Genomic DNA, 115343 nt, shown 5'->3' on the forward strand with positions numbered 1-115343 from the left:
CAGCAACTTCAACATGGGCAGCCATGCAGTTATTTTATCTGTTAATGGTGACGTTAACATTAATGGAGGAAATACTTGTTTTTCTAAAACACCTGGTATTTCACAAGTTAGCGTTAATAGAAATTTCTCTCTGCAGTCAGGCACTTTTGTTTTAAAGGGTCATGAAGGTATGTCTGAACTTATTTTGAACGGTGCATACTCGCAAACCGGTGGTGTATTCTACTTGCACTCGAATACATTATCGGCAACTAATGATTCTGTGAAAGTTTATTTTAAAAGCTCATTTCGACAGTGGAATGGGATTATAAATTTTGATGATAATCCTGTTGGGGGTAAGTCTGTGCTATATATTCAGGGTAATGAATTTATTGCTAAAGGCAGCTCTTTGATTACAAGAGCAGGAACAGGGTCTGCTTTTGGAGCTATGGTATTTGGTACCAATGGAGATTTGAATTACCAACGAAGTGCTGCATCAGTAATTGATCAGATTAAACAAAGTATAGTAGCAAAATGTAAACTTAATGTTACAGAAGGTAACATGTTACTCAGTAGTCACAATCAGCCTTCAGTTGACTTTTTAAAGGTAGAATCGGCTGCAACCTTGAATTTGCTAAGTGCACAAATAAAGTCGAATCTAAAATATCAGAATACAGGTTTGACAGTTGCTGCCGGAGGTACAATTCAGACCGCAAATGCTAAAGGATTTTTTAACACGTTTGGAACTGCCGCAGTATGCAGCAATGGTAATTTGAATTATTTTCTTGACAAAAACAGTATTATTGAATATGAAGGAAGTAATCGAATTATTACAGGTTCTGGTTTTGGTGATTTCGATAAAGAGCAACATAAGTATGGTATTTTAAGAGTTAGTGGAAGTGCAGTTTTGTTATCCAATGTTGACATTCGTAATAGTATTGAATTAGGCAATTCAACAATTAAGCTGAATCAAAAAACTTTGACCTTGGAAAATGGTAGCACCAATGCATTTTCGGCTACCGGAGGATCATTAATTTGCACTTCAGAAGCAGATAAGTTTCTTTGGAAAAACATGAAAGGTGGAAGTAGTTATACAATCCCTTTCTCAAGTGATGGTAAGGTAGTTTCTAATGTTGTAGTGAAGCCGATTGTTTCAGGTGATATTTCAATGTATAACTATACTGCAAGTCCAATTGCAGAACACTTACCTGATGGAATACAGCCACTAATTGTTGATGGAAAAGATGTAACCAATGAATCTTTAGCAAATCGTATTATTGGTTTCGACTCAAAAGCTAAAGCGAATATTACATTTCGTGTTTACAAGAATGAAATTCCTGACTTTAATAAAGGTGATTCAATTTCTTTGTTAAAAAATAGCGGACAGTGGGAGGCAACACCATTCAGCACCATTGGTGGTGAACAAAATCCAATTTCTATTCAAGCAACAAATATTAATGCCAACTCAGTATTTGCATTTAGTTCTGGTATAGGACTTAAATTTTCCGATAATACAAATGGAAATAGTAATGCTCAAAATAGTTTTAGTGTAGAGCAGATTTCACCGGTACCTTTTAGTGATTTTATAAACGTAAACATTAATGCTCCAACAACAGGTTTAGTAAACTTGACAATTGTAGGCTCTGATGGTCGCGAGCTTAGAAAGCAACAGTATGAGGTTTCATCAGGAAAAAACTTACTAACGCAAAGTAATCTTAGTGGCTTGCCCACAGGAGTGTATTTTATTCAGATAAATGGATTTAAGCAAACTGTTACAAAGAAAATAATGCGGCAATAATGAAATGTAAGAAATCCGAAATTTCGATTTAAGTTTTTACAACCTTTTTTATCCTATAAGAGTATAATCAAAAGGTTCATTCTATAAATTTATTATTATGGCAAGAAAATTAAAACTCCGTCAACGACAAAAAATGTCCCTAATGCATAAGGCAATTTTTGTAACTGCCGGAACATCAATAATGGGATTGGCAGTATATCTTACTGTCGTAATGAATACTTCCAATGTGACAGATTCGCGCGCTGGAGCACTTACCAATATGATTCAGGGTTATGATGTAAATAACGGTGAAGTGATTTGTGCATTTGACTGGAATGGTGATGACCCTACAAAGGCAAGTAAAGGGCCAGATGCCATTAAAATAAGCCCGTTTGCTGCAGTGATGTCAGAAGGCGTTGAAGGAACAAACGGATTGAGTGCCGGGAAGAGTAAAGATGGAATTGATTTGACTATTCCTACAGATAATTATTTTAATACTGATGGGATTGACATAAGTTTTGATTACAAAAGGTTAGACGATGAATGCGACTTTATCAGTCGTGGGCGATATTTTAATTTTGGAATGAAAAAGGGGAAATTAGTTATTGCATATCGTGTAAACCTGGAAAAGGGTAGAAGTTATTCTGTGAATGAAACAACAAACTATGAGTTGATAAAAGATAATGATTTCAGAAATTACCGTTTTGTATATAATCCGAATACGGGCAAAGGTGAAATTATGGTTGACGATGTTGTTGTCTGGAATTATCAGGGGCCAAAAGAACGTTCAATGTTCTGGAAAAATTCTGACAATATTGTGATTGCAAAAAACATGTGTGGTGGAGGAACAGATAAAACTATACTTGACAATTTTATTATCCGTAGTACAACGCATGTACAACAGCTACCAATTACATTACTTTCATTTCAGGCTGAGGCTCGCGATCATCATGTGATGGTAAGTTGGTACACCTCACGCGAAACAGATATAGATTCCTTTATAGTTGAACGTTCTGTTGATGCAATAGAATATCAGAAAATTGGAGCTATAAAGGCTAATGGAAATTCAGAAGTATTGCGTGCTTATGCATTTGTTGATAAAACTCCTTTGGAAAACAAGATTGCCTATTACAGGTTGATGCCTTCAAACAAACCATTAAAATCAATAGCGGTGCCGATTATAGGTTATCGTTATAGGATGAACCACCCGGAAACAGCATTTAATCCGGCTGATTATCCAGCTGACACGGTGAAATAGATTTTATCCGTTACAAAGAAGAGGCATTCAGGTTAATGATTGCCTCTTGTTATTTAGGTGCTTTTCGTAATAAGTATAAAGCAATAACTGCATACACAAAATTAGGTATCCATACTGCAACTACTGCAGGCAGGTTTCCATTTGTTGCAAATGTTGTACTCACCTGCATAAACATAATATAAGTGAAACTTAACAAAATGCCTGCACCTAACTGCAGCCCAACTCCACCACGAACTTTTTTACTGGATATGGCTACGCCAATTAATGTAAGTATGAATGTTGCGAAAGGATAGGATGTTCGCCTGTACTTTTCAACTTCGTAAAAAGGAATAACCTCTGACCCACGTTGTTTTTCTTCTTTAATATAGGTATTGAGTTCCGAAAAATCCATTGCTTCAATAAAGTTCATTCTTCTGTTAAATTCAGATGGATGTATTGATAATGCTGTATCTAATCGTATTCCTTTTTTTAATTCTTCCGTCATACCATTAATATGCCTTATGGTATAATTCTCAATGCTCCACTTTTGGGTTAATGAATCCCATGTAATTCTATCAGCCATGAGTTTAGTTACCAACTTTCCTTCTTCAAATTTTTCAAGGCTGAACATAAAACCGGTGTTGGCTTTGTTGTCATAGCTTTCAAAATAAACAAACTCACCGGGTTTTATCTGCCGATGAATATTTCTACCGCGATAGACATAAGGATTTTTAATATAAATATTTTCGAATTGAAGCCGTACGAGGTTTGCATGCGGAATCACCCAGTTGTTTAAATAAAAAGAAGCTATTGCTATGACTGTAGCGGAGATAATATAGGGTCGAAGAAAACGGTTAAAACTGATACCGCTGTTTAAAATGGCAATAATTTCTGTCTGCCCCGCCATTTTGGAAGTGAAAAAAATAACTGAAATAAAAACAAATAATGGGCTGAATAAATTGGCAAAATAGGGAATGAAGTTCAGGTAATAATCAAATGCAATGGCTTTTAAAGGAGCATGTCTCTCAATAAAATCATCTACTTTTTCAGAAATATCAAATACAACGGCAATACAAACAATTAGTCCTATGGCAAAAAGAAAAGTGCCTAAAAACTTCTTGATGATGTAGAGATCTAAGATTTTTACCTTCAATGCAAATTATTTGGCGCAAAACTAAATTAAATCACCTATCTTTAATAACAAGAATTGGGATGATTATAGTTAATAAAAAGTTGACCGCATTCAAAATACCCACTTGTGACGGTGTATTTTAGCCACAAAAATCAGGAATGAGATATCATTTTATTGCTATTGCAGGAAGTGCTATGCATAATTTGGCACTTGCCTTACATCAACTGGGTCATGAAGTGTCGGGTAGTGATGATGAAATTGTTGAACCTGCAAAGACAAGATTGGCCAAAGCAGGTATTTTACCGGAAAAAACAGGGTGGTTTCCAGAAAAAATAAATAGCGAAATTGATGCTGTTATTTTAGGCATGCATGCCCGGGCCGATAATCCTGAACTTACAGAAGCCATTCGGAAAAATATAAAAGTGTTTTCATATCCTGAATTTTTATTTGAGCACTCAAAAAATAAAACCAGAGTTGTAATTGGTGGCAGCCATGGAAAAACTACCATTACTTCAATGATTCTACATGTTTTGAAAACATCAGGAATTAATTTTGATTTTATGGTAGGCGCACAGCTTGATGGCTTTGATACTATGGTTAAATTATCTAACGATGCGAAGTTTATAATTTTAGAGGGAGATGAGTATTTATCCTCACCAATTGACAGACGCCCTAAGTTTCATTTATATCATGCCCATATCGGTCTCATTAGTGGCATAGCCTGGGATCATATTAATGTATTTCCATCACTTGATATTTATGAAGAACAATTCAGGATTTTTGCAAGAGAAATTCCACAGGATGGAAAATTGTTTTATTGTCTGAATGATGCAACAGTAAAAAGAGTTTGTGAAGATAAAGAAGTGAGAGCAACAAAATTTGGCTATTCTATTCCCAAATATATTATCAGAAATGGTAAGACAATAATCTATGATGATATAGGTAATGAAGTACCACTTCAAGTTTTTGGAGAACATAATCTGATGAATCTTGAAGGTGCTCGACTAATTTGTAAATCAATAGGTGTTAGCAACGATGTATTTTATAATGCACTGAAATCTTTTAAGGGAGCAGCCAAACGGCTTGAACTGCTTGCTGAGAATGATCAGTTTGCTGTTTATAAAGATTTTGCCCATTCACCATCAAAACTTAAAGCAACATTAGAAGCTGTACGCAAGCAATTTCCCGATAGAAAGTTAATTGCCTGTTTGGAGTTGCACACATTCAGCAGTTTGAATGAGAATTTTCTTAATGAGTATAAAGGCACAATGGCTGATGCCGATGTAGCAATTGTCTATTTTAATCCCAAAACTATTGAGCATAAGAAATTACCTCCAATAACTTCTGAAAAAATTTTCCTGTCTTTTGATAGGAACGACATAAAGGTTATGAACGATTCAATGCAATTGATGGATTATCTGAATTCAGAAGACAAACAACAAGTCGTTTATTTAATGATGAGTTCGGGAACTTTTGATGGATTAGATTTAAAATCTTTTGCAGAAAGTTTAAATACCTCTCATCAGGGAGTGTAATTAATAAATGTCAACTTTTCTTTTATTCCCAAATGCCCAACACAAAAACAGGGGTAGGGCTGCCGACCATGTTGACTGATTATGTTGCCCTTCGGGAATTTCAACATATTTAATATTTTTTGAAGGAACACCTTTTTGTTTCATTTCAAGAATCAAGTCACGAGCATCATCAATAGAATCTATAATGCCATTTTTGTTCCTGTCGGCAATTTCATCTTTAGTGCCGGTTTGAATCCAGCACTTTATTGCCGGTGCTGATTTACTTTTTCTAACAACCTGATGTATAATTCTGTCGTCATCTGTATATCCATCTTCGTATGATTTTTTTCTCCACCAAAAGCTGCCACTAAAAACACCTGCTGATTCAAAAACTGAAGAATGGTTCCATGCCAAATCAAAAGCTGTTAATCCACTCAATGAAAACCCTGCTATTGCGGTTTTGGATGGTGTAAATTTTATTCCTGTAAAACTGCTGCAATGGGCAATAAGTTCTTCAACTATAAATTTTGAAAATTGTTTTGCCTTTTTCCCTCGCTTTAAATAGTCAGCCTTGCCTGCCACACCATATTCCTGCATTCTGTTTTTGTTTGCGTGAATAGCAATTACAATGATTGATTTTATTTTTTTTAATTGCGACAATTTCTGAAGTGTGTCTTTTAGGTGTAACAATTCTGCATCCTGGCCATCAAGCAAAAATAAAATATCGGAACTATCAGAGTATTTTGCAGGCAAGTAGTAGTCAATGCGAACATCACGCTTGAGAAACTTGCTTGAAAAGAGAGTTGATATTATATCGTACTTCCACTCAGACTTAGGTAATAACATAGCTTATTAAATAAACTCTCAGAACCAGCCTGACTTTTTTCGTCTGGTTGCACCTAAGCCTAATGCTCCGAGTAGGCTTCTTGTAAGCACACTGGTAACCGTTCTCATCACTTGTTTTCCTGTAGAACTGTTTAATACCTGATCTAGCTGACTAGGTTCTTCTTTTACTTCAGCCTCTTTAGTCGTTTTAGTATTTTCAGCAACTTGTGTTTCTAATTTTTTTGACAATAACTCGAATGCGCTTTCCCGGTTAAGTGATTCATTATATTTTGATGTCAGACGAGATTTTGAAATACATTTTGCTAATTCATCAGGAGTTAAAATGTCCATTCGTGATGCAGGTGTACAAAGCAGCGTATGTGCTATTGGAGTTGGCACACCTTTTTCATTTAAAACAGTGATGGCAGCTTCACCTATACCTAAAGTCGTAAGTAACTCATCTACTTTATAATAGTCTGAAAGCGGATAGTTTTCTGCAATAAGCTTTAGTGCCTTTCTGTCATTTGCAGTAAATACCCTGAAAGCATGCTGCACTTTTAAACCCAACTGCGCCAATACGGCAGCCGGTATATCTTCAGGTGATTGTGTAACAAAAAATACACCTATCCCTTTGGAGCGAATTAACTTTATTACTGTTTCAATCTGATCTAATAATACTTTCGATGCATTATTAAATATCAAATGTGCTTCATCTATAAAGATTACCAATCGAGGCGCATCCGGGTCTCCAACTTCAGGAAATGTTGAATAGACTTCAGCCAATAAACTCAGCATGAAAGTGGAAAATAATTTAGGCTTATCCTGAATGTCAGTCAGTCTGATGATATTTAATTTGCCATTACCATTTTCGTCAACACCTATCAGGTCTTCAACATCAAAAGACTTTTCACCAAAAAATTTCTCCGCTCCTTGCTGCTCTATTTCAATAATTTTTCGAATAATTGTAGATGCTGATGCAGTGCTAATGGCGCCATAGTCAGCTTTAATTTCATTTTTTCCTTCGTTGGTTAAAAATTGCAATACTTTTTTAAAATCTTTAAGATCAAGTAAAGGAAGTTGCTTATCATCACAGTATTTAAATATTAGGGAAACAACGCCTTGTTGTGTATCATTCAAGTCAAGGATTTTAGAAAAAAGAACAGGGCCAAATTCAGATACTGTAGCTCGTAAGCGAACACCTTTTTCATCTGATAAAGTCAAAAACTCAACCGGAAATTGCAAGGGCTTCCAGGTAAGTCCTAATTTCTGATAGCGTTCATCTATTTTTGGATTTGCCGTTCCCGGACTTGCCAAACCACTTAAATCGCCTTTTACATCCATTAATAAACAGGAAACACCTTTGGTAGAAAGTGATTCTGCAATACCCTGCATGGTTTTGGTTTTCCCTGTACCAGTGGCGCCTGCAATTAAACCATGACGGTTAAATGTTTTCAAAGGTGCTTTGATGAAACATCCTGTCAATGCTTCTCCTTTAAGTACCGGAGCCCCAAGTACAATACTGTCTCCTTTAAATTGATATTCTTTATTTACTACTTCCTTGAATTGTTCTGTTAAGCTCATTTATGCTTGGTTAAAAACTGCTGACAAATGTATGCCTAATAAATGAAATTTAACAGAAAGGTTTATTTCTTTGCAACTTGTTATTGTATTTGACTTTATGCCACAAGATATGTCTGAGAGAGGTTCGGTTTTTCAAAGATTTTATAAACAGCTGATTCTGTTTTTAAATTCGATTATAAAATTTTCTTATTTGAAATTTATCAAGAACAAGGTTTTAAGAGGTGTTGCAATTTTATGTATGCTGATGGTTTATTACCTTATTCTACTTCATATAAACTTTCTTTGGCTTTTTGGATATATGCCAAAAATGAGCGAGGTGAAAAACCCACAAGTGGCAATTGCTACAGAAATTTATACTGAAGACAGTGTGCTAATTGGAAAATATTATCATGAAAACCGAACTCCTTTGAGTTTTGACTCAATTTCAACTTATGCAGTGCAAGCACTTGTTGCCACAGAAGATGTTCGGTTTTATAAGCATTTCGGCCTTGACCTTTATGCCTTAATTAGTGGTGCCTATTCCACTGCCAAAGGTGATGAGCGTGGCGCAAGTACTATAACACAACAATTAGCTAAGAATATGTACAGTATCCGCAAAAAAGCCAATCAGGGTTTGTTGCAGCATATTCCTTTTATTGGTACATTGGTAAGTAAATCAAAAGAATGGGTAACATCAATTAAGTTGGAAATGTTTTATTCAAAGGATGAAATATTGGAAATGTATTTTAATACTGTAGATTTTGGTAACAATTGGTTTGGTATAAAGGTTGCGGCACAAAACTATTTCAGTAAGCAGCCATCAGAACTCAATTTGCAGGAGGCCGCTACTCTGATAGGATTGCTAAAAGCCACCAGCAGTTATAATCCTCTGAATAATAAAAAGCGATCGTTAGCCAGAAGAAATATTGTATTGTCACAGATGCAGAAGTACGGATATATCAGTCAGGCTGTTTTTGATTCAATTAGTCCAATGCCATTAAATATTAAACGACCAAAAAATCAATCTGCAACAAAAGATTCTTATTTGAGACAGCTAATTGCAAAGATTGTTAAAAGCTATTGTGATGAAAATGACATAAACATTAATGAAGATGGATTGAAAATTTACACAACCATCAACTCTCACCTGCAAAGCTATGCTGAGGCCGCTGTTAAAGAGCATTTGAGAAAAGTGCAAAAGCAATTTGATGAACATTGGGGTAAACAAAACCCATGGCGTGACGACAATGGCAGAGAAATTATAAACTTTGCTAATACTGCCGTGGCATTTACGCAGTCATACGACCGTTTAAAAAATCAATTTGCTTCATCACCTGATTCTATATCTTTTTATTTAAACAAGAAAAAAGATATGAAAGTATTTACTTACAGCGGTGCGAAAGATACCGTGATGTCAACAATGGATTCATTGAAGTATTATGCTCGCTTGTTAAATGCAGGAACTATGTCCTTGAATCCGCTCACCGGTGAAATTAAAGCTTATGTTGGTGGTGTGGATTTTGATTTTTTTAAATTTGATCATGTTATACAATCAAAACGTCAGCCGGGATCAACGTTTAAGCCATTTGCCTATCTGGCAGCATTAGAAGATACTTTTAGCCCTTGCAGTAGGTTAGATGATGTGCCTGTTTCTATTGAATATGATGGTGGTCAAATTTGGCAGCCTTTTAATAGTACAGGCACATTTACTTATTCAAGTAAGACTTTAAGACGGGCATTGGCACAGTCAGTCAATTCCATTACGGCACAAATTGCTGAAATAGTTGGATGGGAAAAAATTGTTGAATGTGCACATAGGGCAGGTGTAAAAAGTCGTTTGGATACTGTGCCATCAATTTGTTTAGGCACCAGTGATGTGAGTGTTTATGAGATGACTTGTGCTTATGCACCATTTATAAATGGCGGAAAAAGTGTAGAACCTGTTTTAGTTAAGAGAATCTGTGCTAATGATGGAACAGTTCTCAAAGAGTTTGTGCCCGAATTCAGGCAAGTTCTCACTGAAGAGAATGCCTGGTTAATGTTGTATATGTTGCAAGGTACGATACAGGAACCGGGCGGAACATCACAGGCATTGTGGGGCTATTCTGTTTTTAAGAATGGAAATGATGTTGCTGGAAAAACCGGTACTACTTCAAATTATTCCGATGCATGGTATATGGGTGTTACTCATGATTTAGTGACAGGTGTTTGGGTTGGTGCTCCGTATAGAAGTGTACATTTCAGAAATTCATCAGGCCAGGGCTCACGAATGGCACTTCCAATTTTCGGAAAAATGTTAGAGAAGGCATATCTCGATCCAAAGTCGGGTGTTGCTCCGGGAAAATTCAAAAAGCCAAAGAAAATTACCAAAAGTATTTATTGTGATAACGATGATATTGAACTTGAATCCGCAGATTCTTTATTAAATGATTCATTGAAAAATACAGAAATGATAATTCTTGAAAATGACTCTTTGGAGTCAGATTCATTACAGGATATTGGTAATTAAAAAAGAGCTTTATTTTAGCAGAAAAAAATATGCGTAAGAAAATTGTAGCAGGAAACTGGAAAATGAATTGCACATTGGATGATGCCATCAAACTGACTTCTGAAATTGTAGCAATGTATAAAGATGAAATTCATTCTGATGTTCATGTGGTATTATCACCGCCATTTCCATTTCTGAACAGTGTTAATAAACTCACAGAAAGCACTGCTATAAAAATTGCTGCTCAAAATTGTGCAGCACAGGCATCAGGAGCTTTTACGGGAGAGGTTTCTGCTTCTATGATTGCTTCTTGTGGTGCCGGCTACGTCATTCTCGGACATAGTGAAAGAAGAATGTATTTTAATGATACTGATGAGGTACTGTTATTGAAAGTTAAACAGGCATTGCTGAATGGACTTCAAATAATATTCTGTATTGGCGAAACAAAAGCAGAGAGAGAAAGTAATTTACACTTTGATTGCGTAGAAAAACAAATTAGTAATGTTCTTTCAAAGCTAACGAATGAGGAATTTGCGAAGTGTATTGTTGCTTATGAGCCTGTATGGGCAATTGGGACAGGATTAACAGCATCACCAGCTCAGGCACAGGAAATGCATGGCCTTATTAGAGAAACTTTAAAAAAACAATTTGGCCAACAAGCCTCTGAAACTTCAATTTTATATGGAGGAAGTTGTAATGAAAACAATGCAAAAGAGTTGTTTGCCTTACCCGATGTTGATGGTGGATTAATTGGAGGAGCATCTTTAAAGTCCAGAAGTTTTATTTCCATCATAAAATCATTTTAGCTGAATGAGATATTCATTCAAAAGGGTAATACTTTTTGTTTTTTTGGGTTGTGGTTTATTTTCTGATGCACAATCATTAAAACAGCCATCATTTGTTGAATATAGTCTCAATGCAGGGAGAATCGTTAAAAACTATCCTGTTTTTCCTGCAAGAAAACTTGCCGTCATCAACAGTTTTGTGATTGGCAGCAGGTTGAGTGGCAATAAATCATGGCATCCATATTATAATTTTCCTAATGCATCATTTGAACTTGCCTATGGAAATTTAGGTAATAAGAAAGTTCTTGGAAATTTTTCCGCATTACTTTATCGGTTTGAATTCAGCTATAAGTTGAATAATAAATTTTATGCTGAAATTTCACCTGCATTTGGTGTCGCATATTTTAATAAGCCATATCATGCAATCAATAATCCTGAAAATACACTCGTTGGTTCGGCATTTACATTTAGTGCTGCTGCACGACTAAATCTTAGATATTATATCAACCCATTTTGGTCTGTTAGTGCTGGTGCAGGTGTTTACCATTGCTCCAATTCACATTATCAATTACCTAATCTTGGCATTAATTTGCCATTTGCATCTGCAGGACTTCGTTATCATATCCGGCCACTTAATTTTTTATTTGGCAGCCGTAGTATAGAAAAGGATTCCACCTACCATTTTCAAGTGCGGTTAGCTGTTGGCCATAACGAACAAGGGGCAAGCACTTTTCCTGTAAATGGTCCAAAATATCCAATTTATCTTGGGGCATTTTATGTAACACGTTACCTGACTCCGGTAAATAAATTTCATGTAGGAATAGAAGGTTGGTACAATAGCGGCTTATATGATTTTATCACAAGTCAGCGTTATTATGATAATAAAGAACATTTGCGCTCTTCATCGTTGCAGGCAGTAGTTGGCAATGAATTTTTATTTGGTCATTTTAGTATGCTTATTAATGGGGGTATATATTTCTACAATCCCGTTTATCATGAAAAGTTAAGAAGAGAAAACGATAAAGATTTTAAAAAACAGTTAAAGGGCTGGATTACTGCAAGACTCGGTTTTCAATACTATCTTAAAGATGCAACCATCTATCACAAGAATAATTTTTATGCAGGTGTTTACATAAAGACCAATCTTGGTCAAGCCGATTTTCTTGAAACCGGAATTGGTTATGCTTTTTAGTTTTTCAATTTCTACATGAATAACTTTAAAAATACAGATGGATTATCTTTAAAATATTTTGTATAGTTGCATCATAAGAGAAAGAATGAAAAACAGAGTAACAGAATTGTTTGGTGTAGAATATCCAATAGTGCAGGCAGGTATGATTTGGTGTAGTGGATGGAGACTGGCTTCAGCAGTCAGCAATGCCGGAGGGCTTGGTTTAATCGGTGCTGGAAGTATGTATCCGGATGTATTAAAAGAGCATATTGAAAAGTGCAAGGCTTCGACAAGTAAACCATTTGGTGTAAATGTTCCATTGCTATATCCTGATATAGAAAAACTGATGGCTATTATCATTGCAGGTGGAGTGAAAATTGTTTTTACTTCTGCCGGTAATCCAGTAACCTGGACCAGGCATTTAAAGCAAGCGGGTATAACAGTTGTACATGTTGTAAGTAATGTAAAATTTGCCTTGAAGTCGCAAGATGCAGGTGTTGATGCTGTTGTTGCGGAAGGTTTTGAAGCCGGTGGGCATAATGGTCGTGAAGAGACAACTACACTGTGTCTTATTCCGGAGGTAAGAGATGCTTTGCAAATACCGGTAATAGCAGCAGGTGGCATTGGAAGTGGTCGTGCTATGATGGCAGCATTTGCATTAGGTGCAGAAGGTGTGCAGGTTGGGTCGCGTTTTGTGGCGAGTATGGAATCCTCGGCACATACTAACTTTAAAGAAAAAGTAATTAATACAGCAGAGGGACAAACAGTTTTAACATTAAAACAACTGACGCCAGTAAGACTAATAAAAAACAAATTTGCACAGGATGTTGAACAGGCTCAGCAACGCTGCGCAACGCGCGAGGAATTGACGCAGTTGCTGGGACGGGCACGTGCCAAAAAAGGAATGTTTGAAGGTGATTTAGATGAAGGCGAATTGGAAATAGGGCAGGTTGCAGCAACAATAAAAGAGATTTTACCTGCGGGGGAGATAGTTAAATCCATCTGGCAGGAGTTTACAGAAGAAAAAAATCGTATTACTAAATTGTTCTAATCTATGGTGAAGTTTGAAAAGACCGTATTACCCAATGGGCTTCCGGTTATAGTTAATTACGACCAGTCAACACCACTGGTCGCAATGAATATTTTATATAAAGTAGGCGCAAGAAATGAAGACGAAAATAAAACTGGTTTTGCACATCTGTTTGAACATTTAATGTTCGGAGGTTCTGTCAATATTCCATCGTATGATGAACCTTTGCAACGTGCAGGAGGCGAGAATAATGCCTTTACCAATAGCGACTTTACAAACTATTACCTCACTATTCCTGCCCAAAATATTGAAACAGCATTTTGGTTGGAGAGTGATAGAATGCTCAGCCTTGCATTTTCTGAAAATAGTCTTGAAGTGCAGCGAAATGTAGTGATGGAAGAATTTAAGCAGCGTTATTTAAATCAACCTTATGGTGATGTGTGGTTAAACCTTAGACCATTGGCCTACAAAGTACATCCATATAAATGGGCTACTATTGGAAAAGATCTTTCTCATATTGAACAAGCAACCATGGCGGATGTAAAAGCATTTTTTCGTCAGTGGTATTGTCCCAACAATGCCATACTTACACTTTCCGGAAATATTACTGTGAAGAAAGCAGTTGAGCTTGCGAACCGGTGGTTTGGTGAAATTCCTAAACAACATCTTTCTGAAAAAATTATCAATGCAGAACCTGCACAACACGAAAAAAGATTCTTGCAATTAGAGAGAAACATTCCTGCCAATGCTATTTATAAAACTTTCCATGCCTGCAATAGATTTGATAATGATTTTTATGCCACTGAGTTGATGGTTGATATACTTTGCGGAAGTAACTCATCCATACTTTACCATTCTCTTGTAAAGGAGCAGAAGTTGTTTAATACCATCAATGTTTATTTTACAGGCGATATTGATAACGGATTAATTGTAATAGAAGGTAAAGTGAATGAATCGGTAGATATTCAAACTGCTGATAATGCAATTAATGAATTATTGAATAAAGTAATTAATCAAGGTGTTTCAGAAATGGAATTAAATATTGTGAAACAAAAAACTGAATCGGCACTTCAATTTTCTGAAATGAATATTGGAAACAGAGCACTTAATCTTGCCTATTTTGAAATGATTGGAAATGTCGAAACGATCAATCATCAGATGGAGAACTATAATCGCGTTACTGTTGACGACATTCAACGCATTGTAGCCGAAGTGATGAGAGAACAAAACGAATCGGTCATGTATTATTGTAAAAAGGGAGGTGCAGCATGAACAGAGCGTTAGAACCGGAAGTAAGTCTTCCGGACAATATTACTTTTTTGCAACCTGAAAAAATACAATTGGCTAATGGCATTCCAGCCTATTTGATTTGTGCAGGTGAACAAGAAGTGGTAAAACTTGAAGTTGTTTTCAATGCAGGAGTCTGGTATGGTGATTATGCCTTAGTAGCTTCAGCAGTAAACTCCTTGTTGCAAGCAGGAACAAAATCCAAGACAGCATTTGAATTATCACAGGCATTTGATCAGTATGGAGCGTATTTGCAGACAGAAGTCTCTTTAGATATTGCAGTGGTGCGGTTATTTACTTTAACAAAATTTGTTCCTGAAACTTTTCCTCTTTTGCTTGAAATCATTCAGGAATCTGTTTTTCCGAAAAATGAAATAGATTTATTTCAGGAGCAGGGAATACAACAATTAAGAATTAATAATCAAAGAGTAGAGTACACGGCAAGAGGTCTGTTTAGCAAGGCACTTTTTCCGGGCAACCATCACTATGGACGTATCATTGAAGAGTCTGATTATTTATGTCTGAATCCAAGCCTAATTACTGATTGGCACAATTGCTATTATACGCCTGACAATTGTTTTTTGGTATTAAGTGGACTTTTTACTCAAAAAGAAGTTGAGGTTTTAAACAATGTTTTTGGCAGGTGGACGGTAGGAAAAGAAGTTCAAAGAAAAGATACAGCCAGTTTAGATGAGGCCTATCAGGCTGTTGAGAAACATGTCGAAAAGCAAGATGCCGTTCAGACCGCCATTCGAATAGGGTGTCGGGCACCAAACAAACTTGATGAAGATTATGTTCCTTTAATGGTGCTGACAACCATATTGGGTGGTTATTTTGGCTCAAGGTTAATGCGCAATTTGCGGGAAGAAAAGGGTTATACGTATGGTGTGGGTTGTTCTTTAGTATCGCATATAAGAGGCGGATATCTGGTCATTTCAACCCAGGTAGGGAAGCCATATTTGGCAGATTCACTAGCTCAGATAAATTTGGAAATCAACAACCTAAAAGATCAATTGGTCAAGGATGAAGAATTGTCATTAGTTAAAAATTATTTGTCGGGTGTGTTTTTACGAAGTTTAGATGGCACCATGGCTGTTTCCGACAGGTTAAAGTCTGTAGTTGTTTACGGACAAACAATGGATTTTTATAAAGACTATCTTCAAAAAGTAAAGAATACAAATTCATGCGAATTACAAAGTCTGGCTTTAAAATATTTTAATTCTAAAATGACCTGGATTACGGTAGGATAGAAGTGTCGTAAAAACAGACAGCAACCCTGTTAATAAATTTTCGTAAAAGTTCAATAAAAATGCTATGTGTTATTAGTTTATTTTTATATTTGTACAAACAAATTTATTGAAGCTATGATACGAAAACACATTTTAACACTTTTGATATTCTGTACGCTATCTACATTGAATGTCAAAGCAAGTCACCTTTTTGGTGGTGAAATCACTTGGACCTGCATTAAGTCTGGACCAGATATAGGAAAATTTCAATTTACTTTAAAGGTTTACAGAGATTGTAATGGGATTCCATTTACTCCACCTTCAGCAATTCAGGTTTATGGAAATCCATTAGTAACGTCAATTCCAATTAATCCTGCGTTAATGGTAGTAACTGATTTAAGTCCCACAGGCTGTGGTTTCACATGTGCAAATCCTGCTGCCGGAGCTACTCAGGAATTTATTATGAAAACCAACCCTGTATTTTTAAATGGAACACCTCCTGCAACAGGATGGGTTTTTGCTATTGATGATTGTTGTAGAAATCCGTTAGCAAATATTGTTGGTGCTGGAGGCTTCACCATCAGAGCGGTGATGTATCCATATAATGGTCAGAATATGAATCCATGCTATGACTCATCACCATTTTTCAAAGAAAGACCCAATACCTATATCTGTATTGGTTATCCATATACCTATAACCCAACAGCAGTAGATCCTGAATTGGATTCACTTTATAGCGATTGGACTTATCCATTAGAACAACCATCTTCAGCACCACCTGCAGCCTTCAATGCACCAATAATAAATTTTACACCCCCTTATACGGTTAATAGTCAGTTGCCCGGTAATGTTACCATGAATCATCAGTCGGGCGAGATTACTTTTTTTGTGACTACAGCTTCTGGAGTAACCGGAAATTTTGCTACTTGTTTAAAAGTTACGGCTTATAAATGTAATCAAAAAGTTGCAGAAATCTTCAGGGATTATGGGGTTGTGCTAACGACTAATTGTTTTGTACAAAATCCACCAACAATTAATCTTCCGCCTGCCATTAATTTACCGTTTGCAGGTGGAACTTTGAAAGATACAACGGTTCATGTTGGTGATACTGTCAGGTTCAGGATAGATGCTACGGATTTTCAAAAGAACATTGGTTCCGGAGCTGCATTTCAAACCATTAGAATTGATGCCTATGGAGATCAGTTTGGAACCCCTATAAATACCAATAGCGGGTGTCAATATCCACCATGTGCCAAATTAGATAAGCTTACACCCGTAATTTCACCTTTAGCAGCTTTTATCAATTTTGAATGGGTCACTACGTGCGATCATATTATTAAACCCTCGGGGTGTTTGCGCGAAAGAAACACCTATTATTTTATCATAAAAGCACAAGATAACTATTGCCCTGCACCTGCCATAAGTACGATTACAATAAGTGTTACAGTAATTCAATCCAAACCATTAGAACCACCACATGTTCGAGGGGCTTCCGTTTTAAATACTGCTGGTGATGTGGGTCTTTATTGGGAAACACCCGGTGTGGTAAATCAGCTTGATACACATCATGTATTCAATTCTTATCAGATTTATGCATCAAATAATTATGCTGGTCCCTACACATTGGTTGATTCAGTTGCAGGAAACAAAGATTTTTACAAACAAAAAGGTGATACAATTACGGCAACACAGCTGAATACATTAATTGGTGCAAATGCAAATAATGCTCCTGTTTATTTTTATGTCAAAACAAAGTCTTTGTGTAATGGTGATAGCATTTCTGTCGCTTCTGACACTATCAGTACCATGTTTGTCAGCAGCACTATTGTCAACTGTGAAACACAATTAAATTGGAATTCTTTATTTAAGCATGCATATCCCGGGTCAGCAGGATTAGTCTATAAAATTTATCGGGAACATCCCATTGGCTCATCTCCTGTTCAAATTGCAACAGTACCTAATCTTTGGCCTACTGCTAGTTATACCGATCCTTTTTCTAAAACAGTATGTCGTGATAGTGTGAAATATTATGTATCCATTGATGATACACTTATCATTATTCCAACACCTACAATTACCAGATGTGTCTCAAAATCAAATGTCATAAAGAGAGTAATAGATAATAGATTCGTAGCAAATATTTCACCGGCAGGACCAACAAATCTTTGTCCACCCAATTGTGTCAATATAACGGCATCTGCAAATCCAAGTCCTGCATGTTTTACAACTTCTTATTTATGGAGTAATGGTGCAACAACATCAAGTATTACTGCATGTGCTGCCGGAAGTTATTCTGCCGTCATCACACAAAGTCCCAGTGGGTGTACGAGTACGACCCCATCACACGTTGTAACTTTAACACCGGGTCCTACTGCAAATATTGCAATTTCGGGTACAAGTAGTGTTTGCCCCGGTGATAGCGTCAATCTTCAATTTAATTTTGCAGGAGGTGCGCCTTATACTTATAGCTATAATGTTCCCGGTCCGGGCTGTGTTGGAACAACAGTTGTAAATGCTGTAGCCAATTCATCACCGGTAATAATACGAGTGCCTGTTAATTGTAATTTTAACTATACTCTCAATTCTGTAATGGGTGCATGCGCAGGCACTGTGAGTGGTAGTGCAAATGCAACAATTAAAGCATTGCCAACTGCAAGTGTTGTAAATACTGCAAATGATACCATCTGTAATGGAGGAGGTTCAACCATATCACTTTCATTTACAGGTACAGGGCCTTGGCAATATGTTGTTAAAAGCAGCACAGGTCCTGATATTACAGCAACTACAGCTTCAAACCCTGTTTCAATAAATGTTTCGCCAGCTGCCACAACAACATACACATTATTTAGTGTTAAGGATGCATGTCCGGGAACAGTTACAGGAACTAGAAAAATTGTTGTTCTTCCTGTGCCAAATGCTACCATGTCCATTACAGGAAATGATACTATCTGTAGCGGCAGTTCAACAGTTATTCGTGTTGATTTTACCGGAACAGGTCCTTTCGTTGGCAATATTAAAGACAACTCAACAGGAGTTTTAACACCAGTAAATACTGCTGCATCATTTATTACACTAAGTGTATCACCAAGTTCAACCACTACTTATTCGTTCCAAAATTTTACCAGTTCAGGCAAGTTTTGTCCAGGTACTATTGCAAATAGCGTTGTTGTTGCTGTAAAAGCAATTCCGTCTGCTAACATTTCAAGTGTTACCAATGCAACAATTTGTAAGAATGACAGTGTGCGGATGCAGGTTAGTTTTACAGGTAATGGTGCCCCATACACATTTGGTTTGGTAACCAATGCTGGTGCACCGGCAAATATAAATGCCACTGCCAATCCATATTATTTTTATGTACATCCAATCAGTAACACAAATTATATAGTAACAACAGTAACAGACGCATTTTGCAGTAAGACAAATATTAATGATACTGTTTCTGTAACAGTAAATCAATTGCCTACTGCAGTTCTTTCCGGAACAACAACAGTATGTGCGGGACAACAAGCTACATTAACAATCAATTTTACCGGAACAGGTCCATTTACAGGAAGCTGTGTTGCAAGTACGGGCGGAACAATTAATTTTAATACCTCAACAAATCCATATACATTTAATGTTACACCGGGTGCAACGACTACCTATTCACTAAGTGCTACAATAAATGATGCAAAGTGTTCTAATAATACTAATCCGGCAACAGCCATAGTGACGGTTAATGCATTACCTCAGGCATCAATTAGCGGGAATAAAACAATCTGTACTGGAGAAAATGATACCTTGCTGGTAAACTTCACTACAGGCAATGCACCTTGGACATTCTATTATAAAGATGGATTAGGCAACACTTTTGGTCCAATTACGACCAGCAATAATCCATATAAAGTTGTAGTTAGTCCAACAGCTACAACAACATTTCAACTTGATTCTGTGTTTAGCGGAGTTTGTAAAGGAAGTGTCAATGGCATTGGTAGTGTCACTGTAAGACCATTGCCAACAGCAACATTTACAACGAATAACGATACCATTTGTAATGGCAATGCCACTAACTTAACAATTCAGTTCACAGGTACAGCCCCATTCAGTTATCAGTTGCAAGGACAAGCAGTTCAGAATGCGGCCACCAATCCTGTTACAATTAATGTTAATCCAACAACTACTACAAATTACACATTGGTTAAGGTAAATGATCAGCTTTGTTCAAATACAACAAGCCAGCAAATAAAAGTTACTGTGCTGAATTTACCGACAGCAACACTTTCAACAACTACTCCAAATTTATGTGTAGGTTCCAGCGGAAGCATTACCATAAGCTTTACAGGTAACGGACCTTTCACTACAGCCTACTCAAACGGAACTGTGAACACACCTGTAGTAAGCAATACAAATTCTATTGTAATTCCGGTTTCACCAACAGTTAACACAACATATTCATTAGTTGGAAACGTCAATAGCATGTATGGTTGTAATGCACCTGTCAATCCGGCAACTACAACAATTACTGTAAACCCGTTGCCAACAATGACCATTAGCGGCAATCCAATTATATGTGAAAGTACATCTGCAACCTTCAACATTGCATTTACAGGTACAGCACCTTTTAACTACAGCTATTTTAATGGAACATCTAATGTGAATGGAACAACAAGTACAAATCCATTAACTGTATCGGTGAGTCCTCCAGTAGGTACAACAACTTATACACCTGTTAGTATTAACGACCAATTTTGCGCAGGAACATCTTTAAATGGATCTTCAGTTGTAAAAGTTAATCCTAAACCTACTGCCACATTGTTTGGTAATGATACTATTTGTTTAGGCACAGCATCATTCATTGCAGTAAAGTTTGGGGGAACACCACCGTTCGATTACAGCTATACAACTAATGGAACTTCATCAGGAAGCCTATCCTCTCCGGTTGACTCTGTATCTATTCCTGTTGCACCCACTGTTAATACTACCTATATTCTGTCAACAAGTATTTCTGATGCAAACTGTTCAAACAGCAATATCAATCAATCAGTTTATATGAAGGTTACACCGCTGCCTACAGCAGCTATTAGTGGAACCAATGCAATATGCAGTGGTGGCTCTACAAACCTCACTATTAATTTTACGGGAGAAGCACCTTATAACTATTCTTATTTAGCAGGTGGAACTACCATGGGTCCATTTACAACCAATAGCAATTCTGTGACAATTCCTGTGAGCCCAACAGCCAATACAAATTATACTTTGCCTGCAACAGTTACTGGAAATGGATGTAATGGACCGGCTTCAGGTAATGCGTTAATTACAGTTAATGCTATTCCGCAGGCAGTAATTACAACAGCAAAAGATTCAATCTGTAAAGGCGATAGTACTCAATTGTCAATTCAATTTACAGGGACAGCACCATTTACTTATCAGTTACAGGGTCAAGGAGTTTCTAATGCAACTTCAAATCCACATACATTCTATGTAGCGCCTCAAAGCAATACATCATATGTGCTGACAAACATTTCGGATAATAACTGCCCTGCAGTAATTAATCAAAGTATAGGAGTTAAAGTGTTGGATAATCCAACAGCTACCATCACAACAGCAACACCTTCATTGTGTAATGGAAATACAGGAAGCATTACCCTAAACTTTACTGCAAATGGGCCTTATAATGTAACTTACAATGATGGAACATCAAACTTCCCTGTAACATCCACAGGAAATACTTTGACAATTCCCGTTTCACCAACAACAACAACAACTTATACATTGTCTGGAGTGGTAACAGGATTGTTAGGTTGTAAAACTTCAGCAACAGGATCAACAACGGTTACTGTTCATGAATTGCCACAAGCAGTTATTTCAGGCAATCCGGTAATATGTATAAATGAAATAGCTCCAATACAGATTCAATTTATTGGAACCGCTCCATTTAATTACAGTTATCAGAATAATGTTACAGGACAGATTAACAATGGAACAACATCACAAAATCCATTAACTTTGAATCTTAGCCCAACAACAACAACATCTTATAATCTGACTGCAATAAGTGATAATAATTGCCCAGGTACACAAATTAGTGGTTTGGCAAATATTACTGTTAATCCGTTACCTCAGCCTGTGATTACAGGCGTGAATCAGGTTTGTGAAGGTACACCTTCTGTTCTTTCAACAACATTACCTTATCAGGCTTATCAATGGTCAAATACAACTACTGCAAGTACAACCACTGTAACAACTACAGGTACTTATACTGTTGCTGTGACGGATAACAACGGCTGTAAAAAAACATCACCACCTTTTACCTTTATAGCCCATCCAATTCCTGTTGTTAACTTTACAAATGATACAAGTAAAACTTGTCAGGTGCCAAGAGTTAACTATTTCAATCAGTCGTTGTATCAGCCGGGCGCTACATTCCAATGGAGCCTTGGTGAAAATGCAGTTTCTAATGAAGTTAATCCTTCTCATATTTATAGTCAACCGGGTACTTATAATGTACAGTTGATTGTTACCAATCCATTTGGTTGTAAAGATTCTGTGGAGAAACAAGTAGAAGTAATTTTCTATCCATTACCTGTTGCACAGTTTACAGCAAACCCAATGGTAACAAATATTTTTAACGGACCAATAAGTTTCACTGACCAGTCTGCTTATGCAGTAAGCTGGAAATGGGTTTTTGGTGAAGGAGATACCTTGTACGACCAGAACGTTACACACTATTTTCCGGAGATTGGAGAATTTCCTGTTAAGTTGATGGTTGAAAATATTTCAGGTTGTAAAGATGAAACTCAGGAAATCATCATAATTAATCCATTCTGGTTGCCAAATGCATTTACACCTAATGGTGATGGACGCAATGAAGTGTTCTTTGACCCTGGCTTTTCAATGGAATATACAGGATTTAACCTGCGTATTTTTAACCGATGGGGTCAAATGCTGTTCCAGTCAGATTCTCCATCTAAACCATGGGATGGCTCTAATGGCAAAGGGGACATAGCACCACAAGGAACTTATGTTTATACACTTAGCGTAACCAATAAAGGAGGTAAGCGACATGATTTTAATGGAACAGTTACTTTGTTAAGATAGGTTTATGTAAAAATATAACGTATAGTAACAAAACAGCCGTTAAAGTCAGTTGGTGACTTTAACGGCTGTTTTGCTTTACAAATATTAACTGATACTGGCGAAAAACATATCAAATATCCTTTGTGACATTGTGAATAAAAACAACCTCATAGGGTATTTGTTCAGGCATGATATCAATTTGTTTATTTTAATTTTGAAGCCTATAAATTGTTTATTTTAAAATGAATCAATATCACGAATTACTCAGGCATGTAATGACCAATGGTGTTGAAAAATCTGACCGTACCGGTACAGGAACTAAAAGTGTTTTTGGTTATCAGATGCGATTCGATTTGAAGAAAGGTTTTCCACTAATAACAACTAAAAAGCTACACACCAAGTCAATCATACATGAGTTGTTATGGTTTTTGCAGGGTGAAACAAATATTGAATATCTAAAACAGCATGGTGTTTCAATATGGGATGAGTGGGCAGATGCCAAAGGAAATTTAGGTCCTGTCTATGGCCATCAATGGCGTTCATGGTCAACTCCTGATGGTAAAGAAATAGATCAGATAAGTACATTAATTGACACGATTAAAAACAATCCCGATTCACGCAGGATGCTTGTGAGTGCATGGAATGTTGCAGATATTTCAAAAATGGCATTACCACCTTGCCACATACTTTTTCAGTTTTATGTAGCCAATAAAAAATTGTCATGCCAGCTTTATCAACGTAGTGCTGATATTTTTCTGGGTGTACCTTTCAACATTGCTTCTTATGCTTTATTAGTGCACATGATTGCGCAAGTTTGTCAATTGGAGGTAGGTGAGTTTATTCACACACTTGGTGATGCGCACATTTATTCCAATCATTTTGAACAGGTGGAACTTCAACTTTCGCGCACACCGAATGCTTTGCCTACACTACAAATGAATCCGTTGGTGAAGGATATTTTTAAGTTTAAGTTTGAAGATTTTTACTTTTCGGATTATCAGCCATATCCTGCAATAAAGGCACAGGTGGCAATTTAAGAATATGATTATTTCAATAATTGCCGCAATGGATCAGAACCGCTTAATAGGATCTGAGAACAATGATTTGCCATGGCATTTACCTGTGGACATGAAGTATTTTAAAGATACAACAATGGGGCATTATATTCTAACGGGTAGAAAAAATTATGAGAGTATTCCGGAAAAATTCAGGCCACTGAAAGGCAGAACAAACTTAATTGTTTCAAATTCAAAAGTACAATTTCCCGGTGCTAGTGTGATTTCCAGTATTGAAGAAGCTATAGAGATAGCAAGAAAAGCGGGAGAGAAAGAACTTTTTATAATTGGTGGTGGTCAAGTGTTTAAGCAATCAATGCATCATGCGAATAAACTTTATATCACACTAATACATCATCAATTTAATGGGAATGTTTTTTTTCCTGAAATTAATTGGAAGCAATGGGAAATTAAATCAAGAAAAGAAGTTGCCACTGATGAAAACAACAGCTATGCTTGCACTTTTATTGTTGCTGAAAGAATAACAGTTTAAGAATGGTATGTTATAATCCATTCTCTTTCCTGTAAATTTCAATCATATCTTTTAGTCCCTGATCAAATGAAACAGAAGGATGCCATTTTTTTTCACGCTTAATTTTAGAGAAATCAGCTTTCACGTCTTCAACTTCTACAGCACGCTTTTTCTCATTACATGTTATGGTTGGATTTAATGCAGCAAATGAAATTACTTTATCAATTATTTGTTGCACACTGTAACTGCTACCGCTGCCAATATTATAAATATTAAATGTGTGGTCTTCTGAATGAATTAACAAACATTGCAGAAAAGCATTGCAGACATCATGTACGTAAACAAAATCACGTTTAGGTGTAAGTGTTTCAAGATTTAACTGACCTTTAAAAACACCTTCAATGATTTTTGGAATTAAAAAAGAAGCATTCTGGCCTGGACCATAAATATTAAAAATTCGTAAAATATCAACCGGAACCTGAAACTCTTTATTGTAAACATGACACAACTGCTCACAAATAATTTTACTTGAGGCATAAGGGTTCCACATATTTATTGGATGATTCTCGTCAACAGGCAGGTAGTTTGGCTGACCATAAACATACGAACCTGAAAAAATAAACCTTGCATTACGTTGCTTACATAACTCAAGTGCATTGAGAGTTCCGTTTATATTAATAGAGAAAAATGCAGCTGTATTATTATAGGAGTCAGGAACAAAAGTATGAGCTGCAAGATGTATCAGGCAATTAAAATCCGGAATTGCATTTAATGTTTCGGCTTTTGTAATATCAACACCGGTGGATCTTGAAATACAAATTACTTCAAAATTATTTTTTTTTAATAAAGCTGTTAATGCTTTACCCAGAAAGCCACCGGCACCGGTTATTGCAATTGTATTATTAGCCATTTAATTTTTTCTCAATTGCTTCCATCTGCTGGCAGGCACGCTGATAATCTTCCAGACGGCCAATATCCAACCAATTTCCTTTGTAATGATATCCTTTTACACTTTCCTTTGCCTCATGGAGTTTTACAATTAAATCAGGAACGTTAAAGAAGCCGTCAGGTAAATATTTTAAAACGGCAGGTTCAAAAACATAAATCCCCATACTTACTAAATATTCCAAAGTGGGTTTTTCTTTCCATTCAGTAAATTCATTGGTTTGATCAATTTTTATTACACCAAAATCAATATCAACAGTTCTGCGAGTCAAACCAATTGTAGCAACCGCTTTATTGTCTTTATGAAATTTAAACATTTCTTCAAGATCAATATCTGTAAACAAATCGCCATTCATAAAGAAGAAAGAATCTGTTAAATAAGATTCAATAAGTTTCATCGGGCCGGCAGTTCCTAAAGGTTCTGTTTCACTAGAATAAATTATTTCTACACCAAACTTTGATCCGTCACCAAAATAGGAACGGATTAAAGATTCAAGATAACCAACGCAAATAACAACCTTGGTTACACCAGCGTCTTTTAGTTGTTTGATTAATATTTCTAAAATTGGTCTGTTGCCAACAGGCATTAAAGGTTTGGGTAAACTAATTGTAAAAGGTGCCAACCGTGTACCTTTTCCTCCTGCTAATAATACTGCTATCATATCTTAAAATTAAACATTGTAAATATCAGGTTTGTAAAGATGCAAATGCTTTTCGAGAAAGTCAATAGTTTCTTTTAATCCTGATTGAATATTGTATGCTGGTTTCCAGTTACTGTTGGTAACAAGCTTGGTGTTGTCGCAGTAAAGACGCTCAACTTCACTGTTATCAGGACGAACACGTTGTGCATCTGTAATAATATTTATTTTTTTTCCCATCATGTCTGCAATTAGTTTTGCCAGATCTCCAACACTGATTTCATTGTTCATGCCAATGTTTGTAACAGATCCTGTAAATTTTGATGATTGTGCTATTGTGATAAATCCATTTGCAGTGTCTTTTACAAAAGTAAGATCTCTGGTCGGAGTGATATGCCCTAACTTAATATCACTTTTGCCACTGAGTAATTGAGTGATGATGGTTGGAATAACAGCACGTGCACTTTGACGTGGGCCATAAGTATTGAATGGCCTTACAATTTTTACAGGAGTGTTAAAAGAAAGGAAATAGCTTAAGGCAATTTGGTCAGCCCCAATTTTTGATGCAGAATATGGTGACTGGCCAACCAAAGGATGCTTTTCATCAATAGGAATATATTGAGCAGTGCCATACGTTTCACTTGTTGATGTTACCAGAACATTTTCTGTTGCATGTTCACGACATGATTGAACAATATTATAGGTTCCTTCAACATTCGTTTTAATATAAGCCATAGGAGAAACATAGCTATATGGAATACCAATTAATGCTGCTAAATGAAAGACCGTATCGCAACCTTTAACGGCATGATGTACACTATCATAATCTCTGATATCACCAGTTATAAATTCTATTTGATTGCTGTATTTAGAGCCTTCAAGCCAGCCATAATTTGATTTTGAATTATATCTGACAAATGCCTTGACATTATAGCCGGCTTCTACACATTGTTCGGTAAGATGTGAACCAATAAATCCAGCTGCTCCGGTAATAAGTACATTTTTCATCTATTTCTTTTTAAATATGTTGTTTTGTTTAATATGAGATTTCGTTCATTTAGCTCCTTAATCTTTTGATGCTTCAATCTAAGTTGATGTACGTCATAAACATTAATCATTGAAAGTAGAATCATTAAGTACCAAAGTAAAGTAGTGTAATCAAACGGGTGACCTGTAAATGCATAAAATACATACATGATTAATAGAGTGTATGCTGCAAAAACAGTAGGATTATGCGTTTTATGATAAATACTAAACAGTTTTACTATAAAGCGGATAAGGAATATCAAAAATATAGTCAGACCAACAATGCCGACCTGCATTAAATAAGCAATGTATTGATTATGGGCCATCCAATGTTTTGAAGTTCCAAAAAGCTGATTAATCGGACCTAGCTCATTAAAGTAAACATCAAATAAGGTCTCCCATCGGTTAACCCTACCAGTACCTACCGACTTAGCAGCATCTGCATCGCCACCTGAATCAACATAGTTAATTTCAGTTTCAAAACGTGTATTAAGGTCATCTGAAAGGTTGAAAGAAAAATAAATAGAAATGACTAATGCCGGGACTATAAGGAACATATGCTTTTCATAAATTCCATACCACATTATAACATAAATTAAAAACATGAGTAACGCACTTTTTGTCATGGTAATAACCAAGATGACTGCTGTTACTCCTAATGTAAGGATTTTCAGAAACCTGAAAAAGTGATTTAGCTTTTTTTGTTCAATTGAAAAATACAAATTGCAAAACAACAAGCAAATTACAGAAAGATAGGAAGGTGTACCCGGGTCATTATACAAGCCATTATATCTGACAACACCACGTGTTGTGTCAAAGTTTGATAACCCTAATGCAAATACAAGTATCGTTATAACACCTGCAAATAAAGTTGTTAGCCATATAATCTTTATTAAATTGACTCTTTTCTTAAAATTCTCAAATATCTCTATTGCTGCCATAAAGTAAATCAAATAAGAGTTCAGCATTTTCAGATAAACTTTTGTGCTTATAAAAATAGATCTGGTATCAACAGATACATTAATAAAAAAAGCGAATATCTGTAATCCGATAAATATCCAAATCCAAATCTCATTATAGGTAGGATAGGAAATTGGCTTGTTTAGATATTTGATTAATAGTATAAGCGCAGAGAAGACTCCTGAAATTTCAAGCGCATTAAATTCCCCGATAATATTGACATTTACAGTCATGTCAATAAATGGTTTTACTAAAAAGAGTGTTAAAAAGAAATGACGATTGAAGAAAAGCCCAACTATTACAAGTGTGGCTAATCCGAAATACGATGCAAGCGTCAAATAAAAATCAAGCATTTTGACAGTATTGTTTTATTGCGGACATAAATCCTTTGGCACTTCTTTCTGCAGTTACATTGGCTTCAATAAACTCATTGGCTTCAACTCCCATTTTTTGAAGTAAAGCTTCATCGTTTAATAGTTCGTTAATTCGAATGGCAGCATCATGATGAAATCCAAAATCCAAAATTACACCATTCTTAGTATCAAAAATTAAATCGCGTGCAGCACCTGCATTAGGTGAAACAATACAAGGAAGCCCCGAAGCCATTGCCTCATTCAATACCAATCCCCAAATATCGCATCCGGTTTGAAACAGAAAACAATCTGTCTGTTCCAGATAGGGTGGAAGGTCAGACTTTTGCTTAAAACCTTCAAATATGATAGTGTTCTCTAATTCCAATTCCTTAGTCAAGGTTTTTAAACTGTCAGCAGCAGGACCATCACCAATTATACGAAGAGAAAAGTCATTTCTGAGCTTCTGCAATTCATTGATGGTTTTTATTAGATCATCTATTTTTTTACCGGGAGTTAAATAACCCAGATAAAGTAATTGTTTGATTTGGTTAGTCTTTCTATTTATTCTTTTCTTAGCTATTTCATTAAAAAAATGAGTGTCAACAGTATTAATTGCTATATGTATTTTTTTCTCAGGTGCGCCAAGATAGCTAAGATATTCTTTAGCTTTTGTTCCATAAGCAATAAATCCTTTAGCTCTCCGAACTAAAATCATTCTTAATATTTTTCTTAATGTTGAGTCTTTCCGGCCTTTAAAGTTAACAGAACCTGACCAGATAAAATAATTTATATTCAGAAAGAAGGAATAGAACCAGAGTTTAATAGTTGCCGGGCTATAGCCAATCACAAAAGTAATGTCAGGCTTATATTCACGATGTAACTTTAATAATCCGGGATAGGTAAACATAGTGTTTTCAGTAGATCCAAATGTAAACTTAGTTGATTTCAGTATTGTATAATCGAATTTCATTTTGCTGAAATCAAGTTTCGATTTCCTGCGTTTATACCCATCTGCACCAAATGCAACTTTAAACTGAATATTTTCTTTTTGCAACAATAGATTCAATGCATTGAACATTGCAATCCTATAATCCTGTGGGACATTGGTAACTATAAGAACTTTTTTTACTTCACGCATGCATCCATTTTTTAAACCATGAAATTAAAAAGTATGCTGTCCATAAATCATTAACTGATTTTTCACTGCCACCTTTGACGTTATCTAATATTTGTTTTAAACCTTCCTGATTAAGTAACGGAAAATTTTTACAAAACTCCACATAGTTTGATTCTACATAATCAGTCATTATTTCACTTCCCCATTTTTTTAGTGGTAAACAGAAGCCCATTTTCTTTCTGTATAGTACATCTTTTGATAAAATAGACTCGAGTGATTTTTTCAGAATGTACTTCGGCTCATTGTTTTTAACTTTCATACTACCGGGAATTGATAGTGCGAAATTGACAAATTCGTAATCAAGAAATGGTGAACGAAGTTCAATAGAATGTGCCATACCTAGCTTATCACCACGATAGAGATACCAGTGTGGGTCAGTAAACTTAAAACCCATAAAGCACATCCAGTCAATATGATCGTGAAATGGTTTTTTAATAGCGTTATATTCTTTCTTAAATGCATCAATCACAGAATAGGAATTAAGATTTTGATGCCTATTACGAAATTCAGGATGTAGGTATTTGTTTTTAACGGATTCTTTAAAACTTCTTGCACTGCTCCAGTAAAATTCCTGATTCTGTGCTGCGCGACTTAACATTTCATTTAATGGAGAGTTGGAATTTATCAGCGAATAAGTTCCGGAAATAAATTTTTTCAGACCTGTTGGCAGCTTACTGAATTTGTCAAAAGTTTTGTAGTTGTGAATATATTTTAAATGATTACGATAGCCTGCAAAAATTTCATCGCTTCCATCACCTGTTAGTACAACAATAGTACCTTCCTGTCTTGCCTTTTGCGATATGAAATATATAGGAACACAAGTCGGATCTGCTAATGGCTCATCAAATATATCTACAATCTTTGGTAGAAAATTTTTAAATTCATCAGGGTTTACAGTCTTTTCAAAGTGTTGTGTTCCGAATTCCTGCGATACTTTTCTTGCATGTTCAAGTTCGTCAAAATCGGGCTGATCTTCAAATCCGATAGAGTAGGTTTTAATGGGCTGATTTGTCATTTTAGACATCATGGCTACTAATGCACTTGAGTCAACACCACCGCTTAAAAAGGCTCCAACATGAACATTGGCAACCATTCTATACTGAACCGATTTTCGCAAACGTTCAAGAGTTTGCTCTTTTAATTCTTCTTCCGAAAGGTTTCTATAATCACTATATTCAATATTCCAATATGATTGGTATTTGAAATGTCCTGTCCTTTCAATTATCATACTATGTGCAGGATGAAACTTTTTAATGTTTCTGAACATAGTCATTGGTGGAGCCAATACATTAAATGTTAAGAAGTGATAGAATGCTTCTTCATCTAATTCTGTTTTGATAAAGGGTAGTTTTAACAATGCTTTTACCTCTGAAGAAAAGGCAAATACACCATTTTGAAAAGAATAGTATAATGGTTTTTTTCCAGAACGGTCTCTTGCTAAAAATAGTTGTTCCTTCTTTGGGTCCCAAATAGCAAAGGCAAACATTCCATTCAGATATTGAAGGCAGTTTTCTCCAAAAGTTTCATAGAGCCCAAGTATTACTTCTGTATCGCTGTCCGATTTAAATTTATAATCAGGTAAATACTTTTTTAACTCCGCATAATTATAAATTTCACCATTGAAAACAATTTCATAGCCGGCATCATTTCGCATTGGCTGGTGACCTGCTTTTGAAAGATCAATAATGCTAAGTCGCCTGTGACCAAAAAATAATCGTTGATTGATTTCAGAAATTCCGCTATCATCTGGGCCACGATGACTGATAGTGTCATTCATCAAACTTATAAGTGCGTTCTCGTCACCGATATTGACTTTATTAAAATTGAAAATTCCGTTAATACCGCACATTTACTTTCCTATTAAACTTGCTACTGTTTGTTGCCATGTTGAATTGAAATAATTCATGTCAAACTGTTTTACATAGTCGTAACCAACATGAATATATTTATTTCTATTTTTTAAAACTGTCTCAACATTTTCTTTTATAGCTTCATTTGTTGTTATTATCTGTTTTGACTTTGTAAGAAGTTCGCCCATGCCACCTGTGCCTGAACCAACAACCGGAGTATTACATAATAGTGCTTCATGGGCAACTCTATTCCATCCTTCCATTAGCTTTGACATTAACACAACAACCTCTGATGCATGCAACAAGGTTATAAACTCTTTTCTGCTCAGAGAAAGAAAACGCACGGGGAGGTCTGAAGCCATATTTTGTGCCTCGGTCATTATTAATTCAACATCCAGGCCTTTCAGTGCATCATAAGCTTCATAAACTCCTTTTTGCTTATGCGCATTTCCTATATAAACTATTGGTCTATCAGGTATGGAATATTTTTTTCTGAATTCTACAACATCATTCTGCTCTATTTTATAGTCTTCAGGGACAAAGGAATTGTATATAACCTTCACATTCTTGCATCCGTGTTCTTCAAGAAAAATTTTCCAATATTCAGATACCGTTATGACTAAATCCATTTTACGAAGTTTTCTGAATAATTCAACAAAGAATACCTTATGCCCATAAGATTGTCCGCTGTTGATTTTATCAATGTGGTGAATCAATGCAATATTTTTTGAGTTTTTATTGATTGCACCAACAACAACAGGGTAATTCTCCTTTACAGTTACATCAGCTTGTGGAGTGTTTAAGCGATGTCGTAGATAATATTTTAATACATTATGATGGTCTTGTTTAATAGCACTTTCATCAATAGTAACATCAAATTTCATTGCTAAGGCAATGGCAGCCTGAAAATTATAAACATTACCACCTTTGATGATAGAAGTTATCTTCTTTTGTTTGAAAGATTCTAATACAATAGGCGATTTTGTTTGCCAAACAACTTTAGCGGACATTAAGAAAATTGAAAATTTTAAAGCGATTAATCAGAGTGCAAATTTACGCTTTTTATAGATTCAATTTGTTTACATAATGTATTGATAATAAGTATTGTATATTCTGTAGCTTAATTTAGATGCAGACTTGAAGTCATAGGTAAAAAATGGGGCAAAAATTGCCTTCCATAACTGCGCAACATTGCTTCCGATTCAAACCTTTCAGTTATTATTGACGGAGTTTGTATTATTGAAGAAGGAACTTCAAATTCGAATAAGTTTAATTTGTTTAAAATCTTAACTCCTCTTTTAGAAGAAATAGTACTTAAAAATGGAACAAGCAATCCAGAATGATTGACTTTAAAATTATTGCTTCTTGCTTTTAATCTAATATTTTTTGCAATTGAATAGGTTTTGGATTCCGGAAATGAAATCTCACCAAAAAGTTTATTCGTAGTAAACTGAAGGTGTAGTTCATGAAATAAACTATCAAACCATTCGATTAGTTCATTGTCCGTTGGAGTCTTATTGAACCAGTCTTTTCTCCATTCAATCACTTTTTGTACTAACAGAAATAAATTACCCGATGAAATATTTAGAAATTCAAGATCATAAATCAATGCCTTCCCATGCAGGAGCAAATCGCGTACTCTTAAAATTTTATATTTTTTTTGAATAAAGAGTTGCATATACATTTTAAGAAGAAACTCTAAGGCAGTTTGCTTTTTTAAAATTTCAATTTCTGTTGTATTTAAATTCGCAGCGGTTCTAATATCTTTTCCGTGAACCAGATTGTAATTGTGAAAGAATGAAAATTTTTCGGCTTTTTTAAAACCTGATTCAGAGCAGGCATAGGGTTGATGCAGGAATAAATATTTTTCTTGTCCGGACATATTAACTCTGAAATTATCAGCTAACATGCAATTATCTTTGACAATAATTAACATATCAATATCAGAGATTCCTGGATTTCCAACATGCCCTATTGTATAAATAGAAATCACATTGGTGTTGGAAGTTAGTTTAGAAATGAGTTTGTCGGTTACTTCGTTATAAATTTCACGCGATACAAATTGTGGTTTGTCAATCAGTTTGTACTTCATGATTTGCTTTAGTTAAAAGTGTTTGAATAAAGGTGGTCATTAACGGCCTCATATCAAGTAGCTTTTTCTTGAGAGGGGTCGGGATTTTACCTGAAGCTTTCTTTTTAAAAAAATGGTTTAATGCAAATGAATTCAGCGAAAGAATAATTTTATACAACATTGGTGGCTGATAAACCCAGTTTGCTCTGATTTCTGAAACCTGATTCATTATTTCATATTCCTCTTGACGTAAAGCACCCTTAAGCAAATTAAAACTATCTTTTTTGAATACTCCTTCCGGGCTTTTTAGCTGCATGTAAACAGATGGTAAAAGCATGAATCCGCTCAATAAACTTTTAACTTCGTAATAGTTTAAATTTTGCTCAATTCTATCTATATTACTTAACAAATGCTTGCAATAAGATTTAAATAATTGCAATTTGATAACATTTGTTTGATTCCGGAAATGAATTTGAAATCTATTATTACCCATTAAACATTTTGCATACTCAAACAACGAAGGTGGAAAATATCTGGTTGGAAAATCTTCAAGTTCTTTTTCAGTGAGAATAAACCATCCGTGATGCTGTAAGGGGTCCATTTTCTGCATTATTCTTTCAGACTTTTTTAATGTTGTAGCAACATTAATTAAAGATTGCTTTGAATTAAATGTAGAATGATTAAGTATGACTAATGCATCAAAGTCACTATATTGAACCAACTCATTTGTGCCTAAACTACCATGTAAAAATACGCCTGTAACATATTTGCTAATTTTTTTATCAAGATAATTCTTCATTGCAATAGCATGATTGTAATTTGCTTGATAACTGTTAATTTGAATATTTTTAGAATTGGTTGTCACAGCAATGGCACTTGACTGGTACAATTTTAATATTATACCGGCATTTTTTAAATAAGGTAATCGGTGGTGAAGCAAACTCAACAAGGTATCATATTGGTTGAGACAACCATTTTTAAAGTATTTTCTGATCACCTCAAAATTTTTACTATTACCGTTGGTCATTCTATTAACTAGAGTTTTTTGGATACAACAATAATAGCTTGCGGCCCAAGTTTGTTTGACAGTCGAACAATTGTTTTAAGTAAAATATTATCAATAATTAAAACCGATTTCATCACAAGCTTACTTTTTTGCCATGACTTATAGAAACGATTTATTATTGCTTCAAAAACAACTCTGAAAACGGAATTATAAGGTACAATTGAAATAATTTGATGATTTGCCTCCTTTAATGCTGCAAGTGATTCCTTCAGATTAATTTTGTTATCATGATCGCTATGGTCATAGGTTCTAAAAACTTTTCGAACGATTGCACTTTGTTTCTCTGAAAATTGCCTTGAAGTATAAACCGGTTCATGATAGGAAAAAATGGCACCTTGCAATAATTTTTTATTAACCTCCGTAACTGCCTCTGCCGGACGTGGCAAATGATGTAACATGCCAAAACTAATTGCCCCATTAAATGAATTATTCTTTATCGGAATATTTAATGCACTTGCCTGTATGAAATCAGACTCAGGGATTGCCATTTTAGCAACCATTAATCTTTTAAAAGAAATATCTGTACCAATGTAATTGTAGTTAAATTTTACGGGATTAAACATTCTTGCAACTGTTCTGGCATTTCCACATCCAATTTCAAATATCCATTGCCCTTTACAGTTTGTCTCAAAGTGATTTATCATTTCTTCCTTTCTGGGAATAAATATCCGCCACAAGTTTTCACGTTGGATAGAGTTTAACATTTTAGCTCTTAGTTCAGGAGTGTCAACAGCAGCATCATAATATTTCATTTCCTCACGATTCCAGTTTCCATCCGCTGAAAGGTTTTTACTTTCAATTTTTGAAAAAGTTTGTTCAATTGCTTGTTTGAACTCATCTGGCAAACGATTTCCAACTTCCTGGTAAATTGATTTTATATGATTCAAGTCCTGATCTGTGTCATTTAGCAGGATTGGAATAAATTCATGAATGAAGTAAATATTTTTTTTATCTGCTGTGTATAGTAATCCTGTTTTAACATCGTCAAGAGGTTGAAGTGATGTGTTATCAGGGTTTGATAAAATCTGTTGATTACGATTTATTTCAAGAGCAAATAACAGCAGTGGTTGCAAGTGAGTGTTTGGACAAATTAATTTATCGAGTATCCTAGTATGCATTTCAGAACTTTATTACTTAATTGTTTTTTGAAGTGTTATTAATAATTTCTCTTTTTTGTTGTTTTTCTTTAATAGTTTGTTTGATTGTTGAAAAAGGTAAACGACCGGTAGAAAAACTGTCTTTTATTATATGCGAGGAATATTTAAGGAATTTTATAGGTTCAAGCTTCTTGGCTGCAATAAGCAAGAGTTTAATATTTGTACTTGCTATCGCATCTAGTAAATTTTTTCTTACAGTATTATTCTTAAAATAGGAAAACATTAAGTTGTAAGCTTTAATTTTGTCTTCTAATTTTTTAAAACTATTTAACCCACTGTAAACACCAGCATTGTTAATTCTGTAGCTTGCTGTTACACTATTTTCAAAATGCACTTTACCTTTTTCGCTTAATAGGGCTTTTAAAAACATATCTGTATTTGGAAGTACTTTAAACTCGTCCGGAAAAACATTAGGCAGCATGTTTTTTCGGAATAGCGTTGTTACCGTTGGAGGTGTAATTTTGGCAACATATGATTCATGAGTAAATGTATCATTATAGTAAATTTGTGTAAATGGTTTAATTTGCTTTCCGTTAGCATCTACACTTCTGACGTTCGTAAAACAAAACGAATAGTCTTTATGACTGTCGAGAAATGAGACTTGTTTTTGCAATTTTGAATTATCTGTCCAAAAATCATCACCATCGCAAATTGCTATAAAATCGCCATCGCAGGAATAAATATTTTGGAGAAAATTATTTACACTGCCAATATTTTTATCATTAAATATCAGTCTGATTTTATTTCCAAATTGTTTTTGATATTGCTCACAGATGGCTCGTGTATTGTCTGTGCTTCCGTCATCTCCGATTACAAGTTCAAATTCAAATGAAGTTTGTTGACTCATGATACTTTCTATTGCTTGCGCAATAAACTTTTCATGATTGAAAGTGATCATTGAAACACTGGCTTTAAGGTTACCCATACACAAGTCAGCTTTTATTAGTTTCAATTCCTTTCAAAATGGTACTAGATATTCCGGGTGTTCTTGGCAAATAAATCACTTTACATAAAGGCATTAAGTAATCAAATTTACCATTCCAGTCGTCACCCATAACAAGTGTATTTACATGGTGTGTTTTAATGTCATTTTCTTTTTGCTCCCAATTATTTTCAGGAATTACAAGTGAAACAAACTTGATACATTCGAGATTTTGTTTTCGTAAATTATATGATTGACGACTGATTTTATTCTTCTGCAAATTAAATTCGTCTGTAGATAAAACAACAATTAACTTGTCGCCATATCCAGCGGCTCGTTTAAGAAGTTCAAGGTGACCGAAATGAAACAGGTCGAAAGTTCCGTATGTGATTACTGTGGTCATTGTATTTAGGTGTAAATTACGGTATTAACAAAATCTTTCACATTGATTTTGTTGTTAAACAAATCCTGAAGCAATATAATGTATTTTAATTCGCTTAGTTGTTGCTTATCGAACATTTTTATAAAATGATCAATCGCTTTTACGCCTTCTAAAACAACAGGATTTCCGGGATTTTTGCCAAAGAATCCTTTACCAATCAATAAGCCTAATGTTCTGTTTCGACTCAAGTCATTTAATGCAGTTAATCCAAAGTCGCCAATGCCTGCATAATTGAAAAGAGTATCAAAAGGAACAGCTAGTGATTCAATAATTTTTTTTATTTCATTTAACGATTTTGTAAAAACCAGGAATCGGACATTTGGTGAGTTGTAATAAGCATCAACTATTCCAATAATAATGGCATAAATATTTTTAAGAATACTTAGAAATTCTACACCCCTGATATTATTTGAATAATCAAAAACTGCAAGATCATCTCTAAAAAGACTTTTAATATTTTCATAGCTATCCTTGTCAGCAGTTGCAATAGTAAAAGCTGTGGGTATTTCAAAAATCAATTCATTTGCAAAAGAAGGTCCTTTTAAAGAGGCTATCTTGTTTGGAAGAATTTCATTTAAAAGATCGGGTATTAGCTTGTTGTTTGAGCCAAATCCTTTAGCTCCGTTAATAACAGTGCAATTTTTGTTTAGATTTAAAGTGTTTATAAAATCAGAAATGGTATGTGAGGGTATGCATAGAAAAAGAAAATCCGCATCATTAACTGCCTCAATATCATCTGTAGCTTTTATTTTCTTACTTAAAACTTTATTAGGGAAGTAAGTTTTGTTCTTACGAAAAGTGTTTATCTCATAAATTACCTGCTTATTTCTGGTGTGAATAGTTATTTGATTATCCTTTTTCAAGGCATTGGCTAAAGAAGTTCCAAATGCTCCTCCACCAGCTATGGTAATGTTCATTGAGAATAAAGAGTATTTATATTTTATTGGCCAAAGATAGTAAAAAGCCTCTTGAAAAATGTTGCTTTGGTATTGAAAATGATGAAAAGAAAGTACTATTGATTTCCTGCTTTTGGCGGATTAAAGGCAAAGAGATTTTTTTAGAAAATCTACCAAACGTTTACTGTTAGAAGCATCATGGTTTTCAAAAAAAAGTTTTTGTGAGGTCTTGTATTTTTCTTGATATTCTAATAAATCGTTCGAAAGGGCTTTGTCTAAATAATGTGTTAATTGTTGAAAGTTATAACAAAGTGGTAATGGAGCAATGAGATCAAGAGGGTATGAAAAACCTCTTTCTTTTAATCCGTAATGTGCATAATCGTATGTAAAGTTGATTATTGTTTTATTTGCATATAATGTATCTATCATAAGACCTGAATAATCACTGATAACAACTTCAGCTGCTCTGATGATAACTGACATATCAGGAAAAAAGGTTTGATCTAGGTCAATGAAATATTCATTGTCAATAATCTGATTATAGTTAATGTTTCTGTTATGATAATGCAGGCGAAATCCTAAGACAGCATTATGTTTGTCTAAGAGTTGCTTTAACTCCTTCAATTCATCTTCTGAAAAATTGTAGCTCTTACCTCCTAAATTTATTTCACGATAGGTAGGTGCATAAACAACCAATTTCTTGCTACCCAACTTGTCTTTTAAACCATTTAGTTGTTTCACTTGCAATTCAGGCAGTTTGTTTTCATCACATTTTACAAAATCATTCCTTGGTGAACCGGTGATTATAACATTTGAAGGTTTAACGGGATAAAAGGCAGATACCATAACCATCCAATCGTTTAGTGAAGATGCTGTAATCAGGTAATATTTTTTTTCTTTATTAATGGCTTTGTGTTGTATGCCGGTTGATACTGCAACAATTGATTTTACGGCAATACCATGCCATAGGTTGACTAGCTTTCTTTTCTTAATTGAGAGTGTCAGGTTGTCTTTGTACTGTAATGGATAAAAATCATGCCTTAAAGAATGTTGAATAAATATTACTTTACATTTGAGCAAATACCAACAGGCTTTCCACGATTTCATTGGTAATATCACAGTATTCTTACCTGGATTGAAAAATTCAATTGGCTTATCCCGAGTTAATATTACTTTGATTATATCATTATCATCTTTGACCTCTTCATATACAGCACGAATATTGTCGGAAAAAGTTTTTAAATAGAAGTGAACAGGAAAAACCCAGATATTCTTGCTTTTGGGAACAAAAATATCAGCAACTCTTAGTAAATAGAATCTAAAAATTCCTCTTTCAGGTTTTAGAAACCTATAGCATGGTTTTAAAATACGCTTCAGAAAAGGGTTTTTGCTAAAGAATGATTTAAAGATATGTTTCATCGTTACATGCAAAAATACAATTATTGACTATCATCTCTTTAATCATATTTTTGAATTAATCTGTTAACTTCTGCTACCACTCTTTCAGAATTCCTGTTATCAGTAAAATCAAAAAAAAGTTGTTTGATTGAATTATATTTATCTGAATTAAATAGATATTTATTTTGTAAAAATAACTCAAGCGTATCTAGGGTACTGTTAAAGTTTGAGTGGATATTACCCGGGAACACATTTTCAAATTTATAATAAAATCCTCTTTCCACATCACGATAATTTTCAAGATCATAGGCAAAACTTATCATGGGTTTGTTTAAAAGCATGGCATCTACATATAAACTGGAATAGTCGGTGATTATTAAATCAGACTTTCTAATAAGTAGGTTCATATCATTAATCACTTTCTGACCAAAATCAAAGAATAACTCATTGTCAACAAGTGCCAAAAACTGATTCCGTGTCGAAAAATCAAAGTAATGAACTCTGAATCCTAATACAGCATTGTGTTCTTTTAATAAGTTTTTTAATCTGTATATTTCATTATTAGAGAATGGGTAATATGTTTTTGAATCTCTGAAAGTAGGTGCGTAAATTATTAACCTTTTATTGCCTATATTCTTTTCAATAACTTTTAGCTGTGAGAGGTATTCGGTTGGTAATTCATTTTCATTCATAAGAAGAAAATCATTTCGGGGTAAACCGGTAATAGAAACACGATGTGGGTTAATTGGATTAAATGCAGCGATCATAACCAATTTATCTATTTTGGAAGAAGATATAACCATTTTAAAATGCTCATGTTCCTCTATATCTTTTGGATTTGGGTGTGATGCTCTGATTTGTTTAATTGCAATACCATGCCAAAGATTTACTCCAATTGATCTTTTAAGCAGTGCAACTGCAAAAAAAGGCCAGCGGAGTGCATAATCTAATAGTAAGGTATGCTGAATGAATATTACTCCGCATTGGCTGAGACGGAGGAGCCCTTTTAAAGAAAACACATTTGCAAATTCAACATTTACCGAACCTGTAAGTTCAATATTTTTCTTTTTGGTAAAAATTATTTTTTTTATTTCAGGATTACTTTTTACTTTTTCAAAAACAGCGAAAACATTATCAGAGAAAGTGCCTTGTACATAATGCACAGGAAACGCCCATAGTTTTTTATTTGGTTTTTTTATAAAGCTAATGAGACATATAAAGCCATAAAATTTTCTCACAGAACTTCGGTAAAGTTCAGCACATGCATTGAGAAATGAATTAGAAAATTTTATTTTGGCCATTGAGCATTAAAATAAATTTCACAAATATTATCATGTGAACCAATTAAGATCGATAACATAAATTTGTACTTCACTAAATTCGTTATTAACTAGTAAAATTTTAAAAGACCTTCAACCATATCAGGGCTAAAAACAGGAATATTGCAATTAGCAGAGATTTTTTTTCTTTCTACATGGCTATCATCAATAAAAATTGCATCTTTTGTTTTAATATAGTTTGATTTTTCGTCAGTTTTTTTAATATGAATTATTTGGTCAAATAGTTGGCTGATACGATGTTTGTTTAATGTTTGGTTTAAGTCAGCTTCATGCTTGGTTAAAAGTATAATTTTTATTTTATTATTAATGCACTGATGAAGAAATGAAACAAGTAGATTGTTGATATGATTGCCTAATATGAGGCAGTCGTCTAAGTCAACATAAACTTCATTATAGAATATAGGAATATGATATGAGTTCGATAGAGCACGGTCAAGTTCAACGGTATAATTATTTTCAAGTATATCTACCGGTATTTGCATATGGGTAAATACACTCAACAAGGCAAAGTTTATTCCTTTGATTCTATATGCAGCAGATGAGCCGCCCATTCTGGATGCAACTTCTAGTAATGTAAGTTTGCCTTTTGTATTTTCTTTTAATTGAAAAAACCATGCACCTGTAAATTTGAGTTTATCATTTATGGCATTCGCAATTGACATGACATCATTTTGATATTCATTTGTAGTGATAGTGTTTACACTAATACCATTCATTATTCGTCTTCTGGGACGCATGCCTGCATACAATAAATTCCCATGCACATCAGAAAAACAATCTACAGTATATTCTTTACCGGGAAGCCATTCTAATATTAAGTTATCAGCATTGGTAGATAAATGGTTTAAGACATCCACTCTTGTATTACATTTTTTTACTCCTCTGGAACCATATCCAACATCGGGCTTTAAAAAAACAGGGTATGTGTCAATCTCATCAACAGAATTGTAAAGTCGTGGAACTGCAACATTTTCTTTTAGTACTTCATAGGTTTTCTTTTTAGACAGGCAAACTCTTGTAGTTTCAGGTGATGAAGCAATGACTTTACAGTTTAATCTATGTTCATTTTTTTTAAGGAGATCAAGCACGCTATCCATAGCAGGAAAAATGGCGTCAATTTTATTGTCTTTACATACAGAAGCCAGTTTATTAATAAACTTTTGATCAGTTATGAAAGGTAGGTCGCCAATATAATTTTGAAACACAAATCGCCCATGATCATTTGTACTTGAAGCACCTATGAGATTAATATGTCTTGAATAGCATAACGAACGATGTATTTCAAGAGCTACTTCAGAGCCACATGGAAATACAAGAATATTAAATGGAAACTGTTTTTCACCAGTCATTATTATTTACAATGATTACGTAAGTGATTTGCAATTGTTAGAACGTCTTCTTTCTTCAGATCGGGATAAATTGGTAAACAAAGCACTTGAGATGCAACATGGCTGGCAACAGGCAAGTTGGCTTTATTGGCAGAGGGCAATTCACTATAAGTTGGAAAATCACTAATTAATGGGTAAAAGTAGCGTCTGGTGAATATATCTTTTGTATGAAAAAATTCATATACGGAATCTCGTGTTCGTCCATAAATATTTTCATCAATAAGAATAGGAAAGTAGGAGTAAGGTACAGTTGTATTTTCAGGAATTTCTATTAAATGAATACCTTGAATTCCTGAAAGGTGCTCTCTATACCAAGTGTCCACATTTTGTCTTGCTGCAATTGCAGCATCCACATATTTAAGTTGAAGAAGCCCAAATGCAGCTTGAACTTCATTCATTTTAGCATTTATTCCCGGAGCAACAACGGTAGTTTCATTTGCAAAACCAAAGTTTTTTAACCTGTCAATTCGGAGTTTCATTTTATCGTCATGGCAAACAATTGCACCACCTTCAAACGTATTATAAACTTTGGTAGCATGGAAACTTATTACAGACAAGTCACCGAAATTAAGTACTGTTTTTGAATTTATTTTTGTACCAAAAGCATGAGCAGCATCGTAGATAACTTTTAAACCGTAATTATCGGCAATTTTAGATATCTCATCAACATAACATGGATTACCATAAACATGCACCGGCATTATTGCAGTTGTTTTTGAGGTTATGGCGCTTTCAATTTTCTTTGGATTTATATTGAGAAATCGCGGTTCAATATCTACAAAAACCGGTTTAATTCCATTCCACCATAATGCATGAGTTGTTGCCACAAAACTGAATGGGGTGGTAATTACTTCACCGGATATTTTTAATGCTTGTAAAGCTGTTATAAGGGCTAATGTTGCATTAGAAAACAAACAAATGTTTCTGACACCAAGATAACGACATAATTCTTCTTCAAGCTGAAGGTGAAATTTGCCATTATTTGTTAGCCATTTACTTTTCCATATTTCTTCTAAGTATGGCTGAAATTCCTCCAAAGGAGGCATGAAAGGGCTGGTGACATTTATGCTCATAAATTTTAAAACTCTTGTAGTTCAACCATTCTTTTAAATCGTTCTGATCGTCCGATCAGCACATCAAAAGTACCGGAATCTTTTAATTTACCGTTTTCAATCAGATAAATTATGTCTGCATTCTTAATGGTAGATAGCCTATGTGCTATAATTATGATTGTAAAATTACCATGTAGAGAATCAATATTTTTCTGAATGATGGACTCTGTTTCTGAATCTAATGATGAGGTAGCTTCGTCAAGTATCAGCAATTCCACATTTTTATAAAGCTCACGAGCAATGGAAATACGTTGTTTTTGACCACCGGAAATTAATATACCATGGTCGCCAAGTTTAGTATTTTCTTTATCTTTAAGACTTTTAATAAAATTGGAGAGGTGTGTGAGTTCTGCAATCATCCAAAAGCGTTCTAGCACTTGTGGAGTGGGCTCCTGCCAAAAGGTGATATTATTAAATATAGTATCGTTAAAGATTACAGGTTCCTGAGCAATATATCCTATTTTATTTCTGAATGAATTCAGATCGAATTGTGTTGAAATTTTGTCATCAAAATAAATCTCACCTTTGGTTGGTTTTAAGATTGATGTTGTTAAATTTGCTAATGTTGTTTTGCCCGACCCACTTTCCCCAACCAAAGCAATTGTTTTGTTTTTGGGTATTTCAATCGAAATATCATTAATGATTATTTTCGGACCGTATTGAAGACTTACGTTTTTTAACAGTATCCTTTCTTTAAAGTTAAACGGTAACTGACCGGAGTTAACCTCTTCCAGTGATTTCATTTTCGATAATGTAGCATTAATAGATTCAAATGCTCCGAGATTCTGAATAAAACTTTGCCATGAAGCTTGTAAGGACAACAAGTATATCAATGCACGGTAAAACAAAAGCAAACTCAGCATGATTGTACTTAAGCCACTCCCAAACATTTTAACTTGCATTAAAATAACCAATGATACAACAATGATTAACACCGGCTCTCGCACACTGGAAGTTATACTTTGATAAAAACCTATTTTTTTATTCAGTTGTTCTGTTTCTTCGATCGTACCCTTTATTTTTTTAGAGTAGAAAGAAAAATAATTTGTTGACTTCAGATACTTAAAATAATGTACAGCCTGTAGAATGTAAGCATTAAACTGATTTCCCTTTTTAGAAAGTGATGTAGATGCCTTTTTTGTGAGGCTGAATATTCGTTTAAAAACTACGTTAGAAATTATAGCTCCAAAGGATACCAGTAATGCAAATCGCCAGTTTGCAGAAAAAGCCAATAACATATAACAAAGAAGCATAATTACCGATTGGAAAGAAATGAGGTATTGCATAATTCCATTGCGCATTCGGTTTACCTCAGTGGTCAAGCTGTTTTGTATTTTTCCTGCATCGAATGTTAAAAAGCCTTCATAACTCAGACTCTGAATATGTTGCGTTAAATCAATCTGAATGGTTTTCATATAATGCTGACGCATTTTTACCTGGTAATACTGCTGAAAAAACTTGAGAATGCCTTTAATTGTAAATAGAACAATCAATACACCAAGGATAGAATAAAGGTCTAAATCTAAACCAATACTTTTGAGTGCATCTGTAAAAACATGTAATTTGCCAAGCGAGTGAGATGAAAATGCCACATTGCTACCATCGTCACTAACAGACTGCAACAACGGCATAAACATGGCCAAACCTATACCATCTAAGAAACTTACTCCAACACTTAAAAGAATACTTATAATAAACTTGTTTTTCAGAATACCAAGAAAGTATTTGAAATATGTCCAGAACTCACTCCTTATGTTTAATCCGGATTTCACTTTTTTTGCTTAAAAACTGTTTTTAATTATCAATTCTTTTTTCGTTTAAAGCTATAAAGGATTTTTTGAAAAATGTTTTTAGGTCTGTGATCTTCTTCATAGTAACCATAACCGTATCCATAGCCATAAGCATATCCATACCCATATCCATACCCATAGACTGTGCCGCCCAATCTGACTCCGTTAAATATAATGCATAAGTTCTTCATCTTTCCTTCTAAATAAATTTTATTAATAAAGTCAAGATGCAATTTACGAGTGACGTTTTGTCTTACTATATAAATGGTAACATCAGCATATCTGGATAATTCCAAACCATCGCTAATTAGCCCGATAGGAGGTGAGTCCATAATTACATAGTCGTATTTGGCTTTAAGGAGTTCAATCAAATGACCCATCCTTTCATTCAACAGAATTTCTGAAGGATTTGGTGGTTTTGGTCCAGACAGAATTAAATCCAAACCTAATTCAGGCGCATGTTGAATAATTTCTTCTACAGTTGCTGAACCAATCAGGTAATTACTTAAACCTGTGGATGAAGTTAAATTAAAGTTGGTGGGTTGTTGTGGCTTACGTAAATCACAGCCTATCATCACAACCTTTTTACCTCCTGAGGCAAGAATTGCTGCGAGATTTACAGCACAAAAACTCTTCCCTTCTGAGCTAATAGAAGAAGTAATAAGAATAATATTATTTGTTTTAGCGCCATGAAAGTATTGTAAGTTACTTCTGATGGAACGAAATGCTTCTGTAGCCTGAGAGTGGGGTTTTAAGTTTACAACGATATTGTTTTCGGTAGAAGTAAGACCAATGATCCCTAATACAGGAATAGGTGAATTTCTATCTAATACTTTTCTGCTTTTAATTCTATCGTCAAGAATTTCTTTAAAATATACAAAAGTGGCAGGTATAAACAACCCTAATAGTACAGCCATAGTATATGTTATTCCTTTAACCGGTTTAACAGGCGATATAGAAGTTCTTGCATTGTCTATTACCTTACTATCTGAAATTGTAGAAGCTAAAATGATTGCTGTTTCGGCACGCTTTTGCAGTAAATAGGTATATAGTTTTTCCGTAATACTTGCTTGTCTCTCAATTCCGGATAGTTCTTTTTCTGCCTTAGGTAATTCGCGAAGTTTTGATTTAACTTTATTTAGCTGATTGTATGTCTCCAACTCAGTAATCTTACTGGCATCACTCATACTTTTAATCTTTTCTAGAATCTCAGCTTTTATATTCTCAATATCAATATTTTTCTTATGAATGAGTGGATTGTCTTCAGTAGTTACTTTTAATGCCTTTTCGCGGTCAGCTTGTAATGAACTAAGACTAGCAATAAGTGTTTGTAATATTGGTTCTGTTACTTCTACATAGGCCGGAGCTAGATATTTTACATCTTGTCCATTTCTGATATAGTTGTTAAGATACTTTAATACACCTTGTTTAATTTCTATTTTGGAAATTTCGTTTTCAATACGTGACACATCTTCTTGTGCCAGATTTGACATGTTTGGTAGATCAATAAATCCATTCTCGGTTTTATACTTCTCTAGCTGCCCTTCAGATTTTAAGAGTTCGTTTGTGATTACTTCAAGCTGGCCATCAATGAAGCGTAAGGAGTTCTCTGTGTCTTCGTTTTTTTGTTCCACACCATAAGCAAGATATACATCTGTGAGCTTATTTAAAAAATCACAACCCTTTTGAGGAACAGCATCATCAACAGATACTAATAACATTCTGGTGCCTTTAATTTGATTTATACTTAGCCGTGAAGTATAAGATCTAACCAGCGCCTCAGTTGAATTGGAATTAATTTTATAAAGATTTTTTTCGTTTATAGAGTTCTTATAAATCTTTAGTAATTTAGGTTCTTTTAGAGCCAGTTTAATTAACCCGAAATCTGTTTGAATGGGGGTGTTAAATGTGCCTTTGACAGAAATAAAGGCATTGTTTTTTGGGTCTGTATAGGAAAGGTCAAAATTCGATAAACTGGTTACTTTAACATTGAGTGATGGTATATTTTGTGCAACTGAATTAGAATCTGTAATTAATTCAAAAGGGCAATTCTTATAAAGTTCAGAAGTCTTTATATCACCCTCAAGATAATAAGAAAAACGGAAGTCAAGTTGTTGAATTGTGCGCGTAATAATATTTCTCGACTTAATTATTTGTATTTGACTCTCAATTCCACCTGTATTTTCAATAGATCCTAATCGTGCTAACAAATCTTGGCTGGCAAATTTTTTATCGTCCATGCCCAGCATGACAGATGTAGTAGAGGTGTAAATTGGTGTTGCATACCATAGATAGTAATTAGCAACTGCCAACGCCACAATCATACCTATAATATAAATATACCAATAGTGTACTACTTTTTCATAAAGGAACTGTTTCAAGTTGAAACTTTGTTGTTCCGGACCTAACTGTTGAAATTCGTCTTGCATTGATTAAAAGCGAGCTTTGCTTAATTACATTATTTTAAATCTGATTATCAATAAGGAAACTAATGTTGCCAAACTGATGATAATAGGAACGACTCGGAAAAACAGGTCACCCGAAGCAACTTTATTTTTACGTGCATTCACATATACAATATCATTAGGATGCAAATAGTAGTAAGGCGATTTAAAAACTTCAGGAGAGGTCATATCAATCATGCCATATTCAGGATTGCCAGCCATGGTTTCTCTTACGACCAAAACGTGGGTGCGTTTGCCAAAAACTGTCATATCTCCTGCTAATGCTAAAGCTTCAGAAATGGTTACTTGTTCATTATTTACCACATAAACACCAGGTTTCGACACCTCACCAAGCATTACTATTTTAAAATTTTCAAGATTAATAAATACAGAAGGATTAATAAGGTATTTTCCCAATTGCTTTAAAACCGTGTCTCTTGCTTGTGGAATAGTTAGTCCTTTTACATTTAACTTACCAATAAAGGGCAGACTAATATCTCCGTTACTGTCAACCAGATATCCACTCAACGCTTTATACGTTGCCACATCCGGCATATTATCACGATTAATGGGTGGGTTAAAATAAGTACTGGCTTCAGGGCTTAAGCTAGAAACAAAAATGGTAAGAACATCGTTTGGAGATATTCTATGTACATAAGCTTTCAAAGAAATGGAGCTGTCTATATGTGATTTTTGCTCTAAACCATTTTGATAATACAGGAATTTTTTAGATGGTACACAAGATGCGGCCAGAAACAGTATAAAAAGCAGCGGAATTGCGTGTTTTTTCGATATAAAATTCATTGAAATCTTTTCTTCAAATGTAATGGGCGGCAAAGATAATAGAAAAATTAAGCTAATTAAGCTTCTGCTATACATTTATATATTGTTTGTAGCTTACATTTTCATAATTTCGCAGCTAATACATTTTTTACTTTTATGTCTTATACAAACTTAATTTATAATGTTGAAAATGGCCTTGCTACCATTACCATCAACCGTCCTGATAAACTTAATGCACTAAATGCATTAACTGTTCAGGAAATTGGTGCTGCAGTTAAAAGGGCTATTGATCAGCGTGAAGTACGCATAATAATTATTACAGGATCTGGTGAAAAATCATTCGTTGCCGGTGCAGATATTTCCGAGTTTGAGGGGCTGGATGAAGAACAATCAAGGGCATTGGCACAAGCAGGACAAGATGCTTTTTTTGCTATCGAAAATTCGCCAAAACCTGTTATTGCTGCCGTCAATGGCTTTGCTCTTGGCGGTGGCTGCGAATTAGCAATGGCTTGCCATCTGCGTGTTGCCGCAGAAAATGCCAGATTCGGACAGCCTGAGGTTAAATTAGGCCTGATTCCTGCTTATGGTGGAACACAGCGGCTAACCAAACTTATTGGTAAAACTAAAGCATTGGAACTGATGATTACTACCGACATGATAAATGCTACAGAAGCACTTCAGTTGGGATTGGTAAATTATGTGGTTCCACAAACAGAACTGATGAGTAAAACACATGAGTTAGCTTCAAAAATTATGAAGCAGGCACCATTGGCTGTTGCAGGTGTCATTCGTTGTGTGAATGATTTTTACAATAGTGTGAATGGCTTTCAGACGGAAGTAGAAGTTTTTGGACAGTGTTTTAAAACAGAGGATAATAAGGAAGGTGTTGCAGCTTTTAAAGAAAAAAGAAGTCCTGTTTTTAAAGGTAAGTAGCTATGTAGTTACTAATATTGTTTTTGATTAAAATTTTATGGAGGTGAATATAGAACAATTGGAAAAAGATTTCCAGGCAAAGATTGATGGAGGTTTAAGCATAGAACCTAAAGATTGGATGCCTGAAAGGTATAGGCATCAACTCATAAGAATGATGTCGCAGCATGCTCATAGTGAGGTGGTTGGAATGTTGCCTGAAGGTAACTGGATAACTCGAGCTCCTTCGTTAATGCGCAAGATGGTTTTGTTAGCCAAAGTGCAGGACGAAGCCGGGCATGGATTATATATCTATAGTGCAACAGAAACCTTAGGCATTAGTCGTGATGATATGATTAATCAGTTGCTGATGGGTAAAGCAAAATATTCAAGTATTTTTAATTACCCCACATTAAATTGGGCTGATATGGGAGCAATAGGTTGGCTTGTGGACGGAGCCGCAATTGTAAACCAAACAGCATTAGCAAAATGTTCTTATGGTCCCTATGCAAGAGCGATGCTGCGTATCTGTAAAGAAGAAAATTTTCATCAGAAACAAGGATATCAGATTTTAGCAGAAATGATGCAGGGAACAGAAGCACAAAAGCAAATGGCACAGGACGCTGTGAACAGGTTTTGGTGGCCATCACTAATGATGTTTGGTCCAAGTGATAAAAATTCTCCTAATTCTGATGAACTCATGCGTTGGAAAGTTAAACTGTACAGCAATGACGATTTACGTCAGCGTTTTATAGACAGAACTGTGCCACAGGCAGAAGCCATAGGCATCAAAATTCCGGATGAGAAGTTGAAATGGAATGAAAAAACCCGCCATTATGAATGGGGTGAAATCAACTGGGATGAGTTTTATGCTGTTATTGGTGGCAATGGTCCATGCAACCGACTAAGAATGAAGCAGCGTACCGATGCACATAAAAATGGTCAATGGGTTCGCGAAGCAGCTGTTACATTTGCAGAAAAACGAAAAAAGAGTAAGGCGGCATAAGTCATTATTTTTAACAATAATTATTTTAATCATAGTAAATCATGTCCGATACACAGTGGCAATTATGGGAGGTGTTCACCCAAAAAAAAACCGGGATGTCTTTTGAGCATGCAGGAAGTGTTAGAGCAGCAGATAAAGAAATGGCTTTGCTTAACGCACGCGATGTTTACAGCAGACGTGGAGAAGCAACCTGCATCTGGGTAGTACCTTCTGAATGTATCTCATCTTCTTCGCCCGAAGATGTTGCATCCTTTTTTGAACCTTCAGACGATAAAATTTATCGTCATCCTAACTTTTATAAAACGCCTGACGGCATTAAGCAGGTTTAAAAACCATGAATAAAAATTTATTTGAATACACATTGCGGTTAGGAGATACAAGTCTCATTTTAAGTCAGCGATTGGGTGAGTGGTGCGGGCATGGTCCGGTGCTTGAAGAAGATATTGCACTTACTAATATTGCACTCGATTTGCTAGGGCAGGCAAAAGCTTTTTTAGCCTATGCTGGCGAAATTGAAGGAAAAGGTAGGAGTGAAGATAGTCTGGCTTTTCATAGAGATGCCAACCAATTCAGAAATATGTTGCTGACTGAACAACCAAATGTTGATTTTGGATGTACCATTGTCCGACAACTTTTTGTAAGCGCATGGCAGCATTATCTGTATTCTGAACTCACACAATCTACTGATAAAAACATCAGTGCTCTTGCAGTTAAATCATTGAAAGAAGTTAATTATCATTTACGTTATGCATCAGATTGGACAATGCGTTTGGGAGATGGTACAGAAGAAAGTCATCAACGAATGCAAAATGCAGTCAACGAGCTTTGGAATTTTACAGGTGATCTTTTTGAGATTGATCAAATTGATGAGGAGTTGTTGAAACTTGGAATTGCTGCTGACATGAAAAAGGTTGAAGAAAACTGGAATAAACATATCAGGCTGGTGCTTAGTGATGCTACTCTGTCAGTTTCAGAGATTAATAATTTTATGCGAACCGGAAGCCGAAAAGGAATACATACCGAGCATCTTGGATTTATTCTTGCAGAGATGCAATTTTTACCTCGCGCATATCCTGATGCCCAATGGTGAATGATTCCTTTAAAGTACAAAGCAGTTTAGAGGCAACAGAAATTTTTCAATTATTGTATGCCATTCCTGACCCTGAAGTGCCGGTAATTAATATTGGTGAGTTAGGTGTTTTGAGAAGTGTTGATTGGATTAACGGACAACTCATTATTACCATTACACCAACATACTCCGGATGTCCTGCTATGTTTGCTATTGAATCGGAAATTAAGACCATTTTAAAAGATAATAATATCTCAAATTTTAAAGTTAAGACAGTGTATTTTCCTGCGTGGACTACAGACTGGCTTACTGATGAAGCAAAAAGAAAACTTTCGGATTATGGTATTGCACCCCCTGAACATTCGTCACATATAAAACAATTGCGACCTGATGAGGTAAGTGTAAGATGTGCCTTTTGTCATTCGGAAGAAACACATCTTACCAGTTGGTTTGGCTCAACAGCATGCAAAGCACTTTATTATTGTGATAATTGTAAACAACCATTCGAGCATTTTAAGTGCCATCATTGATTTTTTCATTAAGCAGATTTATCTAAATATTTATTTATCAATCTATTCTAATACTATTTTGATCAGTGATAAAAGTCAGCCTTATCGCTGTCATTAATCAATATGATTTCTTAAGGATAATTGTTCATTTGTGTATGATCATTCAAACATTTCTGTAAAAAAAGAAATGTAAAAACGATTCAGTTATGCATTTGAGTTTAAAGTTTAAGATATTAATTACACTTTTTACATTATTTAGTTTTTATACTGCGTTTGTTTACACCAAGGCAACAGCACGTGCTACCTTTACTATGAACGATGAAGCATTTAAAGGGAAAATGCTTTATCAGAAATTTAACTGCACTGCCTGTCATCAACTTTATGGTTTAGGCGGCTATCTTGGCCCTGAACTAACATCAGCCTATTCTCAGAAAGCACAAAATGACGCATACTTTGCTGCAATACTGAAAAATGGAACTGTACGTATGCCCGATTTTAATTTGAGTGATAAGGAAGTTGACCAAGTAATAGAATATTTGAAATACATTGATCAAACATCAACACAAATACCAACATACTAGAAATCTGATCATGAAAACAAACAATAATCTTAAAAATATGAGCATTTCAAAATCAGTAATGCTTAATGTCGTTCTGTTTGCCATAATGACATTAATGTTTTCGTCTTGTAAGAAAAAGAATGATGATGAAAATATAATCAACCTTAATTTGTCATTTGCAGTTGACGGTAGCAAGCTTGAATTTAATTCCATAAAGTATGTAAATGCTGCAGCTAACAACTACAGTGTTTCTAAATTACATTTCTATATTTCTGCTTTTGAGTTTGAGAATACTGACGGAAGTAAGTTTACTTTTGATAGTATCTTTTACGTTGACGCTGCAATTCAAACACCTTCTTTTGCTCTTGAAGGATTGCCTGTTGGAAATTATAAGTCACTTCGTTTTTTAATTGGCCTCGACAGTTTACATAACATCAGTCATGCATTGCCAAATACAATTGACAATGAAAATATGAGTTGGCCGGATATGATGGGAGGAGGGTATCATTTTATGAAACTCGAAGGTAATTTTATGGATGGTGGAAACCCAACAGGATATGCAATGCATCTTGGTAATAATGTGCACGTTGTGCAAGTAAACATTCAGAAGGATTTTAAAGTTTCAGATGGTTCAGCAGCACTTAACCTGGAGATGAATATTAATGAGTGGTTTTCAAATCCACATAACTACAACTTTAACATTGATGGAAATTATTCAATGAGTGATAGCGTTGCCATGTCGAAACTGGCATTAAATGGAAGCGATGTTTTTAATATCCGATAGTATGAAGTTAAAAGTAATCTTTACGGTATTAATTGTTGGAATGCTTACTGTGCTTGCCTGTAAAAAGGATAAGGATGAGGATCCAATTAATAATCTGCCACCCTATAATCCAACATTATATACCATTAACACACCTTCAAATCTACCGGCAATGAATGTTCCGGCATTCAACCCAACAACAGTTGAAGGTGTTTATCTCGGACGCAAGCTTTACTACGATAAACTTCTGCATCCAACGGGTGCTTCATCATGTTCATCATGCCATATTCAGTCGCAAGGCTTTGCAGTTACAGGTACAAATATTATTCCGCATGTTAACTTAGGTTATCAAAATAAGTTTTTATGGAATGGTGAAATTCAGGGAACATTGGAAGATGCCATGATGTTTGAAGTGGAAACTTTTTTTAATACAGACATTAAGAGATTACAGAATGATAGTTTGTATCCTATACTTTTTTACAAAGCATTTGGCAGTACAACTATTGATACTAAGAAGTGTGCTTATGCATTGGCGCAATTTCTGAGAACTGTTGTTTCAGGAAACTCTAAGTTGGATCGCTTTATTCGTCACGAAACATTGTTTACACCTGACGAAATTCAAGGATTCAATATTTTCTTTTCTGAAAAGGGCGACTGTTTTCACTGTCATTCATTATCATTAACGTCCGATGGAGATTTGCACAATATCGGCCTGGACTCGGTTTTTACAGGTGTCAATGCAGGCTATTATAATGTAAGTCATAATGCAGCAGATTATGGAAAATTCCGTACTCCTTCTCTGCGAAATACAGCATTGAAAACAACCTTCATGCACGATGCAAGATTTACAACACTTGAACAAGTAATTGAACATTATAACACAGGGGTTAAACATTCAGCGTCTCTCGATCCTGTTATGACAAAGCCCGGAAAAGAACTAGGATTACAACTTACACCTCTTGAGAAACAAAAACTCAAAGCATTTCTTCTTACACTAACTGACTCAACTTTTTTAACAGAACCCAATTTTTCTAATCCAAACTGAATTTTAGTTTGATTCAGTAATATACAAAATGAATAATAGTCATTCAAACAATTCAAATATTCACTTTCTGTTTATTGCAGTTGCACTTACTGTACTGATTTCAGGTGTGTTGTTTGGTGTTGTTGGTGGTTTGCAGTATATCATTCCCGGTTGGCTGAAAGACGAATTGTCGTTTGAAAGAGTCAGACCACTTCATGTAACAATGGTTATTTCATGGATTTTTGCAGGAGCTATGGGTGGCATCTATTATTATCTTCCACAGGCAGTAAAAGGAAAACTTTATTCACCGGCTTTAGCAATAGCCCATCTTGTATTATTTATTCTTACAGGATTGTCCATCATTGCCTGCTATTTTGCAGGAGTATTTGGTGGAAGAGAGTATTTTGAATTTCCACCTGCAGTTGCAATTCCTATGTTAATAACGTGGCTGTTGTTTGTTGCCAATATGCTTCTGACACTTAAGAGATATTACAACAGCAATACACACATTTTCACTAAAGTTTATATCTGGATGTGGCTTACAGGTATGTTTTTCTTTCTGTTAACATTTTTAGAATCTTATCTGTGGTTGTTTTCCTTTTTCGGTAATAACTTAATACGCGATATAACTGTACAGTGGAAAGCATCAGGAGCTATGGTGGGCTCATGGAATATGCTGGTATATGGAACTGCATTTTATGTGATGGAGAAAATGAGTGGTGATGAAAGCGTTGCCTCATCAAAGTTGACTTTCTTTTTTTATTTCTTAGGGCTAACCAACCTTATGTTCAACTGGGGGCATCATACTTACATTGTGCCGGCATCACCCTGGATTCGGGATGTTGCCTATGTCATCAGTATGACGGAGCTGCTAATTCTTGGTAATATTATTTGGAACTGGCGTAAAACGGTATCCTCAGCTACTAAAACTTTTCATCTGATGTCTTATCGCTTTTTTACTGCTTCTGATGTATGGATATTTATCAACCTTGTTTTAGCCATTGCTATTTCTGTTCCGTTTATTAACCGTTTCACTCATGGTACGCACATCACTGTTGCGCATGCAATGGGTACCACTATTGGAATAAACACTTTTATCCTTTTTGCTTCATTGTTTTATTTATTAAGACTTCAAAATGATACAACGCTACTCAAATACATAAAGGCAGGTTTCTGGATTTTGAATGTTTCATTGCTCATATTTTGGGTTTCTCTTATTGCATCGGGTATCACAAAAACTATTGAATTGACTAATGGAGGAACATTTGCTTCTGCCATGCAAAAGATGCTACCTTATTTTTATAGCTTTTTCATTGCAGGAATTGGCATTCTGGCAGGTATTTTACTTATTGCCATTCCGGCTTTAGTTTCATGTATTCAACAAATCAGACAGAATAGACTTGTTTCTTTTCAGCCTGTTACTTGATTGGAACCTACTATAAAATCAACAATTTGTTTGGTTTGATAGCCATGTATTAATTTCGCACTTCAGTATTCTGCTTTCCTTTAATTGGAGGATGAAACTGAAAATTAATTTTGAATTGATTACATGTATATTTTCCCACCTCAGTCATTACTTGCTGATGAGTTCAATGCCGTAAAATCAAACATTGCTCAGAGTTGTTTTACACCGGCTGCTGCTCAGGAGATTCTGAATCTAACCCCAAGCACTGATAGAGATTATATAGAATTACAACTTGGGCGTACGGAAGAAATGCGAAAGTTGCTTTCAGATGCAGAACCTTTTCCCGTTTCAGGCTATTGTGATTTGACCAAAGAACTTCAATTGCTTAAGATTGAAAATAGTGTTTTGTTGCCTTCACAGGCATTACAAGTTGCTTCACTCACACATACTGTTGACCTAATCATAAAATTTTTCAATCAGGCAGAAAGACATCCTTTACTCAAACAAATTCTTAATGATTGCATTTTTGAGCCGGCTATTGCAAACGAAATAGAGAGAGTGCTTGATTCTTTTGGTGTGGTACGATCAACAGCATCAACAGAATTAATGCACATCAGACGCACCTTACAAAGGCAACGTGCAGAATCTGACAGAGCCTATCAACAGGTTATTGCACGCTATAAGAAAAATGGATGGTTAACAGATAGCGAAGAGTCTTCGCGCAACGGAAGACGTGTTCTTTCAATTGTTGCAGAGCAAAAAAGGACAATCAATGGTATCATTCACGATATGTCTGCAACCGGTAAAACAGCATTTGTTGAGCCCGATGAAGTGTTGCACATTAATAACCACATTCAACAGTTAGAGCAGGACGAGCGACTTGAAATCACTCGGATTATGAGGCAACTCACTATTTTTCTGCGGAATTATTATACAACACTTCAGCAATATTTTTTTATACTTACTCAAATGGATATGCATCACGCCAAAGCACTTTTTGCGCTCAACTATCGTGCTGTTAAACCAGAAATTACGATTAAATCTGAAATTAATCTTGTAAATGCATCACATCCTATATTATTAATGCAGCAAAAAGATGTTCAAAAAAATGTTGTCCCATTTACTCTGCATCTTAATAGTGAAAAGCGAATTTTAATAATCAGCGGACCTAATGCCGGAGGTAAAACAGTTTGCATGAAAGCAGTTGGACTTTTGCTGATTATGGCGCAATCCGGTATTCATGTCACTGCAAAAGCAGGTTCAATAATTGGTGTTTTCAATAAACTTCTGATTGATATTGGCGACTCTCAATCTATAGAATATGAATTAAGCACATACAGTTCCAGGTTAAAAAACATGAAAGTTTTTTTTGAGCAGGTTGACAATAAATCACTCTTTTTGATTGACGAACTTGGCAGCGGTACAGATCCGCAACTTGGAGGTGCATTAGCAGAAGCAATGCTTGAAGCCTTGAATCAAAAACGATCCGCAGGTATTGTCACAACACATTATATGAATCTTAAGGTGCTTGCAGAAAAGGTTCCCGGATTTATTAATGGTTCTATGTCGTTTGACAAAAGGAATCTTAAGCCGCTTTTTCAACTTCAAATTGGCAAGCCGGGAAGTTCTTATACATTTATTGTTGCAGAGCGTAGTGGACTTCCTCAGCAAATCATTAACAATGCTCGAGCGAAGGTTCCAAAGACGCATATGTTGCTCGAAAAATTGCTTTCTAAAGTTGAAAAGGATAAAATAGTTATTGATGAAAAGTTAAAGTCTATCTTGCAAAAAGAAAAAATGCTCAATACACTTATTAAACAGAATGATGAGTTGATTTATAAAAATGAGAATATTAAGAATAGTCTGAATCAACATTTACGCAATCATCAGGAAAATCTAGATAGAAAAGCAGAAGCACGAATTAAGAAATTTGCATTTGATCTTAAACAGGCTAAGAATAAGAAAACCGTCATTGAAAAGTTTCTTTCAGAAGCAGGTCTTAAAAACAAGAAAAAGGAAAGCATTGTTCAAAGAACCATTGATCCTAGAATTATAAATGGTGCGGTTGTGAAACTTTATAATGGAAAAGTGACAGGTATAGTTCAGTCTATTGATCAGGAAAATGCAACTGTTCTATTTGGAAACTTTACAACAAAGTGCAAATTAACAGATTTAATACTTGACAGTAAATAGGTGATGTCAATTTATTTAAGGAATGACCTTTGCATTCTTATTAAACTAATCTTGCAATATGTATTATGCAATATAGTTTTTTATTGAAGGTCATTTCATACAACTGCCCACATTGCTTAGAGCTGAAAAAAAAAGTGGAGCCGGTGAGATTTGAACTCACGTCCAGATATGGAATCCATACACTTTCTACATGCTTAGCCGGTATTTAATTGTAGGGATAAAAAAAGACTACCTGCTGGTCGGATTTATCCTTAGCTCTTATTTTCTTACTGTTGCACCAGAGCACAACAACAGCCAGTTCATATCTATGATGCCCAATTCGCAAACGCTATGAACTTAAGTCTGCGTAGGACAGCTTGTGCTACCACCTTGTGGCAGCATCAGGCAATTCTTCTTGGAAGAATTAAGCCGCAAGCGCGTAGTTTGTTTCGCCATTTAAGCGAGTTGTGAATCGGGATTTACGGGTCGTTCTCACAGCACCCGGCATGCTTACGTATTTATTACGCACACTGTCGAAACCTTTCGGCCCCATATTTATCAAAGAACAGAATGCAAATTTACAGCAATTCTGTGACACATTTATGAATATTTTGCTGTCAGTTTTTTTAGAAATGTATTTTTGCATCAAACCGTTTTACATTATGGGACGAATTTTTGAAAAACGCAAGCATAAAATGTTTGCACGCTATGCCAAAATGGCTAAGGCATTTACACGTGTAGGAAAAGAAATTGCAATTGCTGTTAAACAAGGTGGCCCCGATCCACATCATAACGCCAAGCTCAGGCAGGTGATGCAAAATGCCAAGAGTTTAAATATGCCCAAAGACAGGGTGGATGCTGCCATTAAACGTGCTTCGAGCAAAGACATGAAAGATTACGAGGAGATAACCTATGAAGGTTATGCTCCTTTTGGTGTGGCGATCTTAGTAGAATGTGCTACTGATAATCCAACGCGTACTGTTGCCAATATAAGAATGCATTTCAACAGAGAAGAAGGTAACCTCGGCACTTCAGGCTCTGTTGCCTTTATGTTTGAAAGACGTGGCTTGTTTAAATTTGCTGCCGAGGGTAAAAATCTGGATGAGCTGGAATTGGAGCTCATTGATTTTGGCCTTATAGAAATTTGGGAAGAGGATTCTTTTATTTACTTGTATTGCAACTTTGAAGACTTTGGCAGCATGACAAAGATTTTAGAAGACAGGAATATTGAGATTATTAGCAGCGAGTTGACCCGAGTACCACTGACACTCACAGAGGTAACAGAAGAGCAAGAGCAGAAAATTCAAGTGCTCATTGACCGACTTGAAGATGATGAAGATGTACAGAGTGTTTTTAACAACATGAAATAAAAGCAGACATAAAAACAGATGTAATTATCATTGGGGCAGGGCCTGCTGGTTCTGCTTGTGTTATGGCACTTAAAGATGCAGGTCTAAACATTGTTTGGATTGATAAGACCACATTTCCGAGGGATAAAGTTTGTGGTGATGCCATTCCTTCGAATGTGCAACGTGTGCTAAGTTCCATTGATGTTTCTCTCAACGAAAAATTCTTACAGCATTTTTCTGAAAAAGTACAGGTAGAGGGCTGCCGTTTTGTTGCTCCTGATAAATCCTCATTCGATTTAACATTTGTTACAAAAGGTCATGCTGCCAAGCGGTTGCATTTCGATCATTTTCTTTTTAATCTGGCAAATGAATGCAACAGTCATGTCAGTTTTATTGGAAATGCATCTGTTGAATCTGTTGTGAACAGCGCAACGGTCGTTACCGTTAAGTTGACCGATGGAAGGATAATTGAAGGTCAGATAATTATTGGCTGTGATGGAGCAAACTCAGTTGTCAGAAAGAATTTGTCGCATCCGTTTATCCGTAAAAAAGAAAATATTGCAGCTGTCCGTGCATATTATAATAATGTTGCAAATCTTGAACATAAAATGCTTGAGATTCATATTGTCAAAAATTATATGCCTGGATATTTCTGGATATTTCCGCTGCCGGAGAATCAATCTAATGTTGGCTTTGGTATGGTTAATCGGTTTATTACAAATCGTAAAATAGATTTGAAAAAAGCTTTGATAGAAGTCATTCAAAACGATAGCGCCATTAGTCCTCGATTTAGTCAGGCAAGTACTGATGGTGTGATTTCAGGATTCGGGCTACCATGCGGTGGACGAAAAAATCCTGTTTCAGGACAGAGATTTTTGCTCTGCGGTGATGCAGCCTCACTCATTAATCCCGCTACAGGCGAGGGCATTGGCAATGCAATGATAAGTGGGCGAATGGCTGCTATACACATTATCAATTGTTTTCAGTCAAACAACTTTACACAGTCATTCAATGAACAATATGACAAAATGGTTTATGACAAACTTCTTGGCGATTTACGTATTCAGCATTGGTTACAACGTATTACTGCGGACAGAGAATGGCTAATTAACTTTGCATTGAAGCATGTGAGCAACAACCATTGGATAAGACAAAAAATAAGAAAGTTTTTCTAAAAATCAAGATTGTTTTTCTTTTATTCTTATAACTTCAGCAAGAGTTGGTATCAGTGTTTTATGTTTTTTTACAATAGGATTCTCAGTATCCCAAACATACCCGGCCAAAACTGAACAAATTTGCTTTTTTATATTTGTATCAATGTCATTTGAATATATGATAGTCTGAAGATCGCCATTATACCATCCGAGAACAAATGTTCTGAATACGTCTATGCCTCTGCGTAATTTTTCTTCGTAGGCTTCAGACCAATTTACCTGTTCTCCATTAAGTGCCTTTTCAGTTAATTTGGCTGCAAGTAATCCAGATCCTGTGGCAAGTGTCACACCGGATGAAAATACCGGGTCTAAAAACTCTGTGCTGTTGCCGCATAATACATAGCCTGGGCCAAACAACTGTTTTGAACGTACTGCATAATTGTGGATTGTGCGTGGCTCAAAAACCAACTGTTCATTTTCAAATCTGCCTGCCAGGTCGCCAAAAGTTCTGATATGGTTTAAAAACTTCTCTCCTTTATTTGCAGCAAACTCATCAATCAACTCAACATTACTCACTACACCTACAGAAGTAGTCATATCACTGAAAGGAATAGCCCATATCCAGGCACTGTTTTCATTAAAAGAGTGGATAAAAATATTAGCACCTGCTTGTTTTGTTCGTTGGGTGTCATGAATGTGGCAAAAAACTGCGCCACGTGGCGGTGTACTCACAGGCTCCTCTAATTTAAATAAACGAGGTAGCACACGACCATATCCGCTGGCATCAATGATGAATTTCGATTTAACAGTATGTGTCTTTCCGAAATTATCTGTGTAGGTAGTTGTTTGTTCATTTGCAGAAGCCTCAACAGAATTTACCTCACATTCAAATTTTACTTCAACGCCCTGCTCAATTGCAGTTGAAATAAGTATGTTGTCAAAATCAGCACGTTTTACCTGCCATGTCCATGACCAGCCATTGCTAAACTGATCGTTAAATAAAAACTCCGTCTTATGTTTCCCTTTATAAAATGCAGCGCCTGTTTTTTCCTGAAATCCATGTTCCTTTATGTTTTCAATAAACCCAACCTCAGAGAGATGGTCCATGCAATGCGGTAATAAACTTTCACCTATCACAAAACGCGGAAATTTCTGTTTTTCCAGTACAAGTACTTTTAAGTTTTGCTTATTCAGATAAGCAGAAGCAACAGCACCGGCCGGACCTGCACCAATAATCAATACATCAACGATTTCCATAATCTCTATCTTGTAATCTATTTTTTTTGCGAAGCAAATGTAGTAGTTATATTTTTTTAAACTACACTAAAAAAATTTTAGGGTTGATTAATTTTTTTAAGTAGCGTTTCTCTATTTGTAAATTCAAAGCATGTTAATAGTGCACTAATAGCTGTCCCTAATATACCATGAAAAACAATGTTTTGACCTGTTAACCACAAGTTAGGGATTTTTGTTTTAGGATGTAACATACTTGATAATGGCGAGTGACTGTTTTTTAAGATTCCGTAAATGGAACCATTTGTGCTGGCCGTATAGTCCTTAAAAGTCAAAGGGGTTGAGCTATAAACATGCAACATAGCTTTTCGTAAATCCGGAAATAAAGTCTCTAACTTTTCAAGTACTTTTTCTTCCTTTTGCCTTTTAAATGCCTGATAGCTTTCACATCGGTCCGAAGGGTGTGTTGTTGTATTGAAACTATCTTTCCACTGTGCAACATCTTCATGCTTCATATAGCACATGACAGAGATTGATTCTGCATAACCTGAACTGTCCAATGGAACAGGAGTAAAGACAAAGAACCCTAAAGGCCAATTGTCTTCAGTGTAATTTATTGTTTCCCAAACATCATCATTAAAAAAATGATAAAGGTTGTAATTGAAATAGGGGAAGGATTTTGGTTTAAAAGTAATTTGTAAAAGAAATGCAGATAAAGTTTGCTCAAGATGAGTTACTCTCTTGACCCATGATTTTGAAAAGTGATTTGCACCAAAAAGTGAAATAGTTTCATTCGGATGAATTGCTGAGATATAATTTTTCCCTGTTATTTTATCACCATTATCAAACAATAGTTGAGAAATTTTATTGTCAGCACTAAATGTTGCACCTGTAACTTGCTTATGCGTATAGATGTCAACACCTTCTTTACGCATGTTTTTTGAAAACTGTTTGATTAATTGTGCACCTCCTGTAATAATTTTATAGCTTCCGCAGATATAATTATTGAAAATTAAAGCATGAACAAACAACGGTGTCTTTTCTTTTACACCTGCATATAACATATTGTTTCCTGCTAATACATTTTGTAATGTTTTATTACTGGTAAGTGACGAAATATATTCCCATGCATTTTCATTCCTTAAATCTTCGTTAATGTAATCATCTGTGATATTATTATTCAGCTCGTATAAAGGAAACTTTTGACAGTACTCCTGTATCTTCTTGCAAAATTGATTTATTGCATGTTCCTCGTCCGGAAAATCTTTACAAAGTGAACTGATGAATTTTTCATAACCCATAGCATGAGCATACTTTCTGCCATCACTAAAACTAATGTAGTCATAGCCATCTTCGTCCATTCTTTTTGTTTGCAAAGTATCTTTTAAACCAAAATAATTAAATAGCTTATTGAGATTTTGTCCTTCATCATAGCCACCAATATAGTGTAGGCCGGTATCGAGAATTTTTTTATCCCGACTGAAAATCTGTAGGCTGCCGCCTAATTGTATATTTTTTTCAATCAAAGCAACTTTATGACCTTCTTTAGCTAAAATATATGCACAACTCATTCCGGCAAACCCACCTCCAATAATTACAAAGTCGTAATTTATATTCTCTTTGATTTTCATTTGCTAAGTACAAAAAGCCGGTTTGATGTTTTTTGGGAATGTTTATGTTCTGCCACTTTCAGGTTGTGCTTTTTTGCAAACTGATAAATATAGTCAGCACTGAAGAAATTGAGATTACTTGTTTTTTTATTAAATGAAAATATTTTTGTTGACAATAACTCTGTAAATTTAGTGTTTCCATGTTTTATATCATCGGTTACGCCATCACGAATAAATATTATTCCACCTGGCAGCAGGGCTTGGATACATTTCTGCAATACTTTTTCCTGACTATCTGTTTTTAAATAATGTAAGACATCATTAAGGAAGATTACCTCTGAAGGTGGAATTTCTGATTGTGTAATGTCTTCAGATTTAAATTGCAAGTTGTCACTTTTATTCCAAACATTATATGCAATTGCAATTTTATCTTCATCATAATCTAAAGCGCTTATTTTTCTTTCACCATTTTTGTAATGAAGATATAAGTCCATAAATCCATAACCACAACCAAGGTCAGTAATCAGTAATCTGTTTCCAATGCAGCTATTATAAAAGTCATAATTTTTCTTTTCGAGGTTCCATTTAATCCTGCCATACCACTCTAATACCGGACCTTTGAAAATGTAGTTGAAATAGACTTTACGCCAGAGGTAATCAGCATCTTCGCGCTCGTCTTTAAACTTTTTATATTGTTCTTTAAAATAGACAGAAATGGATTTCTGTCTGCTTCTGTAATCACTACCCCATTTTAAATCATCGGCATATATTCTTGGCAACGCTTTTACGTTTATGGTGCCATCTTTAACCATCATCTCATTCTTTGGTGAAACATCGCCTGCGCCATGAATCATTATTGGTTGAATATCGGCATTTAGTTTTTCTGCCAGATAAAAGGCTCCTTTATGAAAACGATTGAGATTTCCATCAGAAGAACGAGAGCCTTCAGGAAAAATCATTATGGAATAGCCTTCATCCATTTTAGTTTTAATGTTGGATATGTTCTCTTCTGTTCCATCTTCAGAAAAAATATAGCCAACATAACGTACCACCATTCCAAATAAAGGAGAACGATAAACCCAGTCTTTGGCCATAATAATTACTTTGCGGTTCAACATAAGCATTATCATTATGTCAAGGAAAGAGGAATGGTTGGCAATGATAATTGAAGGCTTTTTGAAATCAAGCTGATCAAGATTGTAAAATTTCTTTTTTACATGAATGCCTGAATACAGAACTGATGCAGCAAATTTAGAAGTCAGAAAATTTACAACCTTTCTTTTGGATTTTACGGGTGCAGGAAAAATACTAATGAGCAACAAAATAGGATAAAATAAAAGACAGCCTGAAATAAAATAAGTGAAGCAGAAAACAGACATGAATAGCTGTAGAAATGAAATAGGATTGTGCCCATTCTTAATTCTTCGTTCAACAAAAAGCTTAAAAATAAAGGGTTGGATAAGAAATGAAATCAGCAAAATACAGCTTATGCCAATAACACTTAGTGCAGCAATAGAATGTATTGCCGGATGCTTTGCAAAATATAAAACTCCGGTTCCAACTATTACTGTTAATGCTGATAATAAAATTGCTGCCTGATAAGATTTTAAATTATCTTTCTTGAATTTGTAGCGATTTAATAAACCATCTGTAACAAAAATGCTGAAGTCGTCACCCAAACCGAAAATAAAAGTTGTGATGACAATATTCACAAAGTTAAATTCAATATTAAACATTGATGAAATGCCCAATATCCAAATCCAACTTATAACCATTGGCATAAATGCAAGTAGAGCAAGTTCAATGCGACCATAAATTATCAGCAATGTAAAAAACACCATGCCTGCAGTGAGATACAGAAGGTAATTAAAGTCGCTACGAACCGACTCAAGCAGTAATGATGCCATTTCGCTGCGGTCAAAAACGGTCAAATTTGGAATATTTTTAAATAAAGCTTTAACAGAGTCCTTTTGTGAAGTTGATACTATAAATGATGAAATAAAGACAGATTCTTTAGCACCTGAATCTACCATTAAGTCTAAGCCTATTGTTTTCAATAAATCTTTAGATAAAGGCTGATAGGTGTTGTTGTCTATCATTTCATGAAATGGGGCAAAAGCATTGTCACTAAAGCCCGTTGTGTTTGCAGCATAACTTATTTGATTATTTACACGCTCTTTATTTGCTTTCCAGAATTGTTTCCAATTTTCCTGACGTTCTTTAAACAACGAATCAGGAATAAAAAAATCGGCTGTGGATACCGTGTTTTTTATAATGTCATGGGTAGTTAAATTTTTTATTAAAGTGCCTGCTTTGTAATTTGCGTCAACTGCAGATTCATAATTTTCAGAAGCGGCAATCAAGTAAATCTTTTTTTCAGTTGAAGGATTTATTCCTGTAAGTTCAGCTTCTTTATTTTTCAACGCTGAAGGATGAAAGCTTAAAGCTTCCACATCGCTGTTGAAACGAATGTTATATGCTTCAAAATAAAAAAACACAGTTATCAGCAGAATGGCAACAATAGCAAATTTAACTAATGATGGATTAATTACCGGTAGCTTGAATAATTTGACAGGTTTATGCTGAGTGTAATCAAAGCGGGTGATAGTGATTATGACAGGTAATCCTGCAAGTGTAAAAAATGCTGAACCAGCTAATGCCATGGATGCGAATAGACCAAAATCGCCTAAAACAACAGAGTTGGTATAGTTTAAGGCAAGGAGTGCTAATACAGTTGTAATACTTCCTGTAAGCAGCGGCACAGTTATTTCTTTTAAAGTCTCCTCAATGGATTTGGTGTGCTGCAGATGTGTGAAAAAGTGAAATGAATAGTCAAGTATGATTCCAATAACAATAGCTCCTGTTGCCAATGAAATGGCTGAAATTTCAGGACGTAAAAATCCCATCGCTCCAAGTGCCAACATGCCGCCAAACACAGCAGGCAGAATAAAAAGAATTGGAATGCTCAGTTTTCTGTAATACAAAACCAAGATGAGCATGATAAGCGATATGGAAAGTATCATTGTCAGGTTGGTGTCTTTCTTTATTTGCACTGCATTTTGAGCTGCAATTTCAAATGTGCCGAAGTGTGATAACCTGTATTCTGAATTTTCACTATTCCATTTTTTTTCTACAGCAGCAAGTTGGTTACTTAATTGGATATTTTTTTCAGCATCACGATTGTCATAATTCAGACGGCCTGTTATAAGAATAGCTTTTTTTCCTGGTGTAAAAATGATGCCATCTTCAACAATATATTTACTGTTGTTGTTTGTTATGCCAATCTGCTTAAAGTATTCTGCGGTAATATTTAAAGGGTCATTCAGAATAAATTGTTTGATAAATAAACCGGATGGATTGGTTAGCTTTTCGTAATTGTTTTGAATAGAAGCAGTAATTGAATCATTCTTTGTTTTTCTTTCTATCAATGAATAATAATTACTGTCAATCAACAAAGGGAAATGTGAAAAGTAATAGTCGTAAACCTCCTGTTGCACATCAGGCCTTACGGCAGTTACGTCACTTAAAAAATTAGCTGCTACAGAATCAATAATGCTTTTTACATGTTCGGCAACATCGGTATATTCATCCGGATTGGAGTCTTTTGATAAAGCTAAAGAAAACACAACCTGATCCGAGATGTTTTTTGATTCAAGAAGAGAATTGAATTTCTGAAATTCCTGACCTTTTGGGAGGATGGCAAATATATTCTCTGTGATGTTTAGCTTTTTAATTCCTGCAATGCTAACAGCAGCAACTAACAAAACAAAGCCTGCAAACAAGATAGGCTTTCTTACAAACAAACGATATAATCCGATAAAAATACTTCCCAAGAAGACTGATTTTAAAACAAAACTTTAAGAGTGCGAATTTATATGAATTATTGTGTCAAACTTTAATAAAGCCTTTATATACTTTCATTTTAAAAATGATTACTTTTGTCTCTCATTCTAATATTAAATCAAAATGGCTGAAGATTTTCTTCCTTTGAACGGAACCGACCACGTAGAACTATATGTAGGCAATGCCAAGCAGTCAGCGTATTATTATCAGATGGCTTGGGGCTATGAACTTATAGCTTATGCCGGACCGGAAACAGGTGTTCGTGACAGAGCATCGTATGTATTACAGCAAGGTAAAATCCGACTGGTGCTGACAAGTGCCATGCACCCTGATAGTGAGATTACAAGACATGTAGCACAACATGGTGATGGTGTTAAGTTTTTAGCTATTTGGGTTGATGATGCCGAAAAATCATTCTACGAAACAATGAGCCGAGGTGCAAAAGCGCACACACAGCCTACTGTTATGAGTGATCAATTTGGTGAAGTAAAAATTTCTGCCATTCATACCTATGGCGATACTGTACATAAATTTGTAGAAAGAAAAAATTACAACGGGGCATTTTTGCCGGGATATTCTCCGGCAAAGAGCAGTGTAAAGACAACTTCTGTTGGGCTAAAGCATGTTGATCATTGTGTGGGCAATGTTGAACTGGGACGCATGAATGAGTGGGTTAAATTTTATGAAGATGTGATGGGATTTAAATTGCTTATTACCTTTGATGATAGCGATATTTCAACAGAGTATTCTGCTTTAATGAGTAAGGTGGTTAGCAATGGTAACGGATATATTAAATTCCCGATAAATGAGCCTGCAGATGGCAAACGCAAATCGCAGATTGAAGAATATATTGAATTTTATCATGGTGCCGGAGTGCAGCATGTTGCTATTGCTACTGATGATATTATTACAACGGTAACGGAATTGCGAAATAGGGGAGTGGAGTTCTTACATGTACCTGAGGTTTATTATGAAGAGGTTTGGGATCGTGTTGGAAAAATTAACGAAGATGTTGCTACCATTAAGAAACTGAATATTTTAGTTGATCGTGATGATGAGGGCTATCTGCTCCAGTTATTTACCAAGCCGGTTCAGGACAGACCAACAGTATTTTTTGAAATCATTCAGCGTTGTGGCGCTAAATCTTTCGGAAAGGGAAACTTCAAAGCTCTTTTTGAAGCCATAGAGCGCGAACAGGCATTGAGAGGGAATTTGTAAGTTTTCTTTGCCGTAAAAAATGGCATTACTTTACCAACGTATTTTCATACGGCACGCGGTTAATCAATGAGCGGCCGAGCGTAACCTCATCGGCAAATTCCAATTCGCCCCCAATGGCTACACCTCGTGCAAGTATTGATATTTTAACTTCCGTGTCCTTTAATCTTTTGGAGATATAAAACACAGTTGTGTCACCTTCCATGGTGGCACTAAGTGCCATTATTACTTCATTTATTATTCCATTAGCAGTTTTTTCAACCAACGAATTAATATTCAGTTGCGAAGGACCAATACCATCCATTGGAGAAATAATGCCCCCAAGTACATGATACATGCCATTAAATTGTGCTGTGTTTTCAATTGCCATAACATCCCGAATATCCTGCACAACACAAATTACACTGTTATCCCTTCTTGGATTTGCACAGATGGCACATAAAGTATTTTCAGAAATATTATGACATTGTTGGCAGTAAACCACCGATGAACGTAGTTGTATTACAGCATTACCCAAACGCTCCACATCAGCAGGATTTTGTTTAAGTAAATGCAATGCAAGGCGCAATGCACCTTTACGACCGATTCCGGGCAGGCGCGATAGTTCGTTAACTGCCTCTTCCAATAAACGTGACGGATATTGCTCCACCTGAAGTAAATTTAAATGATGTTGTCAAATATACGTTGTTTAAAAATACCATCTTGCTTACTCTGTCAAAGCTTTTCAAACAGTTATTCTTGTATTCTAAATCACAAGCAATTGAGTCCTGTATTAATTTTATCAGTGGTTTTGGTTTATACCATTCTACTGTTTGCTATTACATTTTACACTTCTCGTAATGCCGACAATCAGAGTTATTTTGTTGGCAACAGAAGTTCACGATGGTATGTTGTTGCTTATGGGATGATAGGCGCTTCATTATCTGGTGTTACATTTATGTCTGTGCCTGGTGATGTAGGAACAGGAAATTTCTCTTACTTTCAAATGGTACTTGGCTATCTGTTAGGCTATGCTGTAATTGCTTTTGTCTTACTGCCTGTTTATTACCGCATGAATTTGACTTCAATTTACACCTATCTGAAGTCGAGACTTGGAGAGAAAACTTATAAAACAGGTGCATTCTTCTTTATTCTTTCGCGAGTTGTTGGTGCTTCTTTCAGAATGTATATTGTGGTATATGTATTGCAGCTTTTTATTTTTCAGGCCTGGGGTGTTCCATTTTGGGTAACTGTCCTGGTTTTTGTCTTGCTGATACTTTCATACACGTTTAAAGGTGGTGTAAAAACTATTGTATGGACAGATTCATTGCAAACAACTTTTATGTTGCTTTCGCTTTTCATCTCTGTATATCTTATAGCCAAAGATCTTGATTTTAGTTTTGGTGATGTACTTTCTTCAATTAAATCAAGCCCATATTCAGATATTTTTGTTTGGGACTGGAAGTCGAAAGTGTTCTTTCCAAAACATTTTTTTGGAGGTATGTTTATTGCCATTGCTATGACAGGGCTTGATCAGGAAATGATGCAGAAAAATATCAGTTGCAGAAATGTTGGTGAGTCGCAAAAAAATATGATGACATTTAGTATCATTTTAGTTTTTGTGAACTTTATTTTCCTGTGTCTTGGTGCTTTGTTGTATATTTTTATTCAGAATCAGGGTATTGTTATTCCCGAACGCACAACAGATGATTTGTTCCCTACAATTGCAATGCATTATTTGGGCAACTTTTCAGCGATATGCTTTATCATAGGTCTCATTTCTGCGGCTTACCCTAGTGCCGATGGTGCTCTTACTGCTCTTACGGCTTCTGTTTGTATAGATTTTCTTGGCTTTGAAGAAGGTAAATACAATGAAGTGCAAAAAACAAGAATCAGAAAAAGTGTGCATATTATTTTTGGTGCTGTATTACTTGGTGTTATTGTTTTGTTTCATGCCATAAATGATCAGGCTGTGATACGTCAGATATTCAGAGCTGCCAATTACACCTATGGCCCGTTGCTCGGCCTTTTTGCTTTTGGAATTCTTACCAAAAGAAATGTAATTGATAAGGCAGTACCTGTAATTGGAATATTGTCACCTGTAATCTGTTATATCGTTGATGTCAACACAGTTCAGTGGTTTGGTGGATATAAATTCGGGAATGAGTTAATTATTCTTAATGGGGGCATCACCTTTTTGGGCTTACTTTTGTTAACCAAAAATAAAACCGCAACACAATTGTAATGGAAAATCTGAAACAGAATAGTGATGGCAAGTCGTATAATGTTGTCACAGAAGAAATACTTGAAAAACTAAAGGCTATTTGTGGTGAAAAGTTTGTTGCCAGTGATGATGAATCATGCACAACGTATGGCAGTGACGAAACCGAAGATTTGTTTTTTAAGCCTGAAGTAGTAGTAAAGCCGGCTGATGCCAAACAAATTTCAGCAGTTTTGAAACTTGCTAATAAGTATTTTATTCCTGTCACACCACGAGGTGCAGGCACCGGTTTAAGCGGTGGTGCACTACCTGTACATGGCGGTATTATTATAGCAACCGAGAGGATGAATAAAATTATTGACATTGATGAAAAAAATCTTCAATGCACTGTCGAAACGGGTGTAATTAATCAACATTTACGCGATGCTGTAGAAGCCAAAGGATTGTTTTATCCTCCGGACCCGGCCAGCAGAGGCAGCTGTTTCATTGGAGGAAATCTTGCAGAATGTAGTGGCGGACCAAAAGCGGTGAAATATGGAGTTACTAAAGATTATGTACTGAATTGTGAGGTAGTGCTTCCAACCGGTGAAATAATTTGGACCGGTGCTAATGTGCTGAAAAATTCAACGGGATATAATCTGACTCAGTTATTGATAGGTAGTGAAGGAACTTTAGGTATTATAACAAAAGTGGTGTTAAAGTTAGTGCCATTACCAACAGAAACGTTGTTGATGTTAATCCCTTTTCGTTCTGCCGAAAAAGCATGTGAAGCAGTTTCAGCAGTATTCAGAGCAGGAATTACACCATCTGCAATGGAGTTTATGGAGCGTGATGCCATAACGTTTGTGATGAAATTTACAGATGTGAAAGTTCCGCTTAAAGATGATCATGTTGCACATTTATTGATTGAAGTTGATGGCAACAACAAAGAGGTTTTATTTAAGGACTGCGAAAAAATTTCGGAAGTCATGTATCAGCACGATTGTGATGAAGTAATGTTTGCAGACAGCGCTCAACAAAAAGCAGACCTGTGGCGTGCAAGACGTGCTGTAGGCGAAGCCGTAAAGTCGCATTCTGTCTATAAAGAAGAAGATACTGTTGTGCCTCGCGCTAAATTGCCTGTGTTGCTTGCAGGTGTAAAAAAGATTGGGAGCAAATATGGTTTTCGCAGTGTTTGCTATGGTCATGCCGGAGATGGAAATCTGCATGTGAATATTATTAAAGATGGCATGACTGATGAAGAGTGGAATCAAAAATTACCTCTGGGTATTCATGAAATCTTTGAACTTTGTGTTTCACTGAACGGAACTATTTCCGGTGAGCATGGTATAGGATGGGTACAAAAAAAATATATGGCTATTCGTTTTTCAGAAGTTGAAATTGCGCTTCAAAAAGGAATTAAAAAACTCTTTGACCCCAATAATATTTTAAATCCTTCAAAAATATTTACCTGAATTTTATTCAACAATTTTCAGTCGTGCATATTTCAAAAGCAATTGTTTTTGACCTTCACCTTCAAAATTTACGGTAGCTTTCATGTCAGGCAGATTGCCTTCCAACTGCATCACTTTTCCTTTGCCAAATCGTTGATGTAATACACTCATACCAATTTCTATTCTTTTTGGATCGTCAGGAATAAAATTTTCAAACAGTTTCGGATCGGTTTGCCTGGCAACAGGTTTTTTAACCACAGGCTTAAGATTGTTTTTAGTAAAACTATTAGTGCTGAAACTAGGGATGCCATTGCCTTGTCTTATTGCTGAAGGAGACATCTTAGTGTCACTAACCGGTAATGTATCTAAAAACTCCGGATTAATTTCTTCAAGAAAGCGACTGGGTTCGCAGCCTGTTAATGTCCCCCAACGATAACGTGTCTTTGCATAACTTAGCGTCAGACGCTTTTCTGCTCTGGTAATGGCAACATAAAATAAACGCCTTTCTTCTTCTAATTCATCACGCGAGTTAACAGCCAACTGCGAAGGGAATAGATTTTCTTCAAGCCCCGTAACAAAAACTTCTTTAAACTCCAGCCCCTTGGCCTGATGAATGGTCATCAAAGAAATTTTGTCGTCATTATTATCATCAGTTTCTGCATCGGTGAGTAAGGCAATGTCTTGCATATATTCACTCAGCAATCTTATTTCTGATTGCGCCAGTTCTGATGATGGTGCTTCCAGCGGTGTCTGTGCACCGTCACTAAACTCTTTTATGCCGGCAAGCAACTCCTGAATATGTTCGTATTGACTGACTCCTTCTGCAGATTTATCATTAAACAACTCTTTCAGCAATCCACTTGATTGTGCAATATGACTTGCCACATCAAAAGCATTTTGAGTTTTTGCTAATACAGAAAAACTTTCCAGCATGGTAACAAATTCATTGATTTTTGTTTTTGTTCCTGATGCGATATCAATTTCACGGTCGTTTATATCTTGCATCACATCCCATAAAGTGCATGTACGTGCGTCAGCAAGAACTACAAGCTTTTCATAAGTAGTTTTACCAATGCCTCGTGTAGGGTAGTTGTATATTCTGTCGAGTGCTTCCTCGTCATAAGGGTTAATGGTAAGACGGAAATAGGCAAGCAAGTCTTTAATTTCTTTTCGTTTATAAAATGACAAGCCACCAAAAATGCGGTAAGGAATATTTAATTTTCGAAGTGCTTCTTCCAAACTACGCGATTGTGCATTTGTGCGATAGAGAATGGCGATGTCTTTATTTTTAAAATGAAGATTCATCTTGTCTTCAAATATTGCCTGTGCCACCTGAGCGCCTTCCTCATTGTCACTCAAGGCACGTAGTAATCTTATTTTTTCGCCTCCGGTATTTTCTGTCCAAATGTCTTTTTTAAGCTGATTTCTGTTGTTGGCAATCACGTTGTTGGCAGCACTTACAATAGTTTTTGTACTTCTGTAGTTCTGCTCCAATTTAAATGTCTTTAAATCCGGATAGTCTTTTTCGAAATTGAGAATGTTTTGAATGTTTGCTCCTCTGAAAGCATAGATGCTTTGTGCATCATCACCCACTACGCAAATGTTTTCATTTGCGGCTGCCAGTTTTCTGACAATAATGTACTGTGCATAGTTAGTATCCTGAAACTCATCAACCATTATATATTTAAATTTATTCTGATACTTCGACAATGCGTCAGGGTGATTTTTCAGAAGTAGATAGGTGTTAAATAATAAATCATCAAAATCCATGGCATCAGACTGCTTCAATCGTTTTTGATAAATTTCATAAAGCATACCTATTTTTGGCTTACCCGACATTTTATCTTCATTGGTCAGTTCGGAATGATTTACATAATCACCTACAGAAAACAAATTATTTTTTGCTGACGAAATTCTGTTGAGTACCAAAGAAGGCTTATAGGTTTTATCATCAAGGTTCTGCTCATTGATAATTTTTTTCATCAAACTTTTTGAATCATCAGAATCATAAATAGTAAAATTTGCCGGGAAGCCTATTTTCTCAGCCTCAATTCTTAAAATACGTGCAAAAACAGAGTGAAAAGTGCCCATCCAGAGATTTAAAGCATCATGACCAACTTTTTCCATGATTCGGTTTTTCATTTCCCGGGCAGCTTTATTTGTAAAAGTCAAGGACAGGATATTAAATGGGTCAACCTGATTGTTTATCATGTGAATGATTCTGTAAGTAAGCACTCTGGTTTTTCCCGAACCTGCTCCTGCAATAATCATACTTGGTCCATTCATGCACGCAACAGCGTCACGCTGCGATGGATTTAATTCATTTAAATAATTACTCATAATGAAATTTACTACTCTTCAAAGATAAGGTATGCTTTGGTTCTGAAAATGAAAACAGGGTATGTTTTTTCATACCCTGCTATGGAAAACTTCTTAATTAAACTTAAGCTTTTGATTACATATATTTTCTCAGAAAAGAATAATAATCATGTTTCAGGTCAACATAAATATGCTCAAAAGTCTTCATCCGTTCGCGAAGCGAAATTTCTACTTCAATAATCTGTTGTGATAATTTTCCGCCCTTACTCACAGCCTCAAATTCTTCGTCTAATTTATTTTCAAATTGCTTTACATCATGATGCAGCAAGTCTATCTGATCCACCTGAATGATTACCTGATTCTGAAAATGTTCAGCTTCACGAAGTATATCTTTGTTCGTATTGCTTACAACTACATGAGATAGATGTTTACGCCAAAATCTCAATTCATTCTTATAAAAATCAAGTGCCTTCAGCCATTCGAGTAATTCAACATGGTTCATTTCAATTTTTGTTATCATAAATAATATTCTTTTATTGCTGCTAAAATAGCACATTTACAACTTGTATTAGTTGCTGTCATAATAATATATTTCGTAGAATACTTTAAAAAACTAATTTTGCCGTATAAACATTAAATCAGTTCATAATGAAATCATTCGTCAAATATGGAATTATAGGATCTCTGCTTGCTTTTGCATGGACATTGGTCGGTTATGTTTTAGGTAACGAAACTCAGGAAAAGCTCAAATGGGTTAGTATGCTGGTGATGATTGTAATTGTAGTGTTTTGTTTTTGGACGGTCATCAATCAGGAGAAAAAAGCTAATGAAGGTTTTATTTCTTTCAGTCGGGCATTTGGTCTGGCTTTTAAAACCGGTTTGGTATTGGCTTTATGTAGTTTTGTGTTAACCTATTTGTATTTTAATTTTATAAATCCTGAATATATAAATTTTGCTATTCAAAAAGCACAAGAACAAATGCAGGAGCAAGGTTTGACGGATGAGCAAATTGAGATGTCAATGAAAATGCAGGCAAAGTTTATGACACCGGCTGTAATGTCAGTGTTTGCATTTATTAGCTCTATAATAGTTTATGTAATTGTAGCATTAATAATGGGTGCAATCATGAAAAAAGAAAACCCCAATGAGATGAATTAAAATTCACTTATTGTTTTCTTGATTATTGCAATACATTCAAAAAGCTGTTCTTCTGTCATCACCAATGGTGGTGTAAATCTGATAATATCACCATGAGTGGGCTTGGCTAAAATGCCATTTGCTGCCAGTTTCAAACAAACATCCCATGCATTTTTCCCTTTATTTGGTTTTATTACAATAGCATTCATCAATCCTTTACCTCTCACCGTGGTAAGCATTTCATGTTTAAATTTATTTAACTCATCACGAAGAATTTTTCCAAGGTTAGTAGCATTCTCTGCGAGCTTTTCATCAAGAATTACCTGCAAAGAAGTTTGTGCAACAACACAGGCTAATGGATTTCCACCATAGGTAGAGCCATGTTCACCGGGCTGTATGGTAAGCATAATATCATCATTTGCTAAAACGGCACTCACAGGAAGCATACCACCGCTCAAAGCTTTTCCAAGAATCAAAATATCTGGCTTTACGTTTTCATATTCGCAGGCAAGCATCTTCCCTGTACGAGCCAACCCTGTTTGGATTTCATCAGCAATAAACAAAACATTATTCTGCTTACACAATTCTGCTGCTTTCGACAAGTAGCCATCATCAGGAACTACAACTCCTGCCTCACCTTGTATGGGCTCAACAATAAAGCCTGCTACGTTAGGGTCGGAGAGGGCATCTTCCAATGCTGCCAGATTGTTATATGGAATAATGACATACCCGGGTGTAAAAGGACCATAGTTTGTTGATGCTGTTGGGTCTGTAGAGGCAGAAATTATTGAAATAGTGCGTCCATGAAAATTTCCTTCACAAAAAATAATTTTTGCCTGATTGCGAGCAATATCTTTGTTCTTATAGGCCCACTTTCTGCAGAGCTTAATAGCTGTTTCAACAGCTTCTGCACCCGAATTCATCGGCAACAGTTTATCATAGCCAAATAATTTGGTCACATACTTTTCATACTCTCCAAGTTTGTCATTATAAAACGCTCTGGAGGTAAGTGCTAACTTTCCTGCCTGCTCAACTAACGAAGCAACAATACGTGGATGACAATGTCCTTGGTTTACGGCACTGTATGACGATAAAAAATCAAAATACTGTTTGCCTTCAGTATCCCAAACAAAAACACCTTCGCCACGACTTAACACCACCGGTAGCGGATGATAGTTATGTGCGCCATAACGCTCTTCCAGTTCAATAAAATAACTTGCTCCGATAGTTGTTTCCTTATTCATCTTCTTTATAAAAAATTGTCTTTTGCAAATTTAATCAATTGCCACAACTTTAAAATAAATGCATCAAAATAATGGTACTCATTATATCTTCAAAACATCATATCAATTCAGGCAAACATATCAAATCAAATAAAAACAACTATTTTTAACGCTTCAACATTTTACATGAAAAGAAAAGCTTTTTCAATTGCCTTACTTTTTTGCATCATCAGTTTGTTGGTTTACGGCTGGGGATTTTTCGCGCACAAGCGTATTAATAAAATTGCTGTCTTTACTTTACCCTCACAATTAATGCGTTTCTACAAAATTAACATTGATTTTATTGAAGAACATGCTGTTGACCCCGACAAAAGACGCTATGCTGTAAAAGAAGAGGCCGCACGTCACTACATTGACCTCGACCGTTATGGCGAATCTCCTCTCGACAGTCTTCCTAAAAACTGGAAAGCTGCAGTCGAAAAATACACCAAGGACACACTCATGGCACATGGCATAGTGCCCTGGCATATTAATATAATGCTTGGCAGACTCACCGAAGCGTTTCGGAACAAGGACTACAATAAAATTCTACGCTACTCTGCCGACCTTGGACACTACATTGCAGATGCACATGTGCCGCTACATTGCACACAAAACTACAATGGGCAACTAACCAACCAGGTGGGCATACATGGCTTTTGGGAGTCGCGTGTACCCGAACTTTTTGCCGATAATTATGATTACTTCGTAGGTAAAGCGCAGGTCATCGAAAAACCTATGGACTATATATGGGAAATTATCAGACAAAGTTTTGCTGCAAAAGATTCTGTACTGCTCTTCGAAAAGGAACTCAACGCCAAATTCGATACAGATCGTAAATATGCATTCGAACAGCGTGGTACCAACATGACGCGTGTCTATTCTGTTGATTACTCCAAACAATATGAGGAAATGCTTAATGGTATGGTTGAGCGCAGAATGCGACAAGCAATCATTGCCGTAGGCAGCTTCTGGCTCACAGCATGGACCAATGCAGGGCAGCCTAATCTTGATGGCATCGAAAAAATTGTCGTCAGCGATGAGATGAAAAAAGAAATAGAAGCCGAAGACCAAATGTGGCGCACAGGTAAGGTACTTTCACCGGGCGGTCATACCGATGATGATCATTGAGTTTTTGAAGTGCCCATTGATTAAACAGATTCAATTTTTGCTCACTTGACTTGTCTGTTTTTTTCCGGCTCTATCTAATATCAAAAAATACAGTTTAATCAATGCAATTATTTTTTTAAATATTTAGATAAGGTGCTGTAAATATTGTGCAGCATGACAGTGTTTAAAATTTTGTTTTTTCCTGCCAAAAGTTCGTCATTGCAATATATAAAATATATTTTAAGTTTCCACAATTTCTAGCAAGACCGTATGGTTTTTCAACTTAGAAATTTTCAAACTCTTTTCTGATAATTGGTTAAGTAAATGCCGGTTAGAATTACAAATAGTGCTAAGAGATAAAACATGTTAAATGTCTCATTGTCGTAAAGCCCCCAAAGTACAGCAACAAATGGAATCAGATAAGTGACAGAAGAAGCATAAAGTGCAGAAGAAATTCTGATTAAATGATTGAATAAAACTGTTGAAATTACAGTACTCATTATTGCAAGCAAAGCAATATAAAAAAAACTGTTCCATGCCAAGGGCTCTGTGTGAAAACGCGAAACAAAATCAGTCGAAAAAAGATAGATGCCACTCGGTATTCCTGCAAAAAGCAATGCTGCACCCGTAAGTGTAATAGCATTTATTGATGCTAATTTATTTCTGAGAATATTAACACTAAAAGCATAACAAACTGTAGCGATAAGAACATAAACACCTTTCCATGGTTCTGTACTTTGTGTATCTTCAGTGTTGAGCCAAATCAGTGAGGCTGCTCCTGCAAATCCAATAATCACTCCCCAAAAGTGTCTTTTATTAAATTGCGTTGCAAAAAATATACTTCCCACCACAAGTGTAAACATTGAAGTTAAAGAGTTTAACATTCCTGCCATAGAACCACTGATGCCAGTTTCTGCATGGGTAAACAAATAGGCCGGAATTCCATTCCCTAATAGCCCTGTAGCCATTACAAATAGCCAAAGCTGTTTGGGTATATCCTTTAAGTGTGATGCAATAAATGGCAGCATCACCATACATGAAATAAACATTCTTATTGCTGCAACCTGATTGGCAGAAAAACTAACCAACCCACGTTTCATTAAAATAAAAGAACTTCCCCACATAGATGCAAGTACCAGTAAGTAAACCCAACGCATTACTTTACTTCCTGCCTGCATGTCTGCCTTTCTTGCCTGATTTGCTTTTTCGCTCGTGAAAGGCACCTTTAAATTCCGGATTATCTTTTCGTTTCTGACGGTCAATTTCCATCTCACGAAGTTTAATTTCTTCTTTTCCGGGCTGTACCTGTTCAACAGATTCCGGCATGTTCAGTCGTTTAATTGAAATACCGGCAAGTTTTTGAATTTTCTTTATGTGCCACTCATCTTGAGGCTCAACAAACGTTACCGAAAAACCTGATGCAAATGCGCGTCCGGTACGTCCAATACGGTGAATGTAATCTTCGTAAACTAAGGGCACATCAAAATTGATTACATGAGAAACGCCAGGCACATCAATACCCCTTGCGGCCACGTCAGTAGCTATAAGTATTCTAATTTGTTCTTCTCTGAACCTGTTTATTGCATTAACTCTTGTCTGTTGCGTTTTGTCACCATGCAAAACATTAATTCCATCTGTTTCATAGTTTGCCTGCAGGACTTCGGCAACTCTGTTAGCGTTCTTTTTCGATTTGCAAAAAATTATTAATTTATTAAAAATTTCTTTGTCTGAAAGCAAATGATTCAGCAGATTCAATTTTGTCTGAAAACTGATTACGGTATATAAATACTGTTCAACTTTTGCTGCGGTTTTAACTTGTGGAACAACATCAATAAAAACCGGAAACTCCATAAAGTCATCTGATATTTTTTTTACCCTGTCAGAAAATGTTGCAGAAAACAGCATGTTTTGCCTTTTACGTGGCAGCACTTCAAGTAAACTGTAAATCTGACCTGTAAAACCAAAATCCAGAAGTCTTTCAGCTTCGTCCATTACAAAGTGTTTTACCTTTTTCAAAATCAGATGACCCGAAAGATAAAGTTCCATAGCTTGTGCAGGCGTGGCAACAACAATATCGCAACCTGCTTCGAGTTTTTTCTTTTGATCAGAAAAACCTTTGCCGCCATAAATAGTCACAATTCTAAGGTCAATATATTTGCCCATTAGACTTGCAACCGACCCAATTTGAATGACCAACTCACGTGTGGGAGCAAGGATGAGAGCTCGCGGTTCATTGCCTTGTGCATAATTTAGAATGCGAAGTAAAGGAAGAATAAATGCAGCTGTTTTGCCTGTACCGGTTTGAGCTATGCCAATTATATTCTGACCAGAAAGCGCAGAAGGAATTACCTTTTGCTGAATTTCTGTAGGCGTTTCATAACCTAATTCTCCAATTGCATTTAATAACTGGCGGTTTAGTTTCAATGATTCAAAACCGATTGAAGCACTCATTTTGGCTGGTCAACCTTTTTGCGATGGCTCAGGCTACGCATTCTGATGTTGAGCATCTCTACCAACAACGAAAAGCCTAATGCCACATAAACATAACTCTTGTCAAAGTGAATATGTAAGGCTTCAACTACTAATATAACACCTATGACAACTAAAAATGCCAAAGCAAGCATCTTTAATGTTGGATATTTATTGATAAAGTCACTCACATAAGGAGCAAAGGCAATCATCACCAGCATAGCACCTATTACAGCACCAACCATTATTACAATCTGATTAGAAAGACCAACAGCAGTAATTATAGAATCGAATGAAAACACAACATCTATAACCATTATTTGAAAAATAGCCTGCATCATCGTCATCTTACGACCCGGGTTGCCGGTCTGATGCGTTTCGGCATCTTTAAATTTATGGTAAATTTCTTTTATGGTTTTAATAATTAAAAACACACCTCCTGCAAATAAAATAATATCGCGCCCGCTAACACCAAAACTTCCAATGAAAAACAGAGGGTTAATCATTCTTGCAATCCAGGAAATGGTGAACAATAGTCCGATTCTGAAAACTAAAGCCAACAATAAACCGATAATTCTTGCACGGCTTTGTTCTTTACGATCGGGAATGTAACCGCAGATTATTGCAATAAAAATAATGTTATCAATACCTAACACTATCTCCATAAAAAGTAGCGTTAGCAAACTGACAAGTCCATCAGCTGACATTAGAGGTTGAAAAAATTCTTGCATATATATTTAGAAGGTTGCAAAAGTATAAATTGACTATCACAGTTATTCGATAAAACATCTGTTTCAGCAAAATTTAATAAAAAAGATATTCTTGATATCTAAAATAGGTACGTTAACCAAGTTGTGATTTAATATAACCAGTCATTTTCAAAGACTATTCTAATTTTTGTACGTTTTAAAAATTCGTTTTTATCTGAAATAACATTACTTTGCAAAGTTTTAATACAATAAACCTTCATGTGCGGTATTGCCGGGATTGCATCATTTACTAAAAGTGCTAAAGATTTTCAGCAGCATTTGATTTCTGCATCATCATGTCTTCGACTGCGAGGCCCGGACAATGAAGGCTTTTTTATTGATAATGATGTTGCATTAGCACATAGACGACTGTCTGTTATTGACACATCTACAGCAGCAAGTCAGCCTTTTACTGATGCATCAGGGCGTTATACCATAATTTATAATGGAGAGTTCTTTAATTTTCGTCAGTACAGACAGCAATTGGAGTCGGAAGGAATAAGGTTTGTCTCCGATAGTGATACAGAAGTGCTTTTGCAGTTGTATATCCGCCATGGCATTAAATTCCTACAGTCTGTTAATGGCTTTTTTGCTTTTTGTATTTACGACAGTCTTGAAAAGACTATTCTTTTAGCCCGAGACCGAATGGGTGTTAAGCCACTAATTTATTATTGTGATAAAGATAAATTTATTTTCGCTTCAGAACTCAAAGCGTTAATGCAGTTTCCGATAGAACGAAATATTGATCACCAATCGCTATACCATTATTTCCAATTCAACTATGTTCCTGACCCCTGGACGATTTATAGCCATGTAAATAAGGTTAGTCCGGGGCATTTTATTCTTATTGACCTGAAGAAAAGTACTGTCGTTGAAGAAACTTGTTATTATTCAATACCTGAGACTGAGATGTTGGATATGCCAGACTATCAAGCAGCACAATCGCAACTTAAAAAGTTAATGGCAGATGCTGTAGAATTACGATTGGTAAGCGATGTACCATTAGGATGCTTTTTAAGTGGTGGAATAGATTCATCTGTAATAACTGCATTAGCTGCACAGAAAGTTAATAAGCTCAATACATTTTCTATAGGATTTAAGGATGAACCTTTTTTTGATGAAACTGCATTTGCATTAAAGGTTGCAGAAATGCATAACACCTCACACCATGTTTTTAAGCTCACCAACAGTGAACTTTTTGAAAATCTTGAGGAAATATTAAGGTATATAGACGAGCCTTTTGCAGATTCTTCTGCTATTGCAGTTTTCATTCTTAGTAAATATACCCGCAAGCATGTAACAGTAGCACTGTCTGGCGATGGTGCAGATGAAATGTTTGGAGGCTATCAAAAACACAGAGCAGAATGGCTTATCAGAAACAAACCCGGATTGACACCAATTGTGAAAATAGCAGCTGCATTATTACCCTCCAAATTCAGTTCAAGAGAGAGTCTTATAAAAAACAAAATCAGGCAGATACATCGTTTTGCTGAAGGTGTTACTCTAAGTAATAAAGAGCGTTATTTACGTTGGTGTTCCTTTACGAGTGCCAGCTATTTAAATGAACTCATCATAAAACCATTTGACAATGAAATAAAAAACAGGAATCATCATTTGTCGGCATCTGTTAAACAACAAATATCATTGAATGATGTGCTGTTAAGCGATATGAAACTTGTTTTAACAGGAGATATGTTACGGAAAGTTGACAGTATGAGTATGGCCAATAGTCTTGAGGTGCGTTCACCATTTTTGGATTATAGGGTAGTTGATTTTGCATTTTCACTAACTGACAGATATAAAATAGACAGAAAATCACAAAAGAAGCTGGTTAAAGATGCATTCAGATCACTCTTGCCGGAAGAAATTTATCATCGCAGTAAAAGAGGTTTTGAAGTGCCGTTAATTAAATGGTTTCAGACAGAACTTAGTAGTAAAATTGAATTTCTCTTAGGCGAAGAAATGATACAAAGTCAAGGATTATTTAATCTAAATGCCATTAAACAATTGAGGCATGATATAATGAACAATCCTTCCGGGGAGTCTCAGGCAAAAATGTGGGCATTGATAGTATTTCAGAATTGGTGGCTAACCCATCATTTAAAATCCAACTGATTATGCCACGTGTACTACGCATCATAAACAGACTCAATCTTGGTGGCATCACATACAATGTTACTTATCTTACCAAGTTTATGCAACCGGAGTTTGAAACCATACTCGTTTCCGGGGTTAAAACCGAAGACGAAGAAAGTTCAGAGTTTATATTAGATCAGTATGGGATAAAGCCTAATTATATCAGGGAAATGAAGCGTGAAATAAATTTTTCATCAGATCGCAAGGCATATAATGAGCTTAAATCATTAATACAGAAATTTAGACCTGATATTGTTCATACGCATGCTGCAAAGGCAGGAACACTGGGTCGTTTGGCTGCATTTTCTTGTAATGTTCCTGTGGTGGTGCATACTTTTCACGGTCATGTTTTTCATTCTTATTTCAGTCCATTAAAAACAAAATTATTTATTGGAATAGAACGTTATTTGGCTAAAAAAAGTTCTGCTATTGTTACCATTAGCGAATTACAAAAACATGAAATCTGCAATGTTTTTAAAGTGAGTGCACCTGAAAAAACACATATTATCCCTTTAGGTTTTGATCTTAGCAGGTTTCGAGAAAATACCGGGGATAAACGAAGTGCTTTCAGGCAGATGTATAAGATTCCTGATGATGTTATTGCAATAGGGATTATCGGAAGGTTTGCTGCCATAAAAAATCATTCGTTCTTTCTTGAAGCGATGCAATCAGTTATCAATAGAACATCACAAAAGGTAATAGCTGTTTTGATAGGTGATGGTGAAGAACGCGAATCTATTTTAGAAAGTTGCCGTAAACTGAACATGCCATTTGCAAAAGATGCTTCAAACTCTGAAACAAAGGTTGTATTAACATCCTGGATAAAGGATATTGATAGGGCTTTAGCAGGCTTGGATATAGTAGCATTGACTTCGCATAATGAAGGTACACCGGTTAGCTTGATTGAAGCACAGGCTGCCGGCAAAGCAGTTATTAGTACCAGAGTAGGAGGCGTAGAAAATGTAGTTGCTGAAGGGCAGACAGGTTTTCTATGTAACAAAGACGATATGCAATCGTTTGTAAATCAACTCTTACAACTTGTTGAAGATAAGATGTTAAGAAATAAAATGGCTGATAACGGCTGGGACCATGTTAGAAATAAATTTCATTATACCCGATTGGTTAGTGATATGAAAAACCTTTATAATGAATTGCTTTCTGCCAAAAGATAGCTATATTACTTTACTAAAAAGTTTACTTTTGCACTGCGAAAAAAAACACCATCCAAATAAAATGAAGAATATCGGAAAATTATTGTTAGTCTTAATGTTCGGAAGCCTTTTGACAGGCTGTACTATCAATTCCAGCATTATGTTTAAGACTCAAAAGGACTTCATCAGCCAACCTGACAGGACAATTGGAAATATAGAATATAAAATTGCGCCAAATGACATTCTAAGCTGTAGTGTTTATACCAATGATGGTATTAAATTGATTGACCTTACAGCAAACTCAAATTCACTTAATGAATCTTCGAATTTAAGTACAGCAATGAATGGTTCAAATCAATATACTGTGGATATTGACGGATTTGTTAAGCTGCCCATTATTGGAAAAGTTAAAATACAAAATTTAACAACTCGTGAGGCAGAAAAGCTTCTTGAAGAACAATATGCAACCTACTACAACAAACCTTTTGTAATTGTAAAAGTGTTAAACAGAAGGGTATTGGTGTTTCCTGGAGAGGGTGGTGCAGGAAAGGTGGTAACATTAACCAACGAAAATACCACACTTATTGAAGGACTTGCTCTTGCCGGAGGTATCTCTCAAAACGGAATTGCAAAAAGAATTAAGTTAATAAGAGGCGATACAAGAAACCCACAAGTAACCATCATTAACTTGTCAACCATTGAGGGTATGAAAGAGTCTAACCTTTTGTTGCAGGCAAATGATATTATTTATGTGGAGCCAAGAAAAAGAATTTCACAGGGAATATTGTCTGAACTTGCACCAATCGTAGCCATCTTTAGTGGCATTGCAAGTATATTTATTGCATATGACGTAATTAAAAGAAATCAATAATCGCTGATGCCTAAAAAACAAATAACCCCTCTAAACGAGGAATTTGATTTTAAGCTTTTTGTAACCATTGCACAACGTAATGTTGAGTGGTTTTTAATGTTCATGACACTTTCCGTAATCATTTGGTATGTCATTGTCCGCTACACAGCACCTATGTTTGAATCGTCAGCATTGATGAAGTTAAACACTGATAATAACGTAACAAAGGCACTCAATATCACTCGTGATATCTATCAGGAACAGAATAATGAAGTAGCAGGCAATCTTGAACTAATTCGATCAAGTATAATCGTCAGTAAAGCAATAGCCACTTTACCTGTGAGAGTTACCTACATCTCTAAAGGCACATTGCTTGAGAATGAAATGTATAAATCGAGCCCGTTTGAAGTCGAATTTTTAGTAAAAGATTCGCTTTGGATGGACCGACCTTTTTACGTACAATTTAACAATGAGAAATCGTTGGTATTATCTTATGTCCCCGTTGGTGAAAAAGATCAGATTGATGAGGAATATCAAAACGGAAAATGGATTCATTTAAAAGGGATATCAATAAAGATAAATATAATTAACTATCAGAGTATCTTAAGGCATCAGTCACAACTTAAAAAGAATACTTTTAAGTTTATCATTAACTCTGAAAAAGCACTCATTAAAGATTTTAGCTCGAAGCTTTCAGTCATCCTGGCAAACCCTGATGCTAAAACCATCAATATAAAAGTCAAAGAAAAAAATGCAACTAAAGCAGCTGACATATCTAATGCTATCAGTCAGGAATTTTTGAAGTTTGATGTTTTAAGAAGCCGTGAAGCAACCGATCGCATTCTTGATTTTATTGATACTACTCTATATAGAGTCAATAACGATTTGTCTGAGTCTGAAATAAACTTGGAGAGATTTAAAAGTCACAATCGTATAATCACTCCTGAGTTGCTTGCAACTGATTTAAGTAGTAAGATGAGTCAGATAGAACTCAGATTAACAGACTATTCTTTGAATCTTCTGGCTATTACAGAGCTTAAGAAAACAATAGAGAGTGAGAAAAAAGTTGATGAAAAAATGCTCAGCTTAACGGGAATTTACAAAACAGATGAGATTAAAGAAGTATTAAACAACCTGAATGTATTGCTTGATAAGAGAGAAGAAGCGTTAATACAGGTTACTGATAAAGCAGAGTATGTTAAGATGCTTAATGGGCGAATACAACGTCTGAAAGATTATTTTTTACAATCAATAACATATGAGGAGTCAGGAATTAAACAGAAAAAAGCCGAACTCGAATCGCAATATAAGAAACTGAACAGTAACTATCTTGGTATTCCGGAACAGCAAACAGAATTTGAGCGTTTGCAACGTATATTTAATGTCAATGAAAAGTTTTATTCATTATTGCTTGAAAAGAGAGCAGAGTTTTCAATAACACGTGCCGGCTTTGTTTCAAAGAATATTATACTTGAGGCCGCACGTCCAGCACCTGCACCATATTATCCAAACAAAAGCCTTATTCTTAGTTCATGTATTATGATTGGGTTTGTTGCCAGTTTTTTATTGATATTTATCAAATATCTGTTTTATAATCAAATTGGGTCACTAGAAGAAATTGCACAATATACAGATGCGCCATTATTGGGAATTGTGCCACGTTACAAAAGAGAAATTCCAATCTCACAATTGTTGGTTGATAAGAGTCCAAAATCAGTAATTGCTGAAGCATTTCGTTCTATTCGAACAAATCTTCAATTTATCAATAACGATGAAAAGCCACAACTGATGGCATTAACCTCAACTATTTCCGGAGAAGGAAAAACATTTAATGCAATCAATCTGGCAGGTGTTATTTCATTTTCAGGAAAGAGAGTTATTATTCTCGATTTAGATATGCGTAAACCTAAAATCCACCTTGGGTTTAATGTCGAGAACAACAGAGGAATGAGCACCATACTTATTGGAAAGGACACCATAGAAAACTGTATTAACCACAGTGCGCTTGACAATCTTGATTTTATCACAGCTGGCCCCATACCACCTAATCCTTCGGAGTTGATTATTAGCCCTAAAATGGATGAGTTGCTTGAGTATTTGAAAGTGCGTTACGATGTGATTATTGCAGATACACCTCCTGTTGGTGTGGTTAGCGATGGAATTCCTATGATTCAGAAAGCAGATTTCCCTATTTACATTCTTCGTGCTAATTACAGCCGTAAAATGTTTATTCATAACATCAATAAAATTATCTCCGAGAATAAAGTGCCTCGACTTTCAGTTGTTTTAAATAGTGTTGATCAAACCAAATTAAAGTATGGTTATGGTTATGGTTATGGGTATGGGTACGGATATGGCTACGGATACAGTTATGGCTATGGCTATGGCTATTATTCCGAAGATGATAAAAAACCAACCGGCTTTTGGAGCAGAATTATTAGTTTTTTTATAAGGAAATAAGCTTAAATGAAAATTATTAAAACTGCCTTAAACGGCATTTGTATTATCAAGGCTGATGTATTTTCAGATGAACGGGGATATTTTTTAGAATCCTATCATAAAGAGAAATTAAAGAACCTTGGCATTGAAGCCGAATTTTATCAGGACAATTTTTCATTGTCTGCAAAGAATGTACTTCGTGGATTGCATTTTCAAAATCCACCATTTGAACAGGGTAAACTGATAAAGGTAATTTCCGGAGTAGTTTTAGATGTTGTAGTTGACATTCGAAAATCGTCTGCTACATACGGAAAGAATTTTACCATTGAACTGAATGCAGAAGATCATCTGATGATGTGGATTCCACCGGGTTTTGCTCATGGATTTGTTTCATTAGTAGAAAACACACTATTTTATTATAAATGCTCTAAACCATATAATAAAGACTCAGAAGCCGGAATAATCTATAATGACCCCACTTTGAATATTAATTGGAGTGTAAATCAGCCGGTTTTATCGGAAAAAGATAGAATTTTACCAAATTTTAGTAATGCAACTATTTTGTTTTAAATTTCAATATTATATTTTTGCTCTAATTAAGTACAACAATAACCCCACCAACTCATCTCATGCAGGCGTAGCTCGAAGCGTTGGTTTAATACAAACAAAATGAAAGACATTGTAAACCACAACTATCATTTATTTATTTATGCCGTTTTATTTTTAGGATCACTGGCATTTTCATTTTTGATTAACTCATTATTCTTGCGTTTCTTTTTTACTTTAGGAATGCGTAATACTAATGACGGAACAGTAATTCGATGGGGCTCTATGTCCAAACCTGCCGTAGGCGGGTTGTCGTTCTACATTGTGTTTTTGCTATCATTGGCAACATACTCGGTTTTTTTTAATAATAATGATGCATTATACAACTCTCAATTTATGGGTTTTATCATGGCAATGGCAATAGGTTTTTTGATTGGACTTGCTGATGATGCGTATAATACTAAACCTGTACTGAAATTTCTTGCACAGGTATCATGTGCTTTTAGTTTTATTTTTACCGGTACCTATATTGATCTTTTCGATAACATGATTCTTAATTATCTTTTAACAATTTTTTGGGTTGTTGGAATCATGAACTCTATTAACATGCTCGATAATATGGATGGTATTACATCAACTGTTAGTTTGGGAGTAATAATTTCTGCAGTTGTAGTCATTACAATGAGTAACGATATCAATAACCTTTATCTGGCTTCAATAATCGGGCTTTCAGCAGGGCTGTTAGGTTTTTTATATTTTAACTGGCATCCTTCAAAAATGTATATGGGCGATACGGGTAGTCAGTTTCTGGGAGTATTTCTTGCTGGCATAGGTGTTATGTTTTTCTGGAACAATCCATATCATATCACAGAGTCACTCTCCATTAAAAAAATTCTTACAGTAGCCATCGCATTTTTACTTCCTTTAGTTGATACCACAGTAGTAGTTGTAAACAGAATAAGTAAAGGTAAAAGTCCATTTATAGGTGGTAAAGACCATACAACTCATAGTTTAGCCTATTTGGGATTGAAAGATAATCAGGTTACCTGGGTGTATGCTGTAATATCATTGATTTCTATCATTCTAGTTTATGTACTAAACTTTCTGATAACCACTTGGGATATTTTATATACAGTCATATTTGCCGGATATTTTCTTATCGTATTGGCTGTATTTTTTTATACAACATCACGCATCAGAGTTACATCAAAGAAACCTGTGGAGGCAACACCTGCATACTCAACCACACACTATAATTAATTTAGTACTTTTTTTATCTAATAGAAGGAATTGTTATATTCTGTAATTTTATGGCGTTACAGATTTCATGACAATTTACATCATCATTGCCAACGTTTTATTGAGTTTGGTTTGTTTTAGAAACAATGAATTGTTGTCTAAAATGATATTTAATCCATTTATGGTATCACAACATAAACAATGGTATCGTTTTATTACTTCAGGATTTGTCCATGCAGATTTTTTGCATCTCTTTCTGAACATGTTTGTGTTATATAGTTTTGGCCCCATTGTTGAAAATCATTTTACACTCATTAATGGTGAAAGCGGTTCAATATTGTTCCTGATTTATTATTTAATAGGATTGGTAGTTTCAATATTACCAACATATTTTCGTAACAAAGACAATCAATTTTACAACAGCCTAGGTGCATCCGGGAGTGTATCTGCTGTCCTTTTTAGTTTTATTTTGTTTTTCCCTCTACAGAAAATTTATCTCTATGGTTTGTTAGGTATTCCTGGAATTCTTGCCGGTGTAGGTTATTTATGGTTGTCAAGTTATATGGATAAAAAAGGTGGTGATAATATCAATCACAATGCGCATTTCTGGGGTGCTGTATATGGATTTGTCTTTCCAATAACATTTGCACCGGGATTAATACTCTCTTTCTTTGATCAGCTAACAGGTATGTTCTGATGATTCGTTTAAACAAAGCAATCTTCTTTGACCGTGATGGAGTAATCAATGACAATTCACTTTATTATACGTATAAAACGGCAGATGTAGTTTTTAATGATGGCATCTTTGAAGCTATGAAATTATTTCAGGATAATGATTATTTGATTTTTATAGTCACAAATCAAAGCGGTATAGCAAAGTGTGTTTATACTCATAATGATGTACTTGAGGTACATCAATTCATGTCAGATGAATTTAAAAAAAGAAACATAGCCATAACTAATTTTTACTACTGCCCGCACTTTCCTGAACAGAGTAAATGTATCTGTCGTAAGCCCGATAGCTTGTTATTGGAAAAAGCTATTGCGAGGTACAAGATTGATAAGAATTGTGCTCATTTTATTGGTGATATGGAAACAGACATGATGGCTGCAAATAAAGCAGGTGTAAAAGGTCATCTTATTGAATCAAATAGTAATATTGTTGAATTAGCAAGAAAAATTTGTCAATATGAAGTGGGCATATTATAATGGGCAATGGGTTGATGTATCAATGCCCGTACTACACTTAAATAACAGAGGATTTATTTATGGAGATGGCCTTTTTGAATCCATTCGCTGTAGCAGAGGTAAAGCAAATTTTTTATCACTACATGTTGAACGCTTACTTGCGGGGATAGCCGTGTTGAATCTTAAATGTGATTTTATAACGGAAGACTTTTTACATGAGATTATTTTAGAATGTAATCAAAAAAATAATTTTAGAACTGGCAGTAAACTACGTTTGGTGATTACACGAAATTCAGGTGGAACATACTTGCCTGAACAGAACAATGCTTCCCTATGTTTACTCCCGTCTGCTGAAGTAGAATCTGAATATATTGCTACTGAGAATTTTGTTGAAATAGGAGTTTACAGAGAACAGCAAAAGCCAATTAACAAACTTTCAGGATTCAAAAACTGTAATAGCCTTCTTTATGTTTTAGCATCAATATACACGCAAGAAATGCGACTTGATGACAGCTTGATTTTAAATAGTAAAAACAAGCTTTGTGAAGCAACATCATCTAATGTGTTTTGGCTGAAAGATAATCGGGTTTATACAACATCATTATCTTCTGGCTGTGTGAATGGTGTAATGCGAAGAGTAATAATTCAAATTACCAATGCAACTGAACAGGAAATTTCAATTGAACAATTGGTTGATGTTGATGAAATATTTCTTACCAATACAGGTTCAGGTATCAGATCGGTTAATAAAATGTCAGGTAAAGTATTTAGAACTGATTATGGACTGGAACTTACCGATAAACTTAACAAGTTTATTAAAGAACAAATATGATTTTACAAACTGACACAATTTGTGCTTTAATTACACCACCCGGTCGGGGTGCTATTGGTGTTATCCGAATTTCAGGAACAAAAACTTTTGAAATTATTTCCAAAATTTTTATGCCTGCAAGAAAAAATATTTCAACCTCCGAATTCGAGCATCAACATATTTATTTTGGAAAAATAGTTGACCAAAAAGACATAATAGATGAAGTCCTTGTTTCCATATTTAAAGCTCCGGCAACATACACCGGAGAAGATGTTGCAGAATTAAGTTGCCATGGGTCAGGTTACATCAGACAAAGAATTTTGCAGCTGATAATGCAGTCAGGTGCAGTAATGGCAAAGCCAGGTGAATTTACCATGCGTGCATACCTGAATGGGAAAATGGATCTTGCACAAGCAGAGGCCGTAGCCGATATTATTGCTGCCGAGAATAGCATTTCTCATCATGCAGCCATGCAACAAATGCGAGGGGGTTATTCTGATGAAATAAAGTCACTTCGCGATCAATTAGTAAAGTTTGCAGCACTCATTGAACTTGAGCTTGATTTCAGCGAGGAAGATGTTGAGTTTGCCAGCCGTGATGAATTAAAGGCGCTTGTTTTAAGTGTAAAGCATAAAATAAAACACCTGCTAAAAAGCTATGAATTGGGCAATATATTGAAAAATGGTGTGCCTGTTGTGATTGCCGGAAAGCCAAATGTAGGTAAGTCAACTTTATTAAATTCACTACTCAATGAGGAGCGTGCAATTGTAAGTGATATTGCCGGTACAACCCGCGACACAATTGAAGAAGAGTTGAATGTTGATGGAATACGTTTTAGATTTATTGACACTGCAGGTATTCGTAAAACTGATGATGCAGTAGAAAGCATTGGTGTAAAAAGAACATATGCTAAAGCAAGTGAAGCAAAAATTATTTTATATCTCTTTGACCCAATGGAGTCATCACCGGCAGATTTGCAAAATGAAATTTCACAATTGCAATTTGAACTTGAACTTTCCGGCAAGGATATGAAGAAAATATTTTTGCTTATCGCAAATAAGTCAGATACATTAAACTCAAACTTTGATTTACACAGTTATGATAAATGTGGGGAAGTAATTTTAATTTCAGCAAAGCATAAATCAAACCTCAATTTATTGAAAGAGACATTAATTGCGCTTTCAGGAATTGATGGTGTTGCATTGAACGAGTCAGTTGTTACCAATGCAAGGCATGCAGTTTCATTGACGCAGGCAGGATATGCTTTGGATTTATTTCTTAAAGGAGTGGAAGATGGTATTAGTAATGATTTACTTTCGACACATATCAGAGATGCTATTTATGCATTAGGTGAGATAACGGGGCAAGTGTCAACAGAAGACTTGTTGGATTACATCTTTAGTCAATTTTGTATCGGAAAGTAACTATCTTTCCTTTGTTTCATAAATGCTTGTTTTTATTGGGTTTAAGCTGATTTATCTTTCTTTTATTTGTTGCCCAACTCCACTTTTTTACCTATATTTGTTGCCTGATTGTTGCCCAGATTTGTTGCCCACAAATCAGGCAACACTCGGGAGAGAACATGCTACATACAGCTACAAGCTGCTACATGTAGCAACAACAGGCAACAAAATGAGCAGCAACATTCGTCTACAAAAAACTTGTCAGCACTGCGGTAACCGGTTTACCGCCAAGACTACTGTTACACAGTTTTGCTCAGATACCTGTGCCAAGAGAGCATACAAACAACGGAAGCGGGATGAAAAAATTGAAGTGGCCATCAAGGAAGAAACCGAGAAAGCCATGTACAACCCTGCCATTTCCCAAAAGGAATTTCTAACCGTAGATGAAGCCTGCCAGTTAATCAACGCCAGCCGATGGACCATTTACAGGCTCATCGACAAAGGCGAACTAAAAGCAGGAAAGTTGGGCAGAAGTACCCGTATCCCCCGAACAGCTATCAACGAACTATTCAAATTAACTGAAGCATGACAGTAACTTTAAGACAACGCAAAAAGGGCGATAAAATCAGCCTGTATCTTGATTACTATGGTGATGGTAAAAGAGACTATGAGTATTTGCAATTATACATCATACCCGAGCCGGAGAAAGGCAAGCTCACCAAAGAGCAGAAGGAAGAGAACCGTAAAACAATGATCCTGGCAGAAGCCATCCGGTCAAAAAGATTGCTCCAGATAAAGAATGAAGAATATGGCTTTCGGGATACCGATAAAGCCAAAGGCAGTTTCATTGCCTACTTTGAAAGGCTAACCGAGAAAAGAAAAGGCAGCGAGGGTAATTGGGGCAATTGGGATAGTGTGCTGAAACACTTGAAGAAGTTTGCCAAGAACGGTGCATCATTTAAAGACATTGATAAAAACTGGCTGGAAGATTTTAAAACCTATCTCATATCCGAAGCCAAGAGTAAAACCAATAAACACCTTTCGCAAAATTCACAGTCCTCCTATTTCAGCAAGGTAACCGCAGCTTTGAAGGAAGCAGTAAAAGAAGGCATCATACAAACCAATCCGGCAAACCAGGTGGAGGGCATCAGGTCAGATGATCCTGATAGAGAGTTTCTCACTTTGGAAGAATTACAGGCAGCAGCAAAAGTGGAGTGTGAAATGCCGGTGCTCAAAAATGCTTTCATCTTTTCTGCATTGAGTGGTTTGCGTTGGTCGGATATTGAAAAGTTAGTTTGGTCAGAAGTGCAGCACTCCGAGCAGTCCGGGTATTACATCCGTTTCAGGCAGAAGAAAACAAAGGGAGCAGAAACATTGCCCATTTCAGAACAAGCCTTTTCGCTATTAGGCGAAAGAAGAAAGCAGGATGATAAAGTATTTGAAGGATTGTATTACAGTGCCTGGCATAACTTAAAACTCCGTGAATGGGTAATGAAAGCAGGTATCACCAAGCACATCACTTTTCACTGTGCAAGGCACACCTACGCCACTTTACAAATTACATTGGGAACAGATATTTACACGGTTTCAAAACTCTTAGGTCACAGGCATTTAAAAACAACCGAAATTTACGCTAAGGTAATTGACCATAAAAAACAGGAGGCAGCCAATAAAATTAAATTAGACTTATAGCGATGGAAGTAAAAGTATTAGACAGCATCATGCACGGAGTATTGAAGCCGTGGAAATTAGACACCACCAACACAAGGCGGTTCACTGAATTGGTGAAAGCTGCAAAAGCAGCTTCACCCAGTACCAATGCAGAGTTGCTTTCGCAACTCACAGCATTGTTGGTTGATTACCCTTCGCTTCAAAAAATAGTGGCGGATGAAACCATAGGCAACACAGCATTGCAGCAGCTTTTATACAAAACCGATTTGCCAAAGTATAAAGATGCCGTTACCCACTTTTATTATTTCGTAATCACAGCAGAAACACTTCGTGTTTTCAATGCAGTATTGCAGCAAGCTGCAAACTGGACAGAGTTAGTTGATATTCGCTATCAGGTTGGCAAGACCCTTACCAATGTGAGAGTATTAGCCAAGCAGGTTACCACAGAATTAAATGAGCAGGGTTTTACAACGGTTCCTGATGCACAAAGCAGCGTTGTTCACTTCGCTTTGTATTACTTAAAACATAGCCTCATTCAGCTTTATTTCAGCATACAGGAACAGTTCAAGGCAAGCCTTTCACAAACAACAACCATTGAAGATTTTTATGTGTTGGATTTGGAAGAACCATTGTCCACCGTTCTGCAATTAGAGTATGTTAGGACCGCCAGCAGCAGATGAAAAAGGCAGCACCGAATACAACGGCAACCAGGAAGCAATTCACTTTGGTTTCAAGGATGATATTGCAAAGCTCACAACGGTAGTAAATCAGTTGTGCCATCAAATAGAATTACTGAATGATGATGTTACCAGTGCTGATGAATTGATAAAGGCATTAACAGCAAAAAGCATATTACCCGGTGCAGTTAAAATTCAATTAGGCTGCGAAACAAAACACTTCCGTTATTGCATTGATAAGTTTACACCTTACTTCAATAGCCTGTCATTGTCGAACATTGAAAAGTCAAAAATCTTCTATTCCAAAAAGGATACACTGATAACTGCAAACAACCTTTCAGCAAGTGGTTCAAAGAACAAAATTGAACCAAAGGAAAAGGCAAACATTGACAAGATTTTTAAACATCTGCAATAAAAAACATTAAGATTATTCAGTAATGTGAGTAAGGGATTAACCCCTTAACCATTGCCCCTCTTGCATTTAAGAGGTTTGTGCCATCATTCATTAAAATAAAAAAAGATGGCACACGAAGAATTAATCTTAGACAAGCTCACCGAAATCGCTAACAAGCTGGATGAGCAAAACCTGTTACAAAAAACAGTACTGAACTTTAATGAGGCTTGCAAATATTTAGATGTAAGCCCATCGCATTTGTACAAACTCACCAGTACAAAGCACATTCCCCATTTCTGTCCTCAGGGCAAAAAACTCTACTTCAAACGGGAGGAGTTGGATACCTGGTTACAACGTAACCGCAAATCAGCAGCAGATGAAATTGATCAGATGGCTGCCGATTATGTTATCCGCAACAAACGCAAGAAGTAGGATTTTTTTATTAACTGAAAGAACAGAACAATGGCATCAAGTACCATATTTAAAAATTTCACCGTGCCGGTGGAAAAGAAATCATTGCTTTTAATAGCCAATGATATTGCCTCCGGCAAATACAAAGCGGAGGTTGAAGAAATCAGGGCATTGCTGGAACAAGGCAAAACGGAAGAAGCTGCCAATAAGAAAAAGCAATTGTTGGCCTTCACTCCATCCGCAGTATTCAGCGAGAAAAGGCAAATGCCTTTCCTTGAAATGTACAGCGGCTTTGTACATCTTGATTTTGACAAGCTGACACCGGAACAGTTGGATGCAGCTTTCAAAGTCATTGCTGAAATCCCTTACACCTTCTTATGCTTTATCAGCCCAAGCGGTAACGGCCTTAAAGTGTTCATTGAGGTGAATACTGAAATTGAACACCACGACATTGCCTATTTGCAGGTGCAGAAGCATTACGAAGAAGCAACAGGTTTAAAAGCAGACCCAAGCTGCAAAGACATTACAAGGCTTTGCTTTATGAGTTATCACCCTGGGCTGTTTAAGAACATCCGTAACGAAAAGTTCAAAGTACAGTTACCCGAAATCTTCACCCAACCGGATGCGCAGCCAAAAGCACAGCCGGTAATCCCACCAGTTCAGGAAGAACCCGAAGAGGATCTGAACATCGCTTTTATTTTCAATCAACAAATTCAATTTACCAATCAAAAAACACAATACACCGATGGAAACAGGAACAATTATATTTATCGGCTTGCTTCTAATTGCAACAGAGCTGGTTTATCGCAGTCCGATACTGAACTTTTATGTACGCAACATTTTGACCTACCTGAAAGAGAAATTAAAGAGGCGGTAAAAAGTGCATACACCCACCATTCAGGCGAGTTTGCAAAGTTTGCAAACACTGCAAAGTTGCAACCTGCAAAGCAGTTGCAGCCATTGCCCGAAGAAGACCCTTTGGAAGATTATTTAAAAACCACTCCCACCATTCCCGATGCAGTGTATGATGCTTTGCCACTATTGCTAAAGGATGGTGCAAGGGCATTTACCGACAAACGAAAACGGGATGTTTTCTTTACTGGTGCAATCTCTATCATCAGCGGATGTTTGCCCAATGTTACAGGGGTGTATTTTCAGGAAAGAGTATATCCGCATCTGTACACTTTCATTATTGCCCCGGCAGCAAGTGGCAAAGGGGTGTTGAAAAACGCCAAACGATTGGCCGACAAATACCATCAAAAGATATTGCAGCAAAGCAGGGATGCTCAAAAGATACACGACAACGAAATGTCCGATTTCAAACAGTTGGAACGCAGCCGCAAAAAAGGTGAACCAAGTCCCGAAAAGCCAAAAGCACCACCGTTTAAAATCATTTTCATTCCTGCCGATTGCAGCAAGGCAAGGATGATAGAACATTTGAAAGCCAACGATGGCCAGGGCATTATTTGCGAAACCGAAGCCGATACCATGAGTGGGGCAAAAAAGCAGGATTGGGGCGATTACTCTACCATCCTCAGGGCAGCCTTCCATCACGAAACAGTTTCCAGTACCCGTAAAACCGATAACCAGTACGATGAAATCAATGAACCCCGTTTGGCAGTGGCCTTGTCAGGCACACCGGCACAGGCTCCCCGTTTGCTTTCCTCCGCAGAGGATGGCCTGTTCAGCCGTTTCCTGTTCTATGCCTATAAAAACTGCATTGAGTGGCAAGACCCTTCACCCAAAAGCAATGGCGTGGTGTACAACGATCACTTTGAAGCCCTTTCTGTGCAGGTCTTGGAACTGATTAGCCTGCTGGAACTTTCCCCTACCACCGTTGAATTAACCGAAGAGCAATGGCAACGCATCAATACCGATTTTCCTGTAATGCTTTCAGAAGTGGTAACCTTTACCAGCGAAGATGCTGCCGGAGTGGTGTACCGCTTGGGCTTGATATTTTTTAGGCTCTGCATGATATTTTCAGCCCTCCGAAAGTTTGAGAATGGTGAAATGTCCTCCACCATCATTTGCACCGATGAAGATTTTAATACCGTTATGCAGATAGTACAAACCTACTTAGACCACAGCCTCCTTATGTTCAACAACCTGCCCAAGCAGAACGAACCCATGCAGTTCCAGTCTGGCGATGGCAAACGCAGGTTTTTTGAGGCTTTGCCACAAGAGTTCACCCGTAAAGAAGCCACCGAAATAGGCACAAAATTCAAACTATCAGCCCGTACAGTGGACGATGTGCTGAAATCCGCCACCGGTGTTTCCCTTACCAGAATAAAGGCAGGACACTACCAAAGAATTTAAAAAACGGATAAAATCGCTATCAATCAACTGTTTAAACTGTATAGGTAGCCAGCTTTGTAAAGCTATAACTTTACCAAATGCTAAATAAAGTAAAGTAATAACTTTACTATCTACTTGTAATTGTCAAGTATTAGCTTTACTTTTGCCCTGTCAAAGTCAATATATAACTTTACTTTATGGGCAAGAAATCACTTCAATTGCAACAGCTAAACAGCAAAATGCTGGGCTTTGCTTCACTCAAGCAGGTAGCCATTCCACCCACCGGTTGGATAAAAGCCATCCGCACCGCCATTGGCATGTCTATGCAGCAATTAGGCAACAAGCTGAATGTTTCCAAGCAGGGAATACTGGATATAGAAAAGCGGGAAAAAGACGGGTCCATCACCATCAAATCGCTGAAAGAAATAGCCCGGGCATTGGATATGCAATTGGTATATGGCTTTGTTCCAAATGATGGATCATTGGACGCATTAATTGAAAAGAGGGCCACCGAACTGGCCACCAAAATTGTATTGCGTACTTCTAATACCATGAAGCTCGAAGACCAGGGCAATACCAACAAGCGTATTGAAAAGGCCATCAAAGAAAGAGCTGAAGAAATTAAAAACGAAATGCCTAAAATTTTATGGGATTAGATTTAGACTACATAGATGGACAAACCCCCTTAGACGAAGAAGAAAAAGATGGCCTGCTTATTCCAACCATTGCCACCCGTGGCGAATTAGACGAGTTTGAGCAACAGAATATTGAACAGGCAGTACAATGGACATTAGGGCGTTCCTTTAAGCCGGAGGTGCTTTTTACCGAAGACTTTATCCGCACAGTACATAAGCGGATGTATGCCGATGTATGGGCATGGGCAGGTGAGTTCCGGAAAACCAACAAGAACATTGGGGTTGACAAATGGCAAATACCATCCGACCTTAAATACCTGCTGGATGATGCTAAGTATTGGCACGAAAACAATACCTACCCACCCGATGAAATTGCTGTAAGGTTCAAGCACCGCATTGTAAGTATTCATTGCTTTCCAAACGGCAACGGGCGGCATAGCCGGTTAATGGCCGATATTATCATCGAAAAAATATACAAACTGCCTGTTTTTAGTTGGGGGGCTGCCAATCTTTCCAGCGAAGGCGATACCCGAACAGCCTACCTTAAAGCTGTTAAAACTGCCGATAAAGGAGATTACAGTTTGCTGCTGGCTTTCGCCAGGTCATAAGGGATAGCGACAATTCATTTCATATACATTCAAAAGCCTCCTTCGGGGGCTTTTTTCTTGCCATTGCCTTTGCAACCATTACCCTCTTTGCAGACTTTGCAAGGTTTGCAACTTTGCCAATTTTGTTAGTAATACTTTTCTTTTGTTTTCTTATATTTGCCAATATTTGACAAGTCAATATTAAAACGATGAAAAGTCAATTTGGTGAGAGAGTCAGGACACTCAGAGAGAAGCAGCATTTATATCTGCGGCAGGTTGCACCATTGCTTGAAATGGACACGGCTCAACTGAGTAAAATTGAAAAAGGGTTGCGGCAACTCAAACGGGAACAGATACCCATAATTGCCGATATACTCAAAGCCAGTAGCGATGAATTAATGACGCTATGGTTAGCCGACCAAATTTATGCAGTCGTAAAAGATGAGAAACTTGCGAATGAAGCCATGCAGGTAGCAGAGAAAAATATAAATAGAAAAAAACGTAAGTAATGACAGCAGACCAACTTAAAGAATTAGAGAACACCCTCTGGCAGGCAGCAGACAAGCTTCGTGTGGACAGTGGATTGAAGGCCAGTGAATATGCTACCCCTATTTTGGGTTTAATATTCCTGCGGTTTGCATCTATCCGTTATAACCGTATCAAGCCTGAAATTGAAGCCGAATTAAAAGCCCAGAAAGGCAGCCGTATGCAGCAAAGTGAATCAGAAATTGCGATTGCCAAATGTGGTTTTTATTTGCCAAAGGAAGCTCAATACGAATACTTGCTTGCATTGCCAGAAGAAGAGGACATTGCTAAGGCCATCAAACATGCAATGGAAGAAATTGAGAAGTATAAACCTGAACTACTCGACAGTCTTGCCCAAAGACGAATACTTTAAACTGTATTCGCCTGATGATAGAACATTGCCAAAATCGTTATTGAAAATATTTGCCAATATTCCTGAAGATGCCACCGGTGATGTGTTTGGTAAAGTGTATGAATATTTCCTGAGTGAGTTTGCATTGGCAGAAGGACAAGGTGGTGGTGAGTTCTTTACGCCAACTTCGGTGGTAAAACTGATGGTAGAAGTAATTGAACCCTATAAAGGAACCATCTTCGACCCGGCCTGTGGCAGTGCTGGTATGTTTGTGCAAAGCTCTTATTTCGTTGATAGAAGAAGAGAAGAATTGCATGATACCGATACCAAAGACTTGATGGTGTATGGTGCAGAACGAACACCGGAAACGGTGAAACTGGCCCGGATGAACATTGCAGTAAATGGTTTGCGTGGCGAAATAAAACCTGCCAATAGCTATTATGAAGACCCCTATAACAGCTACCAAAAGTTTGATTATGTGATGGCCAATCCTCCCTTCAATGTGGATGATGTAAACCTGGACAGGGTAAAGAACCAAACCCGTTTTAACGAATACGGCATACCGCAAAACAAAACCAAAAGTGCCGCCAAAAAGGGTAAGGAGAAAGATGTAAATACCGTACCCAATGCCAATTACCTCTGGATTAATCTTTTTGCTACTTCACTGAAACCCACAGGCAGAGCCGCTTTGGTAATGGCTAACAGTGCCAGCGATGCCCGTAATAGCGAAGCCGATATTAGAAAGAACCTGGTGAAAAGCGGTGTGATAGATGGGATGCTTACGCTACCCAAGAATATGTTTTACACCGTTACACTACCTGCTACACTTTGGTTTTTTGATAAAAGCAATGCAGGTACTGAGCATAAAATATTGTTTGTAGATGCCCGGAATACTTTCAGGCAGGTTACCCGTGCCTTGCGTGAATTTACCGAAGAGCATATACAAAACATTGCCACCATTTTCCGTTTGTTTCGTGGCGAAACCGACCGCCTCACTGCTTTATTGAATAAGTACAAAGCCCAGGCTGATGATTATGCCAATCAAGCAGCAGCTCAATTAAAAGTAGTGGAGCAACTCAAAAAAGAAAAGCCTGAAAATACAACTGATAGCAAGGCCGAAGAAAGAGACAGTAAGCGTTGGGAAAAACAAGTAGAAGAAGCCGAAAAGCTATACAAGGCTTTACACGATAAGCAAGTTTATTTTGAAGCACAAATAAAATGGCTGAACGAACGCTTCCCCAATGGTGTGTACGAAGATGTAACCGGCTTATGCAAGGCCGCAACTTTTGCTGAAATAGAAGAGCAAGACTGGAGCATGAACCCCGGCCGCTATGTCGGTGTGGTGATTGAGGAAGATGGTTTAACGGAGGAAGAGTTTTTATCAGAGATGAAGGAAAGGCATCAGTTATTTGCTCAACTAAATATGAAAGGAAAGGGTTTGGAAGAAACAATCGAAAATAATCTTATAAGTCTATCATGAGTTGGAAAGAATATACTATAGGTGAGTTGTGCATTAAGGTTACTGATGGGTCGCACTTTAGTCCAAAGGAATTAACCGAAGGTTATCCTATGTTTTCTGTTAAGGATATGACAGAAAATGGTTTCGATTATTCGGATGTGAAAAGAGTTTCTAAAGAAGACTATCTTAAACTTGAAAGAGGCGACTGTAAGCCAAAGAAAGGTGACGTCTTAATTGCGAAAGATGGGAGTTATTTAAAACATGTTTTTGTTTGCAAAGAAGAAAAAGAAGAAGCAATACTTTCCTCAATAGCTATTTTAAGACCGGATAAAAATAAAATCGAGGCCGAGTATTTCATGCATTTATTGCGAACTCCATCAGTAAAAGGGATGATGGAAAGTTTTGTTTCTGGATCAGCATTACCTCGAATAGTATTGAAGGATTTTAAAAAAATGAAGCTTTCAATACCAGAACCTAAAACCCAACAACATATCGCCTCCATCCTCTCTGCCTATGATGATTTAATAGAAGTAAACAACGATCGCATCAAACTGCTGGAAGAAACAGCCCGTGAGTTGTACAAAGAATGGTTTGTGCGGATGCGGTTTCCCGAATACAAAAAAGCAAAATTCAAGAAGGGAATACCAACTGATTGGCGAATTGAACCAATTGGAAAAATTATCGACTATCATATTGGCGGTGGCTGGGGTAATGACAATAAAGACAATCAATTTTCGGTTGCAGGTTATGTTATTAGAGGTACTGATATTCCTAAAGTAAGAGCAGGCCAAGCAAATCAGGATGTTTACCGTTTTCACAAAGCCTCCAACATGAAATCAAGAGAGCTTATTGAAGACGATATGGTTTTTGAAACTGCCGGAGGTAGTGAAGGGCAGCCATTAGGCCGCACTTGCTATATCACTCAGGAAATGTTGGATGCGTATGGCGACAAAGTAATGGCAGCAAGTTTCTGCAAACAAATTCGCACAACATGCATTCCTTCCCTCTACCTCTATTATTTTCTGAACTACCTATACGATACAGGAATGATTGAAGCCTATCAGGTACAATCAACTGGTATAAGCAACTATCAGTTTGAGCCTTTCTTAAAGTTTCAGCAAATCATTTTGCCAAAAGATGAATTGATGCAATCCTTTCATGATAAGGCGATACTCATGCAAAAACAAATTGCCATTTTAGGACAACAAAATACCCAACTCCGCCAAATCAGAGACAGGCTGTTGCCGAGATTGATTAGTGGCAAGTTGGAGGTGAAGGCGAATGGAATATTTACTGAACTAAAACAAAATTGATTTAAAATGAATAGAACAAATACTCCTTATTATAAACCTTCGAAAATTGACGAAGTTTTTTTTAGCCTTTTTGGATATTATCCAACTCAGGAGGGTAAATCTTATGAAATGCTTGTTGGGGCTGTTGTTAAGATTCTTTTTAAGAAAAAAGTAATTCTTGATGAAAGAAAAAGAGGGGAGTATGACGATAATCTATATCAGATTGATGCAAGTCTATATGAATTAACTGGTTCTAAAATGATAGAGGCAAAAGATTTTACTTCAGCAAATAGAAAAGTCAAACGGCCTGAACTCGATAAAATTGCAGGAGCGTTGCTTGAATTAGACTTCGATGAAGGTTACTTTTTCTCGGCAACTAATTATACCAGGGATGCCAAAAAGAAAGCTAAAGCTTCTAGCGAAAACCCTCGTTCGACCAAACTTTCATTATATCATTTAGTGCCTTCAACTTCGGGGGATCTAAAAGGTCGATTAGAAAAAATTGAAATTGATATTATTTCATATGAGATTGACCCCAATGGAACAGTTTTTAATCCGTGCATTTCGGATGAAGCATTCAGAAAATGGACTGAAGAATATAACATTCCAACGGGTCTAAAAAGTGCTACAGAATTTTATTATGACGAATCAAGTATTCATTGCAAAGGATACCTTCATGATGATTTAGATAATTACATTGGGGAGTATGAGTTTTACAAGCCATTAGATAAATCTATTTATATCTCTGCTTCAGAGAACAACAATGAAATCTCAGGTAAATGGCAAGTTGACGATGCATTTATTCAATTCAATGGAATAAAAGAAAAAATAGACGAGATCAATTATAAAATCAAATTCAGGGAAATTTCTATTCCTCTTGTAATCGAAGCAACAGGCAGTCCAATATTAAAAGTTGTCTCTGAAGATGGTAAAATAAATAAGCTAATTACGGATAAGCAACTCAAAGGGATAACATTTGAAGATAATGGAGAAATATTATTTGATGGTTCAAATCCTTAATTAGTGCTCATTCCAAAACAAAAATAGATAATGGCAACAATAGGCTGGATAGACTTTTCAACTAACGACAGAAACCGGGTAGGATCGGTTTTAGACCTGCTACGTCCTGAAGGCATGGTAGATGAGTTGGGCATGGGTACTATCCGTGATGCCTTGGCCAATCAGTTATTTCCGGGTATCTCTACCATCCAAACCCGGGCTAAATACTTTTTTATCATTCCATATATTTTATACGATTATCAAGCCACCAAACCAGCACAACGCAGGGGAAAAACACCTTCTAAATTTCTGGAAGATAAAGAGTACGATATTATGTGGGCATTGGCTGAGCAATATGAGTATCAGGAGGGCAATGGTGTAATAGGTATCAGTAAACGTAAGCCAAACAAAATCGTAAGGCGGCCATCGGCTATTTATTGGAATGGCTTGTACACTTATCAATTCATTAATACGAACGGGTTGGCAGCAGATAGTTTTTTAAGGCAGTCTGTCAATCCTTCAATGGAAACATTACTTTCCTCAGTGCAGCAAGGTGATGATACTACAGGCGATGATGCAGATGCGGAACATGAGAATGTATTTAAGATAAGAGTATCGCCTAAATTAAACTGGAGTGAAAATCTAACGCTTGAATTGGATAAAGGGGAAGCTGAATTTTTTCAGGACCGCATACTATCCATTGCCAAAAGCAAATTGATTGCAGAACTCTTGCAACAAGACAAGCTCTGGAAAATATTTATACAAGCTGAAAACTTTATGCAGTTTGCAAAAGCTGCATTGTCACTTCCACTTTCAGATAAACTGAAAGCAATGCTCATTTTAGCCCACGACTTTTCTGAATTAATGTATGGTGCACATTTGGCATACAACTGCCAATTGCACCACAAGGTTTTTAATAGCGATCACTTTGACGATGATTTCCAGGAGTGGATAGACGGCATTGAGGATAATATGCTCGACTATTCCAACTTTAATCCCGATATACTATTCAGTTACGCCACCACTACAAAGTCAACAACAGTTCAGTTTGTAAAAGACTGGTGGAAACAAACACAAAACGGATGCAAGGATGTAAAGAAAAGAGATACCCTGATAGAACAACAGGAAGCAATGGTAAAAGGTGGCAAAGCCCGTTTGCGTTGGAAAAAAACAGATGATGTAAAAGAAAATAATTGGCTTGGGTTAAGGCATTTTGATTACCGCTTTTTTCAGGCACGAACCATTTTAAAAGATATTAGAACAGGAATAAATAACTAAGATGCTGCACCCTAAACACAATAGAATAGATTATGGCGATCAACTCATTCCACCAGATGGGTATGAATTGGCCTATGCTATTGGCACATCTTATTCCTTAGACCTCGAAGCCCTGATGATATTACCTGTGGCTTTGTTTTATGCTCAAAAATTAGATAGTAATGCTGATGAATTGAGGTACGATATGTTAGATGCCATTACTAAAGCAGCAGATAAAATTACGGTGTACTATCAAAACGGGCAGTTGAAAGTACCGCAGAAATACCATCACCTGATGGCATACTGGGAAAAGGGTATTCAGCCTGTTACCATGCCTCACCATGCAAGTTCATTTCATCCAAAAGTTTGGGTAATCAGGTATGAAGGCAAAGGTTTAACTCCTAAGTATAGGGTATTGGTTACAAGTCGCAACCTAACCTTTGCCCGTGATTGGGATATGGCTTTTGCAACAGATGGTGAAGTGTCGGACAAAGAGCAGCCTAAGAATAAACCATTGGTGCATTTTTTACAATACCTGAATACTACTGGCAAGAAAACCATACCGGCAGCATTTCTGAATGATTTACTAAAAGTAAAATTCGACCTGCCTGAAAAATTTGATGCGTTCAAATTTGTTCCAATAGGCATACCTAATACAGAAACAAATAAGCCTTATACCAACCCAATTACAGCGGGCAAAAACCTTTGGGAAGAAATGCTGATTGTTTCACCCTTCGTAGATAAAACAACATTGAACAGCATCTATGAAGCCACCAGCAAAACTCCGTACCTGTTAAGCAGAAAAGAAGAATTGGATGCTGTGGATGAGGAAACACTGAACCTTCTTGACTGTTGGCAGTTTTCCACCTTCTTTCAGGAAGCAGAGTATTTTCAGGAATTAGAAGACGATGGAACGCCTCCACTTTCACAGAGTTTACATGCAAAGCTTTTTGTGGCCATGCAAGACCGTGTGCCTTATTGGTATTTAGGTTCAGCCAATTGCAGTGACCCAGCTCAGGGTAGGAATGTAGAATTTATGGTTGAATTAAAGGCCGGAAATTGGGCTGGCTTAAAAACCAAAGACATTTTTAAAGCCCTTACAGATCCTGCCAAATCAGAAGGCATTACTTTATTTACGCCTTACACTTTTGAAGCAAGAGTTTCGGTAGAAGAACAAAAGAATATTGATTTAGCCATCCGCAAAATCAAATATGATTTAACACAGCTTACAATAAAAGGTACAGCAACATTAATTGAAGGCGGCACAGCTTATAACCTCACTATACAGATTGATGCAAGCCACCTGACATTGCCCAAAGGATTTGAAGTAAAGTTAAAGCCCCTTCCTGAAAACCAAAAAGCAGGTGTAGCCATTAATCCGGAAAAAACAAATAGCATCGAAAATTTTGGCGGATATGCCGAAACAGCATTGAGTATATTTTTAGTATTTGAAATTGCAAAAGATGGCCATGTTCACAGTCAGTTTCTACTGCCAATGGAAATTGAATTACCAAACAGTAGGCTCAATAAAATATTCTCCGCCATCATTGACAGCAGAGAGAAGTTTTTAAAATACCTCACATTCTTATTAACCGGTGAAGAAACCGACCTCATTGGTAATGCCAAAGGAAATAAGGATAAAACATCTGCAAATGGAAATGATGCGTGGGCTTTTACAGGTACACCCGTTTATGAAAAATTACTCATAGCATCCAGCCGTTTTCCGGATAAGTTAAAATCAATTGATACTTTAATTCAACGCCTGAAAGAAGAAACAACCGAATTAGATGAACCTATTATAACCGCAGAGTTCGAGGGCTTCTGGAATGTATTTCAAACCTTTATTAAAAACAAAAATTGATAATGAAGGAAAAAATACAAGAAACATTAGCAGGGCTAAAAGACTTCCAGTTAAAAACGGTGGATTACGTTTTTAAGCAGTTGTATGTAAAAGGCAGGGGCAAAATGTTGATTGCGGATGAGGTAGGCTTGGGAAAAACCATTGTGGCAAAGGGCATTATTGCAAAGGCATTTGGTCAGTTTACACCCACACCGAATAAAAAGGTTTTCAATGTTATTTATATCTGCTCCAATCAGGCATTGGCGAGGCAAAATTTAAAGAAACTCAATTTCTCAGGTGATAATTTAGCCATTGATTATTCAGAGGATGATGATAGATTAACGGGCTTGGCCTATATATCTGCAAAAGAAGAACAACAATTCCCTTTCAGAATAAAAGCCTTTACCCCTGCTACCTCCTTTGATGATAAAACACATGCTGGCAAAGCTGATGAAAGAGTTCTGTTGTATAGGCTTCTGTATTCATACAGCGATTTCAAGCCTTTAAGCAATAGTTTAAAATGGATACTGAAAGGCAATAGAAGAATTAAGGATGAAAATTGGGAGGCTCGTATTCAGTATGCCGAGGAATTAGACAACGGAAAAGAAATAGCCTGGTTAAAGAAAATCAGGCCAAAAGTATATAGTGAATTTAAGAAGGCATTAGATAAAACAGTAAGTCCTGCGGATTTACCAAAGTCATTCAATGCAGCAGGTATCAGCTACCCTGTAAAATATTGGACACTGCTGAAGAACCTTTGTCAATTGGGCATTCGTAAAAACAATTACTACCATTACAATTTCAGTAAGGAGCTTATCAGTTCATTGCGTTTCCTTTTGTCAAGAGTTTGTATTGAGTTTTTACAAGCAGATATTTTTATCCTTGATGAATTTCAACGCTACAAGAAATTAATTGACAAAACAGGTGGTAACGAAGAAGACGACAAAGAAGAAGTAAGCCCTGCAATTCAGTTGGCAAGGGATATATTTTCATTTGAAGATTCTAAAATCCTCATGCTGTCTGCTACACCATTTAAGCCATACACAAATGACTTTGATGAATTGAATGGAGAGGTGCATTACAATGAATTTATTACAGTTCTACAGTTTTTGATGGCAGATAAAGCAGCTGATTTTTGGAAGGAGTATGAACATGATCGTAAAGCATTATTTGGTTTTTTACGTCATCCGGATACGTTGGATGCACAAATGCCAGGTGCAATAGGATTGAAAAACAAATTAGAAACCCTATACCGCACCAGCATTGTTAGAACAGAAAAGCTGCTTGCGTCCAACGACAGGGATGCATTGATAAAACATGTAAATAAACCAATTTCCATTCAGCCCGAAGACATCAATGATTTTGTTGTTTTAGACCAGATTACCTTATTGCTTAATAAAGATCATAAAGCATCACTACCTGTTCCTTTGGAATATGTAAAGTCTTGCCCTTTTGCCTTATCATTCTTAGACAATTATCAGCACAAGGAAAAAATCAGAAATCTGATTTTAGAAGATGCGGCACTTCAGCAATTGGTAAGGCAAACAAAGCACGGCTGGGTTAATCTGAAAGACATTAACGATTACAAACCACTTATTCCACCGAGAGCAAAATCGCTTCCTAATGCTAAGCTGCGTTTGTTGTTAGATGAAACAGTACACAATAATGGTTGGAAATATTTGTGGATACCCCCTTCCATTCCATACTATGAGTTAGATGGTGCTTTTAAAGATAGCTGGGGTTATTCTAAAACATTAATTTTTTCATCGTGGAAATTAGTTCCTCGTATGGTGGCATCATTGGTTTCGTATGAAGCCGAACGACTTTCAATTGGAAATCCGAAATCAATTTCTGACAGAGAGAAAAAGGAGAAAGAGAATTTTAAACCGTATTACTTTCAAAAAAGAAGATCACCAAGACCACAGTTTACATTCAAGGTTTTAAAAGAGGAACAGGAACCTCAGCAGATGAATAATTTCATTCTTTCTTATCCTTGCCTGTTTCTTGCCAATTTGTATGACCCCGCAATAAATGTTGCAGAGAAAAAATCAGTTCAACAAATCAAAGCTGAAATAAAGAGCCAGTTGATGGCTACTTTCAAAAGGCTTAATCTTAACCAATATGTAAGTGGTGAAGGTGACTGGCAAAAGTGGTACTGGTTGGGTCCTCTCTTTTTAGATAAAGCAAGTGAAAACAATAAGGTGCTAACAGAATGGCTATCTAAAGGAATACCGCCATCAGAACTTTCGATTGATGCTGAGAGTATCGGTACTGATAAAGATGAAAGTATCGGTAGAAAAACACATTTTGAATTGGCAAAAGCTGCTTTCACCAGCCATTCCCCCATTGCGGCAGGTAAACTAAGCAATGAGCAACTGGAAGTAATTTGTGAACACATGGCTGAGCTTACAATTGGTTCACCGGCAATATGCTATTTGAGAAGCCAAAGAAGGTACAAAGAATTGTCAAATGATTTATTCGATGCCGCCTTCAATGTCTGCTCTGCTTTTCTAACTATGTTCAATAAACCGGAGAGCATTGCCATCGTGAGGTTGCACACAAAGGATGGTGATTATTGGGAACGGGCATTGCGATACATGATTGATGGAAATATGCAGGCTATGCTGGATGAATTTGTGTATCTACTGATAAATGGTGAGAATATTCAATCCACAAATGAGCTGAGTGATTTCATTTCCGATATTCTTTCTGTAAGAACTGCCACTTCAGACATTGAAGATTACCCAACATTTTTAGAAAATCTAACTAAGGAAAAGCCAAAGCGTAAAGCCATCAGGTCGCATTATGCCGTTGACTTTGGCACTCAAAAAATTAACACTGCTAAAGGTGCAGGTCGGCAAATTAATATTCGCCAAGCATTTAATTCACCTTTCAGACCTTTTGTTTTGGCCTCCACTTCCATTGGTCAGGAGGGCTTGGATTTTCATTTGTATTGTAAAAAAATATTCCATTGGAATCTACCTTCTAACCCCATTGATTTTGAGCAAAGAGAAGGCAGAATACATCGCTATCAAGGGCTTGTAATCAGGCTCAATCTGGCAAGTAAATACAGAGATCAGATAGCCTATGGTAATACCCAAAATAATATTTGGAAAGAGGTCTTTAAATATGCTGAAAAGGAAAAAGCCCAGGCTAAGTTTTCCTGTGATTTAGTACCATACTGGCATACCGAAACATTGAGTGATATAAAGATAGAAAGATTCGTGCCTTTGTATCCTTTCAGCAGAGACATAGAGAAGTTCAATAATCTAATTAAAATACTCACATTTTACAGATTAACATTCGGGCAACCACGTCAGGAAGAATTGGTGGATGCTCTTCATGATTCAGGTTTTAGTGATGAGGTAATCCAAAAATTAGATGATTTAATTATTAACCTTAGCCCAATAAGATTTACATAATATGGCAAATTTTATATCAGAAGATCAAATAGAAAAAGCAACCATAGAGGTGTTTGTACACAACCTCGGGTATCGTCATCTCAATTGTATTGATAAAGACTTAACGGGCCGTTTGAATGAAACTGATGTCATCATTAAGCCATTGCTAAAGAAAAAGTTGATTGAATTAAATCCAACGCTTCCTGTCTCAGCCATTGAGGAAGCCTACGAACAGCTTTGCCAAACAAGATTAGATAAAAGTGATCTGATGGCTAATAAAGAAGCCTATGGTCTGATAAAAAATGGAGTACAGGTTGAAATTAATAATGCACAAGGTCGTAAAGAGCCCGCCACCGTTAAAGTGATTGACTTTAATGAGAAGACAAAGAACGATTACCTGGTAGTTTCACAATTATGGATACAAGGTCAATTTATTCGCAGAAGACCAGATTTAATAGTATTTGTGAATGGCTTGCCCCTCATTTTCATTGAGCTTAAAAATAGCAACATTGCTCTTCGTAATGCTTACGATGATAATTTGCTCAATTACCGTAAAGACATTCCGTTGTTGTTTCATTACAATGCAATATGCATTCTCAGTAATGGTTTAGAAACAAAAGTGGGTAGTTTCAATTCCGGGTATGAGCACTTTTTTCATTGGCTAAGAGCGGAGAATGAAAATCAAGTCCCGGATAAAAAACGCATTAAACAATATGGAGTTAGTTTAGACTATGCTGTATTAGGGCTATGTGAAAAACAACGATTCCTTGACTACGTAGAAAATTTCATTCTCTACTACAATGATATTGCAAAGATTGCTGCTAAGAACCATCAGTTCCTTGGAGTAAACAATGCCATCAGTAATTTCTCACTTCGCTTAGAACACGATGCTGCCGGCACAGACACTGGAAATAAAGGTAAGTTGGGCGTTTTCTGGCATACACAAGGTAGCGGCAAAAGTTATAGTATGATTTTCTTTGCCCGTAAAGTGTTCAGAAAATTTACCGGCAATTACACCTTCCTGATAGTGACAGACAGAGATGATTTAGATGGCCAGATATACCGTAATTTCTTGGGTGCAGGTGCATTCAGTAAAGACACCAAATGCAGACCAAAAGATAGCGAAGACCTTAGAGCGATGTTGCAAACCAATACACGGTATGTTTTTACACTGATACAGAAATTTCGTTATCCCAAAGGGCAAGCTTATCCTGTATTGTCACTTCGCAACGACATCATTGTTATTATAGATGAGGCCCACAGAACACAGTACAAAGACCTGGCTGAAAACATGCGTACAGGTTTGCCAAATGCACAATACATGGCCTTTACTGGCACACCGCTATTGGGCAGTAAAAAATTGACGCATGAATGGTTTGGAGACAATGTATCTGAATACAACTTCAAACAAAGTATCGAAGATGAGGCTACTGTTCCTCTTTTTTATCATAAAAGGGTTCCCGAAGTATTACTTCAAAATGACGATATAGATGATGATCTGGCTGATATTGTAAGTGATGAAAATCTCACGGAGGAACAGCAAATAAAATTAGAAAGAGAATTTGCTCAGGAAATGAGTGTGCTCAAAGCAGATGATCGCTTAGAAATAATTGCTAAAGACATCGTCTATCATTTTCCACGCAGAGGCTATCTTGGTAAAGGCATGGTTGTGACCATTGACAAGTTCACCGCTGTAAAAATGTATGATAAAGTAAAGCGATTGTGGGAAGAAGAAAAGCGGAACATCCAGCGTCAGATAAACGAAGAAAAGGACAAAGTTGCAAAAGATGATTTGAAGCAGATATTAGAATGGATGCGTAAAACCGATATGGCAGTTATTGTGAGCGAGGAGGCTGGAGAAGATGAAAAGTTTGAAAGGCAAGGATTAGATATTAAAACGCATAGAAAGCGGATATTGACTGTAGATGAAAACGGTCAGGATTTAGAAAGCAAATTTAAAGACCCTAAAGATTCACTACAATTGGTTTTTGTATGCAGCATGTGGCTAACAGGTTTTGACGCACCAACTGTTTCTACTCTGTATTTAGATAAGCCAATGAAAGACCATACCCTAATGCAAACAATTGCAAGGGCAAATAGGGTTACAGATTTTTTGATAAATACCAAACCCAAGAAAAACGGTTTAATAGTAGATTACTACAATGTTTTCCGCAATCTTAAAAAAGCGTTTGCATCATATGGTGGTGGTTCAATTGGAGCCGGTGAAGGGAAAGGTGAAGATGCTCCGGTTCAGGAAAAAGACCAGTTGTATGTATTGCTGAAAGATGCTATAAATGAATGCAATGAATGGTGTCTAAATATTGGTATTGATTTAAACAACATAAAAGAATCAAACTTAATCTTTAGCAAACTTAGCCTGTTTGATGAATACGCTGATACTATTGTTGCAAATGATGAACATAGAAAACAGTTCATAGTTTACGACAATACCATTGATGCTTTGTACGAAGCATGTAAACCTGAAATATTAGGTCGTAGAAAGGAGTTTCCATTGGCAGCTATTGTTCATTATCTCCGTGAGGTGATTGATGGCAGGGCTGACAGAGGAAATCTGGACAGTGCTAAAAGAAGAATTGGTCAATTATTAGATGATAGCATTGTTGCTCAGGAAGAAGAGAAATCAAACGAGCCCCAATTTGAAAATATGGCGGCAGAAGGTCCGGTATATGCTATCAAGGCATGGAAACAAATTGACCTCAGTAAATTAAATATTGAAAAGTTAAGGGAAGAGTATAAAGAAGCACCTCATAAGAACATTGAAATTTCAGATTTGAGGGCTTTCATATCTGACAAATTACAGCAGATGATGGAGCGAAATACCACCCGTACCAGCTTTGCTCAAAAATTACAGGAAATTATTGACCGCTACAATTCCGGCAATGCAAGCAATGAGAGTTATTTCGATGATTTGATGGATTTTGTAGAAAAGATGAGAGAGGAAGAAATGAGAGCTGCAAGGGAAGGCATGACCGAGGCGGAACTCGAAATATTCGATTTGATAAAGAAAGAAAATCTTACCAAAGATGAGGAACAGAAAGTAAAGTTAGCAGCCAAGAACTTGTTACATAAATTGAAAGACGACAAACCAACTGTGTTGATTACAGATTGGTATAAGGATACACAGACAAGGTTTCAAGTACAAGCTGCAATTAAAAAGGTATTGAACGACACTTTGCCTCAAAGCTATGATAGGGCTGTATATAGTAACAAATGTGATATTGTTTTCGATCACTTTTTAATGATGGCACAAAACGGGAATTTCAAGGCTTATGCTTAACACATAATAAAAAAAACATGGCATTATACACTAACCAAACTGGCAAACTAAAAGAGGTAAAAGAAAAACCTTTTAAACTGGAGAAAGACATTCAAAAAGTCTTTGAGGAAAACCTGTCTGCCATCATGGGGCTTGTATTGGTTAAAAGCGAGTTCACCATTAAAAATAAGCGGATAGACACATTGGCTTATGATCCACAGGCATGTGCCTTTATCATTATAGAATACAAAAGGGATAAAAACATCAGTGTTGTTGACCAGGGCTTTACTTACCTCAGCTTGATGCTGGAAAACAAAGCTGATTTTATTGTGGAGTACAATGAAAGCCTCCGGCAAAATATGAAAAGAGAAGATGTGGATTGGAGCCAGACAAGGGTTGCTTTTGTATCAACAAATTTTACCGAAAACCAAGTTCAGGCAACAAACTTTAAAGACATTGCCATTGAGTTATGGGAAGTAAAACAATTTGACAATGATACCATCATTATCAATCCAATTAAAAAATCGAATGCAGCAGAAAGTATAAAACCATTAACCCAAAATAAAGAAGCACTCAAAAAAGTAACAGAAGAAATAAAGGTGTACACCGAAGAAGAACACATCCAAAAGACAACCGAACTGATTGCCGAACTCTATCAAAAATTCAGGCAGGGAGTTATACAATTAGCAGATGACATTGAGATTAAGCCCAAGAAAATGGAAATCGGTTTTCGTAAAGACAGCAAAGTATTTGCGGATATATGCATTTTGAAAAACTCTCTTAAAATATGGATCAACCTAAAAAAGGGAAAGTTAGATGACGCCAAGAAATTGGCAGAAGACGTATCAGAAAAAGGACATTGGGGCAATGGAGATTATCAGATACAGGTTGAAACAGACAAAGACCTTGAATACATAATGAGTTTGATAAAACAAGCAATAAAATAATGAATTAAATACAAGCCGATGCAGCAAGAATTACTCTTAAATATCATCCCGTTTAACCCGCCAGCAGGGAAACAAACATTTGCCTTTTACAAGCAAAAGCAGGAAGGTTATTTTCCTGTGTTCAAAGATGATTTGCAAGGGCTTCTTGATGATAAGTTCACTCCATTAGAATTGCTGGAGTTGCAAAAGCTGTACACCGATTTTCAACCGGCAAAAGACGATGCAATAGAATTGGATATTGATTTGTCAGTTTCTACAAGGTTTGCCAACCACTATTACCGCTACCTCATTAGAAATTACTTTGAAGGTATTGCAGACATCATGCACGAAAATTTCACCAGTGAAACAGAAGTATGGTTTCACAACTCTGATAAAAGCACTGCAAAATACAAAGTGTACAATCAGTTTACAATAAAGGTGCAGTTTGCCAGGGTGAGTGATAAACCTGAATTGGTGCTTTCTTATGATGGCACTACCAAAGTATTTGCAAAGCCTGTTTCTGAGATTTACAACTTCAATACGAACCTATACAATTGGATTGTTTGCAACGGTGTCATCTACAAATGGAAATACAGACCGGCAGAAGTAATCAACCAGCCACAGAATTGTTATCCAATTCTGAGTAATGAACTCAAACCACATTTGGAAATAGCTTTTGATGTGCCGGACTTAAAAAACCGTTATCCGAAGTACCTCGGTTTTCTACAAG

Annotated in this window: 89 protein-coding genes, 1 other RNA gene and 1 pseudogene (2 of these 91 cut by a window edge); 57 read left to right on the forward strand and 34 right to left on the reverse strand. The window is 36.1% G+C overall.

Annotated features, from left to right (window positions below; all coding sequences use genetic code 11):
- Together V9G42_08980 and V9G42_08985 are read left to right on the forward strand one after the other, a co-directional pair.
- Positions 1-1774: the 3' portion of a T9SS type A sorting domain-containing protein gene (locus V9G42_08980; GenBank protein MEI2759544.1), read on the forward strand. 1310 nt of this gene lie to the left of the window's left edge; the window shows 1774 of its 3084 coding nt (coding positions 1311-3084); its start codon lies beyond the left edge, outside the window; the stop codon is at positions 1772-1774.
- A 142-nt stretch (positions 1775-1916) separates the two neighbouring features.
- On the forward strand, positions 1917-3011 hold the full coding sequence (locus tag V9G42_08985; GenBank protein MEI2759545.1) for a hypothetical protein: 1095 nt from the start codon (positions 1917-1919) through the stop codon (positions 3009-3011).
- Between the two features lie 49 nt (positions 3012-3060).
- Here the strand turns inward: V9G42_08985 and V9G42_08990 are convergent, their stop codons facing one another.
- Entirely contained in the window at positions 3061-4143 is a 1083-nt protein-coding gene (locus tag V9G42_08990) for an LptF/LptG family permease (GenBank protein MEI2759546.1), read from the reverse strand.
- Positions 4144-4280: 137 nt separating this feature from the next.
- Between V9G42_08990 and V9G42_08995 the strand changes: the two genes are divergently transcribed.
- Complete coding sequence (locus V9G42_08995; protein ID MEI2759547.1) at positions 4281-5657, forward strand: Mur ligase family protein; 1377 nt, start codon at positions 4281-4283, stop codon at positions 5655-5657.
- Here the strand turns inward: V9G42_08995 and V9G42_09000 are convergent, their stop codons facing one another.
- Both V9G42_09000 and V9G42_09005 read right to left on the reverse strand, forming a co-directional pair.
- Positions 5658-6482 carry an alpha/beta hydrolase-fold protein gene (locus tag V9G42_09000; GenBank protein ID MEI2759548.1) on the reverse strand — a complete coding sequence of 275 codons (825 nt, stop codon included), beginning with the start codon at positions 6480-6482 and terminating at the stop codon, positions 5658-5660.
- An 18-nt stretch (positions 6483-6500) separates the two neighbouring features.
- On the reverse strand, positions 6501-8042 hold the full coding sequence (locus V9G42_09005) for a helicase HerA-like domain-containing protein (GenBank protein MEI2759549.1): 1542 nt from the start codon (positions 8040-8042) through the stop codon (positions 6501-6503).
- 307 nt (positions 8043-8349) lie between these two features.
- On the opposite strand from V9G42_09005, the gene V9G42_09010 reads away from it, so the two are divergent.
- The 9 genes from V9G42_09010 (at position 8350) to V9G42_09050 (ending at position 24615) form a co-directional block, all read left to right on the forward strand.
- Positions 8350-10530, forward strand: a complete 2181-nt coding sequence (locus V9G42_09010) for a transglycosylase domain-containing protein (GenBank protein MEI2759550.1) — start codon at positions 8350-8352, stop codon at positions 10528-10530.
- Positions 10531-10559: 29 nt separating this feature from the next.
- Positions 10560-11315 carry a triose-phosphate isomerase gene (gene tpiA / locus V9G42_09015; protein ID MEI2759551.1) on the forward strand — a complete coding sequence of 252 codons (756 nt, stop codon included), beginning with the start codon at positions 10560-10562 and terminating at the stop codon, positions 11313-11315.
- Between the two features lie 4 nt (positions 11316-11319).
- Positions 11320-12486, forward strand: a complete 1167-nt coding sequence (locus V9G42_09020; GenBank protein ID MEI2759552.1) for an acyloxyacyl hydrolase — start codon at positions 11320-11322, stop codon at positions 12484-12486.
- A gap of 85 nt (positions 12487-12571) precedes the next feature.
- A complete protein-coding gene (locus V9G42_09025) occupies positions 12572-13516 on the forward strand; it encodes a DUF561 domain-containing protein (protein MEI2759553.1) in 945 nt (314 codons plus the stop codon).
- A gap of 3 nt (positions 13517-13519) precedes the next feature.
- Positions 13520-14767 (forward strand): pitrilysin family protein, encoded by a 1248-nt coding sequence (locus V9G42_09030; protein ID MEI2759554.1) that lies wholly within the window; start codon positions 13520-13522, stop codon positions 14765-14767.
- The gene (locus V9G42_09035; protein MEI2759555.1) at positions 14764-16032 is read left to right on the forward strand and encodes a pitrilysin family protein; all 1269 of its coding nucleotides are present in this window, start codon (positions 14764-14766) and stop codon (positions 16030-16032) included. The genes V9G42_09030 and V9G42_09035 overlap by 4 nt, the downstream gene beginning before the upstream one ends.
- A 114-nt stretch (positions 16033-16146) precedes the next feature.
- Positions 16147-23088 carry a PKD domain-containing protein gene (locus V9G42_09040; protein ID MEI2759556.1) on the forward strand — a complete coding sequence of 2314 codons (6942 nt, stop codon included), beginning with the start codon at positions 16147-16149 and terminating at the stop codon, positions 23086-23088.
- A 221-nt stretch (positions 23089-23309) separates the two neighbouring features.
- Positions 23310-24104: a thymidylate synthase gene (locus V9G42_09045; GenBank protein ID MEI2759557.1), complete on the forward strand. Its 795-nt coding sequence runs from the start codon at positions 23310-23312 to the stop codon at positions 24102-24104.
- A gap of 4 nt (positions 24105-24108) precedes the next feature.
- Complete coding sequence (locus tag V9G42_09050; protein MEI2759558.1) at positions 24109-24615, forward strand: dihydrofolate reductase; 507 nt, start codon at positions 24109-24111, stop codon at positions 24613-24615.
- A 10-nt stretch (positions 24616-24625) separates the two neighbouring features.
- Here V9G42_09050 and V9G42_09055 read toward each other — a convergent pair whose 3' ends face one another.
- The 20 genes from V9G42_09055 to V9G42_09150 all read right to left on the reverse strand — a co-directional run bounded on the left by V9G42_09055 (position 24626) and on the right by V9G42_09150 (position 48373).
- Complete coding sequence (locus tag V9G42_09055; GenBank protein ID MEI2759559.1) at positions 24626-25504, reverse strand: NAD-dependent epimerase/dehydratase family protein; 879 nt, start codon at positions 25502-25504, stop codon at positions 24626-24628.
- On the reverse strand, positions 25497-26201 hold the full coding sequence (locus tag V9G42_09060; protein MEI2759560.1) for a sugar phosphate nucleotidyltransferase: 705 nt from the start codon (positions 26199-26201) through the stop codon (positions 25497-25499). Before V9G42_09060 ends, V9G42_09055 begins: the two co-directional genes overlap by 8 nt.
- Positions 26202-26210: 9 nt before the next feature.
- Positions 26211-27185 (reverse strand): NAD-dependent 4,6-dehydratase LegB, encoded by a 975-nt coding sequence (locus V9G42_09065; protein MEI2759561.1) that lies wholly within the window; start codon positions 27183-27185, stop codon positions 26211-26213.
- The gene (locus V9G42_09070; protein MEI2759562.1) at positions 27182-28516 is read right to left on the reverse strand and encodes a hypothetical protein; all 1335 of its coding nucleotides are present in this window, start codon (positions 28514-28516) and stop codon (positions 27182-27184) included. The genes V9G42_09065 and V9G42_09070 overlap by 4 nt, the downstream gene beginning before the upstream one ends.
- Positions 28509-29654, reverse strand: a complete 1146-nt coding sequence (locus V9G42_09075; GenBank protein MEI2759563.1) for a glycosyltransferase family 4 protein — start codon at positions 29652-29654, stop codon at positions 28509-28511. The genes V9G42_09070 and V9G42_09075 overlap by 8 nt, the downstream gene beginning before the upstream one ends.
- Positions 29647-31542 carry an asparagine synthase (glutamine-hydrolyzing) gene (gene asnB / locus V9G42_09080; protein ID MEI2759564.1) on the reverse strand — a complete coding sequence of 632 codons (1896 nt, stop codon included), beginning with the start codon at positions 31540-31542 and terminating at the stop codon, positions 29647-29649. Before asnB (V9G42_09080) ends, V9G42_09075 begins: the two co-directional genes overlap by 8 nt.
- The gene (locus V9G42_09085; protein ID MEI2759565.1) at positions 31543-32553 is read right to left on the reverse strand and encodes a glycosyltransferase family 4 protein; all 1011 of its coding nucleotides are present in this window, start codon (positions 32551-32553) and stop codon (positions 31543-31545) included.
- 110 nt (positions 32554-32663) lie between these two features.
- Positions 32664-33635 carry a hypothetical protein gene (locus V9G42_09090; protein ID MEI2759566.1) on the reverse strand — a complete coding sequence of 324 codons (972 nt, stop codon included), beginning with the start codon at positions 33633-33635 and terminating at the stop codon, positions 32664-32666.
- Positions 33616-34641: a nucleotidyltransferase domain-containing protein gene (locus tag V9G42_09095; protein MEI2759567.1), complete on the reverse strand. Its 1026-nt coding sequence runs from the start codon at positions 34639-34641 to the stop codon at positions 33616-33618. Before V9G42_09095 ends, V9G42_09090 begins: the two co-directional genes overlap by 20 nt.
- An 8-nt stretch (positions 34642-34649) precedes the next feature.
- Complete coding sequence (locus V9G42_09100; GenBank protein ID MEI2759568.1) at positions 34650-35798, reverse strand: class I SAM-dependent methyltransferase; 1149 nt, start codon at positions 35796-35798, stop codon at positions 34650-34652.
- Positions 35799-35814: 16 nt separating this feature from the next.
- A complete protein-coding gene (locus tag V9G42_09105; protein ID MEI2759569.1) occupies positions 35815-36789 on the reverse strand; it encodes a glycosyltransferase in 975 nt (324 codons plus the stop codon).
- The gene (tagD, locus tag V9G42_09110) at positions 36770-37162 is read right to left on the reverse strand and encodes a glycerol-3-phosphate cytidylyltransferase (GenBank protein MEI2759570.1); all 393 of its coding nucleotides are present in this window, start codon (positions 37160-37162) and stop codon (positions 36770-36772) included. Before tagD ends, V9G42_09105 begins: the two co-directional genes overlap by 20 nt.
- A gap of 5 nt (positions 37163-37167) precedes the next feature.
- On the reverse strand, positions 37168-38118 hold the full coding sequence (locus V9G42_09115) for an NAD(P)H-dependent glycerol-3-phosphate dehydrogenase (GenBank protein MEI2759571.1): 951 nt from the start codon (positions 38116-38118) through the stop codon (positions 37168-37170).
- Positions 38119-38238: 120 nt separating this feature from the next.
- Positions 38239-39516, reverse strand: coding sequence for a CDP-glycerol glycerophosphotransferase family protein (locus V9G42_09120; GenBank protein MEI2759572.1), 1278 nt, complete (start codon positions 39514-39516; stop codon positions 38239-38241).
- Between the two features lie 38 nt (positions 39517-39554).
- The gene (locus V9G42_09125) at positions 39555-40796 is read right to left on the reverse strand and encodes a CDP-glycerol glycerophosphotransferase family protein (GenBank protein ID MEI2759573.1); all 1242 of its coding nucleotides are present in this window, start codon (positions 40794-40796) and stop codon (positions 39555-39557) included.
- Between the two features lie 89 nt (positions 40797-40885).
- Positions 40886-42184 (reverse strand): ATP-grasp domain-containing protein, encoded by a 1299-nt coding sequence (locus V9G42_09130; GenBank protein ID MEI2759574.1) that lies wholly within the window; start codon positions 42182-42184, stop codon positions 40886-40888.
- A gap of 2 nt (positions 42185-42186) precedes the next feature.
- Positions 42187-43296: a DegT/DnrJ/EryC1/StrS family aminotransferase gene (locus V9G42_09135; GenBank protein ID MEI2759575.1), complete on the reverse strand. Its 1110-nt coding sequence runs from the start codon at positions 43294-43296 to the stop codon at positions 42187-42189.
- Between the two features lie 5 nt (positions 43297-43301).
- Positions 43302-45107 carry an ABC transporter ATP-binding protein gene (locus V9G42_09140; GenBank protein ID MEI2759576.1) on the reverse strand — a complete coding sequence of 602 codons (1806 nt, stop codon included), beginning with the start codon at positions 45105-45107 and terminating at the stop codon, positions 43302-43304.
- Positions 45108-45136: 29 nt separating this feature from the next.
- Positions 45137-47554, reverse strand: a complete 2418-nt coding sequence (locus V9G42_09145; GenBank protein ID MEI2759577.1) for a polysaccharide biosynthesis tyrosine autokinase — start codon at positions 47552-47554, stop codon at positions 45137-45139.
- A 24-nt stretch (positions 47555-47578) separates the two neighbouring features.
- Positions 47579-48373: a polysaccharide biosynthesis/export family protein gene (locus V9G42_09150; protein ID MEI2759578.1), complete on the reverse strand. Its 795-nt coding sequence runs from the start codon at positions 48371-48373 to the stop codon at positions 47579-47581.
- A 135-nt stretch (positions 48374-48508) separates the two neighbouring features.
- Here V9G42_09150 and V9G42_09155 point away from each other — a divergent pair, with 135 nt between their 5' ends.
- From V9G42_09155 to V9G42_09200, 10 genes are all read left to right on the forward strand, one after another.
- Complete coding sequence (locus V9G42_09155; protein ID MEI2759579.1) at positions 48509-49285, forward strand: enoyl-CoA hydratase-related protein; 777 nt, start codon at positions 48509-48511, stop codon at positions 49283-49285.
- A gap of 37 nt (positions 49286-49322) precedes the next feature.
- The gene (gene paaA / locus V9G42_09160) at positions 49323-50267 is read left to right on the forward strand and encodes a 1,2-phenylacetyl-CoA epoxidase subunit PaaA (GenBank protein ID MEI2759580.1); all 945 of its coding nucleotides are present in this window, start codon (positions 49323-49325) and stop codon (positions 50265-50267) included.
- A gap of 41 nt (positions 50268-50308) precedes the next feature.
- On the forward strand, positions 50309-50596 hold the full coding sequence (gene paaB / locus V9G42_09165; protein ID MEI2759581.1) for a 1,2-phenylacetyl-CoA epoxidase subunit PaaB: 288 nt from the start codon (positions 50309-50311) through the stop codon (positions 50594-50596).
- Positions 50597-50601: 5 nt separating this feature from the next.
- Positions 50602-51357 (forward strand): 1,2-phenylacetyl-CoA epoxidase subunit PaaC, encoded by a 756-nt coding sequence (paaC, locus tag V9G42_09170; GenBank protein ID MEI2759582.1) that lies wholly within the window; start codon positions 50602-50604, stop codon positions 51355-51357.
- Positions 51351-51866: a 1,2-phenylacetyl-CoA epoxidase subunit PaaD gene (paaD, locus tag V9G42_09175; protein MEI2759583.1), complete on the forward strand. Its 516-nt coding sequence runs from the start codon at positions 51351-51353 to the stop codon at positions 51864-51866. The genes paaC and paaD overlap by 7 nt, the downstream gene beginning before the upstream one ends.
- A 185-nt stretch (positions 51867-52051) precedes the next feature.
- Complete coding sequence (locus tag V9G42_09180; GenBank protein MEI2759584.1) at positions 52052-52426, forward strand: cytochrome c; 375 nt, start codon at positions 52052-52054, stop codon at positions 52424-52426.
- A 37-nt stretch (positions 52427-52463) separates the two neighbouring features.
- Positions 52464-53189 (forward strand): MbnP family protein, encoded by a 726-nt coding sequence (locus V9G42_09185; GenBank protein ID MEI2759585.1) that lies wholly within the window; start codon positions 52464-52466, stop codon positions 53187-53189.
- A 1-nt stretch (position 53190) separates the two neighbouring features.
- Positions 53191-54213, forward strand: a complete 1023-nt coding sequence (locus tag V9G42_09190; GenBank protein ID MEI2759586.1) for a cytochrome c peroxidase — start codon at positions 53191-53193, stop codon at positions 54211-54213.
- A gap of 28 nt (positions 54214-54241) precedes the next feature.
- Entirely contained in the window at positions 54242-55618 is a 1377-nt protein-coding gene (locus V9G42_09195) for a cbb3-type cytochrome c oxidase subunit I (protein ID MEI2759587.1), read from the forward strand.
- Positions 55619-55741: 123 nt separating this feature from the next.
- Positions 55742-57790: a hypothetical protein gene (locus V9G42_09200; GenBank protein ID MEI2759588.1), complete on the forward strand. Its 2049-nt coding sequence runs from the start codon at positions 55742-55744 to the stop codon at positions 57788-57790.
- Between the two features lie 132 nt (positions 57791-57922).
- Here V9G42_09200 and ssrA read toward each other — a convergent pair.
- Positions 57923-58320: a transfer-messenger RNA gene (gene ssrA / locus V9G42_09205) on the reverse strand.
- A 111-nt stretch (positions 58321-58431) separates the two neighbouring features.
- Between ssrA and V9G42_09210 the strand changes: the two genes are divergently transcribed.
- Together V9G42_09210 and V9G42_09215 are read left to right on the forward strand one after the other, a co-directional pair.
- On the forward strand, positions 58432-59139 hold the full coding sequence (locus V9G42_09210) for a YebC/PmpR family DNA-binding transcriptional regulator (protein MEI2759589.1): 708 nt from the start codon (positions 58432-58434) through the stop codon (positions 59137-59139).
- Positions 59140-59162: 23 nt separating this feature from the next.
- Positions 59163-60293: a geranylgeranyl reductase family protein gene (locus tag V9G42_09215; protein MEI2759590.1), complete on the forward strand. Its 1131-nt coding sequence runs from the start codon at positions 59163-59165 to the stop codon at positions 60291-60293.
- Between the two features lie 3 nt (positions 60294-60296).
- Here the strand turns inward: V9G42_09215 and V9G42_09220 are convergent, their stop codons facing one another.
- The 3 genes from V9G42_09220 to V9G42_09230 form a co-directional block, all read right to left on the reverse strand.
- Positions 60297-61529 (reverse strand): NAD(P)/FAD-dependent oxidoreductase, encoded by a 1233-nt coding sequence (locus V9G42_09220; GenBank protein MEI2759591.1) that lies wholly within the window; start codon positions 61527-61529, stop codon positions 60297-60299.
- 77 nt (positions 61530-61606) lie between these two features.
- Positions 61607-63136 (reverse strand): NAD(P)/FAD-dependent oxidoreductase, encoded by a 1530-nt coding sequence (locus V9G42_09225; protein MEI2759592.1) that lies wholly within the window; start codon positions 63134-63136, stop codon positions 61607-61609.
- Positions 63133-66948, reverse strand: coding sequence for a 1-acyl-sn-glycerol-3-phosphate acyltransferase (locus V9G42_09230; GenBank protein ID MEI2759593.1), 3816 nt, complete (start codon positions 66946-66948; stop codon positions 63133-63135). The genes V9G42_09225 and V9G42_09230 overlap by 4 nt, the downstream gene beginning before the upstream one ends.
- A 133-nt stretch (positions 66949-67081) precedes the next feature.
- Between V9G42_09230 and hppD the strand changes: the two genes are divergently transcribed.
- The gene (gene hppD / locus V9G42_09235) at positions 67082-68176 is read left to right on the forward strand and encodes a 4-hydroxyphenylpyruvate dioxygenase (protein ID MEI2759594.1); all 1095 of its coding nucleotides are present in this window, start codon (positions 67082-67084) and stop codon (positions 68174-68176) included.
- Positions 68177-68201: 25 nt separating this feature from the next.
- Here the strand turns inward: hppD and recR are convergent, their stop codons facing one another.
- Positions 68202-68822 (reverse strand): recombination mediator RecR, encoded by a 621-nt coding sequence (recR, locus tag V9G42_09240; GenBank protein ID MEI2759595.1) that lies wholly within the window; start codon positions 68820-68822, stop codon positions 68202-68204.
- A 111-nt stretch (positions 68823-68933) separates the two neighbouring features.
- Here recR and V9G42_09245 point away from each other — a divergent pair, with 111 nt between their 5' ends.
- Together V9G42_09245 and V9G42_09250 are read left to right on the forward strand one after the other, a co-directional pair.
- Positions 68934-70397 (forward strand): sodium:solute symporter, encoded by a 1464-nt coding sequence (locus V9G42_09245; GenBank protein ID MEI2759596.1) that lies wholly within the window; start codon positions 68934-68936, stop codon positions 70395-70397.
- On the forward strand, positions 70397-71827 hold the full coding sequence (locus V9G42_09250) for an FAD-linked oxidase C-terminal domain-containing protein (protein ID MEI2759597.1): 1431 nt from the start codon (positions 70397-70399) through the stop codon (positions 71825-71827). Before V9G42_09245 ends, V9G42_09250 begins: the two co-directional genes overlap by 1 nt.
- 3 nt (positions 71828-71830) lie before the next feature.
- On the opposite strand, the gene V9G42_09255 is transcribed toward V9G42_09250, so the two are convergent.
- Together V9G42_09255 and V9G42_09260 are read right to left on the reverse strand one after the other, a co-directional pair.
- Positions 71831-74146 carry a UvrD-helicase domain-containing protein gene (locus V9G42_09255; protein ID MEI2759598.1) on the reverse strand — a complete coding sequence of 772 codons (2316 nt, stop codon included), beginning with the start codon at positions 74144-74146 and terminating at the stop codon, positions 71831-71833.
- Positions 74147-74261: 115 nt separating this feature from the next.
- Entirely contained in the window at positions 74262-74645 is a 384-nt protein-coding gene (locus tag V9G42_09260) for a hypothetical protein (protein ID MEI2759599.1), read from the reverse strand.
- 128 nt (positions 74646-74773) lie between these two features.
- Here V9G42_09260 and V9G42_09265 point away from each other — a divergent pair, with 128 nt between their 5' ends.
- A complete protein-coding gene (locus tag V9G42_09265; protein ID MEI2759600.1) occupies positions 74774-75283 on the forward strand; it encodes a DUF4199 domain-containing protein in 510 nt (169 codons plus the stop codon).
- Here the strand turns inward: V9G42_09265 and rocD are convergent.
- Positions 75280-76506, reverse strand: coding sequence for an ornithine--oxo-acid transaminase (gene rocD, locus V9G42_09270; protein ID MEI2759601.1), 1227 nt, complete (start codon positions 76504-76506; stop codon positions 75280-75282). The genes V9G42_09265 and rocD overlap by 4 nt on opposite strands.
- A 165-nt stretch (positions 76507-76671) precedes the next feature.
- Between rocD and V9G42_09275 the strand changes: the two genes are divergently transcribed.
- On the forward strand, positions 76672-77655 hold the full coding sequence (locus V9G42_09275; protein MEI2759602.1) for a zinc dependent phospholipase C family protein: 984 nt from the start codon (positions 76672-76674) through the stop codon (positions 77653-77655).
- A 272-nt stretch (positions 77656-77927) separates the two neighbouring features.
- Here the strand turns inward: V9G42_09275 and V9G42_09280 are convergent, their stop codons facing one another.
- Genes V9G42_09280 through V9G42_09290 form a run of 3 tightly spaced genes read right to left on the reverse strand, consistent with a single transcriptional unit; the run spans position 77928 to position 80834 of the window.
- Positions 77928-78857 carry an EamA family transporter gene (locus V9G42_09280; GenBank protein ID MEI2759603.1) on the reverse strand — a complete coding sequence of 310 codons (930 nt, stop codon included), beginning with the start codon at positions 78855-78857 and terminating at the stop codon, positions 77928-77930.
- The gene (locus V9G42_09285) at positions 78796-80085 is read right to left on the reverse strand and encodes a DEAD/DEAH box helicase (protein ID MEI2759604.1); all 1290 of its coding nucleotides are present in this window, start codon (positions 80083-80085) and stop codon (positions 78796-78798) included. The genes V9G42_09280 and V9G42_09285 overlap by 62 nt, the downstream gene beginning before the upstream one ends.
- Positions 80082-80834 (reverse strand): TerC family protein, encoded by a 753-nt coding sequence (locus V9G42_09290; protein ID MEI2759605.1) that lies wholly within the window; start codon positions 80832-80834, stop codon positions 80082-80084. The genes V9G42_09285 and V9G42_09290 overlap by 4 nt, the downstream gene beginning before the upstream one ends.
- A gap of 237 nt (positions 80835-81071) precedes the next feature.
- On the opposite strand from V9G42_09290, the gene asnB (V9G42_09295) reads away from it, so the two are divergent.
- From asnB (V9G42_09295) to V9G42_09430, 28 genes and pseudogenes are all read left to right on the forward strand, one after another.
- Positions 81072-82967, forward strand: a complete 1896-nt coding sequence (gene asnB, locus V9G42_09295) for an asparagine synthase (glutamine-hydrolyzing) (GenBank protein ID MEI2759606.1) — start codon at positions 81072-81074, stop codon at positions 82965-82967.
- Between the two features lie 2 nt (positions 82968-82969).
- Complete coding sequence (locus V9G42_09300; GenBank protein MEI2759607.1) at positions 82970-84160, forward strand: glycosyltransferase; 1191 nt, start codon at positions 82970-82972, stop codon at positions 84158-84160.
- Positions 84161-84299: 139 nt separating this feature from the next.
- Entirely contained in the window at positions 84300-85010 is a 711-nt protein-coding gene (locus V9G42_09305) for a polysaccharide biosynthesis/export family protein (GenBank protein MEI2759608.1), read from the forward strand.
- A 6-nt stretch (positions 85011-85016) separates the two neighbouring features.
- Positions 85017-87449, forward strand: a complete 2433-nt coding sequence (locus V9G42_09310) for a polysaccharide biosynthesis tyrosine autokinase (GenBank protein MEI2759609.1) — start codon at positions 85017-85019, stop codon at positions 87447-87449.
- A 6-nt stretch (positions 87450-87455) separates the two neighbouring features.
- Positions 87456-87998, forward strand: coding sequence for a dTDP-4-dehydrorhamnose 3,5-epimerase (gene rfbC / locus V9G42_09315; protein MEI2759610.1), 543 nt, complete (start codon positions 87456-87458; stop codon positions 87996-87998).
- A gap of 99 nt (positions 87999-88097) precedes the next feature.
- Complete coding sequence (locus V9G42_09320) at positions 88098-89234, forward strand: MraY family glycosyltransferase (GenBank protein ID MEI2759611.1); 1137 nt, start codon at positions 88098-88100, stop codon at positions 89232-89234.
- Between the two features lie 67 nt (positions 89235-89301).
- Complete coding sequence (locus V9G42_09325; GenBank protein ID MEI2759612.1) at positions 89302-89910, forward strand: rhomboid family intramembrane serine protease; 609 nt, start codon at positions 89302-89304, stop codon at positions 89908-89910.
- Positions 89910-90422 carry an HAD-IIIA family hydrolase gene (locus V9G42_09330; GenBank protein ID MEI2759613.1) on the forward strand — a complete coding sequence of 171 codons (513 nt, stop codon included), beginning with the start codon at positions 89910-89912 and terminating at the stop codon, positions 90420-90422. Before V9G42_09325 ends, V9G42_09330 begins: the two co-directional genes overlap by 1 nt.
- Complete coding sequence (locus V9G42_09335; protein ID MEI2759614.1) at positions 90403-91233, forward strand: aminotransferase class IV; 831 nt, start codon at positions 90403-90405, stop codon at positions 91231-91233. Before V9G42_09330 ends, V9G42_09335 begins: the two co-directional genes overlap by 20 nt.
- Positions 91233-92636 (forward strand): tRNA uridine-5-carboxymethylaminomethyl(34) synthesis GTPase MnmE, encoded by a 1404-nt coding sequence (mnmE, locus tag V9G42_09340; GenBank protein ID MEI2759615.1) that lies wholly within the window; start codon positions 91233-91235, stop codon positions 92634-92636. The genes V9G42_09335 and mnmE overlap by 1 nt, the downstream gene beginning before the upstream one ends.
- Before the next feature lie 22 nt (positions 92637-92658).
- Complete coding sequence (locus V9G42_09345) at positions 92659-93204, forward strand: helix-turn-helix domain-containing protein (protein ID MEI2759616.1); 546 nt, start codon at positions 92659-92661, stop codon at positions 93202-93204.
- Positions 93201-94307 (forward strand): site-specific integrase, encoded by a 1107-nt coding sequence (locus V9G42_09350; GenBank protein ID MEI2759617.1) that lies wholly within the window; start codon positions 93201-93203, stop codon positions 94305-94307. The genes V9G42_09345 and V9G42_09350 overlap by 4 nt, the downstream gene beginning before the upstream one ends.
- Positions 94308-94309: 2 nt before the next feature.
- On the forward strand, positions 94310-94966 hold the full coding sequence (locus V9G42_09355; protein ID MEI2759618.1) for a hypothetical protein: 657 nt from the start codon (positions 94310-94312) through the stop codon (positions 94964-94966).
- Positions 94941-95378, forward strand: coding sequence for a DUF6617 family protein (locus V9G42_09360; protein ID MEI2759619.1), 438 nt, complete (start codon positions 94941-94943; stop codon positions 95376-95378). The genes V9G42_09355 and V9G42_09360 overlap by 26 nt, the downstream gene beginning before the upstream one ends.
- A gap of 105 nt (positions 95379-95483) precedes the next feature.
- Positions 95484-95789 (forward strand): helix-turn-helix domain-containing protein, encoded by a 306-nt coding sequence (locus V9G42_09365; protein MEI2759620.1) that lies wholly within the window; start codon positions 95484-95486, stop codon positions 95787-95789.
- 30 nt (positions 95790-95819) lie between these two features.
- The gene (locus tag V9G42_09370; GenBank protein ID MEI2759621.1) at positions 95820-98084 is read left to right on the forward strand and encodes a DUF3987 domain-containing protein; all 2265 of its coding nucleotides are present in this window, start codon (positions 95820-95822) and stop codon (positions 98082-98084) included.
- Between the two features lie 176 nt (positions 98085-98260).
- Positions 98261-98719 (forward strand): mobile mystery protein A, encoded by a 459-nt coding sequence (locus V9G42_09375; protein ID MEI2759622.1) that lies wholly within the window; start codon positions 98261-98263, stop codon positions 98717-98719.
- Positions 98710-99306 (forward strand): mobile mystery protein B, encoded by a 597-nt coding sequence (locus V9G42_09380; protein ID MEI2759623.1) that lies wholly within the window; start codon positions 98710-98712, stop codon positions 99304-99306. The genes V9G42_09375 and V9G42_09380 overlap by 10 nt, the downstream gene beginning before the upstream one ends.
- 188 nt (positions 99307-99494) lie before the next feature.
- Positions 99495-99794 (forward strand): helix-turn-helix transcriptional regulator, encoded by a 300-nt coding sequence (locus V9G42_09385; GenBank protein ID MEI2759624.1) that lies wholly within the window; start codon positions 99495-99497, stop codon positions 99792-99794.
- Positions 99794-101642: pseudogene (locus tag V9G42_09390) on the forward strand (class I SAM-dependent DNA methyltransferase). Before V9G42_09385 ends, V9G42_09390 begins: the two are co-directional and overlap by 1 nt.
- A complete protein-coding gene (locus V9G42_09395; protein ID MEI2759625.1) occupies positions 101639-102934 on the forward strand; it encodes a restriction endonuclease subunit S in 1296 nt (431 codons plus the stop codon). The pseudogene V9G42_09390 and the gene V9G42_09395 overlap by 4 nt, the downstream one beginning before the upstream one ends.
- A gap of 6 nt (positions 102935-102940) precedes the next feature.
- Positions 102941-103933 carry a hypothetical protein gene (locus V9G42_09400; GenBank protein MEI2759626.1) on the forward strand — a complete coding sequence of 331 codons (993 nt, stop codon included), beginning with the start codon at positions 102941-102943 and terminating at the stop codon, positions 103931-103933.
- A 30-nt stretch (positions 103934-103963) separates the two neighbouring features.
- Entirely contained in the window at positions 103964-105190 is a 1227-nt protein-coding gene (locus V9G42_09405; GenBank protein ID MEI2759627.1) for a DUF6361 family protein, read from the forward strand.
- A 1-nt stretch (position 105191) separates the two neighbouring features.
- Positions 105192-107030 (forward strand): phospholipase D family protein, encoded by a 1839-nt coding sequence (locus tag V9G42_09410; protein MEI2759628.1) that lies wholly within the window; start codon positions 105192-105194, stop codon positions 107028-107030.
- A 2-nt stretch (positions 107031-107032) separates the two neighbouring features.
- The gene (locus V9G42_09415) at positions 107033-110431 is read left to right on the forward strand and encodes a helicase-related protein (GenBank protein ID MEI2759629.1); all 3399 of its coding nucleotides are present in this window, start codon (positions 107033-107035) and stop codon (positions 110429-110431) included.
- 1 nt (position 110432) lies between these two features.
- Positions 110433-113708: a type I restriction endonuclease subunit R gene (locus V9G42_09420; protein ID MEI2759630.1), complete on the forward strand. Its 3276-nt coding sequence runs from the start codon at positions 110433-110435 to the stop codon at positions 113706-113708.
- 17 nt (positions 113709-113725) lie between these two features.
- Entirely contained in the window at positions 113726-114634 is a 909-nt protein-coding gene (locus V9G42_09425; protein ID MEI2759631.1) for a DUF5655 domain-containing protein, read from the forward strand.
- 18 nt (positions 114635-114652) lie between these two features.
- Positions 114653-115343, forward strand: the beginning of a protein-coding gene (locus V9G42_09430; protein ID MEI2759632.1) for a Piwi domain-containing protein. The gene runs 1388 nt beyond the window's last position; only the first 691 of its 2079 coding nucleotides appear in the window; it begins with the start codon at positions 114653-114655; the stop codon falls past the right edge of the window.

This window comes from Bacteroidia bacterium, from assembly GCA_037045145.1.
Classification (GTDB): domain Bacteria; phylum Bacteroidota; class Bacteroidia; order AKYH767-A; family OLB10; genus OLB10.

Bases quoted from the DNA above. Each gene is read 5' to 3' on its own strand.
- V9G42_09050 (MEI2759558.1), top strand. From the start codon at position 24,109: ATGATTATTTCAATAATTGCCGCAATGGATCAGAACCGCTTAATAGGA.
- V9G42_09425 (MEI2759631.1), top strand. From the start codon at position 113,726: ATGGCATTATACACTAACCAAACTGGCAAACTAAAAGAGGTAAAAGAA.
- V9G42_09200 (MEI2759588.1), top strand. From the start codon at position 55,742: ATGTATATTTTCCCACCTCAGTCATTACTTGCTGATGAGTTCAATGCC.
- V9G42_09055 (MEI2759559.1), bottom strand. From the start codon at position 25,504: ATGGCTAATAATACAATTGCAATAACCGGTGCCGGTGGCTTTCTGGGT.
- V9G42_09335 (MEI2759614.1), top strand. From the start codon at position 90,403: ATGAAGTGGGCATATTATAATGGGCAATGGGTTGATGTATCAATGCCC.
- V9G42_09120 (MEI2759572.1), bottom strand. From the start codon at position 39,516: ATGAAACATATCTTTAAATCATTCTTTAGCAAAAACCCTTTTCTGAAG.
- V9G42_09355 (MEI2759618.1), top strand. From the start codon at position 94,310: ATGGAAGTAAAAGTATTAGACAGCATCATGCACGGAGTATTGAAGCCG.
- V9G42_09380 (MEI2759623.1), top strand. From the start codon at position 98,710: ATGGGATTAGATTTAGACTACATAGATGGACAAACCCCCTTAGACGAA.
- V9G42_09085 (MEI2759565.1), bottom strand. From the start codon at position 32,553: ATGTCCGCTAAAGTTGTTTGGCAAACAAAATCGCCTATTGTATTAGAA.
- V9G42_09220 (MEI2759591.1), bottom strand. From the start codon at position 61,529: ATGGAAATCGTTGATGTATTGATTATTGGTGCAGGTCCGGCCGGTGCT.
- V9G42_09115 (MEI2759571.1), bottom strand. From the start codon at position 38,118: ATGAACATTACCATAGCTGGTGGAGGAGCATTTGGAACTTCTTTAGCC.
- V9G42_09145 (MEI2759577.1), bottom strand. From the start codon at position 47,554: ATGCAAGACGAATTTCAACAGTTAGGTCCGGAACAACAAAGTTTCAAC.
- V9G42_08995 (MEI2759547.1), top strand. From the start codon at position 4,281: ATGAGATATCATTTTATTGCTATTGCAGGAAGTGCTATGCATAATTTG.
- V9G42_09325 (MEI2759612.1), top strand. From the start codon at position 89,302: ATGACAATTTACATCATCATTGCCAACGTTTTATTGAGTTTGGTTTGT.
- V9G42_09305 (MEI2759608.1), top strand. From the start codon at position 84,300: ATGTTTAAGACTCAAAAGGACTTCATCAGCCAACCTGACAGGACAATT.
- V9G42_09185 (MEI2759585.1), top strand. From the start codon at position 52,464: ATGAGCATTTCAAAATCAGTAATGCTTAATGTCGTTCTGTTTGCCATA.
- tagD (MEI2759570.1), bottom strand. From the start codon at position 37,162: ATGACCACAGTAATCACATACGGAACTTTCGACCTGTTTCATTTCGGT.
- V9G42_09360 (MEI2759619.1), top strand. From the start codon at position 94,941: ATGTTAGGACCGCCAGCAGCAGATGAAAAAGGCAGCACCGAATACAAC.
- V9G42_09045 (MEI2759557.1), top strand. From the start codon at position 23,310: ATGAATCAATATCACGAATTACTCAGGCATGTAATGACCAATGGTGTT.
- V9G42_09150 (MEI2759578.1), bottom strand. From the start codon at position 48,373: ATGAATTTTATATCGAAAAAACACGCAATTCCGCTGCTTTTTATACTG.
- V9G42_09395 (MEI2759625.1), top strand. From the start codon at position 101,639: ATGAGTTGGAAAGAATATACTATAGGTGAGTTGTGCATTAAGGTTACT.
- V9G42_09385 (MEI2759624.1), top strand. From the start codon at position 99,495: ATGAAAAGTCAATTTGGTGAGAGAGTCAGGACACTCAGAGAGAAGCAG.
- V9G42_09075 (MEI2759563.1), bottom strand. From the start codon at position 29,654: ATGCGTGAAGTAAAAAAAGTTCTTATAGTTACCAATGTCCCACAGGAT.
- V9G42_09405 (MEI2759627.1), top strand. From the start codon at position 103,964: ATGGCAACAATAGGCTGGATAGACTTTTCAACTAACGACAGAAACCGG.
- V9G42_09070 (MEI2759562.1), bottom strand. From the start codon at position 28,516: ATGCTTGATTTTTATTTGACGCTTGCATCGTATTTCGGATTAGCCACA.
- V9G42_09035 (MEI2759555.1), top strand. From the start codon at position 14,764: ATGAACAGAGCGTTAGAACCGGAAGTAAGTCTTCCGGACAATATTACT.
- V9G42_09025 (MEI2759553.1), top strand. From the start codon at position 12,572: ATGAAAAACAGAGTAACAGAATTGTTTGGTGTAGAATATCCAATAGTG.
- V9G42_09195 (MEI2759587.1), top strand. From the start codon at position 54,242: ATGAATAATAGTCATTCAAACAATTCAAATATTCACTTTCTGTTTATT.
- tpiA (MEI2759551.1), top strand. From the start codon at position 10,560: ATGCGTAAGAAAATTGTAGCAGGAAACTGGAAAATGAATTGCACATTG.
- V9G42_09030 (MEI2759554.1), top strand. From the start codon at position 13,520: ATGGTGAAGTTTGAAAAGACCGTATTACCCAATGGGCTTCCGGTTATA.
- paaB (MEI2759581.1), top strand. From the start codon at position 50,309: ATGTCCGATACACAGTGGCAATTATGGGAGGTGTTCACCCAAAAAAAA.
- V9G42_09180 (MEI2759584.1), top strand. From the start codon at position 52,052: ATGCATTTGAGTTTAAAGTTTAAGATATTAATTACACTTTTTACATTA.
- V9G42_09420 (MEI2759630.1), top strand. From the start codon at position 110,433: ATGGCAAATTTTATATCAGAAGATCAAATAGAAAAAGCAACCATAGAG.
- V9G42_09060 (MEI2759560.1), bottom strand. From the start codon at position 26,201: ATGATAGCAGTATTATTAGCAGGAGGAAAAGGTACACGGTTGGCACCT.
- V9G42_09285 (MEI2759604.1), bottom strand. From the start codon at position 80,085: ATGAGTGCTTCAATCGGTTTTGAATCATTGAAACTAAACCGCCAGTTA.
- V9G42_09125 (MEI2759573.1), bottom strand. From the start codon at position 40,796: ATGGCCAAAATAAAATTTTCTAATTCATTTCTCAATGCATGTGCTGAA.
- V9G42_09095 (MEI2759567.1), bottom strand. From the start codon at position 34,641: ATGACCAACGGTAATAGTAAAAATTTTGAGGTGATCAGAAAATACTTT.
- V9G42_09250 (MEI2759597.1), top strand. From the start codon at position 70,397: ATGGAAAATCTGAAACAGAATAGTGATGGCAAGTCGTATAATGTTGTC.
- V9G42_09350 (MEI2759617.1), top strand. From the start codon at position 93,201: ATGACAGTAACTTTAAGACAACGCAAAAAGGGCGATAAAATCAGCCTG.
- V9G42_09330 (MEI2759613.1), top strand. From the start codon at position 89,910: ATGATTCGTTTAAACAAAGCAATCTTCTTTGACCGTGATGGAGTAATC.
- V9G42_09135 (MEI2759575.1), bottom strand. From the start codon at position 43,296: ATGAGCATAAATGTCACCAGCCCTTTCATGCCTCCTTTGGAGGAATTT.
- V9G42_09010 (MEI2759550.1), top strand. From the start codon at position 8,350: ATGAGCGAGGTGAAAAACCCACAAGTGGCAATTGCTACAGAAATTTAT.
- V9G42_09155 (MEI2759579.1), top strand. From the start codon at position 48,509: ATGTCTTATACAAACTTAATTTATAATGTTGAAAATGGCCTTGCTACC.
- V9G42_09065 (MEI2759561.1), bottom strand. From the start codon at position 27,185: ATGAAAAATGTACTTATTACCGGAGCAGCTGGATTTATTGGTTCACAT.
- V9G42_09260 (MEI2759599.1), bottom strand. From the start codon at position 74,645: ATGATAACAAAAATTGAAATGAACCATGTTGAATTACTCGAATGGCTG.
- V9G42_09275 (MEI2759602.1), top strand. From the start codon at position 76,672: ATGAAAAGAAAAGCTTTTTCAATTGCCTTACTTTTTTGCATCATCAGT.
- V9G42_09190 (MEI2759586.1), top strand. From the start codon at position 53,191: ATGAAGTTAAAAGTAATCTTTACGGTATTAATTGTTGGAATGCTTACT.
- paaA (MEI2759580.1), top strand. From the start codon at position 49,323: ATGGAGGTGAATATAGAACAATTGGAAAAAGATTTCCAGGCAAAGATT.
- V9G42_09410 (MEI2759628.1), top strand. From the start codon at position 105,192: ATGCTGCACCCTAAACACAATAGAATAGATTATGGCGATCAACTCATT.
- hppD (MEI2759594.1), top strand. From the start codon at position 67,082: ATGGCTGAAGATTTTCTTCCTTTGAACGGAACCGACCACGTAGAACTA.
- asnB (MEI2759606.1), top strand. From the start codon at position 81,072: ATGTGCGGTATTGCCGGGATTGCATCATTTACTAAAAGTGCTAAAGAT.
- V9G42_09415 (MEI2759629.1), top strand. From the start codon at position 107,033: ATGAAGGAAAAAATACAAGAAACATTAGCAGGGCTAAAAGACTTCCAG.
- V9G42_09040 (MEI2759556.1), top strand. From the start codon at position 16,147: ATGATACGAAAACACATTTTAACACTTTTGATATTCTGTACGCTATCT.
- V9G42_08985 (MEI2759545.1), top strand. From the start codon at position 1,917: ATGCATAAGGCAATTTTTGTAACTGCCGGAACATCAATAATGGGATTG.
- V9G42_09090 (MEI2759566.1), bottom strand. From the start codon at position 33,635: ATGAAGTACAAACTGATTGACAAACCACAATTTGTATCGCGTGAAATT.
- paaC (MEI2759582.1), top strand. From the start codon at position 50,602: ATGAATAAAAATTTATTTGAATACACATTGCGGTTAGGAGATACAAGT.
- V9G42_09000 (MEI2759548.1), bottom strand. From the start codon at position 6,482: ATGTTATTACCTAAGTCTGAGTGGAAGTACGATATAATATCAACTCTC.
- V9G42_09210 (MEI2759589.1), top strand. From the start codon at position 58,432: ATGGGACGAATTTTTGAAAAACGCAAGCATAAAATGTTTGCACGCTAT.
- V9G42_09370 (MEI2759621.1), top strand. From the start codon at position 95,820: ATGGCATCAAGTACCATATTTAAAAATTTCACCGTGCCGGTGGAAAAG.
- rocD (MEI2759601.1), bottom strand. From the start codon at position 76,506: ATGAATAAGGAAACAACTATCGGAGCAAGTTATTTTATTGAACTGGAA.
- V9G42_09345 (MEI2759616.1), top strand. From the start codon at position 92,659: ATGCTTGTTTTTATTGGGTTTAAGCTGATTTATCTTTCTTTTATTTGT.
- rfbC (MEI2759610.1), top strand. From the start codon at position 87,456: ATGAAAATTATTAAAACTGCCTTAAACGGCATTTGTATTATCAAGGCT.
- V9G42_09005 (MEI2759549.1), bottom strand. From the start codon at position 8,042: ATGAGCTTAACAGAACAATTCAAGGAAGTAGTAAATAAAGAATATCAA.
- V9G42_09375 (MEI2759622.1), top strand. From the start codon at position 98,261: ATGGGCAAGAAATCACTTCAATTGCAACAGCTAAACAGCAAAATGCTG.
- V9G42_09020 (MEI2759552.1), top strand. From the start codon at position 11,320: ATGAGATATTCATTCAAAAGGGTAATACTTTTTGTTTTTTTGGGTTGT.
- V9G42_09310 (MEI2759609.1), top strand. From the start codon at position 85,017: ATGCCTAAAAAACAAATAACCCCTCTAAACGAGGAATTTGATTTTAAG.
- V9G42_09225 (MEI2759592.1), bottom strand. From the start codon at position 63,136: ATGAAAATCAAAGAGAATATAAATTACGACTTTGTAATTATTGGAGGT.
- V9G42_09300 (MEI2759607.1), top strand. From the start codon at position 82,970: ATGCCACGTGTACTACGCATCATAAACAGACTCAATCTTGGTGGCATC.
- V9G42_09400 (MEI2759626.1), top strand. From the start codon at position 102,941: ATGAATAGAACAAATACTCCTTATTATAAACCTTCGAAAATTGACGAA.
- V9G42_09290 (MEI2759605.1), bottom strand. From the start codon at position 80,834: ATGCAAGAATTTTTTCAACCTCTAATGTCAGCTGATGGACTTGTCAGT.
- V9G42_09365 (MEI2759620.1), top strand. From the start codon at position 95,484: ATGGCACACGAAGAATTAATCTTAGACAAGCTCACCGAAATCGCTAAC.
- paaD (MEI2759583.1), top strand. From the start codon at position 51,351: ATGGTGAATGATTCCTTTAAAGTACAAAGCAGTTTAGAGGCAACAGAA.
- V9G42_09100 (MEI2759568.1), bottom strand. From the start codon at position 35,798: ATGCATACTAGGATACTCGATAAATTAATTTGTCCAAACACTCACTTG.
- V9G42_09255 (MEI2759598.1), bottom strand. From the start codon at position 74,146: ATGAGTAATTATTTAAATGAATTAAATCCATCGCAGCGTGACGCTGTT.
- V9G42_09130 (MEI2759574.1), bottom strand. From the start codon at position 42,184: ATGACTGGTGAAAAACAGTTTCCATTTAATATTCTTGTATTTCCATGT.
- V9G42_09265 (MEI2759600.1), top strand. From the start codon at position 74,774: ATGAAATCATTCGTCAAATATGGAATTATAGGATCTCTGCTTGCTTTT.
- V9G42_09320 (MEI2759611.1), top strand. From the start codon at position 88,098: ATGAAAGACATTGTAAACCACAACTATCATTTATTTATTTATGCCGTT.
- asnB (MEI2759564.1), bottom strand. From the start codon at position 31,542: ATGTGCGGTATTAACGGAATTTTCAATTTTAATAAAGTCAATATCGGT.